Source organism: Mycobacterium europaeum, assembly GCF_002102155.1.
In the GTDB taxonomy this organism is placed as follows: domain Bacteria; phylum Actinomycetota; class Actinomycetes; order Mycobacteriales; family Mycobacteriaceae; genus Mycobacterium; species Mycobacterium europaeum.
In genome coordinates this window covers 55,490-137,085 of record NZ_LQOU01000039.1, presented here as the reverse complement: position 1 = coordinate 137,085, position 81,596 = coordinate 55,490, and the positions used below count along the sequence as shown (strand labels likewise).

General features: G+C 70.2%; 85 protein-coding genes and 1 pseudogene (1 of these 86 cut by a window edge). 50 read left to right on the top strand and 36 right to left on the bottom strand.

Annotation, left to right across the window (positions count from 1 at the left end):
- Positions 1-73 precede the first annotated feature (73 nt).
- Positions 74-1,045 (bottom strand): serine hydrolase, encoded by a 972-nt coding sequence (locus AWC03_RS18295; protein ID WP_085242131.1) that lies wholly within the window; start codon positions 1,043-1,045, stop codon positions 74-76.
- A 317-nt stretch (positions 1,046-1,362) separates the two neighbouring features.
- Between AWC03_RS18295 and rplS the strand changes: the two genes are divergently transcribed.
- From rplS to AWC03_RS18275, 4 genes are all read left to right on the top strand, one after another.
- A complete protein-coding gene (rplS, locus tag AWC03_RS18290; protein WP_007775353.1) occupies positions 1,363-1,704 on the top strand; it encodes a 50S ribosomal protein L19 in 342 nt (113 codons plus the stop codon).
- Between the two features lie 69 nt (positions 1,705-1,773).
- Positions 1,774-2,664 carry a signal peptidase I gene (lepB, locus tag AWC03_RS18285; protein WP_085242130.1) on the top strand — a complete coding sequence of 297 codons (891 nt, stop codon included), beginning with the start codon at positions 1,774-1,776 and terminating at the stop codon, positions 2,662-2,664.
- A gap of 2 nt (positions 2,665-2,666) precedes the next feature.
- On the top strand, positions 2,667-3,458 hold the full coding sequence (locus AWC03_RS18280) for a ribonuclease HII (RefSeq protein WP_085242129.1): 792 nt from the start codon (positions 2,667-2,669) through the stop codon (positions 3,456-3,458).
- A 4-nt stretch (positions 3,459-3,462) separates the two neighbouring features.
- Positions 3,463-3,768: a DUF2469 domain-containing protein gene (locus AWC03_RS18275; RefSeq protein WP_007171389.1), complete on the top strand. Its 306-nt coding sequence runs from the start codon at positions 3,463-3,465 to the stop codon at positions 3,766-3,768.
- A 6-nt stretch (positions 3,769-3,774) separates the two neighbouring features.
- Here the strand turns inward: AWC03_RS18275 and AWC03_RS18270 are convergent, their stop codons facing one another.
- Positions 3,775-4,521, bottom strand: a complete 747-nt coding sequence (locus AWC03_RS18270; RefSeq protein WP_085242128.1) for a GAF and ANTAR domain-containing protein — start codon at positions 4,519-4,521, stop codon at positions 3,775-3,777.
- A gap of 274 nt (positions 4,522-4,795) precedes the next feature.
- Here AWC03_RS18270 and AWC03_RS18265 point away from each other — a divergent pair, with 274 nt between their 5' ends.
- From AWC03_RS18265 to AWC03_RS18230, 8 genes are all read left to right on the top strand, one after another.
- Positions 4,796-5,776 carry an NAD-dependent epimerase/dehydratase family protein gene (locus AWC03_RS18265; RefSeq protein WP_085242127.1) on the top strand — a complete coding sequence of 327 codons (981 nt, stop codon included), beginning with the start codon at positions 4,796-4,798 and terminating at the stop codon, positions 5,774-5,776.
- 90 nt (positions 5,777-5,866) lie between these two features.
- Positions 5,867-6,685 (top strand): formate dehydrogenase accessory sulfurtransferase FdhD, encoded by an 819-nt coding sequence (gene fdhD, locus AWC03_RS18260; protein WP_085242126.1) that lies wholly within the window; start codon positions 5,867-5,869, stop codon positions 6,683-6,685.
- A gap of 112 nt (positions 6,686-6,797) precedes the next feature.
- Positions 6,798-7,175 carry a YraN family protein gene (locus tag AWC03_RS18255; RefSeq protein ID WP_085242125.1) on the top strand — a complete coding sequence of 126 codons (378 nt, stop codon included), beginning with the start codon at positions 6,798-6,800 and terminating at the stop codon, positions 7,173-7,175.
- Entirely contained in the window at positions 7,175-8,686 is a 1,512-nt protein-coding gene (locus AWC03_RS18250) for a YifB family Mg chelatase-like AAA ATPase (RefSeq protein WP_085242124.1), read from the top strand. The genes AWC03_RS18255 and AWC03_RS18250 overlap by 1 nt, the downstream gene beginning before the upstream one ends.
- A gap of 118 nt (positions 8,687-8,804) precedes the next feature.
- Positions 8,805-9,971 carry a DNA-processing protein DprA gene (gene dprA, locus AWC03_RS18245; RefSeq protein ID WP_085242123.1) on the top strand — a complete coding sequence of 389 codons (1,167 nt, stop codon included), beginning with the start codon at positions 8,805-8,807 and terminating at the stop codon, positions 9,969-9,971.
- 33 nt (positions 9,972-10,004) lie between these two features.
- Positions 10,005-10,856 carry a siderophore-interacting protein gene (locus tag AWC03_RS18240; protein ID WP_085242122.1) on the top strand — a complete coding sequence of 284 codons (852 nt, stop codon included), beginning with the start codon at positions 10,005-10,007 and terminating at the stop codon, positions 10,854-10,856.
- Positions 10,857-10,899: 43 nt separating this feature from the next.
- Positions 10,900-12,063, top strand: coding sequence for a lactate 2-monooxygenase (locus tag AWC03_RS18235; protein WP_085242121.1), 1,164 nt, complete (start codon positions 10,900-10,902; stop codon positions 12,061-12,063).
- 33 nt (positions 12,064-12,096) lie between these two features.
- Positions 12,097-13,002 (top strand): tyrosine recombinase XerC, encoded by a 906-nt coding sequence (locus AWC03_RS18230; protein WP_085242120.1) that lies wholly within the window; start codon positions 12,097-12,099, stop codon positions 13,000-13,002.
- A 164-nt stretch (positions 13,003-13,166) separates the two neighbouring features.
- On the opposite strand, the pseudogene AWC03_RS18225 reads toward AWC03_RS18230, so the two are convergent.
- Positions 13,167-13,652 (bottom strand): annotated as a pseudogene (locus tag AWC03_RS18225) (M23 family metallopeptidase); the annotation flags it as partial.
- A 274-nt stretch (positions 13,653-13,926) separates the two neighbouring features.
- Here AWC03_RS18225 and rpsB point away from each other — a divergent pair.
- From rpsB to AWC03_RS18205, 3 genes are read left to right on the top strand one after another with little or no spacing between them, the layout of a single operon-like run.
- The gene (gene rpsB / locus AWC03_RS18215) at positions 13,927-14,760 is read left to right on the top strand and encodes a 30S ribosomal protein S2 (RefSeq protein ID WP_085242118.1); all 834 of its coding nucleotides are present in this window, start codon (positions 13,927-13,929) and stop codon (positions 14,758-14,760) included.
- Position 14,761: 1 nt separating this feature from the next.
- Positions 14,762-15,589 carry a translation elongation factor Ts gene (gene tsf / locus AWC03_RS18210; protein WP_085242117.1) on the top strand — a complete coding sequence of 276 codons (828 nt, stop codon included), beginning with the start codon at positions 14,762-14,764 and terminating at the stop codon, positions 15,587-15,589.
- Between the two features lie 31 nt (positions 15,590-15,620).
- Entirely contained in the window at positions 15,621-17,021 is a 1,401-nt protein-coding gene (locus AWC03_RS18205) for an amidase (protein ID WP_085242116.1), read from the top strand.
- Here the strand turns inward: AWC03_RS18205 and AWC03_RS18200 are convergent.
- A complete protein-coding gene (locus tag AWC03_RS18200; protein WP_068053011.1) occupies positions 17,018-17,437 on the bottom strand; it encodes a MarR family winged helix-turn-helix transcriptional regulator in 420 nt (139 codons plus the stop codon). The two genes, AWC03_RS18205 and AWC03_RS18200, sit on opposite strands and share 4 nt — an antisense overlap.
- A gap of 137 nt (positions 17,438-17,574) precedes the next feature.
- Here AWC03_RS18200 and AWC03_RS18195 point away from each other — a divergent pair, with 137 nt between their 5' ends.
- Positions 17,575-17,988, top strand: coding sequence for a ChaB family protein (locus AWC03_RS18195; RefSeq protein ID WP_085242115.1), 414 nt, complete (start codon positions 17,575-17,577; stop codon positions 17,986-17,988).
- Positions 17,989-18,075: 87 nt separating this feature from the next.
- Positions 18,076-18,405 (top strand): DUF2795 domain-containing protein, encoded by a 330-nt coding sequence (locus tag AWC03_RS18190; RefSeq protein WP_085242114.1) that lies wholly within the window; start codon positions 18,076-18,078, stop codon positions 18,403-18,405.
- A 236-nt stretch (positions 18,406-18,641) separates the two neighbouring features.
- On the opposite strand, the gene AWC03_RS18185 is transcribed toward AWC03_RS18190, so the two are convergent.
- Positions 18,642-19,481: an SDR family oxidoreductase gene (locus AWC03_RS18185; protein WP_085242113.1), complete on the bottom strand. Its 840-nt coding sequence runs from the start codon at positions 19,479-19,481 to the stop codon at positions 18,642-18,644.
- Between the two features lie 55 nt (positions 19,482-19,536).
- A complete protein-coding gene (locus AWC03_RS27510; RefSeq protein WP_169716535.1) occupies positions 19,537-19,713 on the bottom strand; it encodes a hypothetical protein in 177 nt (58 codons plus the stop codon).
- Positions 19,714-20,019: 306 nt separating this feature from the next.
- Between AWC03_RS27510 and AWC03_RS18180 the strand changes: the two genes are divergently transcribed.
- Together AWC03_RS18180 and AWC03_RS18175 are read left to right on the top strand one after the other, a co-directional pair.
- Complete coding sequence (locus tag AWC03_RS18180) at positions 20,020-20,577, top strand: MPT63 family protein (RefSeq protein ID WP_085242112.1); 558 nt, start codon at positions 20,020-20,022, stop codon at positions 20,575-20,577.
- A gap of 100 nt (positions 20,578-20,677) precedes the next feature.
- The gene (locus tag AWC03_RS18175) at positions 20,678-21,613 is read left to right on the top strand and encodes a lysophospholipid acyltransferase family protein (protein ID WP_085242111.1); all 936 of its coding nucleotides are present in this window, start codon (positions 20,678-20,680) and stop codon (positions 21,611-21,613) included.
- Positions 21,614-21,659: 46 nt separating this feature from the next.
- Here AWC03_RS18175 and AWC03_RS18170 read toward each other — a convergent pair whose 3' ends face one another.
- Positions 21,660-22,397, bottom strand: a complete 738-nt coding sequence (locus tag AWC03_RS18170) for a response regulator transcription factor (RefSeq protein ID WP_085242110.1) — start codon at positions 22,395-22,397, stop codon at positions 21,660-21,662.
- Positions 22,398-22,622: 225 nt separating this feature from the next.
- Positions 22,623-22,859, bottom strand: coding sequence for a microaggregate-binding protein 1 (mbp1, locus tag AWC03_RS18165; RefSeq protein WP_085242109.1), 237 nt, complete (start codon positions 22,857-22,859; stop codon positions 22,623-22,625).
- Positions 22,860-23,210: 351 nt separating this feature from the next.
- Here mbp1 and pyrH point away from each other — a divergent pair, with 351 nt between their 5' ends.
- The 4 genes from pyrH (at position 23,211) to rlmN (ending at position 26,717) form a co-directional block, all read left to right on the top strand.
- Positions 23,211-24,017: a UMP kinase gene (pyrH, locus tag AWC03_RS18160; RefSeq protein WP_085242108.1), complete on the top strand. Its 807-nt coding sequence runs from the start codon at positions 23,211-23,213 to the stop codon at positions 24,015-24,017.
- A gap of 67 nt (positions 24,018-24,084) precedes the next feature.
- Positions 24,085-24,642, top strand: a complete 558-nt coding sequence (gene frr / locus AWC03_RS18155; RefSeq protein ID WP_085242107.1) for a ribosome recycling factor — start codon at positions 24,085-24,087, stop codon at positions 24,640-24,642.
- Between the two features lie 32 nt (positions 24,643-24,674).
- Positions 24,675-25,598, top strand: coding sequence for a phosphatidate cytidylyltransferase (locus tag AWC03_RS18150; protein WP_085242106.1), 924 nt, complete (start codon positions 24,675-24,677; stop codon positions 25,596-25,598).
- Positions 25,599-25,622: 24 nt separating this feature from the next.
- Positions 25,623-26,717 carry a dual-specificity RNA methyltransferase RlmN gene (rlmN, locus tag AWC03_RS18145; RefSeq protein WP_085242105.1) on the top strand — a complete coding sequence of 365 codons (1,095 nt, stop codon included), beginning with the start codon at positions 25,623-25,625 and terminating at the stop codon, positions 26,715-26,717.
- A gap of 15 nt (positions 26,718-26,732) precedes the next feature.
- On the opposite strand, the gene AWC03_RS18140 is transcribed toward rlmN, so the two are convergent.
- Entirely contained in the window at positions 26,733-26,987 is a 255-nt protein-coding gene (locus AWC03_RS18140) for a DUF2631 domain-containing protein (protein ID WP_085242141.1), read from the bottom strand.
- A gap of 96 nt (positions 26,988-27,083) precedes the next feature.
- Here AWC03_RS18140 and dxr point away from each other — a divergent pair, with 96 nt between their 5' ends.
- From dxr to AWC03_RS18090, 10 genes are all read left to right on the top strand, one after another.
- A complete protein-coding gene (gene dxr, locus AWC03_RS18135; RefSeq protein WP_085242104.1) occupies positions 27,084-28,280 on the top strand; it encodes a 1-deoxy-D-xylulose-5-phosphate reductoisomerase in 1,197 nt (398 codons plus the stop codon).
- A 19-nt stretch (positions 28,281-28,299) separates the two neighbouring features.
- Positions 28,300-29,523, top strand: a complete 1,224-nt coding sequence (locus AWC03_RS18130; protein ID WP_085242103.1) for a M50 family metallopeptidase — start codon at positions 28,300-28,302, stop codon at positions 29,521-29,523.
- Positions 29,524-29,629: 106 nt separating this feature from the next.
- Complete coding sequence (gene ispG / locus AWC03_RS18125) at positions 29,630-30,796, top strand: flavodoxin-dependent (E)-4-hydroxy-3-methylbut-2-enyl-diphosphate synthase (protein WP_085242102.1); 1,167 nt, start codon at positions 29,630-29,632, stop codon at positions 30,794-30,796.
- Between the two features lie 56 nt (positions 30,797-30,852).
- Positions 30,853-31,707 (top strand): GNAT family N-acetyltransferase, encoded by an 855-nt coding sequence (locus tag AWC03_RS18120; protein ID WP_085242101.1) that lies wholly within the window; start codon positions 30,853-30,855, stop codon positions 31,705-31,707.
- A gap of 142 nt (positions 31,708-31,849) precedes the next feature.
- Positions 31,850-33,664 carry a penicillin-binding transpeptidase domain-containing protein gene (locus AWC03_RS18115; protein ID WP_085242100.1) on the top strand — a complete coding sequence of 605 codons (1,815 nt, stop codon included), beginning with the start codon at positions 31,850-31,852 and terminating at the stop codon, positions 33,662-33,664.
- Between the two features lie 71 nt (positions 33,665-33,735).
- Positions 33,736-34,320 carry a DUF1707 SHOCT-like domain-containing protein gene (locus tag AWC03_RS18110; protein WP_085242099.1) on the top strand — a complete coding sequence of 195 codons (585 nt, stop codon included), beginning with the start codon at positions 33,736-33,738 and terminating at the stop codon, positions 34,318-34,320.
- Positions 34,321-34,354: 34 nt separating this feature from the next.
- Entirely contained in the window at positions 34,355-35,212 is an 858-nt protein-coding gene (gene map, locus AWC03_RS18105; RefSeq protein WP_085242140.1) for a type I methionyl aminopeptidase, read from the top strand.
- A gap of 79 nt (positions 35,213-35,291) precedes the next feature.
- The gene (locus tag AWC03_RS18100) at positions 35,292-36,803 is read left to right on the top strand and encodes a cobyric acid synthase (protein ID WP_085242098.1); all 1,512 of its coding nucleotides are present in this window, start codon (positions 35,292-35,294) and stop codon (positions 36,801-36,803) included.
- Between the two features lie 129 nt (positions 36,804-36,932).
- The gene (locus AWC03_RS18095) at positions 36,933-37,484 is read left to right on the top strand and encodes an alpha/beta hydrolase (protein WP_085242097.1); all 552 of its coding nucleotides are present in this window, start codon (positions 36,933-36,935) and stop codon (positions 37,482-37,484) included.
- A 145-nt stretch (positions 37,485-37,629) separates the two neighbouring features.
- On the top strand, positions 37,630-38,370 hold the full coding sequence (locus AWC03_RS18090; protein ID WP_085242096.1) for a gamma-glutamyl-gamma-aminobutyrate hydrolase family protein: 741 nt from the start codon (positions 37,630-37,632) through the stop codon (positions 38,368-38,370).
- Here AWC03_RS18090 and AWC03_RS18085 read toward each other — a convergent pair.
- The 21 genes from AWC03_RS18085 to nicT all read right to left on the bottom strand — a co-directional run bounded on the left by AWC03_RS18085 (position 38,367) and on the right by nicT (position 58,161).
- Positions 38,367-39,245, bottom strand: coding sequence for a PPE domain-containing protein (locus AWC03_RS18085; RefSeq protein ID WP_085242095.1), 879 nt, complete (start codon positions 39,243-39,245; stop codon positions 38,367-38,369). The genes AWC03_RS18090 and AWC03_RS18085 overlap by 4 nt on opposite strands.
- Before the next feature lie 710 nt (positions 39,246-39,955).
- Entirely contained in the window at positions 39,956-41,092 is a 1,137-nt protein-coding gene (locus AWC03_RS18075; protein WP_085242093.1) for an alkaline phosphatase family protein, read from the bottom strand.
- Positions 41,093-41,169: 77 nt separating this feature from the next.
- Positions 41,170-41,886 carry a DUF6390 family protein gene (locus AWC03_RS18070; protein WP_085242139.1) on the bottom strand — a complete coding sequence of 239 codons (717 nt, stop codon included), beginning with the start codon at positions 41,884-41,886 and terminating at the stop codon, positions 41,170-41,172.
- A 32-nt stretch (positions 41,887-41,918) separates the two neighbouring features.
- Positions 41,919-43,058 carry a hydrogenase formation protein HypD gene (gene hypD, locus AWC03_RS18065; protein ID WP_085242092.1) on the bottom strand — a complete coding sequence of 380 codons (1,140 nt, stop codon included), beginning with the start codon at positions 43,056-43,058 and terminating at the stop codon, positions 41,919-41,921.
- 11 nt (positions 43,059-43,069) lie between these two features.
- On the bottom strand, positions 43,070-43,342 hold the full coding sequence (locus AWC03_RS18060) for a HypC/HybG/HupF family hydrogenase formation chaperone (protein ID WP_067921005.1): 273 nt from the start codon (positions 43,340-43,342) through the stop codon (positions 43,070-43,072).
- Between the two features lie 40 nt (positions 43,343-43,382).
- Complete coding sequence (gene hypE, locus AWC03_RS18055; RefSeq protein WP_085242091.1) at positions 43,383-44,495, bottom strand: hydrogenase expression/formation protein HypE; 1,113 nt, start codon at positions 44,493-44,495, stop codon at positions 43,383-43,385.
- The gene (locus AWC03_RS18050; RefSeq protein WP_085242090.1) at positions 44,492-45,172 is read right to left on the bottom strand and encodes a D-sedoheptulose-7-phosphate isomerase; all 681 of its coding nucleotides are present in this window, start codon (positions 45,170-45,172) and stop codon (positions 44,492-44,494) included. The genes hypE and AWC03_RS18050 overlap by 4 nt, the downstream gene beginning before the upstream one ends.
- Complete coding sequence (locus AWC03_RS18045) at positions 45,169-45,891, bottom strand: HypC/HybG/HupF family hydrogenase formation chaperone (RefSeq protein ID WP_085242089.1); 723 nt, start codon at positions 45,889-45,891, stop codon at positions 45,169-45,171. Before AWC03_RS18045 ends, AWC03_RS18050 begins: the two co-directional genes overlap by 4 nt.
- Complete coding sequence (gene hypF / locus AWC03_RS18040) at positions 45,888-48,245, bottom strand: carbamoyltransferase HypF (protein WP_085242088.1); 2,358 nt, start codon at positions 48,243-48,245, stop codon at positions 45,888-45,890. Before hypF ends, AWC03_RS18045 begins: the two co-directional genes overlap by 4 nt.
- 1 nt (position 48,246) lies before the next feature.
- Complete coding sequence (locus AWC03_RS18035) at positions 48,247-48,513, bottom strand: HypC/HybG/HupF family hydrogenase formation chaperone (protein WP_085242087.1); 267 nt, start codon at positions 48,511-48,513, stop codon at positions 48,247-48,249.
- Positions 48,504-49,013 carry a hydrogenase maturation protease gene (locus AWC03_RS18030; RefSeq protein ID WP_085242086.1) on the bottom strand — a complete coding sequence of 170 codons (510 nt, stop codon included), beginning with the start codon at positions 49,011-49,013 and terminating at the stop codon, positions 48,504-48,506. The genes AWC03_RS18035 and AWC03_RS18030 overlap by 10 nt, the downstream gene beginning before the upstream one ends.
- An 18-nt stretch (positions 49,014-49,031) precedes the next feature.
- Positions 49,032-49,151, bottom strand: coding sequence for a DUF6893 family small protein (locus AWC03_RS28340; RefSeq protein WP_090423027.1), 120 nt, complete (start codon positions 49,149-49,151; stop codon positions 49,032-49,034).
- A 13-nt stretch (positions 49,152-49,164) separates the two neighbouring features.
- On the bottom strand, positions 49,165-50,490 hold the full coding sequence (locus AWC03_RS18025) for a hypothetical protein (protein WP_085242085.1): 1,326 nt from the start codon (positions 50,488-50,490) through the stop codon (positions 49,165-49,167).
- Complete coding sequence (locus AWC03_RS18020; protein ID WP_085242084.1) at positions 50,487-51,137, bottom strand: DUF6084 family protein; 651 nt, start codon at positions 51,135-51,137, stop codon at positions 50,487-50,489. The genes AWC03_RS18025 and AWC03_RS18020 overlap by 4 nt, the downstream gene beginning before the upstream one ends.
- Positions 51,134-51,760, bottom strand: coding sequence for a DUF5947 family protein (locus tag AWC03_RS18015; RefSeq protein ID WP_085242083.1), 627 nt, complete (start codon positions 51,758-51,760; stop codon positions 51,134-51,136). The genes AWC03_RS18020 and AWC03_RS18015 overlap by 4 nt, the downstream gene beginning before the upstream one ends.
- Positions 51,757-52,647, bottom strand: coding sequence for a NifU family protein (locus AWC03_RS18010; protein WP_085242082.1), 891 nt, complete (start codon positions 52,645-52,647; stop codon positions 51,757-51,759). Before AWC03_RS18010 ends, AWC03_RS18015 begins: the two co-directional genes overlap by 4 nt.
- 29 nt (positions 52,648-52,676) lie before the next feature.
- Positions 52,677-54,476, bottom strand: a complete 1,800-nt coding sequence (locus tag AWC03_RS18005) for a nickel-dependent hydrogenase large subunit (protein WP_085242081.1) — start codon at positions 54,474-54,476, stop codon at positions 52,677-52,679.
- A gap of 81 nt (positions 54,477-54,557) precedes the next feature.
- The gene (locus tag AWC03_RS18000; RefSeq protein WP_085242080.1) at positions 54,558-55,613 is read right to left on the bottom strand and encodes an NADH-quinone oxidoreductase subunit B family protein; all 1,056 of its coding nucleotides are present in this window, start codon (positions 55,611-55,613) and stop codon (positions 54,558-54,560) included.
- Between the two features lie 225 nt (positions 55,614-55,838).
- Positions 55,839-56,609, bottom strand: a complete 771-nt coding sequence (gene hypB, locus AWC03_RS17995) for a hydrogenase nickel incorporation protein HypB (RefSeq protein WP_085242079.1) — start codon at positions 56,607-56,609, stop codon at positions 55,839-55,841.
- Positions 56,610-56,637: 28 nt separating this feature from the next.
- Entirely contained in the window at positions 56,638-56,973 is a 336-nt protein-coding gene (locus AWC03_RS17990; protein ID WP_085242078.1) for a hydrogenase maturation nickel metallochaperone HypA, read from the bottom strand.
- 72 nt (positions 56,974-57,045) lie between these two features.
- Positions 57,046-58,161, bottom strand: a complete 1,116-nt coding sequence (nicT, locus tag AWC03_RS17985) for a Nickel transporter NicT (RefSeq protein ID WP_085242077.1) — start codon at positions 58,159-58,161, stop codon at positions 57,046-57,048.
- Between the two features lie 167 nt (positions 58,162-58,328).
- Here nicT and AWC03_RS17980 point away from each other — a divergent pair, with 167 nt between their 5' ends.
- Entirely contained in the window at positions 58,329-58,793 is a 465-nt protein-coding gene (locus AWC03_RS17980) for a Fur family transcriptional regulator (RefSeq protein WP_085242138.1), read from the top strand.
- 138 nt (positions 58,794-58,931) lie between these two features.
- On the opposite strand, the gene mtr is transcribed toward AWC03_RS17980, so the two are convergent.
- Positions 58,932-60,311, bottom strand: a complete 1,380-nt coding sequence (mtr, locus tag AWC03_RS17975) for a mycothione reductase (RefSeq protein ID WP_085242076.1) — start codon at positions 60,309-60,311, stop codon at positions 58,932-58,934.
- Positions 60,312-60,315: 4 nt separating this feature from the next.
- Entirely contained in the window at positions 60,316-61,344 is a 1,029-nt protein-coding gene (locus AWC03_RS17970) for an alpha/beta hydrolase (protein WP_085242075.1), read from the bottom strand.
- A gap of 111 nt (positions 61,345-61,455) precedes the next feature.
- On the opposite strand from AWC03_RS17970, the gene mqo reads away from it, so the two are divergent.
- From mqo to AWC03_RS17930, 8 genes are all read left to right on the top strand, one after another.
- A complete protein-coding gene (gene mqo, locus AWC03_RS17965; protein ID WP_085242074.1) occupies positions 61,456-62,958 on the top strand; it encodes a malate dehydrogenase (quinone) in 1,503 nt (500 codons plus the stop codon).
- Positions 62,955-63,425, top strand: a complete 471-nt coding sequence (locus tag AWC03_RS17960) for a GNAT family N-acetyltransferase (protein WP_085242073.1) — start codon at positions 62,955-62,957, stop codon at positions 63,423-63,425. Before mqo ends, AWC03_RS17960 begins: the two co-directional genes overlap by 4 nt.
- Complete coding sequence (locus AWC03_RS17955) at positions 63,422-65,263, top strand: VWA domain-containing protein (RefSeq protein WP_085242072.1); 1,842 nt, start codon at positions 63,422-63,424, stop codon at positions 65,261-65,263. Before AWC03_RS17960 ends, AWC03_RS17955 begins: the two co-directional genes overlap by 4 nt.
- 15 nt (positions 65,264-65,278) lie before the next feature.
- On the top strand, positions 65,279-65,893 hold the full coding sequence (gene cobO / locus AWC03_RS17950; protein WP_085242071.1) for a cob(I)yrinic acid a,c-diamide adenosyltransferase: 615 nt from the start codon (positions 65,279-65,281) through the stop codon (positions 65,891-65,893).
- Positions 65,890-67,275 (top strand): cobyrinic acid a,c-diamide synthase CobB, encoded by a 1,386-nt coding sequence (locus AWC03_RS17945; protein ID WP_085242070.1) that lies wholly within the window; start codon positions 65,890-65,892, stop codon positions 67,273-67,275. The genes cobO and AWC03_RS17945 overlap by 4 nt, the downstream gene beginning before the upstream one ends.
- A 9-nt stretch (positions 67,276-67,284) precedes the next feature.
- Positions 67,285-68,490, top strand: coding sequence for a uroporphyrinogen-III C-methyltransferase (gene cobA, locus AWC03_RS17940; protein ID WP_085242069.1), 1,206 nt, complete (start codon positions 67,285-67,287; stop codon positions 68,488-68,490).
- A gap of 33 nt (positions 68,491-68,523) precedes the next feature.
- Positions 68,524-70,116, top strand: coding sequence for an MFS transporter (locus AWC03_RS17935; RefSeq protein ID WP_085242068.1), 1,593 nt, complete (start codon positions 68,524-68,526; stop codon positions 70,114-70,116).
- A gap of 257 nt (positions 70,117-70,373) precedes the next feature.
- Complete coding sequence (locus AWC03_RS17930; protein WP_085242067.1) at positions 70,374-72,122, top strand: proline--tRNA ligase; 1,749 nt, start codon at positions 70,374-70,376, stop codon at positions 72,120-72,122.
- Between the two features lie 19 nt (positions 72,123-72,141).
- Here AWC03_RS17930 and AWC03_RS17925 read toward each other — a convergent pair whose 3' ends face one another.
- Both AWC03_RS17925 and AWC03_RS17920 read right to left on the bottom strand, forming a co-directional pair.
- A complete protein-coding gene (locus AWC03_RS17925; RefSeq protein ID WP_085242066.1) occupies positions 72,142-72,588 on the bottom strand; it encodes a ferritin-like domain-containing protein in 447 nt (148 codons plus the stop codon).
- On the bottom strand, positions 72,585-73,121 hold the full coding sequence (locus AWC03_RS17920) for a hypothetical protein (protein ID WP_085242137.1): 537 nt from the start codon (positions 73,119-73,121) through the stop codon (positions 72,585-72,587). Before AWC03_RS17920 ends, AWC03_RS17925 begins: the two co-directional genes overlap by 4 nt.
- 204 nt (positions 73,122-73,325) lie before the next feature.
- On the opposite strand from AWC03_RS17920, the gene rimP reads away from it, so the two are divergent.
- The 6 genes from rimP (at position 73,326) to AWC03_RS17890 (ending at position 79,637) form a co-directional block, all read left to right on the top strand.
- Positions 73,326-73,853 (top strand): ribosome maturation factor RimP, encoded by a 528-nt coding sequence (gene rimP, locus AWC03_RS17915; RefSeq protein ID WP_085242065.1) that lies wholly within the window; start codon positions 73,326-73,328, stop codon positions 73,851-73,853.
- Entirely contained in the window at positions 73,850-74,905 is a 1,056-nt protein-coding gene (nusA, locus tag AWC03_RS17910; RefSeq protein WP_085242064.1) for a transcription termination factor NusA, read from the top strand. The genes rimP and nusA overlap by 4 nt, the downstream gene beginning before the upstream one ends.
- Before the next feature lie 44 nt (positions 74,906-74,949).
- A complete protein-coding gene (locus AWC03_RS17905) occupies positions 74,950-75,321 on the top strand; it encodes a YlxR family protein (RefSeq protein ID WP_085242063.1) in 372 nt (123 codons plus the stop codon).
- A gap of 74 nt (positions 75,322-75,395) precedes the next feature.
- Positions 75,396-78,179: a translation initiation factor IF-2 gene (gene infB / locus AWC03_RS17900; RefSeq protein WP_085242062.1), complete on the top strand. Its 2,784-nt coding sequence runs from the start codon at positions 75,396-75,398 to the stop codon at positions 78,177-78,179.
- Positions 78,179-78,652, top strand: a complete 474-nt coding sequence (gene rbfA / locus AWC03_RS17895; RefSeq protein WP_085242061.1) for a 30S ribosome-binding factor RbfA — start codon at positions 78,179-78,181, stop codon at positions 78,650-78,652. Before infB ends, rbfA begins: the two co-directional genes overlap by 1 nt.
- Positions 78,621-79,637 carry a DHH family phosphoesterase gene (locus tag AWC03_RS17890; protein WP_085242060.1) on the top strand — a complete coding sequence of 339 codons (1,017 nt, stop codon included), beginning with the start codon at positions 78,621-78,623 and terminating at the stop codon, positions 79,635-79,637. The genes rbfA and AWC03_RS17890 overlap by 32 nt, the downstream gene beginning before the upstream one ends.
- Here the strand turns inward: AWC03_RS17890 and AWC03_RS17885 are convergent.
- Together AWC03_RS17885 and AWC03_RS17880 are read right to left on the bottom strand one after the other, a co-directional pair.
- A complete protein-coding gene (locus AWC03_RS17885; RefSeq protein ID WP_085242059.1) occupies positions 79,634-80,215 on the bottom strand; it encodes a hypothetical protein in 582 nt (193 codons plus the stop codon). The two genes, AWC03_RS17890 and AWC03_RS17885, sit on opposite strands and share 4 nt — an antisense overlap.
- Positions 80,216-80,264: 49 nt before the next feature.
- Entirely contained in the window at positions 80,265-81,014 is a 750-nt protein-coding gene (locus AWC03_RS17880; protein ID WP_085242058.1) for an enoyl-CoA hydratase, read from the bottom strand.
- A 43-nt stretch (positions 81,015-81,057) separates the two neighbouring features.
- On the opposite strand from AWC03_RS17880, the gene AWC03_RS17875 reads away from it, so the two are divergent.
- Positions 81,058-81,351 carry a DUF2277 family protein gene (locus AWC03_RS17875; RefSeq protein ID WP_085242057.1) on the top strand — a complete coding sequence of 98 codons (294 nt, stop codon included), beginning with the start codon at positions 81,058-81,060 and terminating at the stop codon, positions 81,349-81,351.
- Positions 81,348-81,596: the beginning of a DUF1802 family protein gene (locus AWC03_RS17870; RefSeq protein WP_085242056.1), read on the top strand. It continues 324 nt past the right edge of the window; 249 of the gene's 573 nt are visible here — the first part of the coding sequence; its start codon is at positions 81,348-81,350; the stop codon falls past the right edge of the window. Before AWC03_RS17875 ends, AWC03_RS17870 begins: the two co-directional genes overlap by 4 nt.

Genomic DNA, 81,596 nt, shown 5'->3' with positions numbered 1-81,596 from the left:
TCTGGACCAAGACAGCCGACCAAATCCTGACCAGCATCGCCAACTACTGCACCCAAATTAATGACTCAGGACACTAGAGCCCGCGCCCCAGCGGGTCGATCCGGCCCTCGGGAAATATCGTCTTGACCGCGCGGGTGATGGTCTCGCGGGCGGTGGCATCGTCGGAGGGCTGCAGGGACTGCACCGCCATGATGTAGCGGCGGTCCGCGCCGATGACCCCGGTTGACAGGTGCATCCAGTCGCTGCCGATGCAGCACATCCAGCCCTGCTTGACCGCCACCGGTTCGGCGTAGAGCCCGTCGGGGATGCCGAAGCGCTGCGGGTAGCCGTCCAGCCCGTTGGGGGTGGACCGGGCCAGGTCGTCGACGATGACCTTCGCCTTGTCGGCCGGCAGCCCTCCCGATCCGTCGAGCAGCATCTCGTAGTAGCGGATCAGGTCGGTCATCGAGCTCATGGTGTTCCACCAGCGTCCGTCGCTCGGCGGCGTGGTCGAGGTCAGCCCGTAGCGGGCCGCGACCGCGGTGACGATGGCGTTCGCGCCGCCCTGGGCCCAAAACCTCTCGGCGGCGCCGTCGTCGGACGACTGCAACATGATGTCCAGCGCCTGGCGGTCGTCCGCGCTCAGCGCGGCCTTGCCCTCGGATTCGTGCAGCAGCAGGTCGTCGGCGATGAACAGCTTGGCCACCGACGCGGTGCCGATGACCTGGGTGTTACCGGTGGAGACCAGCTGGTGGGTCTTGCGATCGAGAATCGCCACCGATAGGGCGGCTCCACTGGCGGCGGCCTCGTCGGTGGCCTGCTGCACCCGCGCCTGCAGGCCAATCGAGCCCGCGCCGGCGGGTTGCTGTTCGGGCTGGGCGGGCTTGACCGCTTCGAGCATCAGCTCGGCCGGCTGCGGGGGCGCCTGCGGGCGCAGGCCGCGGTCGGGGGTGACGTACACCGGGAGGTTGTATCCCTTGGCCTGCACCTTCGCCTCACATCCGGCGGCCACCACCAACGCCACCGCCGCGGTGGCGGTGAGCAAGAACAGCGGCCGAACGCGCATTCCTCTCCTCCGGTGTCCCCAACCTGCTCGAACGCGGGCCCGGATCGCGCGGTCAGCGCGTTCCAACCCAGCTCATATGTACCATTCACCAGCCTTTTCGGCAGGCTGCGAACCGCGTCCGATCCTGTGATTTTCTCCGCACGCGTCCCGTCTGGCACAATTGACCAGTTGTCTCCAGCGGTTGCAGGCCGGCCGGGCCGCTTTCCGCCTGCTGCGAGATACGCGCAAGTTGCCCAAAACCATCGGCTTGGCGACCGCCTCACCCCGCGGTGAGGGCTGTTGCCGCAGGCCGCGACCGCAAGGAAGTGCCTTCTCAGATGAACCGCCTGGACTTCGTCGACCAAGCGTCGCTGCGCGACGACATCCCGGTTTTCGGCCCGGGCGACACCATCAACGTGCACGTCAAGGTCATCGAGGGCGCCAAGGAGCGTATCCAGGTGTTCAAGGGCGTGGTGATCCGCCGGCAGGGCGGCGGCATCCGCGAAACCTTCACGGTGCGCAAGGAGAGCTACGGTGTCGGCGTCGAGCGGACCTTCCCGGTGCATTCGCCGAACATCGACCACATCGAGGTGGTGACCCGTGGCGATGTCCGCCGCGCGAAGCTGTACTACCTGCGGGAGCTCCGCGGCAAGAAGGCCAAGATCAAGGAAAAGCGCTGAGACGGTGCGCCCGGGCGGCAGTTCCGGTCGGTTTACAGCGCCAAAATCTGTGCTGGCTACTCTGATCTCGTGACCGAACCCACGGACTCATCTGCGCCCCAGCCCGCCCAGTCAGAGCCGAAGGTCTCCACCCGCATCCCGGACACGCCCGAAGGCGAGTCGCCGAAGGACGCCGAGCCGGTCCCCGAACCGGCGGAGGCGTCGGAGGACGGCGCGCCGGAGCGCGCCAAGCGATCCGCACTGCGGGAATTCGCGCTCCTGGCCGTGATCGCGGTGGGGCTCTACTACGTCATGTTGACGTTCGTGGCCCGGCCCTACCTGATTCCGTCGGAATCGATGGAGCCGACGCTGCACGGCTGCTCCGGCTGCGTCGGCGACCGGATCATGGTCGACAAAGTCACCTATCGCTTCGAGCGACCGCGCCCCGGCGATGTCATCGTCTTCAAGGGACCGCCGTCCTGGAACCTCGGGTACAAGTCGATCCGCTCCAACAACACCGTGCTGCGCTGGGCGCAGAACGCGCTGTCCTTCATCGGCTTCGTGCCGCCCGACGAGAACGACTTGGTCAAGCGCGTCATCGCGGTCGGGGGGCAGACGGTGCAGTGCCGGGCGGACACCGGTTTGACGGTCGACGGCAAGCCGCTCAAGGAGCCCTACCTGGACCCGGCCACCATGATGGCCGACCCCGCGGTCTACCCGTGCCTGGGCAGCGAGTTCGGGCCCGTCACCGTCCCGCAGGGCCGGCTGTGGGTGATGGGGGACAACCGGACGCACTCGGCGGATTCGCGTGCGCATTGCACCAGCGTCCCGGCCGAGGCGCTCAAAGGGGTGTTGTGCACGGGTGATCCGACGTCGGGAACGGTTCCCGTGTCCAACGTGATCGGCAAGGCGAGGTTCATCGTGTGGCCGCCCGGGCGATGGGGTGGCGTGTCTTCGGTGAACCCGCAGCAGCATCAGTAGCCATGGCCACGACGTGGCCGCCGCGGACGGTGATCCGCAAGGCTGGGGGGCTGCGGACCCTGGAATCGGCGCTGTACCGCAGCGGTTTGGGGCCGGTGGCCGGGGTCGACGAAGTCGGCCGCGGCGCCTGTGCGGGCCCACTGGTGGTCGCGGCCTGCGTACTCGGGCCGGGACGACTGGAAAGCCTTGCCGCGCTTGATGATTCAAAAAAGCTCACCGAGAGCGCCCGGGAGAAGTTGTTCCCGCTGATCCGTCGTTACGCGCTGGCCTACCACGTGGTGTTCATTCCGCCGGCCGAGGTGGACCGGCGCGGCGTGCACGTCGCCAACATCGAAGGCATGCGCCGCGCCGTGGCGGGCCTGTCCCTGCGGCCCGGCTATGTGCTCAGCGACGGGTTCCGGGTGCCCGGGCTGCCGGTGCCGTCGCTGCCGGTCATCGGCGGCGACGCGGTGGCGGCGTGCATCGCCGCGGCCAGCGTGCTGGCGAAGGTCAGCAGGGACCGGCTGATGGTGGCCATGGACGCCGAGCACCCCGGCTACGGCTTCGCCGAGCACAAGGGCTACGGCACGCCGGCGCACAGCGCGGCGCTCACCCGGCTGGGTCCCTGCCCCGAACATCGCCATTCGTTCATCAACGTCCGGCGCGTGGCCCTAGGGTCGGAGAGGGTGGGCCGCGTGCTGGCGGAATGCGGGCCGGACCCTCGCCCGCGCGCGGGGGATATCGGTGAGGAAAGATGGGTCGAAGATTCCCCGGGCGCAACGCCGGGGCAGTGTTTCTCCGAGAAGGACGTCTGAGCAGATGAGTGCCGAGGATCTCGAAAAGTACGAAACCGAGATGGAGCTCTCGCTGTACCGCGAATACAAGGACATCGTCGGCCAGTTCAGCTACGTGGTGGAAACCGAACGGCGCTTCTACCTGGCCAACAGCGTGGAGATGGTGCCGCGCAACGCCGACGGCGAGGTGTACTTCGAGCTGCGACTGTCCGACGCCTGGGTCTGGGACATGTACCGGCCGGCGCGATTCGTCAAGCAGGTGCGGGTGGTGACGTTCAAGGACGTCAACATCGAAGAGGTGGAAAAGCCCGAGCTGCGGCTGCCGGAATAGCCGCCGCTAGCCGCCCTCCGCGGGCGGCAGTTCGCCGCGCCGTTCGATGACCTCCCGCGCCACATCGGCCAGCTTGATGTTCAGCGCCTGGGAATGGCGCCGCAGCAGGTCGAACGCCTGCTCCTCGGTCATGTCGTGCAGCAGCATCAGCATGCCGACGGCCTTACCGATCTCGCGGTTGCTCAGCAGCCCCCGGCGAAGGCTGGTGGCGTCCTCACCCTTGGCGACCGCGTTGATGGCCACGCTGGCGAACGCGGCCAGCAGCGCCCCGCGTCCGGCCGACTCGGCGTCGAACACGTTGGCGGCATCGCTGAAGAGGTTGAGCGCGGCGCCCTTGCGCTTGTCCACCAGCAACCGGAAGCCCATCGCCCCGCGTACCGGGGTCTCGGCCACCAGGATCTTCGCCAGCTTGGGCCACAGGGACGGGGTGGTGAGGTCCGGCTCGATCTGGGGCGTCTCCTCCTCGATCGCGTCGATGCAGGGTCCGTCCCCCGAACGCCGTTCCAGCTCGTCGACCCGCTGCGCCAGCCGGTCGCTCGCGCCCACCGTGACGTAGCGGTCGCCGTCGCGCACCAACAGGCTGGCGTGATCACATCCGGGGACGACCAGGGTGGCGGCGACACAGATCGCCGCATACATCTGGCCGGCGTCGGAGCCCTGGTAGATGATCTCGGCCAACGCGGCGAAAACGGTGCCCGGATCGGCCTTGTCGCCGCCGGGCGTTGCGCCGTCGGCTGTCGATTCGTCCCCCATGCTGTGCCTCATTCCCCGCGCAGTCGCCGTGTGACCCGCGCTTGATCGCCGTAGATTATCGTTCCTCGGCGCGAGCCTCACACGATGTTCGGTGCGATTGCGCCGAAATCCTTGCGCCCGGGCTGCCGGCCACCGGCCAGCAAACAGAATCCGCTGACAATACGGGATACCCGGGTGTTCGCCGTTCACGAAAGGCGGCGCCCCGCGGCGGTCCCGCAGGTGATGTTTCCCACCCGGTGGTTTCGGCGAGGCCGAGTCGGGCAAGAGCCCTGGGATGGGAATTACCGTCGCGGTGACCGGGCCGACCGGCGAGATCGGGATGTCCGCGGTGACCGCGCTGGAGCGCGAACCCGCCGTGGACGCCATCGTCGGCATGGCGCGCCGGCCGTTCGACCCGTCGTCGCGCGGCTGGCTCAAGACCAGCTACCAGCAGGGCGACATCCTGGACCGCGAGGCCGTCGACGCCCTGGTGGCGCAGGCCGACGTGGTGATCCACCTCGCGTTCATCATCATGGGTTCGCGGGAAGAGAGCGCCCGCATCAACCTGCAGGGCACCCGCAACGTGTTCGAGGCGACGGTGGCCAGCGAGCGCACGCGCCGCCTGGTGTACACCTCGTCGGTGGCCGCCTACGGCTACCACGCCGACAACCCCGACCCCCTGACGGAGTACCTCCCGGCCCGCGGCTCCGACGAGCACTACTACTCCGCGCAGAAGGCCGCGTGCGAGGCGCTGCTCGGCGAGATCACCAAGGACTCGCCGCTCGAGGTCTTCGTGCTGCGGCCGTGCATCGTCGCGGGGCCCAACGCCACCGTCCTGGCCGACGCGATGCCCTGGAACCAGCTGCCCGGCCCGATCCGCGCCGTGGTCAAGGCGGTGCCGGTCCTGAAGCCGGTCGTGCCCGATCCCGGCATCCCGTTGCAGCTGGTGCACCACGACGACGTCGCGAGCGCGATCGCGCTGGCGGCCACCGCCCCGGCCCCGCCCGGGGCCTACAACATCGCCGGTGACGGCGTGGTGACGGTGGGGGACGTGGCCAGGGCCCTGGGCGGCCGCCCGGTGCGGGTGCCGGCGGTCGCGGCGTCGGCGGCGTCGGCGGCGCTGTCGCGGGTCCCGCTGGTCCCGTCGATGCTGGAGTGGCTGCACACCGCGCGCACGTCGATGGTCATGGACACCACCAAAGCGCGCACCCAGCTGGGCTGGCGCCCGCTGCACTCGTCGGCGGAGACCCTCGCGGCGCTGGCTTCGGCGGTGTGACGGCCGGGCGACCGGCCGGCCGCCGAGGTAGGTTGACTGGGTGATGTCCCCGCGTCCCGCCGCCAGCCCGCCCGGCGGTGAAATCGCCTAGTGCGGCACGTAACTGCACGCCGGCGGGTGAAGCATCTCAGCGCCGGGACCGCCATCACCCGGCCGGAGACGCTCGTCGTCGAGGAGCCGCTGGAGATCCGGGTCAACGGCGCCGCGGTCACCGTCACGATGCGCACGCCGGGAGCGGATTTCGAACTGGCGCAAGGCTTTCTGCTGACCGAGGGGATCATCGCCGGCCGCGACGACGTGCTGACCATCCGGTACTGCGGCGGCGCGGTCGAGGGCGCGAACACCTACAACGTCCTCGACGTGACGCTGGCCGCCGGCGTCCCGGCGCCCACCCTCGACGTCACCCGCAACTTCTACACCACCTCGTCGTGCGGGGTCTGCGGCAAGGCGTCGCTGGACGCGGTGCGGCTGATCGGCCGCTTCGCGCCCGGCGCGGACCCCGCCACCGTCGCGGCGGCGACGCTCCAGGCGATGCCCGCCCAACTACGTTCCGCGCAAAAGGTTTTCGACAGCACCGGCGGGCTGCACGCCGCCGCGCTGTTCGGCGCCGACGGCACCATGCTGGCCGTGCGGGAGGACGTGGGCAGGCACAACGCGGTCGACAAGGTCATCGGCTGGGCGCTGGAACATCGGCGCGTGCCGCTGGCGGGCTCGGTGCTTCTGGTCAGCGGGCGGGCCTCCTTCGAGTTGACGCAGAAGGCCGTGCTGGCCGGGATTCCGGTGCTCGCCGCGGTGTCCGCGCCGTCGTCGCTGGCGGTGTCGCTGGCCGAGGAGTCGGGCATTACCTTGGTGGCGTTCTTGCGGGAGGACTCGATGAACGTCTACACCCGGGCGGACCGAATCAGCTAGCCGTTTCCGCCGGTTGTGGACGAACGCGGCACTGGGGATAACCGGCCGTCCCGGGCGGCGTGCCCGCACCGCCGCGGCCGGGCTTGTCGTGGCCGTTCCGCACAGTGGCCCCATGACGACCGAAACGACGATGACCCGGGTCCAGCTCGGGGCGATGGGTGAGGCGCTGGCCGTGGACCACCTGACGAGGATGGGGCTGCGGATCCTGCACCGCAACTGGCGCTGCCGCTACGGCGAACTGGACGTCATCGCCTGCGACGGGGCCACCGGCACGGTGGTGTTCGTCGAGGTGAAGACCCGTACCGGCGACGGCTATGGCGGCCTGCCGTACGCGGTCACCGAGCGCAAGGTGCGCCGGCTGCGCCGGCTGGCCGGGCTGTGGCTGGCCGCCCAGGACACCCGCTGGGCAGGGCTTCGCATCGACGTGATCCAGGTGCGGATCGGGCGCCGCCGTACCCCGGAAATCACCCACCTGCAAGGGATCGGCTGATGGCGCTGGGGCGCGCGTTCTCGGTCGCCGTGCGCGGGGTCGACGGGCAGATCGTGGAGATCGAGGCCGACATCACCTCCGGTCTGCCGGGCGTGCACCTGGTGGGTCTGCCCGACGCCGCCCTGCAGGAGTCCCGCGACCGGGTGCGGGCGGCGGTCGCCAATTGCGGCAACAGCTGGCCGATGGCGCGGCTCACGCTCGCGCTCTCCCCGGCGACGCTGCCCAAGATGGGCTCCGTCTACGACATCGCCCTGGCCGCGGCCGTCCTGTCGGCGCAACGAAAGAACCCGTGGGAGCGCCTGGAGAAAACGGTGCTGCTGGGCGAGCTGTCGCTGGACGGCCGGGTCCGCCCCGTGCGCGGCGTGCTGCCGGCCGTGCTGGCCGCCAAGCGTGACGGCTGGCCGGCCGTCGTCGTCCCGGTGGACAACCTGGCCGAGGCCAGCCTGGTCGACGGCATCGATGTCTGGGGCGTGCGCACGCTGGGGCAGTTGCAGAAGTGGCTCAGCGGGTCGGTCGCCTTGGACCACAGGATCACCGCGACGGCCACGGCGCCGGAGCCCGCGGTGGACCTCGCCGATGTGGTCGGGCAGACGCAGGCGCGCTTCGCGGTGGAGGTGGCCGCCGCCGGGGCGCACCACCTCATGCTCACCGGGCCGCCGGGCGTCGGGAAAACGATGCTGGCCCAACGACTTCCGGGCTTGCTGCCGCCGCTGTCGGAGAGCGAGTCACTGGAGGTCACCGCGATCCATTCGGTGGCCGGCCTGCTGTCGGGGGACACGCCGTTGATCACCATGCCGCCGTTCGTGGCGCCACATCACAGCTCCAGCGTGGCGGCGCTCGTCGGCGGCGGTTCGGGCATGGCGCGCCCGGGCGCGGTCAGCCGCGCGCACCGCGGCGTGCTTTTCCTCGACGAATGCGCCGAGATCAACGTGCGTGCGCTGGAAGCGCTGCGAACGCCCTTGGAGGACGGGGAGATTCGCCTCGCCCGACGCGACGGGGTCGCGTGTTACCCGGCCCGGTTCCAGCTGGTGCTGGCGGCCAACATGTGCCCGTGCGCACCCGCCGATCCGCAGGACTGCATCTGTGCGGCGGCGGTCAAGCGTCGCTACCTGGGGAAGTTGTCCGGGCCGCTGCTCGACCGGGTGGACCTGCGGGTGCAGATGCATGCGGTGCGCGCGGGTGCGCTCTCGGGCACCGAAGCGGAGTCGACGGCACAGGTCCGGCGGCGGGTGGCACAGGCCCGTGCGGCGGCGGCCGAGCGGTGGCGACCGCACGGGTTCCGCACCAACGCCGAAGTGAGCGGGACGCTGCTGCGGCGAAAGTTCCGCCCCGGCAACACCACGATGACCCCACTGCAGAAAGCGCTGGACCGGGGGCTGCTCAGCATCCGGGGCCTGGACCGCACCCTGCGGGTCGCGTGGAGCCTGACCGACCTGGCCGGCGGGACCTCGCCGGGACCCGAGGAGGTCGCGGCCGCGCTCAGCTTCCGGCAACCGGGGGCGGGCCGATGAGGGCCAACGGATCACCAGTACGCCTTGGCCAGCCAGTCGTTGTGGCCGCCCCGAACCACGATCGCCGCGGTCACCAGGATGGCGAGCCCGGTCGGCTGGCAGAACTCCGGGCGCGGCCATGCTGACCGCGGTAGACGATCCCGCGTTGCGGGCCTGGGCATACCTGTCGCGGGTGGCCGAGCCGCCCTGCGCCGGGCTCAGCGCGCTGGTACGGTCCGTCGGCCCGGTGGAGGCGGCGGACCGGGTCCGCCGCGGCCTGGTGGACGACGGGCTGGCGCGCGACACCGCGGCGAGGCGCGAAATCGACTGCGCGGCAGCCGACCTCGAGTTCCTCGCCAACCGCGGCGGACGTTTGATCACGCCCGACGACGACGAGTGGCCGCTGCTGGCGTTCGCCGCGTTCGGCGGCGCTTCGGCAAAGGCGCGGGGCGGGACGCCGATGGTGCTGTGGGCGCAAGGCCCGAGCCGGCTCGACGAGGTGGCGCATCGCGCGGCCGCCGTGGTGGGAACTCGGGCCGCGACGGCATACGGCGAGCAGGTGGCCGACGACCTGGCCGACGGCCTGGCCCAACGCGAGGTCGCCGTCGTCTCCGGCGGCGCGTACGGCATCGACGGCGCGGCGCACCGCGCGGCGCTCAACGCCGACGGGATCACCGTGGCCGTCCTCGCCGGCGGGCTGGACGTCCCCTATCCCAGCGGCCACTCGGCGTTGCTGCATCGCATCGGTCAACACGGGTTGCTGTTCACCGAGTACCCGCCCGGTGTCAGGCCGGCCCGCCACCGATTCCTGACCCGCAATCGCCTGGTGGCCGCCGTCGCGGGGGCCGCCGTGGTGGTGGAAGCGGGGCTGCGCAGCGGCGCGGCGAACACCGCCGCCTGGGCGCGGGCGCTCGGACGGGTGGTGGCCGCCGTGCCCGGGCCGGTGACCTCGTCGGCGTCGGCCGGATGCCACGCGCTGCTGCGCGACGGCGCCGAGCTGGTGACCCGGGCCGACCACATCGTCGAGCTCATCGGCCGCATCGGCGAGTTGGCCGCCGACGAACCGCGCCCGGCTATGGCGCTCGATGGGCTCGGCGACGCCGAGCGCCGGGTCCACGAGGCCCTGCCCGGCCGCGGCGCCGCCACCGTCGAGCAGCTCGCGGTCGCGTCGGGCCTGGCGCCCGAGCGCGTGCTGGGGCCGCTGGCGATCCTCGAGCTGGCCGGGTTGGTGCAGCGCCAGGACGGTCGGTGGCGCCTTGTCCGGGCCGCCGGCGGCCAAGCTAGCTCGACGACGCGGCTCGTATAGTCGGACGGGGGCGGGGTCTGGACGGGAGGACAAGTGGCGGGTCGACCTCTGCAACGGTTCGAGGTTGTCGATACCAAGGAACTCACACCGCACATGGTGGCGGTGGTGCTGGGCAGCAAGGACTTCGACGCCTTCGTGCCCAGCGAATTCACCGACTCCTACGTCAAGTTGGTGTTCGTCGCCGATGACGTCGACGTCGCGGGATTGCCCCGGCCGTTGACCCTGGACAGCTTCGCCGAGCTGCCCCCGGAGAAGCGCCCGTCGGTCCGGACCATGACCGTCCGGCACGTCGACGTGGTGGCCGGCGAGATCACGCTGAACATCGTCGTGCACGGCGAGCACGGGATCGCGGGCCAGTGGGCGGCCGCCGCCCAGCCCGGCCAGCGGATCTTCTTGATGGGTCCCGGCGGGGCCTACGCACCCGACCCGGCCGCCGATTGGCACCTGCTGGCCGGCGACGAATCCGCGCTGCCGGCCATCGCCGCGGCGCTGGAAGCGTTGCCGCGCGACGCCGTCGGCAAGGCGTTCATCGAGGTGGCCGGCCAGGAAGACGAGATTCCGCTGGCCGCGCCGAACGGTGTCGAGGTGCACTGGGTCTATCGCGGCGGCCGCGCGGACCTGGTTCCCGAGGACCGCGCCGGCGACCACGCCCCGCTGATCGACGCGGTCACCACCACGCCGTGGCTGCCCGGCCAGGTGCACGTCTTCATCCACGGCGAGGCGCAAAGCGTCATGCACAACCTGCGGCCCTACATCCGCAAGGAGCGGGGCGTGGACGCCAAGTGGGCGTCGTCCATCTCGGGTTACTGGCGGCGCGGCCGCACCGAAGAGACGTTCCGGCAATGGAAGAGGGAACTGGCCGAAGCGGAGGCCGGCGCCTCGTAGCGGGTTCGTCGCCCCGGGGTGCCGGCTGGCATCCTCTTATCCCATGGCGCATTTCGGGGACTACCAGAACGAGATCTACCTGCGCGGCCTGGGCGGCGTGGTGCCGCCCCTGCCGATGGCCTTCGCCGAGCTGGAGGCCAAGGCGGCCACCGCGCTGCCGCCGTCGGTCTGGTCGTACGTGGCCGGCGGGGCCGGCGACGAGCGCACCCAGCGCGCCAACTGCGAGGCCTTCGACCGGTGGGGGCTGATGCCGCGCATGTTCGTCGGCGCCGCCCAGCGCGACCTGTCGGTCGAGCTCTTCGGGATGACCCTGCCGGCGCCGGTGTTCATGGCGCCCATCGGCGTCATCGGCATCTGCGCCCAGGACGGCCACGGCGACCTGGCCACCGCGCGGGCGGCCGCGGCCACCGGCGTCCCGATGGTCGCCTCCACGCTGACCGTCGACCCGATGGAAGACGTCGCCGCCGCCCTGGGCGACACCCCGGGCTTCTTCCAGCTCTATACGCCCAACGACCGCGAGCTGGCCGCCAGCCTGGTGCGGCGCGCGGAGGCGGCCGGCTTCAAGGGCATCGTGGTCACGCTGGACACCTGGGTGACGGGCTGGCGCCCCCGCGACCTGAGCACGTCGAACTTCCCGCAGCTGCGCGGGCACTGCCTGGCCAACTACACCAGCGACCCGGTCTTTCGCGCCGGCCTGGCCCGCCCGCCCGAGGAGGACCCCCAGGGCGCGGTGCTGCGCTGGGTGCAGGTCTTCGGCCACGCCCTGAGCTGGGACGACCTGCCGTGGCTGCGGTCGCTCACCGACTTGCCGCTGCTCGTCAAAGGCATCTGCCATCCCGACGACGCCCGGCGCGCGAGGGACGGCGGCGTCGACGGCATCTACTGCTCCAACCACGGCGGCCGGCAGGCCAACGGCGGGCTGCCCGCCCTCGATTGCCTGCCGGGGGTGGTGGAGGCGGCCGACGGCCTTCCCGTCCTGTTCGACTCCGGGGTCCGCAGCGGCGCCGACATCATCAAGGCGCTCGCGCTGGGCGCCACCGCGGTCGGCATCGGCCGCCCGTACGCGTACGGCCTGGCCCTCGGCGGGGTCGACGGCATCGTGCACGTGCTGCGGATGATGCTCGCCGAAGCCGACCTCATCATGGCCGTCGACGGGTATCCCACCCGCCAAGATCTCACCCCGGACACGCTTCGGCGCGTCGACTGACCGCGGCGCGCCGGTGTCTGCGAGCGTGGGGGAGTGCCGTACAGCGAACCGATCCTCGAGGAGTTCGACGAGTACCTGGCGCTGCAATGCGGGCGCTCGGCGCACACCCGTCGGGCCTACCTCGGCGACCTGCGCGCGCTGCTGACGTTCCTCGACGACCGCGGCGCCGGGCTGGACACCCTGAGCCTGCCGCTGCTGCGAGCGTGGCTGTCGTGCGCGGCCGCGGCCGGCGCGGCGCGCACGACGCTGGCGCGTCGCACCTCGGCGGTCAAGGCGTTCACCGCGTGGGCGGTGCGGCGCGGCCTGCTGGCCGGGGACCCCGCCGTCCGGCTGCAGGTGCCGAAGGCGCACCGCACCCTGCCGGCGGTGCTGCGCCGAGACCAGGCGCTCGACGCGATGGCTGCCGCGAAATCTGGTGCCCAACAAGGGGATCCGATGGCGTTGCGGGACCGGCTGATCGTCGAGATGTTGTATGCCACCGGAATCCGGGTGAGCGAGCTGTGCGGCCTGGACGTCGACGACGTGGACACCGGGCATCGGCTGGTCCGCGTGCTGGGCAAGGGCAACAAGCAGCGCACCGTGCCGTTCGGGACGCCGGCCGCCGAGGCGCTGCGCGCCTGGCTGGACGAGGGACGGCCCGCCCTGGTGACCGCGGCGTCGGGCCCGGCGCTGCTGCTGGGTGCGCGCGGGCGACGCCTCGACGTGCGCCAGGCCCGCACCGTCGTGCACCAGACGGTCGCCGCGGTGGACGGCGCGCCCGACATGGGGCCGCACGGGCTGCGGCACAGTGCTGCGACGCACCTGCTCGAAGGCGGGGCCGACCTGCGGGTGGTGCAGGAGCTGCTCGGCCACTCCAGCCTGGCGACCACCCAGCTCTACACCCATGTCGCCGTCTCCCGGTTGCGGGCGGTGCACGATCAGGCCCACCCGCGGGCGTGAGTGTGCGTCGACGGCGCTGAGTGTGCGGTGACGGCGGGAAATCCGCGAAAGCCGCGCCCAGGGCGCACACGGGAAGCCCTGAGCGCACACGCAAAAAGCCGCGTGCACACACGCAAAAAGCCATGTGCACACACGCAAAAAGCCGTGAGGCGCGCTCACCCGTGCAGCGGTTTGAGCCGGATCGGCGTCGACTTCACCAGCCCCAGCGGATCGACATAGTGGGCGCCGGACGCCGGGCCCCACATCGCGCCCCAGTGCAGGCACGCCGCGGCCCGGCAGCCCGCATGCCCGGCTTGCAACGCGCCGATGACCGTCTGGGCCGTCACCGCCTGGCCCGTGCGCACCGCGGCCCGGACCGGCTCGTAGCTGGTGTGCAGCCCGCCGGGATGGGCCAGGGACACCACCGGCCGTCCCGCCAGCTGCCCGGCGAACACCACGGTGGCGGCGCCCGCGGCGTACACCGGCTGACCGGGGGCGCCGGGCAGGTCCACCCCGCGATGCCCGGGCTTCCAGTCCGGTGACGGGGCGTCGAATCCCCGCTGTACGGCCGGCGGCGGGCGCAACGGCCAGTCCAGGCGCACGTCGTCCGCGGCCGCGGGCGCCGCACCGAGCAGCGTCGCGCATACCGCCAGCCAGAGGGCCCGTCGCATCCGCTCAGTTCACTGCGCCGCCGACGCCGGCACCACTCAGGCCCGCCGGTGCTGTGCAAAACCACCTGCTGAGTCGGTGTAAACTCCTGGTCGCAGCTCGTTCGCGGGCTGACTTCGCGCGTCCGCCCCGCGTCTCCCGTTCCACTAGGAGTTCGCACCGCGTGCCGGGCGGTCCCCGCCAGGGCTTTTCCTGACGGGGTCCGGCATCGCAGCAGGCGCCAGGGCCCGGCCTCACCCGATGCCGGGCGACAACCGACACGAGTAAGGCACCACCATGGCCGTCGTAACCATGAAGCAGCTGCTGGACAGCGGCACCCACTTCGGGCACCAGACCCGTCGCTGGAATCCCAAGATGAAGCGGTTCATCTTCACCGACCGCAACGGCATCTACATCATCGACCTGCAGCAGACGCTGACCTTCATCGACAAGGCATACGAGTTCGTCAAGGAAACCGTCGCCCACGGCGGGTCGGTGCTGTTCGTCGGCACCAAGAAGCAGGCGCAGGAATCGGTGGCCGCCGAGGCGACCCGCGTCGGCATGCCGTACGTGAACCAGCGCTGGCTGGGCGGGATGCTCACCAACTTCTCCACCGTGCACAAGCGGCTGCAGCGCCTCAAGGAGCTCGAGGCGATGGAGCAGACCGGCGGCTTCGAGGGCCGCACCAAGAAAGAGATCTTGATGCTGACCCGGGAGAAGAACAAGCTGGAGCGCAGCCTGGGCGGTATCCGCGACATGGCCAAGGTGCCGTCGGCGATCTGGGTCGTCGACACCAACAAGGAGCACATCGCCGTCGGCGAGGCCCGCAAGCTGGGTATCCCGGTGATCGCGATCCTGGACACCAACTGCGACCCCGACGAGGTCGACTACCCGATCCCCGGCAACGACGACGCGATCCGCTCGGCCGCGCTGCTGACCAAGGTGATCGCCTCCGCGGTCGCCGAGGGCCTGCAGGCGCGCGCCGGAGTCGGCCGGGGCGACGGCAAGCCCGAGGTGGAGGCTGCCGAGCCGCTGCCCGAATGGGAGCAGGAACTGCTGGCCTCCGCTGCTGCCACCGGCGCCCCCACCGAAGCCGCTGCGGGCGCACCCGAACCAACCACGGAAGGCTGATATGGCCAACTTCACCGCCGCCGACGTCAAGAAGCTTCGGGAGCTCACCGGCGCCGGCATGCTCGACTGCAAGAACGCGCTGGCTGAGAGCGACGGCGACTTCGACAAGGCCGTCGAGGCGCTGCGCATCAAGGGCGCCAAGGACGTCGGCAAGCGCGCCGAGCGCGCCACGGCCGAGGGCCTGGTCGCGGCCAAGGGCGGCGCGCTGATCGAGCTGAACTCCGAGACCGACTTCGTCGCCAAGAACGCCGAGTTCCAGGCGCTGGCCGACCAGGTCGTCGACGCCGCGCTGGCCGCCAAGGCCACCGATGTCGAGACCCTCAAGGCGGCTCCGATTTCTTCAGGATCGGCGACTAAGACGGTCGAGCAGGCCATCGCCGACCTGTCGGCCAAGATCGGCGAGAAGCTGGAACTGCGCCGCGTGCAGTACTTCGACGGCACCGTTGAGGCCTACCTGCACAAGCGGGCCGCCGACCTGCCGCCCGCCGTCGGAGTGCTCGTTGAGTTCACCGGCGAGGACAAAGACGCCGCCCACACGGTCGCGCTGCAGATCGCCGCGCTCAAGGCGCGGTTCCTGTCGCGTGACGACGTCCCCGAGGACGTCGTGGCCAGCGAGCGCCGCATCGCCGAGGAGACCGCCAAGGCCGAGGGCAAGCCCGAGCAGGCGCTGCCCAAGATCGTCGAGGGGCGGCTGAACGGATTCTTCAAGGACGCGGTGCTGCTGGAGCAGCCGTCGGTGTCCGACAGCAAGAAGACGGTCAAGGCCCTCCTGGACGACGCCGGCGTCACGGTGACGCGGTTCGTTCGCTTCGAGGTGGGCCAGGCTTAACCCGCGGGACCGGGCGCGTTAGCGTCGACACATGCGACACGTGCACGCGTTCGGCGACGACGCGCTCGGTGATCTGGACGCGGTGGGCCTCGCCCACGCCATCCAGGCCGGCTGGGTGAGCAGGGCGGAGGTCGTCGAGGCCGCCATCGCCCGCACCGAGGCCGTCGACCCGATCCTCAACGGCCTGGCCTACGCGGCGTTCCAGCAGGCGAGGTCCGCCGCCCCGGCGACCGGCTTCTTTGACGGCGTCCCGACGTTTCTCAAGGACAACGTCGACATCGCCGGCCAGCCGACGATGCACGGCACCGACGCGTGGACGCCGTCGAATGCCACCTCCGACGGCGAATTCACCCGGCTGTTTCTGGCCACCGGGCTGGCCCCCGTGGGCAAGACGCAGTTGTCGGAATTCGGGTTCAGCGCGTCGGCCGAACACCCGCGGCTGGGGCCGGTCCGCAACCCGTGGAACACCGACTACAGCGCCGGCGCATCCTCGTCGGGCTCGGGTGCGTTCGTTGCCGCCGGCGTGGTGCCGATCGCCCACGCCAACGACGGCGGCGGCTCCATCCGCATCCCTGCCGCCTGCAACGGGCTCGTCGGGCTGAAGCCGTCGCGCGGGCGACTGCCGCTGGACGCCCATTTGCGCCGGATGCCGGTGGGCATCGTCGCCAACGGTGTGGTGACCCGTTCGGTGCGTGACACCGCGGCGTTCTACCGGGAGGCCGAACGCATCTGGCGTAACCCGAAACTGGCGCCTGTCGGCGACGTCACCGGCCCCGGCAGGCAGCGGCTGCGGATCGCCGTACTGACCCGCTCGGTGCAACGCGACTGCAGCCCCCAGGTACGCGAGCTGACGCTGAAGTCCGCCGGTCTTCTCGAGGAGTTGGGCCACCGCGTCGAATACCTCGATGAGCCCCCGGTGCCGGCCAGCTTCGTCGACGATTTCGTCCTCTACTGGGGATTTCTCGCGCTGGCCCAGGTGCGCAGCGGGCGGCACATGTTCGGCAAGACGTTCGACCGCGGCCGGCTGGACAGCCTGACGCTGGGTCTGGAGCGAAACACCGCCCGCAACATGCACCGACTGCCGCTGGCCATCATGCGGTTGCGCCGAATCCGCAGACGTACCGCGGAATTCTTCGGCACCTACGACGTCGTGCTCACCCCGACGCTGGCCGACGAGACGCCCCGCATCGGGTATCTGGCACCCACCGACTACCACCAGGTCATCGAGCGGCTGATCGACTGGGTGTCCTTCACCCCGCTGCAGAACGTCACCGGGGAGCCGGCGATCTCGCTCCCGCTGGCCCAGTCCGCCGACGGCATGCCGGTGGGCATGATGTTCTCGGCCGCCGTCGGGCAGGAGGCGCTGTTGCTCGAGTTGGCCTACGAACTCGAAGAGGCCCGGCCCTGGGCCAAGATCCACACCTCGACCTAGTCGGACCCGAGCTTGTCGAGCATCCGCTTGAACTCGCGCTGCTGAGGTTCGGTCAGCTTGGCCAGGATGCGGGCATCGGCGGTTCGCACCGCGCCTTCCGCGCGCTTCAACAGGGCCCGGCCCTGCCCGGTCAGCGTGGCGGGTAGCGCGCGGCCGCTGGACACCGACGTCGGGCGCGCCACGGCGCCAATGTCTTCCAGCTTGCGCAGCACGGTGTTCATCGCCTGTGGTGTGACGCCCGCCTGCCGGGACAGTTCGGCGCTCGACGTGCCGGGAAACATGGAAAGCATACGCAGGCAGACGAATTCGGGCAGCGTCAGACCGAGCGGGCCCAACACGGCGGACACCTCCGGTCGCAGCAGGCTCGCTACCCGGTAGAGCAGGTAACCGAGCGGGGCGTCTTCGGCCAGAACCATGTCAACGATATTGACATATTTCGGCGGTCCGGACGTGGATTCGGCGCCGCGAAGTCGTGATTGCCGGCCCGTCAAGGGGGTAACCGACCACCGGTGGGCGGCCCCCCATCGCGCGGGTTTGATCAGGAGGTTTTTCCATGCCGAAGACGACGAAGGGCGGCAAGCCGAAGAAGGACGAACTGCCGAGCACGTTGCAGCGTTCCAGCGCCAAGGCGCAACGCACGTTCGCGAAGACGCACGATGCGGCCGCAGACGAATACGGCAGCGAAGAGCGCGCCCACCGGGTGGCGTATTCGGCCCTCAAGCACAGTTTCGAAAAAGTCGGCGACCATTGGGAACCCAAGGAGGAGAAGGGTCCGTCCGACGAGCGCGCCACGAGCGGCGGCCCACAAGCCTCCGGGGCGACCGCCGAGGGCGTGGACGCCAACGCGAGCAAGAAACACCTGCTTGACCTGGCCCGTCGGCTCGACGTCCGGGGCCGCTCGACGATGAGCAAGCCGGAGTTGGTCGACGCGATCGTGAAGCACAACCGGCGGGTCCGTGGCCGCTGAGCATCGCACCGGCGGTCCCGCCGATGTGACCCAGTCGGCACCCGGTGGCCTCGTTTAGACCCGTGGCCACCGGGCATCCCGACAGCCATGGTTGCGTCCACCACCCCTAGTCAGCTGCGCCAGTGCCTAAACGATGTGGACTTTCCGGCCAACAAGCAGGATCTGCTTGACGCCGCCGGTCGCAATGGCTGCAACGACGACACGATCCGCGCCCTGCGGGGCATTCCCCCCGAGACCTACAACAACGCCGCCCAGGTCGCCGCGTCGGTCACGATCACCGACGAACACGACGTCCAAGACGGCGACAAGGCCGCGGCGCGTCGCTCCCACACCAAACCCGGGCTCGCCGAAAACGGTAAGGACATCCCCGTCCAGAGCCCGATCGTCGACGAGCTGGGCGAGAACAGGGGTTCCTGAGCCCGGCGCGTTGCGCGCCCGCGGCCGAGCCCGGCAGGCCAATCCCCTTGCCGGACAACCCGTTGGGGCCCGTCGACAACTTGCCGACGGCCGCATGCCAGGGCGGATGGTCACCCTGGGGCGGCACCCGGTGCTACCGCGTCTGCCCGCCGGATCCCGCCAACCCGGCGGTTCCGCTCGGCTGGACGCCCCGGCATGGCGTGCCCGTTCCGGCCGTGACCGGGCGCCCGGGCGGCTCACAGCACCGGTCGCCCTCCCGTCACCGCGACCCGTGCGCCGGAGATATAGCTCGCGTCGTCGGAGGCCAACAGTACATAGATGGGGGCGAGTTCGGCCGGCTGACCGGCGCGCCCCAGCGGCACGTTCTCCCCGAAGGATTCGACGCTGTCGGGCGGCATGGTTGAGGGAATCAGTGGCGTCCATATCGGGCCGGGCGCCACGCTGTTGACCCGGATTCCCTTCTCGCCGAGCAGTTGTGCCAGGCTGGCCGAGAAATTCGCGATGGCGGCCTTGGTGGCCGCGTAGGGTGCCAGCGTGAGGTTGGGCGTATCGGAGTTGACCGAGGAACCGCCGATGATCGACGCCCCCTCGCTCATGTACGGGGCCGCCGCCTTGGCGAGGTAGAAGTACGCGCCGACATTGAGCCGAAACGTGTAATCCCATTCCTCGTCGCTGATTTCGTCGAGGCTCTTGTGCATCATCTGGTACGCGGCGTTGTTGACCAGAATGTCGATGCCGCCGAATTCTTCGACGGCCCGGTTGACGACGGCGCGGCAATGCGCCGGCTGGGAGAGGTCGCCGGGGACCAGCACGCATTTGCGCCCGGCGTCCTCCACGTGGCGGGCGACGTCACGGGCGTCGTCGTCCTCGTTGAGACAGGAGATCAGCACGTCGGCCCCTTCGCGGGCGAAAGCGATCGCGACCGCGCGACCGATGCCGCTGTCGCCGCCGGTGACGATGGCCCCTTTGCCGGCGAGCTTTCCCGAGCCGCGATAAGTGTTTTCCCCGCAGTCGGGAATCGGCTTCATCCGAGTCTGCACGCCTGGGATGTCTTGTTGCTCAGGGGCAAAACCCATCCGATTTCTCTTTCGTGATCGAAGGTCCGCCATGCACTGGTGCGGACAAGCGGCTCTAGGATTTCCGCGGTACCGGGCCGGCGGTCGGGATGTCGCCGTCGTCGTCGGCCGGCGGCTCGGGATCACGCCATTCCTCGGCGCGACTGGGGCGGTTACCGCGTAGCGTGCCGTCCAACTCGTGTTTGAGTTCGTCGTCCTCGCGCGAGCTGTGCTTCGAACTTCCGCGTTCCATGGACGGCCCTTTCCTCATCGGCTGCTTCGTCTGGCTCCGACTACCCGCCACCACGGTGGCTAATCGCCCGCTGGCGCCGCCGCGGAGCGGGGGCATATCAGTGATACGACGTGAATAGCGATACAGATGTTAAGAACTGATACGAAAGGTGCTGTCCGGCAAAAAAATCCGTTCCGGCAGTAAGCGCCGCCTATTTCGCAATTTCGGCGCGCGGACATGTTTAAAGCGGATGACAAATGGCTATTGGCGGCATATGTGCGTATTGCCCTTCTGGGGGGCGATTGTTCAACACGAAAGGAATGAACAATGAAGGTCACCAAGACGGCCGTCAAGACAGCCGCCGCAGCCGGGGGCATAGCGGTGGCGAGTATCTTCGCCGCGACGCCGGCTTCGGCCGCGCCGCCGCCCAACATTCAGGGCTTCGGCACCAGCGAAAAACTCGTCGACGGGCCGCTGATCACGGACTACACGGTGAGCAACCTGGAGCCCAGCACCGCCGCGATTCCCGGCTACACGCCCAAGGGGACGCTCTACCAGGCTGACATCACCGCGCGGTCGGACGGCGGGGTCGTCACCCCGATGGTCAACGACTTCATCGCCCGCGGCCCCAATGGCCAGAACTACCGGGTGATCGACAAGGTGGGGGTCCCCAACGGCCTCAACCCGGCGCCGATCCCGCAGGGCAGCGAGTCGACCGGCACGCTGTACTTCGACGTGACGGGTGCGCCGCCGAACGGCGTGGTCTACAACGACGGAATGCAAGACATTCTGATCTGGACCTCGAACGTGCAGGGTGGCTCGGCGCCCGGCGCTCCCAACGCCAGCCCGGCACCGGGCGCTCCGCCGGCCCCGGCCCACACGTAGTCCGGCTTGCGGAATCTCCCCGCGTCGCGTGCGACGCGGGGAGATTCCGTTTTTATGGCCGTGTTGCATCGTGCGGGCATCAATCGGGTACCCGGCAACCATGAGTAACCCGGATCACAGGCCAGCTGACATTCGCGAACAGGCGCAGGTCCATGCCGAGCGGGCGCGGGCCACGATGGAGGAGCGGCGCAGCGATCAGGGCGGCGGATTGAGCGGTTGGGTCGCCGAGCGCGCCGGCAAGTGGGATCTCAGCGGGCAGGACGAGACCACCCTGCAACGACAGAAGTATCTCTGGAACGTGCTGGTGGACTACTGGTTTCGCATGGAGATCGACGGCTGGGAGAACGTCCCGCCGCCGCCGGCGCTGCTGGTCGGTATCCACTCCGGCGCTCCGTTCGTCTGGGACGCCTGGACCGTCGGTCTGCAGTGGTGGCGGCGCTTCGGTCAGGAACGCCCGCTCCACGGCACGGCGCATGACGCGTTGATGGCGATCCCGGTGATCGGGCGGTACTTCCGGTCCATGGGCGTCCTTCCGGCCGCCCCGGATGCGATCGCCACCGCCCTGGCCGAGGGGCGTGACGTCGCGCTGTGGCCAGGCGGGGAGGTGGACTCGCTGCGTCCGTGGACCGAGCGCGACCAGGCCAACCTGGCGGGTCGAAAAGGGTTCGTGAAGATGGCGATCCGGGCGGGCGTCCCCGTGGTGCCGATCGCCACGGTGGGCGGTGCCGACGCCATGCCCGTGCTGATTCGCGGTGACAAGCTGTCGAAGGCCTTGCAGCTGGACCGGCTGTTGCGCCTCAAGGTGTTCCCGCTGGCGATCTCACTGCCGTGGGGGATAGCGCCGGCGGCGCTTCCCCAGCTGCCGCTGCCGGCCAAGATCAGGACCCGGTTCATGCCGGCGGTGGAACTCGACCACGATCCCGCGCGCGCGGAGGACGAGGCCTACATCGACCGCAAGTACCGCGAGATCCAGGACTCCATCCAGCAAGGCATGGATGCGCTGGCCCGTAAGCGAGCCTTCCCACTGTTCGGCTGATGAGTGCGAAAGTCTCTGTCCTGCAACATCACTCGATTTCGCAGAATCAGTGCGGCACCGGGTTCGAAGCGGAGTCCGTCCACATCGGTGTCAGCGGCGATTCAGTGACGATCCACTCCGGATATGGTGGGGTGGCCGCCCTATAGCCGACGCCCCGGACGGTGTCGACCATCGACTGATGGCGGGGCCCGAGCTTGGCGCGCAGCCGGCGGACGTGGACGTCGACCGAACGGACTCGACCATTGCTGTCATAGCCCCACGCCTCGTGCATCAGTCGGGTCCGGGTAAAGGGCCGGCCGGCGTGCTGCACAAGGAAACTCAGCAGCTTGAACTCGGTCAGTGTCAAACCCAGATCCTTGCCCTCCAGCAACCCGGTGAAGCTGGTCGGGTGCAAGAGCAGGGCCCCGAATCGCAGGCTGCCGTCGATTGCGCTGCGCCGCTGGGCAATTGCGCGCCGCAGCCGCTCCTGCACCTCGTCGGCGTCGGCGCCGCACGCCATGACGTCGTCAACGACCAAGTCGCCGCCTACCGACGCTCGGTCGGCCCCTTCCACCAGGGCCAGCACCGCGGTGGCGGGTGCTGCGGTGGTGAGCCGACGGCAGGCCTCCCGGGCGGCCGCGGGGTCGCCACGCGCATCGACGATCGCGACGTCACCGGAATCGTCGGGTGCGCCGCGGTCACCGGTGAGGGGCGCGCGCCGAGTGATTCGCGCGAACGACGGCAGGGGCGGGAGGGCCCGATCGAAGTCGTCCGCGTCGGTCAGCAATAGAACGTCCAACGGCATCTCCCGAACACTTCGCGTGGTTCTGGCCCCGGCCCCGCAGGCATCTCGCGAAAGAGATGTCTGCCGACGCGCAGCGATGATTACCCGCTCAGCGCGAGCTTAAGCAAACTGCTTCGACGAGGTGGCGGAGCGCGTCGGCCCGGCTAACTCGGCGTGAGTGCCCTGACCGGAAAAAGTCGATGGGTCCGGTCCGTTTGCACGGACCGGACCCATCCTTCCAGCAAGCTACTGATTGGCCTTCTGGCGCTGCTCAGCGGCCTCGGCGCCGCCCCGCGCCGCCTCGGCTTCGGCTTCCTTCTTCGCCGCGTCGCGCTGCGCCTCAGCCTTGTCCTGCTGCGCCTGGCCCTCGCGGGTCAGGTCGTCGCGACCCGTCACCGCACCAACGGCCTCCTTGGCCTTGCCTTTGACGTCCTCGACGACGCCCTTGACAGCTTCAGCAGGTCCCGAGTTGTTGTCCGCCATGGGTCAGTTCCTCCTCGTAGGCGTACCTTGAGCGATCGCTCAATGCCGATCGCCGGGGCGATCGGTCCGGTCACACGGCGGATTGGTCCTTATTCTCAAGACCGTGAATTCCCGCCGCCGATGGTGCGGATTCCCCCTGTCGGCCACCGCTCAAACATTGGCTCGCCGAGGGCGGCGGAACCGACGCGGCCGTCGGCTCACCTGGGCCGATCGACTCGAAAAGCCGTCCGCATCGCCAACTCTGCGCATAATGCACCCCGCCGAGGCCTCGTTGTGCTGCGATGAGGCAGGATGTGAAATGCCGTTCCGGATGAGATCACGCCGGGATGGCACTCTCATGCGAGGAGCCTGATGACGGAGTCCAGCGAGCCCCAAGCCGCCGGCGCGGCGGCTCCGAAGACGGAGGACATGGCACCGGAGAACGGATCGGCTGCCGGGCAGGCGCGAACGCGGCCGAAGTACTCCCGGGTGCTGCTCAAGCTCGGCGGCGAGATGTTCGGCGGCGGCCAGGTCGGCCTGGATCCCGACGTCGTGGCGCGGGTGGCCCGCCAGATAGCCGAGGTGGTTCGCGACGGCGTCCAGGTCGCCGTCGTGATCGGCGGCGGCAACTTCTTCCGCGGCGCGCAGCTGCAGCAGCGCGGCATGGAACGCACCCGTTCGGACTACATGGGCATGCTCGGCACGGTCATGAACAGCCTTGCGCTGCAAGACTTCCTGGAGAAGGAAGGCATCGTGACCCGGGTGCAGACCGCGATCACCATGGGTCAGGTCGCCGAGCCGTACCTGCCCCTGCGCGCCGTGCGCCACCTGGAGAAGGGCCGGGTGGTGATCTTCGGGGCCGGCATGGGACTGCCGTACTTCTCCACCGACACCACGGCCGCGCAGCGGGCGCTGGAGATCGGCGCGGAGGTGGTCTTGATGGCCAAGGCGGTCGACGGGGTGTTTTCCGCGGATCCTCGGCAGAACCCGCACGCCGAGCTCATCGCCGCGATCAGCCACCGCGAGGTCATCGACCGGGGCCTGCGAGTGGCCGATGCCACGGCGTTCAGCCTGTGCATGGACAATGGCATGCCGATCCTGGTGTTCAACCTGCTGACCAATGGCAATATCGCCCGCGCGGTCGCCGGTGAGAAAATCGGGACACTGGTCACCACCTGAGGGGAAGAACGAATCATGATCCGCGCTGGCGACGATGCGCAACGCAGTGACGAAGAGGAGCGGCGCAATGATTGACGAGGCTATCTTCGACGCCGAAGAGAAGATGGAGAAGGCCGTGGCGGTGGCCCGTGACGACCTGTCAACCATCCGGACCGGCCGCGCCAACCCCGGCATGTTCTCCCGCATCGTCATCGACTACTACGGCGCTACCACCCCCATCACGCAGCTGGCCAGCATCAACGTGCCCGAGGCGCGGCTCGTCGTCATCAAGCCCTACGAGGCCGGTCAGCTCGGCGCGATCGAAACGGCGATCCGCAACTCCGACCTGGGCGTCAACCCGACCAACGACGGCACCCTCATCCGGGTGGCGGTGCCGCAGCTCACCGAGGAGCGGCGCCGGGAGTTGGTCAAACAGGCCAAGGGCAAGGGGGAAGACGCCAAGGTGTCGGTGCGCAACATCCGCCGCAAGGCGATGGAGGAGTTGCACCGCATCCGCAAGGACGGCGAAGCCGGCGAGGACGAGGTCGGCCGTGCCGAAAAAGACCTGGACAAGACCACCCACCAGTACATCACCCAGATCGAAGACCTGGTCAAGCACAAAGAAGGCGAGCTGCTGGAGGTCTAGCGGCCGTCCAGCAGCTGAGTTCACCCAGGTCCGTGGCTAATACCGGCGCAGCCAGCCCGCCCGACGAGCCGCCGCGGGAGGCCACCGACGCCGCGCAGCAGCCCGCCAAGAAGACGTCCCGCGCGGGACGCGACCTGCGCGCCGCCATCGCGGTGGGTGCGGGGATCGGCGGCGTGCTGATCGTGACGCTGGTGTTCGCGCCGCGTTACTGGGTTCCCATCGTCGCGCTCGCCATCTTCGTGGCCACCCTCGAGGTGGCGCGCCGCCTGCGGGAGGCCGGATACGTCATCCCGCTCATCCCGTTGCTGATCGGCGGCCAGGTCACGATCTGGCTGACGTGGCCCTTCCACGCCGCCGGAGCCCTGGCCGGGTTCGGCGCCACCGTGGTGGTCTGCAACGTGTGGCGGCTGTTCATGCAGGACAACAGCAAGCGGCCCGAGCCGTTCGCCGGTTCGCCGTCGGCGAATTATCTGCGTGACGCGTCGGCGACCGTGTTCTTGGCCGCGTGGGTGCCGCTGTTCGCCTCGTTCGGCGCCCTGCTGGTCTACCCGAAGGACGGCGCGGGCCGGGTGTTCTGCCTGATGGTCACCGTCGTCGCCTCCGACGTCGGCGGCTACGCGGTGGGCGTCCTGCTCGGCAAGCACCCGATGGTTCCCGCGATCAGCCCGAAGAAGTCCTGGGAGGGTTTCGCGGGCTCGCTCTTCTTCGGCATCACCGCGGCGATCCTGACGGCCACGTTCCTGGCCGGCAAACCGCCCTGGATCGGCGCGTTGCTGGGCGTCGTCCTGGTGCTCACCTGCACGCTGGGCGACCTGGTCGAATCCCAGATCAAGCGTGATCTGGGCATCAAGGACATGGGCCGCCTGCTGCCCGGCCACGGCGGTCTGATGGATCGGCTCGACGGCGTGCTGCCGTCGGCGGTCGCCGCGTGGACGGTGCTGACGCTGGTCCCCTGACGGAGGACCGATACTGGACTGGTCATGGTCCAACAACTCGTTTTCACCGAACCCCGCCCCGGCAGGCCGCCGCGGCATTTCGCCGACCTCGACGCGGAAGGCCGCGCGTCGGCCGTCGCCGAGTTGGGCCTGCCGGCGTTCCGCGCCAAGCAGCTCGCGCATCAGTACTACGGCCGCCTGATCGCCGACCCCCGCGAGATGACCGACCTGCCGGCCGCCGTGCGGGACCGGGTCGCCGAGGCGATGTTCCCGCGACTGCTCACCGCGGCCGCCGAAGTCACCTGTGACGCCGGGCAGACCCGCAAGACGTTGTGGCGCGGCACCGACGGGACGACGTTCGAGTCGGTGCTGATGCGCTACCCGCAGCGCAACACCGTGTGCATCTCGTCGCAGGCCGGCTGCGGCATGGCCTGCCCGTTCTGTGCGACGGGGCAGGGGGGACTGACACGCAACCTGTCGACCGCGGAGATCCTCGAGCAAGTCCGTTCGGCTGCCGCCGCCCTGCGCGACGACTTCGGCGATCGGCTCTCCAACATCGTGTTCATGGGCATGGGCGAGCCGCTGGCCAACTACGCCAGGGTGGTCGCCGCGGTGCGTCGCATCACCGAACCGCCACCCCACGGCTTCGGGATTTCGGCCCGCTCGGTCACGGTGTCGACCGTCGGCCTGGCCCCGGCCATCCGCAAACTGGCCGACGAACGGCTCGGGGTCACGCTGGCGCTGTCGCTGCACGCGCCGGACGACGAACTGCGCGACACGCTCGTGCCGGTCAACAACCGGTGGAAGATCACCGAGGCGCTTGAGGCCGCCCGCTACTACGCCGACGTCACCGGTCGCCGCGTATCGGTGGAGTACGCGTTGATCCGCGACGTCAACGACCAGCCGTGGCGCGCCGATCTGCTCGGCAAGCGCCTGCATCGGGCGCTCGGCCCGCTGGTGCACGTCAACCTGATTCCGCTCAACCCCACGCCGGGCAGCGAGTGGGACGCCAGCCCCAAGCCGGTGGAGCGGGAGTTCGTCCGGCGGGTCCGCGCCCAAGGGGTCTCGTGCACGGTCCGCGATACGCGCGGACGCGAGATCAGCGCCGCCTGCGGACAGCTGGCCTTCGAAAAGACGTAGCAGGCGGGTAGCCGGCTACCTGATCCAGCCGCGCCGGCGGCCCCACAGGTCGCGGACCAGAACGACGAGCACCAGCGCGGCGAACCCGATGAGGTACCAGTTCTCGACGTGGCCGACGTGGTTGCCGCGCAGCATCGCCAGCAGGAATCCGAAGACGACCAGACCGGTGATGTGCCAGGTGCGGTGATTGATCCTGCTCCAACCCCACGCCGCCGACGGCACCTCGACGGTGTCGACACCGGTGAACTGCTCCACCTCGGTACTGGCCACGGTTGATCCCTTTCGTCGCTTCTGCAGCGATTCTGGCATACCCGCGGCGCGGTCCCGCAGCCATTGCGGGGTCCGATGGCGGGGCACAATGGGTGAGTGACAAACGCGACACCCGAAGGCCGCCTGCGCGTGCTGGTGCTGGGCAGCACCGGCTCCATCGGCACCCAGGCGCTGGAGGTGATAGCGGCCCACCCCGACCGCTTCGAGGTGGTCGGCCTGGCCGCGGGGGGCGCGAACCTGGACACCTTGCTGCGTCAGCGCGCCGACACCGGTGTCACCAACATCGCCGTCGCCGACGAACGCGCGGCGCAGATCGCCGACGTCCCCTACCGCGGTCCCGACGCGGTGACCCGGCTGGTCGAGGACACCGACGCAGACGTGGTGCTCAACGCGCTGGTGGGCGCCCTGGGGCTGCGACCGACGCTGGCCGCGCTGGAATCGGGCGCCCGGTTGGCGCTGGCCAACAAGGAGTCGCTGGTCGCCGGTGGTCCGCTGGTGCTGCGCGCGGCGCGCCCGGGGCAGATCGTGCCGGTCGACTCCGAACACTCCGCGCTGGCCCAGTGCCTGCGCGGCGGCGCCCCCGAGGAAGTCGCCAAGCTGGTGCTGACCGCCTCCGGCGGGCCGTTTCGCGGCTGGACCGCCGCGCAGCTCGAGGGCGTCACCCCGGAACAGGCCGGCGCCCACCCGACCTGGTCGATGGGGCCGATGAACACGCTGAACTCGGCCTCGCTGGTCAACAAGGGGCTCGAACTCATCGAAACGCACCTGCTGTTCGGCGTCGCGTATGACCGCATCGAGGTCGTCGTGCACCCGCAGTCGATTGTTCACTCGATGGTCACGTTCGTGGACGGCTCGACCATCGCCCAGGCCAGCCCGCCGGACATGAAGCTGCCCATCTCGCTGGCCCTGGGCTGGCCTCACCGGGTCCCCGGGGTGGCCGCGTCCTGCGACTTCAGCACCGCCTCCAGCTGGGAGTTCGAACCGCTGGACAGCGAGGTTTTCCCCGCCGTCGAACTGGCCCGGTACGCCGGCCAGACCGGCGGCTGCATGACCGCCGTGTACAACGCGGCCAACGAAGAGGCGGCCGCGGCGTTCCTGGAAGGCCGGGTGGGATTCCCCGTCATCGTGGAATCCATCGCCGACGTGCTGCACGCCGCAGACCAATGGGCGCATTCACCCGCTAACGTGGATGAGGTACTGGACGCGCAGCGCTGGGCGCGGGAGCGGGCGCGACGCGCCGTCGCACACGCACGGCCCGCCGAGGCCTCCGTCAACGCCTCCGGAATGGTGTGAGAAAGGTCCTGCAGCGGAGATGATGTTCGTTATCGGCATTGTGCTGTTCGCCCTCGCCATCCTGGTGTCGGTGGCGTTGCACGAGTGCGGTCACATGTGGGTCGCCCGTGCCACGGGCATGAAGGTGCGCCGCTACTTCGTCGGGTTCGGGCCCACGCTGTGGTCGACGCGCCGCGGTGAGACCGAGTACGGCCTCAAGGCGGTGCCGCTGGGCGGCTTCTGCGACATCGCCGGGATGACCTCGGTCGAGGAGTTGGCTTCCGACGAGACCGACCGGGCTATGTACAAGCAGGACGCGTGGAAGCGCGTCGCGGTGCTGTTCGCCGGCCCGGCCATGAACTTCGTCATCTGCCTGGTGCTGCTCTATGGCATCGCACTGGTCTGGGGATTGCCCAACCTGCACCCGCCCACCAAGGCGGTGATCGGTGAAACGGCTTGCGTCGCACCCGAAGTCGCACCGGGCAAGATCGCCGACTGCACCGGTCCCGGCCCGGCGGCGCTGGCCGGAATCCGCGCCGGCGACGTCGTGGTCAAAGTCGGCGACACCCCGGTGTCCACGTTCGACGACATGGCCGCCGCGGTCCGCAAGATGCACGGCACCGTTCCGGTCGTCGTCGAGCGCGACGGCACGACGATCACCACCTACGTCGACGTCACGCCCACCCAGCGCTACCTGACCAACGGGACCAATGGCCCCGGCGGTCAGGCGGCGCCCTCGACGGTCGGCGCCATCGGCGTCGCCGGCGTCAGGCTCGCGCCCGTGCACTACGGCGTGTTCTCGGCGGTGCCGGCCACCTTCGCGTTCACCGCCGACCTGACCGGAGAGGTGGGCAAGGCGCTGGTCACCATCCCCACCAAGGTGGGTGCGCTGGTGCACGCCATCGGTGGTGGGCAGCGCGATCCGCAGACCCCGATGAGCGTGGTCGGCGCCAGCATCATCGGCGGCGACACCGTCGACCATGGGCTGTGGGTGGCGTTCTGGTTCTTCCTGGCCCAGCTGAACCTCATCCTGGGCGCGATCAACCTGGTCCCGCTGCTGCCGTTCGACGGCGGCCACATCGCCATCGCGGTGTTCGAGAAGATGCGCAACCTGGTCCGGTCGGCCCGCGGCATGGTCGCGGCCGCGCCGGTGAACTACCTCAAGCTGATGCCCGCCACCTACGTGGTGCTGGTGTTCGTGGTCGGCTACATGTTGCTGACCGTGACCGCCGATCTGGTCAATCCGATCAGGCTCTTCCAATAATCGACCAAAGGACTAGAACAGTGACCCGCGCCCGCGACGATGCAGTGGGGGCACCCCCAGCCGCGAAGCGGCGAGGGGGACGAAGCGATGCGGAGGAGTGCCGCAAATGACCGTTCGCCTGGGCATGCCGGACGCTCCGGCGCCCACGCTCGCCCCCCGGCGCAACACGCGCCAACTCATGGTCCGCGACGTCGGGGTGGGCAGCGACTATCCGATTTCGGTGCAGTCGATGTGCACCACCAAAACCCATGACGTCAATACGACGCTGCAGCAGATCGCGGAACTGACCGCCGCCGGCTGCGACATCGTCCGGGTGGCCTGCCCGCGTCAGGAGGACGCCGACGCGCTGGCCGAGATCGCCCGGCACAGCCAGATCCCGGTGATCGCCGACATCCACTTCCAGCCGAAGTACATCTTCGCCGCCATCGACGCCGGGTGCGCGGCGGTGCGGGTGAACCCCGGCAACATCAAGGAGTTCGACGGCCGGGTCGGCGAGGTGGCCAAGGCCGCCGCCGCGGCGGGCATCCCGATTCGCATCGGCGTCAACGCCGGCTCGCTGGACAAGCGCTTCCTGGAGAAGTACGGCAAGGCCACACCCGAGGCGCTGGTCGAGTCCGCGCTGTGGGAGGCCTCGCTGTTCGAGGAGCACGGCTTCGGCGACATCAAGATCAGCGTCAAGCACAACGACCCCGTCGTGATGGTCGCCGCCTACGAGCAGCTGGCCGCCCAGTGCGACTATCCGCTGCACCTCGGCGTCACCGAGGCCGGCCCGGCCTTCCAGGGCACCATCAAGTCCGCGGTGGCCTTCGGCGCGCTGCTGTCGCGGGGGCTCGGCGACACCATCCGGGTGTCGTTGTCCGCGCCGCCGGTCGAAGAGGTCAAGGTCGGCATCCAGATTCTCGAGTCGCTGAACCTGCGGCCGCGCGGGCTGGAGATCGTGTCGTGCCCGTCGTGCGGTCGCGCGCAGGTCGACGTCTACAAATTGGCCAACGAGGTCACCGCCGGGCTGGACGGCCTCGACGTGCCGCTGCGGGTCGCCGTGATGGGCTGCGTCGTCAACGGCCCGGGCGAGGCGCGTGAGGCCGACCTGGGCGTCGCGTCCGGAAATGGCAAGGGGCAGATCTTCGTTCGCGGCGAAGTGATCAAGACCGTGCCGGAAGCCCAGATCGTCGAGACGCTGATCGAGGAAGCCATGCGGCTCGCCTCCGAGATGGGGACCGATCACGGTCCTGACACAACATCCAGCGGTTCGCCGATCGTGACCGTAAGCTGATGGGGGCCGGCTTCCCCGTGCCGGTCCTCTAGTTCGCTGCACAGAGAGTTCGCCAGATGTCGGCTCCGCCCTTGTTCCGCCTTGTCGGTGAGCGACGGGTGTCCGTGGTGCGCGACGCCGCCGCCGTCTGGCGAGTGTTCGACGAGGATCCGGTCGGCTCCTGCATGGTCGCGGCCCGGGTGGCAGACCACGGCATCGACCCGAACTCCATCGGCGGCGAACTGTGGACCCTGCGCGGCGCGGACGAGTCGCTGTGCTTCGCCGGCGCCAACCTGATCCCGCTGCGCGGCACACCGGCGGACATGGACGCCTTCGCCGACGAGGCGATGAGCGGGACTCGGCGCTGTTCGTCGTTGGTGGGCAGGGCGGACCTGGTGATGCGGATGTGGGAGCGGCTCGAGTCCGCGTGGGGCCCGGCCCGCGACGTGCGCGATAGCCAGCCGCTGCTGGCGCTGTCCAGACACCCCGACTGCGACATCGACCCCGGCGTGCGCCAGGTACGGCCGGACGAGCTGGACGCCTATCTGGTGGCCGCGGTGGACATGTTCATCGGCGAGGTGGGCGTCGACCCCCGCATCGGCGACGGCGGTCGCGGTTACCGGCGGCGGGTGGCGAGCTTGATCGCGGCCGGCCGCGCCTGGGCCCGCTTCGAGCATGGCCAGGTCGTCTTCAAGGCGGAGGTGGGTTCGCAGTCGCCGGGCGTCGGCCAGATTCAGGGGGTGTGGGTGCACCCGGAGTGGCGGGGCCTGGGCCTGGGCACGGCCGGCACCGCGACCGTGGCCGCCGTGGTCGTCGGCAGCGGGCGCACCGCCAGCCTGTACGTGAACAGCTTCAACACGGTCGCGCGTGCGGCCTACGCCCGCGTCGGCTTCGCCGAGGTCGGCACCTTCGCGACGGTCCTGCTGGATTAAGGCGCCCCGCGCGTTCGCGCGCCTAACGGGGCGGCGATTTTCGGCGGTCTTCTTCGCCGTGGCGTTACGTGCGCATGCATAACGATCGCGTCTCGGTGTGTCGATGCCGGTGGGGCAGCCAGACTTCATAACATCTGTACCAATGGTCACAAAAACCCCACTGGTAATCGTGGCGGCCGGATCACTCGTTGCTGCCGTCGCGATGTCCGGGTGCACGCCGCGGCCCGACGGCCCCGGGCCGGCGGCCGAGAAGTTCTTCGGCGCCCTGGCCGTCGGCGACACCGCCACGGCCGCCGAGCTCAGCGACAACCCCAACGACGCCCGTGAGGCGCTCAACGCGGCGTGGGCGGGGCTGCAGGCCAGTCACCTCGACGCGCAGATCCTCAACGCGAAGTACGCCGAGGACACCGGCACGGTCGGCTACCGCTTCACCTGGCGCCTGCCCAAAAACCGCCTCTGGACCTACGACGGCCAGCTGAAAATGGCGCGCGACGAGGGTCGCTGGGAGGTCCGCTGGACCACCACCGACCTGCACCCCAAACTGGGCGAGCATCAGACGTTCGCGCTGCGGGCCGATGCCCCGCGGCGCGCCTCGGTGAACGAGCTCGGCGGCAGCGACGTGCTGGTGCCCGGCTACCTGTACCACTACACGTTGGACGCCACCCAGGCCGGATCCGGAGCCGCCCTGTTCGGGACGGCACACGCGATCGTCGACGTCCTGCGCCCCTTCAACGGCGCGCTCAACGACCCGCAGTTGCTCGCCGAGCAGGCCAGCTCCGCGACACAGCAGATGGACCTGGTGACGCTGCATCCCGACGACAACGACAAGGTCTTCCCGGCGATCGGCCGGCTGCCCGGCGTCGTGGTCACACCCCAGCCCGAGATCCTGCCCACCGACCCGCATTTCGCGTCGGCCGTCATGTCAGAGGTGAAGAAGGCCGTCGTCGACCAGCTCGACGGCGAGGCCGGCTGGCGGGTGGTCAGCGTCAACCAGAACGGCGTCGAAGTCGAAGTCCTGCACGAGGTGCCGGGGTCGCCGGCGCCGTCGATCTCGATCACGCTCGACCGGGTGGTGCAGAACGCCGCCCAGCGTGCGGTGGACACCCGCGGCGGCAAGGCCATGATGGTCGTGATCAAGCCGTCGACCGGGGAGATCCTGGCGATCGCCCAGAACGGGGGCGCCGACGCCGACGGCCTGCTGGCGACCACCGGCCTGTTCCCGCCGGGGTCGACGTTCAAGATGGTGACCGCGGGCGCGGCCGTCGACCGCGACATGGCCACCCCCAACACGATGCTGGGCTGCCCGGGCCATCTGGACATCGGGCACCGCACTATCCCCAACTACGGGGGCTTCGACCTCGGGGTGGTGCCGATGTCGCGGGCGTTCGCCAGTTCCTGCAACACCACCTTCGCCGAGCTGAGCAGCAAGATGCCGCCCCGGGGCCTGACGCAGGCCGCCAGCCGGTACGGGATCGGGCTGGACTATCAGGTGGACGGCATCACCACGGTGACCGGGTCGGTGCCGCCGACGGTGGACCTCGCCGAGCGCACCGAGGACGGCTTCGGCCAGGGCAAGGTGCTGGCCAGCCCGTTCGGCATGGCCCTGGTGGCGGCGACCGTCGCCGCCGGCAAGACCCCGACGCCGCAGCTGATCGCGGGGCGGCCCACCGCGGTTCAGGGCGACACCACGCCGATCAGTCCCAAGATGGTCGACGCGCTGCGGCCCATGATGCGGCTGGTGGTGACCAACGGGACCGCCAAGGAGATCGCCGGCTGCGGCGCGGTCTACGGGAAGACGGGTGAGGCCGAGTTCCCGGGCGGTTCGCATTCCTGGTTCGCCGGATACCGCGGCGACCTGGCGTTCGCGTCGCTGATCGTCGGGGGTGGCAGCTCGGAATACGCGGTTCGGATGACCAAGGTGATGTTCGAGTCGCTGCCGCCGGACTTCCTGGCCTAGCTCCGTTCGCAAGCGCGGCGCCATCTGGCCTGAGGCGGTCCCCGGGGCCGCTTCGGCGGTAAATTGCGAGCATGACGGATACCGGCGGCGACATGGTCGCGTTGCGGGTCTCGGACGCCGACCGCAACGGCACGATGCGGCGGCTGCACAACGCCGTCGCGCTGGGCCTGATCGATATCGACGAATTCGAGCAGCGCTCGTCGCAGGTGTCCTACGCGCGCACCCGGGGCGAGCTCGACGGGCTGGTCGGTGACCTGCCCGGCCCTGGCGCCATCGTCACCTCCGCGGCCGACCGGGTCGAGTTGCGTGGCTGGGCCGGCTCACTCAAACGGCACGGGGAGTGGACGGTGCCGACCCGCCTTGCGCTGGTCCGGCGGCTGGGCTCGATCGAACTCGACCTCACCAAGGCCCGGTTCGCGGGCCCGGTGGTGGTCATCGAACTCGACATGCGGTTCGGCTCGGTGGAGATCCGACTGCCCGACGGCGCCAGCGCGTCGATCGACGACGTGGAGGTCTATGTGGGCAGCGCCAGCGACCGCCGCAAAGACGCGCCGGGCGAAGGGCGGCCGCACGTCGTGCTGACGGGGCGGGTGGTGTGCGGTTCGGTGACCATCCGGGGGCCGCGGCGCGCGTTGCTGCGCGGCCGCTTCGGCTGAGCCGGCGTCGCGCGGCGTGATTAAGCTGGTCGGCATGCCCGCTCGCACCGCGCTTTCCCCCGGAGAGTTGTCCCCGACTCTGCCGGTGCCCAGCCGTATCGCCCGTCCGGAATACGCCTGGAAGTCCACCGTGCGCGAGGGCAGCGAGCCGTGGGTGCAGACCCCGGAGGTGATCGAGAAGATGCGGGTCGCCGGCCGGATCGCGGCCGGCGCGCTGGCCGAGGCGGGCAAAGCGGTGGCGCCCGGGGTGACGACCGACGAACTGGACCGGATCGCCCACGACTACATGATCGACCACGGCGCCTACCCGTCCACGCTGGGCTACAAGGGCTTCCCGAAGTCGTGTTGCACGTCGCTCAACGAGGTCATCTGCCACGGAATCCCCGACTCGACCGTGATCGAAGACGGCGACATCGTCAACATCGACGTGACCGCCTACATCGACGGGGTGCACGGCGACACCAACGCGACCTTCCTGGCCGGCGACGTCTCCGAGGAACACCGGCTGCTGGTCGAGCGGACCCGGGAGGCGACGATGCGTGCGATCAACGCCGTCAAGCCGGGCCGCGCCCTGTCGGTCGTCGGCCGCGTCATCGAGGCTTATGCGAATCGGTTCGGGTACAACGTGGTTCGTGACTTCACCGGACACGGCATCGGCACCACCTTCCACAACGGGCTGGTCGTGTTGCATTACGACCAGCCCTCGGTCACGACGGTCATGCAGCCGGGGATGACGTTCACCATCGAACCGATGATCAACCTCGGCGGCCTGGACTACGAAATCTGGGACGACGGCTGGACGGTGGTCACCAAGGACCGCAAGTGGACCGCGCAGTTCGAGCACACGTTGCTGGTGACCGACACCGGCGTCGAGATCCTCACGGTTGCGTGACACGCCCACCGCGAGCAGACGCAAACTCGCATGCTTTCCGCCTGATTGATGCGAGTTTGTGTCTGGTGGCCGAAATAGGGTGAGCGGGGCGCTGCTGGTCGCCGGCACCAGCTCCGACGCCGGGAAATCGGTGGTGGTCGCGGGCCTGTGCCGGCTGCTGGCGCGCTGCGGCGTTCGGGTGGCGCCGTTCAAGGCGCAGAACATGTCCAACAACTCGGTGGTCACCGTCGACGGCGGCGAGATCGGCCGGGCCCAGGCGCTGCAGGCGCGGGCGGCGGGGTTGGAGCCCAGCGTGCGGTTCAACCCGATCCTGCTCAAACCGGGCAGCGACCGGACGTCGCAGCTGGTGATCCGGGGCCAGGTCGCCGATTCGGTGACCGCGGCAAGCTATGTGCGGCATCGGGATCGCCTCGCGGGGATCGTTGCGGCCGAATTATCGTTCCTGCGTGAAGAATTCGACGCGGTCATCTGTGAGGGTGCCGGTTCGCCGGCCGAAATCAATCTGCGGGCAACCGATTTGGCCAACATGGGCCTGGCCAGGGCGGCGAACCTGCCGGTGATCCTGGTCGGCGACATCGACCGTGGCGGCCTGCTCGCGCACCTGTTCGGGACGGTCGCGGTGCTCGAGCCCGGCGACCAAGAGCTGATCGCGGGCTTCGTGGTCAACAAGTTCCGCGGGGATCTCGCGCTGCTGGAGCCCGGGCTGCGGCAGCTGCACGAGATGACCGGCCGCCCGACCTACGGGGTGCTGCCCTACGCCGACGAGCTGTGGCTGGACGCCGAGGACTCGCTGTCGGTGGTCGCGCACCGGGTCGTCGGCACCCCGGCGCCGCCGCGCGGGCGTGACTGGCTGCGGGTGGCCGCGATCCGGTTGCCGCGGATCTCCAACTCCACCGACGTCGAGGCGCTGGCCTGCGAACCCGGCGTCCTGGTGCGCTGGAGCACCGACCCGGCCGACCTGGCCGGGACCGACGTGATCGTGCTTCCCGGGAGCAAGTCGACCGTGGCCGATCTGGCCTGGTTGCGGGATCGCGGCCTGGCCGAGGCGATCACCGCGCACGCCGCGGCCGGCAAGCCGGTGCTGGGTATCTGCGGGGGTTTCCAGATGCTGTGCCGGCGCATCGACGACACCGTGGAATCGCGGGCCGGCGAGGTCGCCGGGCTGGGGCTGTTGGACGCCGACATCGCCTTCGGCGAGGCCAAGATTCTGCGCCGGTGGCCGCCGCCGCTCGCCGGATACGAAATCCACCATGGCCGGGTGACGCGGTGCGCCGAACAGACCTGGTTCGGCGTGGAGGGCGGCCGAGACTGTCAACCACACGGCGTTGCGCGCGGCGCGGTCTTCGGCACGCATTGGCACGGCCTGCTCGACAACGACGACTTCCGCCGGGCGTGGCTGACCCGGGTCGCCGCCGCGGCCGGCCGCGGCGGGTTCGTCGTGGCCGACACCGACGTGGCCGCGCGACGCGACGCCCAACTCGACCGCATCGCGGATCTGCTGGTTGCGCACCTCGACGTCGACGCGGTCCTCGGGCTGCTCGACGGTCCGCCGCCGCGTCGGCCGCACCTCGCAACTCGGTTGCGGCCCTGAGGTATTCGTCGTGTTGTCGCGTGGCGGAAGCGGAATTGACGGCGACGCAATCCCGTTGATCGCGCACGGATGTTGAAGAAATCGTCGCGCGCGCAGGCCGATCGGTTGTAGCGTGCGTAGGTGCCCTCCATGATGACCACGCTCGACGGGTTTCCCGTGCCGGTGTCCGTCGCCGGCCCCGAGCAGGGCGTCGTGGTCGTCATCCTGGGCGACGAGGAACGCGCCCCCGCCGCGTACGACGCGGTCTGCGAGCGTCTGCACACCGCGTCGCTTCGCACGGTCGTCATCGGTCTCGACCCGCGCCTGACCCCGAAGTCGGTGGTCGGCATCCTCGACGCGCTGGCCATCGGGTGGGCGGTGGTGGTGGGCGACCGCGCCGGCGGCGACCTGGCCTGGGAGCTGGCGGCGACGAAGCTGGGCCGCTTCGTCGGCCTGGTGGTGATCGACCGCGGGCATCCGCGGGTGGCCGACCGCCAGGGCGTCGTTCACGACGAGCATTGCCCGCCGGTGGAGATCGGCACCACGGTGCTGTTCAGCTCGCCGGCCGCGCGCGCGGTGGCGCGCGCCAGCCAGCAGTACGTCTACGCCGAATACCGCGTGGTGCACCTGGGCAGGCGCACCGTGCAGGAGTCGACCGCACAGTTGGCTGCCGAGATCGTATTGCGCACCAGTACCTGGTAATCACCGGTTCGGTGCTCGGAATCCTCACTTGCGCAAGCGGTTTGCCGGAGCTCCCGGACATCGTCCGTCGCGGTCGGTGCTGATCGCTCCCGCCCGGTAACGTGTCGCGGGGATTGATGGCGGTCGTCGATCGGAAGGAATCGCGATGGTGCACGCCTCTCGGCGCCCGGTCGTGGGCCTGACGTCCTACTTGGAGCGGGTGCAGACCGGGATTTGGGACATGCCCGCGGGCTACCTGCCGGCCGATTACTTGCAGGGGATCGTCCTGGCCGGCGGGGCCGCGGTGTTGCTCCCACCACAGCCGGCGGAACCGGAGACGGTCGGTGCGGTCCTCGCCGGCCTGGACGGTCTGGTGATCACCGGCGGCTACGACCTGGACCCCGCCGCGTATGGCCAGCAACCGCATGCCGACACCGACAAGCCGAGCCCGCTGCGCGACGCCTGGGAGCTCGCGCTGTTGCGCGGCGCGCTGGACCGGGGGCTGCCGGTGCTGGGCATCTGCCGCGGCGCGCAGGTGCTGAACGTGGCGCTCGGCGGCACCCTGCACCAGCACCTGCCCGACGTGCTCGGGCACGACGGGCATCGCGCGGGCGAAGGGGTGTTCACCAGGTTGCCGGTGCGCACGGTCGCGGGCACCCGGCTGGCGGCGTTGGTGGGGGAGTCCACCGACGCGGCGTGCTACCACCACCAGGCGATCGACGAAGTCGGTGCGGGCCTGGTGGTCAGCGCCTGGGATCCCGACGGCGTGGTCGAGGCGCTGGAGCTGCCCGGGGACGCGTTTGTGCTTGCGGTGCAATGGCATCCGGAACAGTCGTTGGACGACTTGCGCCTCTTTGCCGCCGTGGTGGACGCCGCGCGGGCGTACGCGGGGCTGAGCCGGCGCTAGGCGACCGTTCCGTGGTAGACGGCCGCCGGTGCGGCGGCCGCCACCCAGGCCGGCGGCACCGACAGCGCCCCGACCGACGTCGCGCCGCCGGGCCGCGCGGTCGTTCCCGCCCGACCGCCGCCACGCCGGTCGGGCAGCAGGCACCGCACTGCCGCCGCCTTGTTGAGCGAATTCAGGTAGGCGATCGCCACACCCGAGGGCGCCGTCAGCGAGCTGAGCTTGGACAGAGGGCACGTCACCGACGCGAGCGAGACGTCGAACGTGGTCAGCGGCGACTCCGACAGCGCGCGCAGGGCGGTGGGAACGGCCGAGATCAGCTGCCGGCCGGCCGACACCACCTCCGGCGCGGACTTGAGCGCCCAGGTGCCTTCCGTCACGCGGCCGGGCGGCGTGGTGAACGGCGTGAGGACCGCGGCCTGCGCCGAGGCCCCGGCGTAGGCGTACATGGCCGCGGCGTCCTGGGCCCACATCCGGTCGTAGTCGGCCTCGGTGTCGGCGATCGCCGGGCCGGCCAGCCCCAGCGCATCCGCCGAAACCAGCGAGCCGCGCAGCGCTCGGTTGGCGCCGATCTCCGACGGCGGAACGGTCGCCGCCAGAGCCGTTTCGGCGGCCTCCGCCGCCGCGGCGGCCTGGGTGGCCGCTTGCGCGGCGCGTATCGCGGTGGTGTTGAGCCACTCGGTGTAGGGGATCGCGCCCGGCGGGCCCTCCCATCGGGCCAGCAGCTTCGAGGTGACCGCCCGGTAGTCCGCGACCGCGGCGTGCAGTCGGTTGGCCAGCAGGGCCCAGGCCGCCGCTGCTTCTTTCATCGGTTTCGGTCCAGGACCGGCATGCAATTGCCCGGAGATGATCTCCGGCGGGAGCGTCGTGAAATTCATTGATCTCTGCCTAACGACGGCGGTATCGGCGCCCAATGGGGCCGGTGCGAGCATGTGGACTCTTCTGTTGGGACGTAGGCCGAAGGGTTACGGGCCTCACTGCACGCGCGGCAGTGCAACGACGGCGGCAGCCGCCGGCGACGGATCCCTCAGCAGCGAGCGATGCAGAGCCGCGTCAGCAGGTCCCGGTCGGGCGGAACCGCCCCGGGATCGCGGGAGGGTGTGCCGGGCGCCCAAAATGCCGCGGCCGCAAACGAATCCGGCAACGGGGGCCCGATTGATGGAGGTATCAAACGCGCCCACGTCGGCGGCCGGTCCCGCGTCATCCACGCGCGCTTGGTGAATTTGTTGTGATGTGTCGGAGCCGAGCCGGACGAAAAACGCGGTGCGACAGCGCTGGCGCCGTGCGCCTGCACCGGCGCTGCGTCTGCGCCGGCGTGGACGGTCTGCGTGGACAGCGCCGACGCCTGCGGCACTCCCACACCGGCCACCGCGGTCCCGCCCGACGACCAGCCCGCGGTGACCGCGCCGAACAGGCAGATCGCCGCAGTGATCGCGATGGCTGACGGCCATCGCGAAACCCGGCAGGCGCCTCCGACTGTCACAGTGGCCCGAACCTACAACGCGAAGCTTGGACCGCAAGTCCAAACGAGCTGTGAAAACGGTCAAAATCCCGCGTGCGTCAGCGGTGGCCCTGCCGATCGGCAGCGCTAAGCGGCGGCGGAGCTGAAGGCGATGAGCGGGATGGCCATTTCGGCGGGTGTCGCCGCGCCGTGAAAGCCGACGAGGCGGGCCGTTTCCGGCGGTTCGTGCCCGGTGGCCAGGACGGCGGCATCGCCCGTGCAGACGGCGACGACGTCGCCGATTCGCGCCAGATGTGCCGGACTGACCGGCCCGAACATCCCGGTGGCCACGGCCTGCTCCCGGCTGTAGATGTTCGCCCTGCCGTCGAGCACTTCGCTCCAGGTGGCCTGCACGTCAGCCGCGGCGCCCGGCTGGGTGTGCAGGTATCGCACCCGCGGCTCGCCCGCGACCACGCGGACTCCCGCGCCCAGCCGCGGGTCGGTGTCGAGGTCGACCCGTGCGTGCGGCGGCACGTTGAAACCGCCGTGATCGGCCGTCACCAGCAGCGCCGCACCCGGCGGCAGCGTCTCGACCAGCCGGGTCAGCAGCGCGTCGACTTGGGCCGCCGCCTGGTGCCACTGGGCGGATCCGACCCCGAAGGCGTGCGCCGCGGTGTCCAGGGCGGCGGTGTAGCCATAGACCAGGCCCGGCGCCGCGTGCACCTCGTCGGCCACCTTCTGCGCGTTGTCGTCCGCCGGCTGGATCGGGCGGAATTCGGCGCCGCGGTACGCCGCGTCGGTCAGTCCGCTGCCCATGAACGCGGCCGGCAACACGGCGCGCGCGCTCACACCGGCCGCGTTGAGCCGCCCGAACCAGGTCGGTAACGGCTGCCACTGGGCGTGCGGTGGGTCGTCGCGCCACAGGATGTGATTGAGCACCCGGTCGGTGCCGGGAACGTTGAGCGTGAAGCCCAGAATCCCGTGCTCGCCGGGCTGCGCACCGGTGCCCAGGGAAACCAGGCTCGTCGGGGTGGTCGACGGGAACGTGCAGTTCAGCTCCATGAGGCGCCCGGTTTGCCCGGCCAGCACCGCGGCCAGCAGCGGGGCGCTGCCGGCCAGCTCGTCGAGCAGGTGCCAGCCCAGTCCGTCCACCAGGACGACCGCGACACGATCGAGTTGATCGGTCCCGCCGAGCCAGTCGGCCAAACCCAGCCTGTCGGCGGCGCCCGGCGCGCCGAGCAGTGCGGCGACGGACGGCAGCACGTCGCAGAGGGAACCGGGCACCGGGCCAGTCTGGCATGAGCCGACCGCCAATGGCGGCGACCCGGGGGACGTCGCGCGGCTTCCGCTGACTGTGGCGATCACCGCCAGGCGTGCGCCAGTCGGCGGCTCGTCAGCCGCAGCTGGCGCTCGGTCCCGTCGGCCAGCGCGCGAACCTGTCGCGGCGACAACCGGCCGCACAGCCGCCCCCAGTGCAGCGCGACCTCGTCGCCGGCGGCCACGTCGGGGACCGCGCTGTACCCGTCGGTCCAGACGTCGAACACGCCGGAGGAGGTTTCGGACAGCGCCAGCGCCCCGCCGTCGAAGGCCAGCGCGCGGCGCAGCACCTCGATCCGGTCGTGGTCGCGCGACACCACGGTCCCCCAGGTGATGCGGCAGTTGTCCAGCACCGTCAGGGGATGTTCGTCCCTGCCCCGGCCCAGGAACCGCGTCCACGGATACACGCCGAACACGTGGAAGCTGTGGTTGGCGGCGGCCTCGCGGGCCAACTCGGGCGTCAGGTGCGACCAGTAGCGGCCCGCCTGCGGGCCGATGATCTCCAACAACGCCTCGAAGAAGTCCCGCGGGTCCAGCCCGGCGCCGACGCCACCGCCCAGCCAGTACGACTCCACCAGTCGGTAATCCAGCGGGTCCGCGATCCCGGTCAGCGCCGACAACACCCGCAGGTACGGCCACGCCCCGGAGAACCGCGTCGCGGCCGTGCGCACCTCGCCGGCCGAACCGTCGCGCAGGGTGGCGCCCAGCGGGGGACCGCAGTAGCCCAGCGCGTTGGGCGCGTACGCGTAGCGCGCGAACATCTCCACGCCGCTGACCGGGCCGCCGGTGTGGGTCAAGGGCGCCCCACCAGCTTGACCGCATCCCGGTGCAGCCGGCCGAAGTTGTAGTAGGCCGCGCACGCCCCCTCGGGAGACACCATGCAGGTGCCGATCGGGGTCTCCGGGGTGCACGCGGTGCCGAAAACCTTGCACTCCCAAGGCTTGAGCACACCCTTGAGCACCTCGCCGCACTGGCACGCCTTGGGGTCGGCGACGCGCACCCCCGGCATCGAGAACCGCAGCTCGGCGTCGAACTCCGCGAAGTCGTCGTGCAGCCGCAACGCGCTCTGGGAGATGAAGCCCAGGCCGCGCCACTCGAAGTGGGGACGCAGCGCAAACACCTTGCCCATCAGCGCCAGGGCGGCCGGATTGCCGCCCTCGGGCACCACCCGCTTGTACTGGTTCTCCACCTCGCAGCGGCCCTCGCGGATCTGGGTGAGCAGCATCGCGACCGCCGACAGAATGTCCAGCGGCTCGAAACCGGCCACCACCAACGGCTTTCGGTACACCTCCGGCACGAACCGATAGGGCCGGTTGCCCACCACCGTCGAGACGTGCCCGGGCCCGATGAACCCCGACAGCCGCAGGTCCGGCGACTCCAGGATGGCCTTGATCGGCGGCACGATCATCACGTGGTTGCAGAACACGCTGAAGTTGGTCAGCCGCTGCTCGCGCGCCCGGACCAGCGTCACGGCCGTCGACGGCGCGGTGGTCTCGAAACCGATGGCGAAGAACACCACGTGCTTGTCGGGGTTGTCGAGCGCGATCTTCAGCGCGTCCAGCGGGGAGTAGACGAACCGGACGTCGGCGCCGCGTGCCTTGGCGTCCAGCAGGCTGCCGTTGGACCCGGGCACCCGCATCATGTCGCCGAAGCAGGTGAAGATCACGTCGGGCTGGCCGGCCAGCCACATCGCGTCGTCGATGCGGCCCATCGGGATCACGCAGACCGGGCACCCGGGGCCGTGCACCAGTTCGACGTTGTCGGGCAGCAGGTGTTCGATGCCGTGCCGGTAGATGGTGTGCGTGTGGCCGCCGCAGACCTCCATGAACTTGAACTGCTCACCGCCGGGGGAGTCGCTGCCGGCCAGCCGCCCGATGGCGCCCAGCAGCTTGCGGGCGGCGGCGGGGTCACGGAACTCGTCAACGAATTTCATTGTGTGCCTTCCTAGATGATGGCCGACGAGTCGAAGGCTTGGATCTCGGTGTCGTAGGCGTCGCCGAGTTTCTTGACGGCGGCCAGGGTGAGCAGCGCTTCGGTCTCGTCGATCTTGGCCATCGCGAACCCGACGTGCACCAGGACCCAGTCGTCGGGCTCGGGCATGTCGTCCTCGAGCAGCCGGACGCTGATGGTGCGCTGCACGCCGCTGACGTCGACTTTCGCCAAATAGTTGGCGGGATCGGTGATCTCAACGATCCGGCCTGGAATCCCCAGACACATGTGCGGCCTCCCTTCCTTTCTGGTGGCGACCCGCTACGCCCTAGCAGATTCGCGGCAGCGGGTCACCGACCAGCATGTCGACGATCCGCGTTCCACCGAATCCTGTTCGCAGCACCACGCTTTCGGCGGGTTCGGCGACGATTTCCCCAACCTCGGCCGCGTCGGCACCCAACGGATGCGAGCGCAGTGCCTCGAGCCCGGCCGCCGCCTCCTCCGGCGCGACGACGGCGACGAACTTGCCCTCGTTGGCGACGTAGAGCGGGTCGATGCCGAGCAGCTCGCAGGCGCCGTTGACCGTGGGCGCCACCGGCAGTCGCTCCTCGTCGAGGAGCACCCCCAGGCCGCAGGCCTGCGCCAGCTCGTTGCAGACGGTGCCCACCCCGCCCCGCGTCGCGTCCCGCATCCAGCGGGTGGACGGCGCCGCGGCCATCAACAGCTCCACCAGCGGGCTGAGGCACGCGGTGTCGGAGGCGATGTCGGCCTCGATGGCCAGGTCGCCCCGCGCCAGCATGACCGCCATGCCGTGATCGCCCATCGAACCCGACAACAGCAGCTTGTCGCCCGGCCGCACCGACGCCGCGGACAGCGCGCGTCCGGCGGGGATGACGCCCGCCCCTGCGGTGGTGACGAACACGCCGTCGGCGGCGCCCCGGGGCACCACCTTGGTGTCACCGGTCACGATCCGCACGCCCGCGTCGGCGGCGGCGGCCGCCATGTCCGTGACGATCTCCTTCAATTCGGGGATGGGGAAGCCCTCTTCGAGCACGAACGCCGCCGAGATCCACGACGGCACGGCGCCGGCCATCGCGAGGTCGTTGCAGGTGCCGTGCACGGCAAGTGCGCCGAGCGAGCCGCCGGGGAACCGCCTGGGCTGCACCACGAACGAATCCGTGGACATCGCCAGGCGTTGGCCGCCGGGCAGCGGCAGGACCGCGCTGTCACCGAGCGATTCCAGCAGCGGGTTGCGAAACGCCTCCACGAACACCGCGTCCACCAGCGCCGCCGAGGCCTTGCCGCCGGCGCCGTGCGCCAGCGTCACGTGATTGTCGAGCAGGCGCGGGCGGCGCCTGCGGAACGACTCGATGCGCTCGATCACCTCGCCCTCGGCGAACCGCGGCCCCGACGACAGGTACTCACCCGCAGGCTTGTTCATGCCGCCCCCAGGCCCTGCTCGCCGCCGAGGTGTTGATGCACGCTCAGCCACAGCTGATAGCCGAGCAGCGCCTGCGATTCCTGGATGCGGTGCACGCTTTGCGAGCGAACGACGAAGCAGGCGTCCACATTCGGGTTGTTCGCGAACGCGCCACCGTCATAGCCGGCGAACCCGATGGTGTACAGGCCGCGTTGCCGCGCCTCGGCCAGCGCGGCGAGCAGGTTGGGTGAGCCGCCGCTGGTGGACATGGCGATCGCGATGTCACCGGCCCCGGCGCGGGCGATCAGCTGCCGGGCGAACACCAACTCGAACCCGACATCGTTGCCCAGGGCGGTCAGGATGGCCTGGTCGGTGGTCAACGGCCACGCGGGCAACGGCTTGCCGACCGGCGGCCGGGCGAACAGCCTGGCCAGGGTGGTGGAATCGGTGCAGCTGCCGCCGTTTCCGAAGGTGAACATGCGTCCGCCCGCCGCGAAGCGCCGCGCCACCTCGGCGGCGGCCTGCCCCAGCACCGCGGCATTGGCCTCCAGCGTCGAGCGCCGCAATGCCAGGCTCTCGGCCGCTTTCGCCTGAGCCGACGCGGCCAGGTCGGCCAGCAGCGACTCGGGATCGTCCTCCTGCGCGTCGATGAACGGGTACAGGAAGTTGGTGGGTTCGTCGCGGTCTTCGGGGCTCATTGTTCGCCCTCCTCGTCTTCCAGTCTGCCGATCGCCATGCCCGCGTGCACCAGAATCAGGTCCCCGGCGTCCACCGGGTCGAGCAGCGTAGTCACCACGTTCTCGATGCCGCGCGCGGTGCGGACCGTGGCGTGCCCGTCGGCCGACGCCGTCACCGCCTCGGCCGGGCGCCCCTCGTCGCTGCAGGTGACGCAAATCGATTCGGCGCATTCGGGTTTGAGCAGGCCGGGGTGCTCGAAACACACGTGGGTCAGTTCCCACAGCAGGTGATAGAACAGCACGAAGCCGCCCGTCGCGGGCACCCGCGGGTCGGGGTCGTCGAGCCACAACACGTGATCGGCCATGCCCGGCGCGGGGCGTTCGCCGCTGCCGATCCAGATCGTGGTGGCGCCCCATGCGGGGGCGCGCCGCATCACCGAGCGGACCTGCGCCTCGTCCGCACCCGACACCGCGACCACGATGTCACCCGGCCGCACGGACACCCGGACCAGGTCCACCAGGTCCGGTCCGGTCAGCGCCACCGCGGGCAGGGCCCGTTTGCCCATGATCACCGGGTGGACGAACTCGACCGCGATGTGCAGTGCATGCGGTTCCCACGACGGCGCGATCGACCACATGGTGGCGCCGGCGGCGAACCGCTTGGCGAGCGTGAACGCGGTGGCGGCGAGGTCGTCGGCCAATTCGGCGCCCAGGCCCCGATCGATGGCTGTGGTGGTCATGACTCGGTCCCCCTCGACGCGGCCAGCACGGAGATCGCGGCCTGCCCCAGCGCCAGCCCGCCGTCGTTGGGCGGCACGGTCCGGTGGGTCAGCACCTCGAATCCTGCCAGCTGCAACCGCTGACGACACGCGTTCAGCAACAACACGTTCTGGAATACCCCGCCGGTGAGCCCCACCAGCCGGGTCGGGCCGGCCACCTGAGCGACCACCTTGGCGACGGCGTCCGCGACGCCCTCGTGGAACGCCGCCGCCAGCAGCGCGGGCCGCGTGCCGGCGTAGAGCGCCGACACCAGGGCCTGCACCATGGGGGCCGGGTCGATCACCCCGTCGCCGCGCACCGTGAGCGGCAGCGACGGCCCGGCCTTGGTCGCGGCCGACTCCGCCAGCGCCTCCAGCTCGATGGCGGCCTGGCCCTCGTAGTCGATGCGGTGGCGGACGCCGAGCAGCGAGGCGACCGCGTCGAACAGGCGGCCCATGCTCGAACACGGCACGCAGCCGGTTCCCGTCTCCAATTGGGCACGGGTGAACCGTAATTCGTCGCGGGTGGCCGCCGCGACGGGGGCCAGGTCGGCGGTCCAGTCGATGCCGGCCGACCACAGCTGCGACAACGCCATCCGCCACGGGTTGCGGACCGCCGCGTCGCCGCCGGGCAGTGGCACTGCCAACAGGTGGCCGGCCCGGACGAATCGGTGACTGTCGCCGCCGAGCCGGAGGATCTCACCGCCCCAGACGCTCTGGTCGCATCCGTAACCCGTGCCGTCGAAGGAGACCCCGATGACCGGTTCGCCGATACGCCCGTGCTCGGCCAGCAGCGACACCACGTGCGCGTGATGGTGCTGAACCAGATCCAGCGGCCGGCCGTCCGCGTGGCGCTCCGCCCAGCTTCGGGTGTGATACCCCGGATGCAGGTCGGCGGCCAACCGCGCCGGCTCACCGCGAATTTCGCTGAGCTGGCGCACCGCCCGTTCGAACGCGCGGAGCGTCTCCCAGCTGGACATGTCACCGATGTGCCCGGACAGGTAGGCGCGCGAGCCGTCGGTCAGGCAGAACGTGTTCTTCAACTCCCCGCCGACGGCCAGCACCGGCGGGCCCGCGACGTTCAGGTCGACCGGCAGCGGCGCATAGCCGCGGGAGCGACGGATCGGCAGTTCGGCGTCACCGACGATGCGCACCACCGAATCGTCGCACGGGACATGGATCGGGCGGTCGTGGTCGAGGACCGCATCGCACAGCACCGGAAGGCGTTGTGCGGCATCGTCATCGGTGAAACAGATGGGCTCGTCGGATCGGTTGGCGCTGGTGAGCACCAGCGCGTCGGGGGGCCGGCTGGCCGCGCCGGGGACGGGCGCCAGCAGCAGGTGATGGAGGGGGGAGTACGGCAGCATCAGGCCGAGCAGCGGGCTGCCGGGCGCGACGGCGTGGGCCACCGGCGCGGAGTCGTCACCGGTCCGCCGCCGCAGCAGCACGATCGGGCGGGCGGGACCCAGCAGCGCCGCGGCCTCGGCGTCGCCGATGTAGGCGTAGCGGCGCGCCACCTCGAGATCGCGGACCAGCATGGCGAACGGCTTGGCGCCGCGGGCCTTTCGGGTGCGCAGCGCGCCGACCGCGGCGCCGTCGCTGACCGTGCAGGCCAGGTGGTAGCCGCCGACGCCCTTGATGGCGACCACCGCGCCCGCGGCCAGCGCGCGCTGGGCGGCCGCCAGCGCGGCGTCCGCCCCGTCGATGCGCTCGGCCGCCGACCGGAACCACAGGGACGGGCCGCAGTCGGGGCAGGCGATCGGCTGCGCGTGGAACCGGCGATCCACCGGGTCGTGGTATTCGGCGGCGCAGCGCTCGCACATGGCGAACCCCGCCATGGTGGTGGCCGGGCGGTCGTAGGGCAGCTCGCGGATGATGGTGAATCGCGGTCCGCAGTTGGTGCAGGTGACGAAGGGGTGGCGGTAGCGCCGGTTGCGCGGGTCGAAGAGTTCGGCGACGCAGTCGTCGCACACCGCGATGTCGGGCGGGATCGGTGTCGTGGCGCCGGCGACGGACCGGCTGTCCACGATCGAGAACCCGCCCTGGCAGCCGGCGTCGGCGGCGAGTTCGTGGACGCTGACGTTGCTGATCCGGGCCAGGGGCGGCGCGTCGGCGCGCAGGCGCCGGCCGAATTCGGCCACGCGCGCGGGTTCGCCCTGCACCTCGAGGAAGACGGCGCCGGAGTCGTTGCCGACGAAGCCGGACAGGCCGAGCTCGGTCGCGATGCGGTGGACGAAGGGCCGGAAGCCCACCCCCTGGACAACACCGGTCACGGTGAAGCGCTGCCGAACCCGGGAAGAGGGGTCATGCCGCAGCAGCAGGGGGGACGGGGTCATTTCAGCCGCCCTCCGGGAAGTCAGTCGTGTCCGTGCGGCCGCGTCCCATCAGCTCGAGGCCGGCCATCGCCTCCTCGGCGCCCGCGCGGTCGGTCTTTTCGACGGCGAAGCCCATGTGGATGATGATCCAGTCGCCGGGATTGAAGGTCTCTTCGGGCAGCATGCCGACGTTGACCCGGCGCTGTTCGCCGGTGACGTCCACCAGCGCGAGCTGCCCTTCGAAGCCGTCCAGCATCCGGATCACCTGACCGGGAATTCCTAGACACATGGCTCAGCGGTCCCCTCCGTGCTGGCGCCCGGGTGGGCGTGCAACGCCGCGACGATCTCCTCGACGGCGCGCGCGGCGCGGGGAACCGCCTCGGCCACGGGCTCGGTGAGGCCGATGCCCTCCTCGACGCTGCCCGCCTCGCATCCGACGACGACGGTGTAGGGCGGAGTGCCGCCCAGCGCCCGCAGGCTGGCGAACACCGCGGCCGGATCCATGCTGTGGGCGTCGAAACCTGTTGCGGCCGAATCCGGTTCATGGTCGGCCTGGAACACGTGCAACGTGCCGGGGTTGCCGCGGTTGGGCACCGCGTCGACGAGCACCAGCGTGTCCCATCCCTCGAGCAGGTCGTAGGCCAGGTGCATGCCGCTGATGCCGTAGTCGGTGACGCGTACCCTCGGATCGTCCCGCGGGATCTCGGCGTTGCGGATCACCTCCGATCCGAACCCGTCGTCGCCCAGGAAGATGTTGCCGATGCCCGCTACCAGGATGCGCGCTGTCATCTCCGTCGCCCGAGCAAGTTACATCCGCCTCAGCTTGAGGTAGCGGCGGGCATCGGGGATGGAGACCACCCCCAGCGCCAATCCGATCACCAGCACCAGCGCGATGATAGCGAGGAATATCCAGCCGAGGATTTCCATCTGAAAACTCCTTTCACGAGTTTGCGGGGCTGCGTTGAGCTTCCAGGGGCTCGATCTCGTCGGGGGAGAAGTACAGGTAACGCCCGTACCAGTCGTGCAGGTCGGCGGCGGGGTCGTCGTCGACGACGACCGCGACATGCGTGTTGCCCTCGACGTCGGAGTGCACGGAGGTGACGCGGGCGGTCTTGCCGGCCACGAAGATGTCCTGCGCGTCGGCGTTGCGCCGCGGCCGCAACCGGACCCTGCTGCCGCGCGCCACCCGGATCCCGTTCACCAGCACCGCGTCGACTTCCGGCCGGACGGCGTTGTCGGCCAGCGGATCCCACCAGTCGACCCCCTCGGGGATCTGCGGGACCAGACCCGAGATCGCGTGGGGATCGCGCAGCACGCCGTGCAGGCGCGCCATCGCCTCGGGCGACATGGCGTCGCACTCGTCGATGATCCGCGCCGCTCGCGGATCCGTGGCCCGGGCCTGCGCCTTCTCCTCGTCCGTCATGGTCATCACCCGCAGGGTGAGGATCTCGTCGATCTCCGTGCAGTCGTACAGCGCGGTGTCGCTTTGTTCGGCGACCTCTGGGTGGTCGTAGAGGATGATCGGCGAGATCAGCAGCAGGTCCCGGGCGCCGGGTGGGCCGGCGAGCACCGGGAAGCAGCGATGCTGGCCGCACCGGGTCACGGCGTCGGCCGCCGCCGGGGGCGGCTCGAGCAGCGAGACGAACTGCCCCTCCTGGAGTTCGGCGATCAGGTGTGTTCCGATCATGGACCGCGCGATCGCGTCGTTCTTGTCCGCCGCGCGGTCGCCGACGTTGCTCAGCCGCACCGACACCCGGCACAGGTCACCGTCCGCCTCACCGGCGACCGTCAGCACTCCGCGTACCTCCCGCCGTTGGCGTACCAGGCGACCGCCCTCGAGGAATTCGATGTCGGTACCCGCATCCGCCGTCACCGACAGTGTCCACGGCCGGCCGTCCAGTGCGACAGGGCCGAAGGGCCTTTCGCATTCGACCGCCTCGTCCCAGGTGAGCCACGACCCGCCCGGGGTGCTCAGCTGGTCGACGGGCCGGTATTCGCCCGGGGCGATCTCTTGCTCGGCCCCGCGGTGCTGCAACTGCAGGAACCGCACCACCAGGTGCAGCTCCCGGGCGCCGTCGACCAGGAACTGCGCCGCCAGGGTGGCGTCCTCGCCCAGGCCCGCGTCCGCGGCCCCGGGCGGTCCCAGAACGCCGAACTGCCAGCGCGATTGGTTCTTGCTCGACGTTCCGCGGTACGGGTAGAGCAGGTAGCCCTCGTAGAGCACCGCGTCGGCGACGGCGCGGGCCCGGTCCCGATGCGCGGTCACCGCGCCGTCTCCCGGTCCGCGTCCAACAGCGCGGTGATCGCGTGGTCGAGGTCGAGCAGCCCGTGCGCCGACTTGTAGGCGGCCAGCGCGGCGATCGTCTCGTGACTGAGCCGCAGCCACCCGGCGTTCGGGTAGTGCTGGGCGATCAGCTGCCGCCAGGCCGCGACCGGCATGTCGTAGCGGTCTTCGCAGTCCCACGGGATCTGCTGGACGGAAAACCCGCGCTCGGATCGGACGAAAATCGTTCCGCTGAACAGGAATTGAAGGGGCAGGGCGCCGTCACGCAGCGCGTGCAGATATTTGGCGGCGGTGACCTCGAAGTCGTAGGTGCACTCCAGCGGCAGCGCGACGGTCGTGTTGCCGGTGAAGCCCTGCACCATCGCGGTGCAGTGCTGCCACAGGAAGGTGCGCTGGGTGCTCGCCCAGCGTTCGCGCTGCCCGAACAGGTCCGTCAAGCCGGCCGCTTCGTCGTCGGAGTAGGGCCGCCGCAGCGGCTCGATGCGGACCTGGCAGCGCAGGGCGATCGCGTGCACCGGGTCCCCGCCGTCAGCGCCGCCGGTGGCCACGGCGACGCGTGCGGCGAGCACCGGGCTCACGGTGTACGGCTCGGGCGCCACGTCGAGGACGGAGAACTCGATGTCCATCATGGCGGTGTCTTGACCGCGCGGGCGTCGAGGTGGGCGAAGAAGCCGTCGATGAACTCGCGGGCCTGCTGCCCCCCGTCGAACCCGCGCCACAGCAGGCGCAGCCGCCCGACGAACTCGTAGCAGGCGTCGATGGGAACGAGATAGCTCTGCGGCGGACCGGATTCGGGGACCCGGACCAGGAGCGCCTCCACGTCGTCCGCCAGCAGGCCCACCCGCGCGTCGGCGCCGCTGAGCGCGTCCCACACGTCGAGGGCGAGCTCGGATTGGCAGGCCCCGGCCGGCCCGGGATAGAAGGCGACGGTGCGCCCCAGGGCGGAGTTGGTGAAGAAGAATGCGACACCGACCGGGATCTGCAGTGCCTCCCAGGCGCGCCGGTCCAGCGCGAAGCCGGGGAAGGACAGATACCGGTCGGGCACCGCGCGGTAGCGCAGTTCGGCCCGGGAGTCGGTGAACAGCAGGTAGCAGGCGCGGCACACGCACATCAGCTGCCGGTCGGCCACATCGACCACGTGCTGGTGTTCGTCGGCGACCGGTTCCGCGCACATCTCGCAGCGCTCACCGGCCGGTTCGGGGGCCGGCCGGTTGCTGCGGATCCGGGTCAGGACCTCGTACGGGGTCGTCATGCCGGGGCGCCCATCGTCTGTGCCGGCTCCCGGGCCGGTATCGCCACCGACAGCACGCCGTCGCGGGCCAACAGCGGCAGCGGATCGAGGTGCGTGCCGTTCACGGCCGCCCCGGCGTGGACGACGTCGAAGTCCGTCTGGCAGCGGGGGCAACGCAGTTGCGCCCCATGCAGTTCCGCACCGGCCAGGGTGGCGTCGCACACCGGGCAGTGGTCGCGGTATGCGAACGCCTGGTTGCCGACCCGGCACGCCAGGACGGTGGTTGCGTCGACCCGATAGCCCGCGACGTCGCCGGGGGCCAGCTCGGCCAGCTCGGGGACCGGGTGCCAGCCCCTCGGCCCGTTGGAATGCACACGCGCCAGCAGGGATTCGGCCGGGATGACGCCGGTGGCGCCGGGTTCGGCCGCTAACACCTCGATCGACGTGACCTCGGGTGCCGCGGCGAGCACCGCGTCCTGCACCGCCAACTCCAGCGTCACCGACGATGACGGACAGCTCTTGCAACTGCCGGTGAAGGCAAGCCGCACCACCCCGTCGTCACTGACGCCGAGCAGGTCGACGTCCCCGCCGTGCGAGCCCAGGTAGGGTCGCACCCGGTCGAGCGCGTCGGACACCCGGCGGCGCACGCTGTGCGGGTGTAGCCCGTGAATCAGGAGCAGGCTGGCCACCAGGTCGTCGGTGGCCAGCCGCTCGGCCAGGCCCGGGCCTGGACCGTCCTGAGCCAACAGCATGATCCGTTCCAGCCCGGCCCCGTAGAGCCCGACCACCTCGCGGACCAGCTCGCTCGCGCGTTCATACGCGGCCGCTCCGCTTGCCGCGCAGGAATCCAGCAGGGTCTGGATCCGATCGCCCGCCATGCGCCACTGCGCGTCGTTGTCTGAGGTCATCGGGGTGCCTCCGGGCGATCCGCCATGCGTCACGTACCGACGGGCGACTGCGTCGGCGTGTGCAGTCTGTCCAGGGTCTTGCCCTTACCCAGGTACATGTGCACGCCGCAGGGCAGGCACGGGTCGAAGCTGCGCACCGTGCGCATGACGTCGATGCCCTTGAAGTTCTCCCGGCTGTTCTCCTCGAAGATCGGCTGGCCCTGCACCGCGTCCTCGTAGGGTCCCGGCGTGCCGTAGCTGTCGCGCGGGTTGGCGTTCCACGGGGTGGGCGGGTAGGGGTGGTAGTTGGCGATCTTGCCGTCGCGGATCACCAGGTGGTGGCTGAGCACGCCGCGCACCGCCTCGGTGAAGCCGCACCCGATGGCCTCGTCGGGCACCTCGAACTTTTCCCACGTCTTGGTGCGGCCGGCCCGGATCTCTTCCAGCGCCTTCTCGGCGAAGTGCAGCGCGCACGCCGCCGCGTAGGCCTGGAAGTAGGTGCGCGCCCGGTCCCGTTCGATCGTGTTGCTGCCGTACTTGGGGACCTTCCATTCGAACTCGACCGGGCCCTTGAGCGCGGTCTTGGGCAGGTTGATCTTGACGCTGTTGCCGGTGGCCTTGACGTAACCGATGTCGACCAGGCCGGCCAGCGCGGTCGCCCACAGCCGGGCCAGCGGGCCGCCGCCGGTGTCCAGCGCGAGGTGGTCGGTGCCGTCGAACCAGCGCGGCGACATCACCCAGCTGTACTTGCCGCCGTCCATGTCGCGCTTCTGCGGGTGCGGGTTGGTGTGCTGGTTCCACGGGTGCCGCCGGTCCACCGCGTTGCCCAGCGGATCGGTCTTGACGAACATCTCCTGGTCGGTCCAGTCGTCGTAATACGAACTGCCTAGCAGGATCCGGATGCCGAGGTTGATGTCAACCAGCGAGTGGGTGAGGAGTTTGCCGTCGACCACCACGCCCGGGGTCACGAACATGGCGTTGCCCCAGCGCTCCATGTCCTGGTAGGCGAAGTTGCACACCTCGGGATCCTGGAAGGAGCCCCAGCAGCCGAGCAGGGTGCGCCGCAGCCCGACCTTCTCGTACCCGGGCAGTGCGGTGTAGAAGAAGTCGAACAGGTCGTCGTGCATCGGCACGACCTTCTTCATGAACTCCACATAGCGCATCAGCCGGGTCATGTAGTCGGTCATCAGCTGGATGGTCGCCACGGTGCCGACCCCGCCGGGGTACAGCGTGGACGGGTGCACGTGGCGACCTTCCATGAGGCAGAACATCTCTCGCGTCCAGCGGCTGACCGCCAGCGCCTCGCGGTAGAACTCCCCGCTGAACGGGTTCAGCGAGCGCATGATGTCGGCGATGGTCCGGTACCCGTGCGCGCCGGCCTGCGGCGCGGGAGTCTTCTCCGCCAGCGACAGCACGCTCGGGTTGGTCTCGGAGACCATCTTCTCGCAGAAGTCCACACCCACCAGGTTCTCCTGGAAGATGTTGTGGTCGAACATGTATTCCGCGGCCTCGCCCAGGTTGACGATCCACTCGCCCAGATGCGGCGGCTTGACGCCGTAGGCCATGTTCTGCGCGTAGCACGAGCAGGTGGCGTGGTTGTCGCCGCAGATGCCGCAGATGCGGCTGGTGATGAAGTGGGCGTCGCGGGGATCCTTGCCCTTCATGAAGATCGAGTAGCCGCGGAAGATCGACGAGGTGCTGTGGCACTCGACGACTTCGCGGTTCTCGAAGTCGATCTTGGTGTAGATGCCCAGGCTGCCCACGATCCTGGTGATCGGGTCCCAGGCCATGTCGACCAGTTGGCCGGGTTCCCGGTTGGCGTGGGTGGGCTCCGGAATGATGGTTGTCATCGCGCTACTTCTTCCCGCTGTGGGCTCTTCGGCCTGACGGCTCAGGTGGTGAGGACGAAGCGCGCCGACCCGGTAGGTGACCTACCAGGTGCGGCGCGCTCCGGTAGTGAGTTGGTTACCGTTATGGCGCCACCGCGGTTCTTTGTCGACGGTGCGCGCCGTGATACCCCGCAAACTGCGAATCACGGTGCCGTACAGGCCCGATGCGGTGGTGGAAACCTTGCCGCCGGGCGGTTCGTCCATGAACGGCATGAACTTGTCGGGGAAGCCCGGCATCGTGCACCCGATGCAGATCCCACCGACGTTGGGGCAGCCGCCCACGCCGTTGATCCAGCCGCGCTTGGGCACGTTGCACTTGACGACTGGGCCCCAACAGCCAAGCTTGACAATGCATTTCGGCGATCCGTATTCGGTGGCGAAGTCGCCCTGCTCGTAGTAGCCGGCCCGGTCACAGCCTTCGTGGACGGTGGCGCCGAACAACCACTTGGGGCGCAGCGCGTCGTCCAGCGGGATCATCGGCGCCTGACCGGTCGCCATGTAGAGCAGATACGTCAGCGTCTCCGACAGGTTGTCGGGCTGGATCGGGCAACCGGGCACACACACGATCGGAATGCCGGCCTTGCTCCTCCATTCCCAGCCCAGGTAGTCGGGCACCCCCATCGCGCCTGTCGGGTTGCCGGCCATCGCGTGGATGCCGCCGTAGGTGGCGCAGGTGCCGACCGCGACGACCGCGGTCGCCTTGGGCGCCAGCCGGTCGAGCCACTCGCTGGTGGTCATCGGCTGGCCGGTCGCCGGGTCGTTGCCGAACCCGCACCAGTACCCCTCGTCCTTGATCTTCTCGTTGGGAATCGAACCCTCCACGACGAGCACGAAGGGCTCCAGCTCGCCGCGGTCGGCTTTGAAGAACCACGAGAGGAAGTCGTCGGCCCCCCCGGTGGGTCCGCACTCGAAATCGATGAGCGGCCAGTGCACGGCGACCTTCGGCAGCCCGGGCAGAGCGCCCAGGGCGATCTCCTCGACTGTGGGTTGGGTGGCGGCAGTCAACGCCACCGAATCGCCGTCACAACTGAGCCCCGCATTGATCCATAGAACGTGAATCAACGTCTCTTCTGCTTTGACTGCTGCTTCTGTTGGCATGCTGCAGCTTTCCGGGGCCGGGCTGAGACCCCTGCGCCGCCGGAGTCGACCGTCGGCCCACTTGCGCAGCGCTAATTTCCGGGTCTACTCCTCACCGCCGGGCGTGTCAACGGTTCCGCGGAACCAAGTACTTAGACAAGCGTTGCATCGTGTTTCGTGCCGCCGGGCCGGCGATCGGTGGCCCGGGAGCCCCGGGGTCATGCAAAAGCGTTCCAACACGGATCGTTAGGCCGACGGCTCCCCGGCGAAGCGCCGTAGCCAGCCGAACCACGCGGCCATCCCCGCGCCGGTGCGCGCGCTGAGCGGCAGGATGGTTGCCGCCGCATTGACCTTGCGCACGTGCTCGATGTAGGTGTCGACGTCGGCATCGAGGTAGGGGACCAGGTCAATCTTGTTGAGCAGCACCACATCCACCGACCGGAACATGACCGGGTACTTGAGCGGCTTGTCCTCGCCCTCGGTCACGGAGTACACCATGGCCTTGGCGTGTTCGCCGACGTCGAACTCCGCCGGGCAGACCAAGTTGCCGACGTTCTCGATGATCACCAGGTCCAGCGCGGGAAGGTCGAGCCCCGGGAGGGCGCGGTTCACCATCGGCGCGTCCAGGTGGCACTCACCGCCAAAACCGTTGCTGGTGTTCAGCAATGACACCTGGGCGCCCCGGCCGCTGAGCTTGGCCGCGTCCAGATCGGTGGCGATGTCGCCTTCGATCACCCCGATGGCCAGCTCACCGGCGAGCTCGTCGAGCGTCGCCTGCAGGACGGTGGTCTTGCCCGATCCCGGCGAGCTCATCAGGTTCAGGGTGCGCACCCCGTTGTTGTCGAACGCCGCCCGGTTGGCGTCGGCGAGCATGTCGTTCTCGGCGAAGATCGCCTCCAGCACATCGACGCGCTGCTTGCCCGTTCGGTACTGGCCGTGATCGCCGTGCCGGTGGTCGACATCGTCGTGGTCGTGGGTGTGCACGGTACCGTCGTCGTGCCGATGAAATCTGCCCATGGTCAAATCCGTTCGGAGCGATCGATTTTCACGAGACGTCCAGCGACGTCACCAAGAATTCGTTGCCACGCAACACCTCGACGTCGGAGCTGTCGCACTCCGGGCACCAGATCGACCAGGCCGACGTGATCTCCGATTGCCGGCCGCACGCCCGGCAGCGCACCTCGGCGCCCACACACTCGAGTTCGAGTTCGGCCTCCGGCATGTCCTCGGCGTCGCGCACCAGCGTCCAGCAGAACGACAGCGATTCGGGCACCACCTGCCGAAGCGCCCCGATCCGCACGCGGACCACGTCGACGTGCCGGCCGTCGGCATGCGTCTTGGCCACCCCGGCGATCGCTTCGCACAGCGACAGCTCATGCACCGGCGGTCACCGGCGTCCAGCGAGGCTCATGAGCACCGTTCTACACCCGGACGCCCCGGCCGCGCAGCGGTGTCAGGAGGACGTCCACTTCTGCTCCAGGCGCGCGTAACGCCAGACGAGCACGGCCACCGCCCAGGTGGCGACGAACGCGCCCACCACGAAATAGCCGACGACGTTGAGGTCCAGCGCGCCGATCCAGGTCCAGAACGCGCCGCGCCAGCCGAACTGCGCTTGCAGCAGGGTGAGGAGTTCGACGCTGCCGATCAGCAGCGCGACGACCACCGACAGGGCGGTCACGGTGATGTTGTAGTAGATCTTGCGCACCGGGTTGGAAAAGGCCCAGCCGTAGGCGAAGTTCATGAACGAGCCGTCGACGGTGTCCAGCAGGCACATGCCGGCGGTGAACAGCACGGGCAGGCACAGGATCGCGTACCACGGCAACCCGGCGGCCGCGCTGGTGCCCGCCAGAACCAACAGCGCGATCTCGGTGGCCGTGTCGAAGCCGAGCCCGAACAGCAGCCCCACGGGGTAGGAGTGCCACGACTTGGTGATCGACTTGGTGAAGCGGCCGAGGATCCGGTTCATCAGGCCCCGGCTGTCCAGCTGCCGTTCCAGCTCGGCCCCGTCGGTCTCGGGGTCGTAGTCGCCGCGGCGCAGCCGGCCGAACACCCGCAGGATGCCGACCAGCACGACGACGTTGAGCAGGGCGATCGCGTACAAGAACACGCCCGAGACGCCGGTGCCGATCAGCCCGGTGTAGTGGTGCAGGTTCGAGGAGTCGTCCCGGACCGGCCCGACCATGGTCTTGACCCCCGACGCCAGCAGGACCGCCAGCCCGAAGACCACCGTCGAATGACCCAGCGAGAAGAAGAATCCCACGGCCAGGGGGCGCTGCCCGTCGTTCATCAGTTTGCGGGTGGTGTTGTCGATGGCCGCGATGTGGTCGGCGTCGAACGCGTGCCGCATGCCCAGGGTGTAGGCCGTCAACCCGATCCCGACACCGAATGCTCTGCCGCCGAAGCTGAATTGCGCGGGGGCAACCAAGGCCACCAGGGTGAACCAGCCGACCACGTGCAACCCGATGATGACCGTCAGCATGGCCGCGAGCCGCCACCACTCCGCCGGCGTCAACGCGCTGCGGAGCCTGGTCACCCATGACGGGCGCCGGCCGGGCTCGGTACTGGTCACCGGGGTCCTTCCAGCATCGGGAGGAAAGCAACCGGCACGAATGTATGTGCCGGTGCGCGCCGCGGTCAACTAGATGCAAGTGGGTTGCAGGAATCGCCATGGCCGGCGCAGGGGCCGAATTCGGCGGAAAACTGGCGCGCCCCGGGCGGCGGCGCGACACTGAACGGGTGACGCCCCAGCCGTCGGCATTGGATCCCTCCGTCACCGCCCGGATCGGCGATCTGTTGCGCGCCAAGGGGCTGCGGCGCATGTCGTCGCGGATCCAGGTGCTGGCCGTGCTCGAGCCGGTGGACGGGCATCTGCCGGTGGCGGAGATCCACCAGCGGCTGCGCGACTGCCTGCCGCACGGTGCGCACGCTCCCGACGTGGCCACCATCTATCGGACGGTGACCACCCTCGTCGGGCAGGGGGTGTTGCACGCGCTGACCCTCGACGGCGGCGTCACCACCTACGGGATGGCCACGGCGCCGCACCACCACGCCGTATGCACCGCGTGCGGCTCGATCATCGAGGTGCCAGCCCGGCAGCTCAGTTCGGCGCTCGAACACGCGATGGCGGGCAGTTCCTTCGCGCTGTCCGAGGCCGCGGGTCTGACGCTGCACGGCCTGTGCCCCGAGTGCCAGCGGCGCTGACCTTCGCCCAATGGTGGCGACCCGTCCCCCAGCTCCGCGGGGGTGCCCCCAGCGCCCGGCTTCGCCGCGCTCGCGATCGCCACATTCACCAATGGTGGCGACCCGCTTCGCCCGGCTTCGCCGCGCTCGCGATCGCCACTAGTACAGGTCCAGCAGCGCGTTCTCGACCACCTCCGGCAGCGCCGGATGGATCCAGTACTGGCCGCGGGCCATCTCCGGGACGGTCAGCCCGAAGCTCATCGCCTGGATCAGTGGCTGGATGATCGACGACGCCTGGGCGCCCATGACGTGCGCGCCCAGCAGGCGGCCGGTGTCCCGATCGGCGATGAGCTTGACTATCCCGGTGGTGTCCTCCATCGCCCAGCCGTAGGCCACGTCGCCGTAGTCGTGTATCGCGACCGAGATGTCGAACCCCTTTGCGGTGGCTTGGTTTTCCGTCAGGCCGACGGTCGCCACCTGAGGATCGGTGAACACCGCCGACGGCACGTAGCGGTGATCGGTCATCACCATCGAATCGGTGTCGTCCCACTCGCAGTGCAGGTTGTGTTGCACGACGCGGGCCTCGTGGTTGGCGACGTGCTTGAGCTGGTACGGCGAGGAGACGTCGCCGAGGGCGAAAACGCCACGGGCGGAGGTCCGTTGGTATTCGTCGACCAGCACCCGGCCGTCCTCGACGTCGACGCCGGCCTGTTCGGCGTCCAGCAGGTCGGCGTTGGACATGCGGCCGGTCGCGACCAGCAGCACGTCGGCGTTCAGTGTGGACCCGTCGTCGAGGCGCAGGGAGACACCGGAGCCGCTGTCGGTGCCCCCCACGACGTTGCGGTGGGTGCGCAGCTCCCATTTGGCCGCGGCGACGCGGGTGAAACGTTTGCACAGCGCGTCGTCGCAGTGCCGCAGCATGGTGCCGCCGCGGATCACCAGCGTCACCCGCACGCCGAGAGCGGAGAAGACGTGGGCGAATTCGGCTGCGACGAAGCCACTTCCGACGATCACGAGATGCTCGGGCAGCTCCGGGATCCGCATGATCGTGTCGCTGGTGTGATAGGTGACGCCGCATTCGGCGATCGCGGGTGGAATCACCGGGCGCGAGCCCGCAGCGATCACCACCTGCTCGGCGGTGAATTCGTCGCCGGCGTCGGTGCGCAACAGGTAGCGGCCGTCGGGCTGAACCGGCCCGAACCGGGTGTGCTGGCTGTACACGTCCACGTTGGGTGACGCGCGGCGGTAGTCTTCCCCGCTCATCGAGATCGGATCGATCCGGCCGAAGATGCGCGAGACGATGTCGTCCCAGCGCACCCGGTCGATGCGTGCGTCGACCCCGTAGCGCCCCGCCGCGCGGATCGTCGTGGCGACCTCGGCGGCGTAGACGAACATCTTGGTCGGGATGCACCCGACGTTCAGGCAGGTGCCGCCGAACGTGCCATGCTCGCACAGCGCCGCGCGCTTGGCGAGGAAGCGATCGTCGAGAAGCGTGTTGCCCGAACCGCTTCCGATGATCGCGATGTCGTACGTCTCCACCCCGTCAGCCCTTCCTCGACGACGGCGAGGCGTCCGTGCGATCGGTGAGGTAGTCGTCGAGCCAGAGGTCCAGCTGGCGGTAGGCCGCCCGACGAGGCTGCGGCAACGACAGGAAGACGTCGTGTTTGGCGTCGATGATCGGGGCGATGGTGCTGTGGTTGCCGATGCAGCCGGCCCGCCTGGCGATCTGGGTGACGTCGAGCACCGCGTCGCCGCATTGCATGGACGCCGCGTCGGCGGTCTCCCGCACGGTGTGATCCGAGCGCAGGATCAGGTTGGGCACCCCGACGTCGAGCCCGCGGTGCAACCGGGCGTGGCCGCGGCGGATCGCGTTGAGCCAGCCGAGCGTGATGGGGAATCCACCCACCGGTTTCCACTGCAGGTCGTAATCGAACTCGCCGTGGTAGTCGCGGTGCAGGGTGGTGCCGTAACCGCCGTCGGTGGGGGTGCGGACCACCCCCTTGGAGCGCACCCGGGACAGGCCGGCGATCAGCGCCGAGGTGACCGGCAGGCGCAGGGCCGCCGGGCCGTGCAGGTCCAAAAACGGGCTGTTGAGCACCAACCCCCCGACGCCGGCGTGGGCCCCGGCTTCGCGCCGGCGGAGCCGGTCCAGCCACAACGACACGATGAGCCCACCGGAGGAATGGCCGTACACCAGAACCCTGGGGGACCGGTCCTGCTCACGGATGACCGTCAGCGCATGTTCGAGTTCGGCGTGATAGTCGTCGAGGTTGGTGATGAAGTGCGGTGTCTGCCCGTCGCGCCGCGACCGGCCGCATTTCTGTAGGTCCAGCGCATAGAAGGCGAAACCGCGGGCGGCGAAGTGATCGGCCAGCGCCGTGTTGAAGAAGTAGTCGGTGTAGCCGTGCACGGCCAGCACCGCGTGGTCCGTGCCGGAAGCGCCGGGCGGCCCGGCGGGTTCGCCGCGCCGGACCAGCGTCGCGACGATCTCCCCTTCGCCCACCGGGTCGGGCCCCAGGGGGATGGTGCGCTGCCAATAACCGGGCAGGACATCGGGTTCCCAGCCAGTCACGAGGCCAGCTTAGAGGTTTTGCTGGCCACCGGGGGGCGCACGCCGTTCGTGGCCGGTTTGGCTCGGGATAGCCTGAGTGTCGGCGCAGTCGAGGGAAGGACCAAGGAGCAGGTGTCGTCGCTAGCCAGAACCGCACGGACGGACGTCGTGCTGGTGGGCGCGGGCATCATGAGCGCCACGCTGGGCGCGTTGCTGCGCCGGCTGCAACCCGACTGGTCGATGACCGTCGTCGAGCGACTGGACGCCGTCGCCGCGGAAAGCAGCAGCCCCTGGAACAACGCAGGCACCGGGCACTCCGCGCTGTGCGAACTCAACTACACCCCGCAGAACGCCGACGGCTCGATCGACATCACCAAGGCGGTGCGGATCAACGAGCAGTTCCAGGTGACCCGCCAATTCTGGGCGTACGCCGTCGAGAACGGGATGTTGACCGACACCGGCTTCCTCAACCCGCTCCCGCACGTGAGTTTCGTGCGCGGCGCGCGGCGCGTCGAGTTCCTGCGCCGACGGCAGCAGGCCCTGGCGGCCAACCCGCTGTTCGCCGGCACCGAATTCATCGACGACCCGCGCGAGTTCGCCCGCCGGCTGCCGTTGATGGCCGCCAAGCGCGACTTCTCCGAGCCGACCGCGCTCAACTGGGCCCCACACGGCACCGACGTCGACTTCGGTGCGCTGGCCCGCCAACTCGTCGGCTTCTGCGTGCGGGGCGGCGCGACCGCGCTGTTCGGCCACGAGGTCCGCGATCTGACCCGGCAATCCGACGGCACCTGGACGCTGCTGCTGCGCAATCGGCGCACCGGCGAAAAGCACCGGCTCAACGCCAAATTCGTCTTCGTCGGCGCCGGCGGCGACGCGCTGCCGCTGCTGCAGAAGTCCGACATCAAAGAGGTCAGGGGCTTCGCCGGGTTTCCCATCGGCGGCCGGTTCCTGCGCACCGACAACCCGCAGCTGGTCGCCGGCCACCGCGCCAAGGTGTACGGGGTGCCCGCACCGGGAGCCCCGCCGCTCGGCGCCCTGCACCTGGACCTCCGGTTCGTCAACGGCAAGCCGTGGCTGGTGTTCGGGCCGTACGCCGGCTGGTCTCCGAAGTTCTTGAAGCACGGCCGCCTCAGCGACCTGCCCCGCTCGGTCAGGCCCGACAACGCCCTGTCCATGCTCGGGGTCGGCCTGACCCAGCTGAAACTGGTCAACTACCTGATCGGCCAGTTGCGGCTGTCCGAACCGGACCGCATCCACGTGTTGCGCGAATTCGCGCCCAGCGCATCCGCTTCCGATTGGCAGCTGACGGTGGCCGGTCAGCGCGTGCAGGTGATCCGGCGCGACAGGCGCAAGGGCGGCGTGCTGGACTTCAGCACCACCGTGCTGGCCGCCGCCGACGGCAGCATCGCCGGGCTGCTGGGCGGGTCCCCGGGAGCGTCGACCGCGGTGGCGGCCATGCTGGAGGTGTTGCAACGGTGCTTCGCCGACCGCTATCGCGCCTGGCTGCCCGTGCTCCAAGAGATGGTGCCGTCGCTGGGCGTCGAGCTGTCCCGTGAGCCGGCGCTGTACGACGAGGTGTGGTCCTGGAGCACCGAGGTGCTGGGGTTGAGGTCCGATTCGGGGGTGCGGTCATGAGTGAAGCGTTGCGTCGGTCCTGGGCCAAAGACCTTGGCGCGCGGACCCTTTACGAGCTGCTCAAGTTGCGGGTGGAGGTGTTCGTGGTGGAGCAGGCCTGCCCTTACCCGGAGCTCGACGGGCGCGACCTGCTCGCCGAGACGCGGCACTTCTGGCTCGAGACGCCCGACGGCGAGGTGATCTGCACGCTGCGCTTGATGGAGGAGCACGCCGGCGGACACAAGACGTTCCGGATCGGCCGGCTGTGCACCAAGCGCAGCGCCCGCGGGCAGGGCCACACCACCCGCCTGCTGCGCGCCGCCCTGGCCGAGGTCGGCGAGTACCCGTGCCGGATCGACGCGCAGACCTATCTGGCCGACATGTACGCCCAGCACGGCTTCGTGCGCGCCGGTGAGGATTTCGTCGACGACGGCATCCCGCACGTGCCGATGCTGCGGCCGGGCTCGGGTCTGGCGGAGCTACCGTGAAGCCCTATCCGTTCAGCGCGATCGTCGGACACGACCAACTGCGCCTCGCGCTGCTGTTGTGCGCGGTTCGACCGGAGATCGGCGGCGCGCTGATCCGGGGCGAGAAGGGCACGGCCAAGTCGACGGCCGTGCGCGGCCTGGCGGCGCTGCTGTCCGCCGCCAACGGCAGTGCGGGGACCGGCCTCGTCGAAATGCCGCTCGGCGCAACCGAAGACCGCGTCATCGGCTCGCTCGACCTGCAGCGGGTGCTGCGCGACGGCGAGCACGCCTTCTCGCCCGGGCTGCTGGCCCGCGCCCACGGTGGCGTGCTCTACGTCGACGAGGTCAACCTGCTGCACGACCATCTGGTGGACGTGCTGCTGGACGCCGCGGCGATGGGTCGGGTGCACATCGAACGCGACGGCATCTCCCATTCGCACGAGGCGCGGTTCGTGCTGATCGGCACCATGAATCCCGAAGAGGGCGAACTGCGCCCGCAACTGCTGGACCGGTTCGGTCTCACCGTCGACGTGCACGCGTCGCGCGATGTCGACGTGCGGGTCCAGGTCGTCCGCCAGCGCATGGCCTACGAGGCCGACCCGGACGCATTCGCTGAGCGCTACGCCGACGCCGAGGCCCGGCTGGCCCGCCGGATCGCCGACGCGCGGGCGCTGGTCGGCCAGGTGATGTTGCCGGACAACGAGTTACGTCGCATCGCCGCGGTGTGCGCGGCGTTCGACGTCGACGGGATGCGGGCCGACCTGGTGGTGGCCCGCACCGCCGCCGCGCACGCCGCCTGGCGCGGGGCCGTGTCGGTCGAGGAGCAAGACGTCCGGGTGGCCGCCGAGCTGGCGTTGCCGCACCGCCGCCGCCGCGACCCGTTCGACGACCCCGGCATCGACCGCGACCAGTTGGACCAGGCGCTGGCGCAAGCCGGCGACGGCGGACCCGAGCCTGACCCCGACCCCGGGCCGCCCGGCGGCGGACAGTCCGCGGAAGACCCTGCGGCGCAATCAAACCCGTCGAGATCGCCAAGGCCGCAGCCACCGCGCCCCAGCGCGCCGCCGTCGAAGACCTTCCGCGCCAAGGCGCTGACGGTGCCCGGCGTCGGCGCGGGCGCGCCGGGGCGGCGGTCGCGGGCCCGCAACGCCGCCGGCAGCGTGATCGCGGCCGCCGACGGCAACGACATCGGCGCGGGTGCGCACGGGCTGCACCTGTTCGCCACCCTGCTGTCGGCGGCCGCGCGCGCCGGGGCCGGCCCGTTGCGGCCCGGGCCCGACGACGTGCGGCGGGCGATCCGCGAGGGACGGGAAGGCAACCTGGTCATCTTCGTCGTGGACGCGTCGGGCTCGATGGCGGCGCGTGACCGGATGGCCGCGGTGAGCGGTGCCACGCTGTCGTTGCTGCGCGACGCTTACCAGCGCCGCGACAAGGTCGCCGTGATCACGTTCCGCCAGCAGGAGGCGCGGCTGTTGCTGCCGCCGACGTCGTCGGCGCACATCGCCGGCCGGCGGCTGGCCCGGTTCGACACCGGCGGCAAGACCCCGCTCGCCGAGGGCCTGCTGGCCGCGCGGGAATTGATCGTCCGCGAGAAGGCGCGCGACCGGGGCCGGCGTGCCCTGGTGGTGGTGCTCACCGACGGCCGAGCCACCGCCGGGCCCGACCCGTTGGGCCGCAGCCGGGCCGCGGCCGCCCGACTGGCGGCCGAGGGCGCCGCCGCGGTGGTGGTCGACTGCGAAACGTCCTACGTGCGGCTGGGTCTGGCCGGGCAACTGGCCCGCCAGCTCGGCGCGCCCGCGGTGCGCCTGGAGCAGTTGCACGCGGACTCTCTGACCCGTGCCGTGCGCGACGCGGCCTGAGAAAGGCGATCGCTCATGCCCCAAGGCCGCCCGCTTCAGGTGCCCGACGACGGACTGAGCACCAAGGCCCGGCGCAACACCCCCGTGCTGGCTGTCCACACCGGGCCCGGCAAGGGGAAGTCGACGGCCGCTTTCGGGATGGCGCTGCGCGCCTGGAACGCCGGGCTTTCCGTCGCGGTGTTCCAGTTCGTCAAGAGCGCGAAATGGAAGGTGGGCGAGGAGACCGCCTTCACCCAACTCGGCCAATTGCACCAGCAGCACAACGTCGGCGGGCCCGTCGAATGGCACAAGATGGGGTCCGGTTGGTCCTGGTCGCGCAAGGCGGGCAGCGAAGTCGATCACGCGGCGGCCGCGGCCGACGGGTGGACTGAGATCTCCCACCGGCTGGCCGAGCAGCGCCACGACTTCTACGTGCTCGACGAGTTCACCTACCCGCTGAAGTGGGGGTGGGTGGACGTCGACGAGGTGGTGGACGTCCTGCTGGCGCGGCCCGGCCACCAGCACGTCGTGGTCACCGGGCGTGACGCCCCGCCACGGTTGATCGACGCCGCCGACCTGGTCACCGAGATGACCAAGGTCAAACACCCGATGGACGCGGGCCGCAAGGGACAGAAGGGCATCGAGTGGTGAGCGTGCCCGCGGTTGTCGTCGCCGCGCCGGCGTCGGGCAGCGGAAAGACCACCGTCGCAACGGGTTTGATCGGCGCCCTACGGCGCGCGGGTCGGGTGGTGGCGCCGTTCAAGGTCGGCCCCGACTTCATCGACCCCGGCTACCACGGCCTGGCGGCCGGGCGTCCCGGCCGCAACCTCGACCCGGTGCTGGTCGGCGAGGACCTCGTCGGCCCGCTGTACGCCCACGGGGCCGGCGGCGCCGACATCGCGGTGGTGGAAGGGGTGATGGGCCTCTTCGACGGGCGGATCGGGCCCGCGGCGGCCGGCCCCGCGGAGGGCTCCACCGCCCACGTCGCCGGGTTGTTGGGTGCACCCGTCATCCTGGTCGTGGACGCGCGCGGCCAGAGCCACAGCATCGCCGCGCTGCTGCACGGCTTTTCGACGTTCGACGGTGCGACGCGGGTCCGCGGCGTGATCCTCAACCGGGTCGGTTCGGCCCGGCACGAACACGTGCTGCGGCAGGCTTGCGAGCAGGCCGGCGTCGCGGTGCTGGGCGCCATCCCGCGTGCGGCCGAATTGGAGCTTCCGACAAGGTATTTGGGCTTGGTCACCGCTGTGGAATACGGGCGGCGGGCGCGGCAGGCGGTCGAGGCGATGACGGACCTGGTCGCGCGTCACGTCGACCTGGCGGCCGTGGCGGCGGTCGCCGCGAGCCGGGCCGCCCCGGCGTGGGACCCGGCGACGGCGATAGGGGAGACGCGGGGCGGGCGCGCCACCGTGGCGATGGCGGCCGGCAAGGCGTTCAGCTTCGCCTACGCCGAGCACGCCGAGCTGCTGCGGGCGGCCGGCGCCGACGTGGCCGAATTCGATCCGCTGGCCGAGGGGTTGCCCGATGGCACCGACGCGGTGCTGCTGCCCGGCGGCTTTCCGGAACAGTTCACCGCGGAACTCTCGGCCAACGTCGCCGTGCGCGGACAGATCCACGCGCTGGCCGCCGCCGGCGCGCCGGTACACGCCGAATGCGCCGGCCTGATCTATCTGGCCACCGAACTCGACGGCTACCCGATGTGCGGAGTGCTCGCCGGGTCGGCGCGGTTCACCCCGCACCTCACGCTGGCCTACCGCGACGCGGTCGCGGTAGCCGATTCGCCGCTGTATTCCGCCGGGCAACGGGCGGTGGGGCATGAGTTCCACCGGACCGCGGTCAGCTTCCGCGACAGCTACCAGCCGGCGTGGGTGTACCGGGGTGCGGACGCCGATGCCGTGCGGGATGGCGTCGTGCACGCCGGCGTGCACGCCTCCTACCTGCACACCCATCCGGCGGCGGCGCCCGCCGCGGTCGCGCGGTTCGTCGCGCACGCCGCCGACCGCCGCGCCGGCGCTGCGAACGCCAACCACTAGGCTTGCCCGGTGACCGAGAACGCCTACCTCGCTGGACTGCGGCTGGCCGGCAAGAAGGTTGTGGTGGTCGGCGGCGGCTCGGTTGCCCAGCGCCGGCTGCCCCTCCTCATCGCCAGCGGCGCCGACGTCCACGTCATCTCCCGCAGTGCCACCATGTCGGTCGAGGCGATGACCGGAATCACCTTGTCTCTGCGCGAGTACCGCGACGGCGACCTGGACGGCGCGTGGTACGCGATCGCCGCCACCGACGATCCCGAGGTGAACGCCGCAGTGGTCGCCGAGGCCGAGCGCCGCCACCTGTTCTGCGTCCGCGCCGACATCGCGGTCGAGGGGACCGCGGTGACACCGGCGTCCTTCAGCTACGCGGGGTTGTCGGTCGGCGTGCTGGCCGGCGGCGAGCACCGCCGGTCGGCGGCGATCCGCTCGGCCATCCGCGAGGCGTTGCAGGCCGGGATCATCACCACCGACAGCGCCGCGAGCTCCGACGTCGTGCACGGTGGGGTGGCGCTCGTGGGCGGAGGGCCCGGCGACCCCGAACTGATCACGGTGCGCGGGCGCCGCCTGCTGGCCCACGCCGACGTGGTGGTCGCCGACCGGCTTGCGCCGCCGGAACTGCTGGCCGAACTGCCGCCGCACGTGGAAGTCATCGACGCGGCGAAGATCCCGTACGGGCGCGCGATGGCACAGGACGCGATCAACGACGTCATGATCGACCGGGCCCGGTCCGGAAAGTTCGTCGTCCGCCTCAAGGGCGGCGACCCGTTCGTCTTCGCCCGCGGGTACGAGGAAGTGCTCGCCTGCGTCGACGCCGGGATCCCGGTCACCGTCGTGCCGGGTGTGACAAGTGCCATAGGGGTGCCCGCGCTGGCCGGCGTGCCGGTCACGCATCGGGCCGTAAATCACGAATTCGTGGTGGTCAGCGGCCACCTGCCACCCGATCACCCCGAATCGTTAGTGAATTGGAATGCGCTGGCCGCCTTGTCCGGCACGCTTGTTTTGCTGATGGCCGTCGAACGCATCGAACTTTTCGCCGATGCTTTGATAAAAGGTGGCCGACCTGCGGATACGCCGGTGCTGGTGGTGCAGCACGGCACGACGGCGGCTCAGCAAACTTTGCGGGCTACCCTGGCCGACACGCCGGAAAAGATTCGGGCCGAGGGCATCCGACCTCCCGCGATCATCGTGATCGGGCCGGTGGCCGGTTTCGGGCTTTAAACGGATCTTAAGATTACTGTAAGGTAACCCTTTATGACGGCTCTCAACGACAGTGAGCGCGCGGTGCGGAACTTCACTTCTGCGCGCCCCGATCGTCCGGCCCCGGTGCGCGCCACGCGCCCGGCGGAGACCGCCTCCACTCGCATCAGCAAGTACTACCCGGCGTGGCTGCCTTCGCGTCGCTTCATCGCGGCCGTGATCGCCATCGGCGGCATGCAGTTGCTGGCGACGATGGACAGCACCGTCGCCATCGTCGCGCTCCCCAGGATCCAGAACGAGCTGAGCCTGTCCGATGCCGGCCGTAGCTGGGTGATCACCGCGTACGTGCTCACCTTCGGCGGGTTGATGCTGCTGGGTGGCCGGCTCGGCGACACCATCGGGCGCAAGCGCACCTTCATCGTCGGCGTCGCGCTGTTCACCATCTCCTCGGTGCTGTGCGCGGTGGCGTGGGACGAGGCGACCATGGTGATCGCGCGGCTCTCCCAGGGCGTCGGGTCCGCCATCGCCTCGCCCACGGGCCTGGCGCTGGTGGCGACCACATTCCCCAAGGGGCCCGCGCGTAACTTCGCGACGGCGGTGTTCGCCGCGATGACCGCCATCGGTTCGGTGATGGGCCTGGTGGTCGGCGGTGCGCTGACCGAGGTGTCCTGGCGGCTGGCGTTCCTGGTGAACGTGCCGATCGGGCTGGTGATGATCTACCTGGCCCGCACCGCGCTGCGCGAGACCAACCGGGAACGGATGAAGCTCGACGCGACCGGGGCCATGCTGGCCACGCTGGCCTGCACCGCCGCCGTGTTCGCCTTCTCGATGGGGCCGGAAAAGGGCTGGGTGTCGATCACCACCGTCGGCTCGGGTGTGGTGGCGATGGCCGCCGCGCTGGCGTTCATCATCGTGGAGCGCACCGCCGAAAACCCCGTCGTCCCGTTCGAGCTGTTCCGCGACCGCAACCGGCTGGTCACCTTCGCCGCGATCTTCCTCGCCGGCGGGCTGATGTTCAGCCTGACGGTCTGCATCGGCCTGTACGTGCAGGACATCCTCGGCTACAGCGCGCTGCGCGCGGGCGTCGGCTTCATCCCGTTCGTCATCGCGATGGGCATCGGCCTGGGCGTCTCTTCCCAGCTGGTGTCCCGGTTCTCGCCGCGGGTGCTGACCATCGGCGGCGGACTCCTGCTGTTCTGGGCGATGATCTACGGCTGGGGGTTCATGCACCGCGGGGTGCCCTATTTCCCCAACCTGGTGCTGCCGATCATCGTCGGCGGAATCGGCATCGGCATCTGCGTCGTCCCGCTGACGTTGTCGGCGATCGCCGGGGTCGGTTTCGACCAGATCGGCCCGGTGTCGGCGATCGCGCTGATGCTGCAGAGCCTGGGCGGGCCGCTGGTGCTGGCCGTCATCCAGGCCGTGATCACCTCGCGCACCTTGTACCTGGGCGGCACCACCGGCCCGGTGAAGATCATGAACAACCTCCAATTGCATGCGCTCGACCAGGGCTATACCTATGGACTGCTGTGGGTGGCCGGGGTGGCGGTCGTTGTCGGCGGCGCGGCGCTGTTGATCGGCTACACGCCGGCACAGGTGGCCCACGCGCAAGAGGTCAAGGAAGCGATCGACGCCGGCGAGCTGTAGCTCGCGGATTTCACCGCATTACGGCCGTGGCGGGCCGGGAACCATTTGGTGCTCGCCGGGTGTGATAGCGCCCGCGATATCACATTCTCGAAGCCTCGTATGATCCTGATCTCCGCGCCGTGCTGAATTGCCCGGCTCCTCAACGGGCCGACGCGGCCCGCATCGTCGCCGGGCCGCTGGTCACCGCTGGGCCCGATGGCGGTGACCCGCCGCGCCCGGCTTCGCCGCGCTCGCGGTCACCGCTAGGCTGGCCCGCTGTGATCACCCGGATGTCCCAGCTGTTCTTGCGCACATTGCGCGACGATCCCGCCGACGCGGAAGTGCCCAGCCACAAGCTGCTCATCCGGGCCGGTTACATCCGGCCCGTGGCGCCCGGGCTGTACAGCTGGCTGCCGCTCGGCTTGCGGGTGCTGCGCAGGATCGAACGGATCGTCCGCGAAGAGATGGACGCGATCGGCGGGCAGGAGATCCTGTTTCCCGCGCTGCTGCCGCGCGCGCCGTACGAGACGACGAACCGGTGGACCGAATACGGCGACGGCGTGTTCCGGCTCAAGGACCGCCGCGGCAACGACTACCTGCTGGGGCCCACGCACGAAGAGGTGTTCACCCTCACCGTCAAGGGCGAATACAGCTCCTACAAGGACTTCCCGGTGCTGCTCTACCAGATCCAGAACAAGTACCGCGACGAGGCGCGCCCGCGCGCGGGCATCCTGCGGGTGCGCGAGTTCCTGATGAAGGACTCCTACTCCTTCGACATCGACGACGCCGGGCTCAAGGCCGCCTATCACGCGCATCGCGAGGCCTACCAGCGCATCTTCGATCGGCTGCAGGTGCGCTACGTGATCGTGTCCGCGGTTTCGGGAGCGATGGGCGGCAGCGCCTCCGAGGAGTTCCTGGCCGAAAGCCCGGTCGGCGAGGACACCTTCGTGCGCTGCCTGCAGTCCGGCTACGCGGCCAACGTCGAGGCCGTGATCACCGCCCGCCCCGAGGCGCGTCCGACCGACGGGCTGCCCGAGGCGGTGGTCCACGACACCGGGGAGACCCCGACCATCGCCACCCTGGTCGACTGGGCCAACCAGGCCGACCTCGGTCGCACCGTCACCGCGGCCGACACGCTGAAGAACGTGTTGCTCAAGGTGCGCCAGCCCGGCGGGGACTGGGAACTGCTGGCGATCGGCCTGCCCGGCGACCGCGAGGTCGACGACAAGAGGCTGGGCGCGGCGCTGGAACCGGCCGACTACGCGCTCCTCGACGACGTCGACTTCGCCAAGTACCCCTTCCTGGTGAAGGGGTATATCGGGCCGAAGGCGCTGTGCGAGAACGGCGTTCGCTATCTCGTCGACCCGCGGGTGGTGGACGGGACCAGCTGGATCACCGGCGCCGACGAACCGGGCCGGCACGTCGTCGGCCTGGTGGCCGGCCGCGATTTCACCGCCGACGGCACCATCGAGGCCGCCGAGGTGCGCGACGGCGACCCGTCTCCCGACGGCGCCGGCCCGCTGGTCTCGGCGCGGGGCATCGAGATCGGGCACATCTTCCAGCTCGGCCGCAAATACACCGACGCGTTCACCGCCGACGTGCTCGGCGAGGACGGCAAGCCGGTGCGGCTCACCATGGGCTCCTACGGCCTCGGGGTGTCGCGGATGGTGGCGGTGATCGCCGAGCAGCACCACGACGAGCTGGGCCTGCGCTGGCCGCCGGCGATCGCGCCGTTCGACGTCCACCTGGTGATCGCCAACAAGGACGCGGACGCCCGCACCGGGGCCACCGAGCTGGCCGGCGACCTGGACCGGCTGGGGGTCGACGTGCTGCTCGACGACCGGCAGGCGTCGCCGGGGGTCAAGTTCAAGGACGCCGAGCTGCTGGGCGTGCCCTGGATCCTGGTGGTGGGGCGCGGCTGGGGCAACGGCGTGGTGGAGCTGCGTGACCGCTTCACCGGGGAGACCCGCGAACTGGCCACCGGGCCGTCGCTGGCCACCGACCTCGCGGCAGCCCTGGCCGTATAGGGCCAAAAGCCTTGCGGCGCTAGTCGTTTCCGCCCGGGAAACTCGTCGTGATCGGCCAGGCGCCCAGCACGCGGTTCCATCGGGCGGCCATCACGGCGCTTTGCGTCAGGGCCGTCGCGGCGAACGCGCGGTCGTCGGCCGTCTCGGCATGCTCGATCACCACACGCCAGGCCGACGCGCAGTCGTTCTCCATCCGCGCGGCCAGGCGCGCCGAATCCGCCGCGCTGCCCACCAGCATGGGCAACTGATAACCGGCGGCGGCGACGGGTGCGTTGACCTTGCGCGCCGTCAGCATCGCGATCACGTCGTCGCGGCGTTGGCGGTGCTGGCCCAGGGCCTCCACCACCAGGCCGTTCACGCTGGGCGGCGACAGCGCCGACACCATGCCGTAGCCGTAGATCGTCGAGTGCTCGATGGCCAGCGCGTCGCACAGCGCCGCGTTGTCGGCGTCCTTGCCCGAGCTCATATCGACGGCCCCCCGGGCACCAGGGCGACCGTGTACGACGCCGTGCAGGACGCGATGATCGAGGCCAGCAGCCCCGCCCGGTAGCCCGATTCGCCGGCCACCAGGCGGTTGGCGCTGTCCGCCGAGGCGCGCAGCGCGTTGATCACGTCGGACACCGGCGGCGGGGGCGGCGGCGGGCCGGCCGGTTCGGCGGGACTGGGGGAGGGGGCGGTCGTCTCGCTCGTCGACGACGTGGTGATCTTGCCGGCGGCCCGCGAGATCTCCGTGGACAGGGCGCGGGCGTGCGCGGCGCGCTGGCTCGCGACCACCGTCAGCGCGGCGGCGATCTGCGGCGGATTGCCGACGGCCGCCGCGGCCGCACCGGCCAGCGCGCTGTCCTTGCGGGCCTGGTCCAACGGCCCCAGCAGCTCTTCGACGGCCGGGGGCTTGGGCGGGGACTCGCCGCAGGCGGAAGTGACCACCCCGAGCGCAGCCAGGGCCGCGCCGCCGACGAGCACACCCCGCCGGTTGACGACGGGATCTGCGCTAGACACAAACACATCCTGCCATCGGTACGGAGGTGGGCACGAAGCCAGGACGCGATCCGGCCGTCGGACGCGAATCCTGGCGTATCGTTGATAGCTGGCTCTCGCGGGACGGCAGCCTTCCCGTTCCGCCAGGACACTGGAGCCGCCCGCAAGCCAGCGGGGCGGCGACGCCCTCCAGCTGACCGGACAACTCAAGATGAGGAGCTCGCCGTGACCACCGGGCTACCTTCGCAGACGCAGGTGATCGAGCTACTCGGTGATGAGTTCGCGCGCGCGGGATATGAGATCGAGGACGTGGTCATCGACGCCCGGACGCGCCCGCCGCGGATCACGGTGATCGCCGACGGCGACAAAGCCCTCGACCTGGACACCATCGCGACGCTGTCGCATTCGGCGTCGGCTTTGCTGGACGAGCTCGACGACATCGGGGACCGGTACGTGCTCGAGGTGAGTTCGCCCGGCGTGGACCGCCCATTGACCACGGAAAAGCATTTCCGCCGCGCCCGCGGCCGCAAGGTCGACGTCGTCCTCGCCGACGGTACGCGGCTGACCGGCCGGGTCGGCGAGACGGGCGGTGGCGCCGTCGCGCTGGTGGTCCGCGCGGGCCGCGACTACGGGTTGCGCCGGATCCCGCTCGCCGATATCGCCAAAGCCGTTGTCCAGGTGGAGTTTTCGCCCCCAGCTCAAGCGGAGTTGGACCTGGCGGGCCAGGCCGACAGGACGGAGGCCGGAGCATGAATATCGACATGGCCGCGCTGCATGCGATCGAGGTCGATCGGGGCATCTCGGTCACCGAGCTGCTCGAGACGATCAAGTCGGCGCTGCTCACCGCCTACCGGCACACCGAGGGCCATCAGAACGACGCGCGCATCGATATCGACCGCAAGACCGGCGTCGTCAAGGTGGTCGCCCGCGAGACCGATGAAGACGGCAATGTGATCAGCGAATGGGACGACACCCCCGAGGGTTTCGGCCGCATCGCCGCCACCACCGCCCGTCAGGTCATGCTGCAGCGGTTCCGGGACGCGGAGAACGAGCGCACCTACGGCGAGTTCTCCACCCGCGAGGGCGAGATCGTCGCGGGCGTCATCCAGCGGGACAGCCGCGCCAACGCCCGCGGCCTGGTCGTGGTCCGGATGGGCACCGAGACCAAAGCCTCCGAGGGCGTGATCCCGGCGGCCGAACAGGTCCCCGGCGAGAGCTACGAGCACGGCAACCGGGTGCGGTGCTACGTGATCGGGGTGACCCGCGGCGCGCGGGAGCCGCTGATCACGCTGTCCCGGACGCATCCCAACCTGGTGCGCAAGCTGTTCTCCCTGGAGGTCCCCGAGATCGCCGACGGGTCGGTCGAAATCGTGGCCGTGGCGCGGGAGGCCGGCCATCGCTCCAAGATCGCGGTGAAATCCAACGTCCCCGGCCTGAACGCGAAAGGGGCCTGCATCGGCCCGATGGGCCAGCGGGTCCGCAACGTGATGAGCGAGCTGTCCGGCGAGAAGATCGACATCATCGACTACGACGAAGACCCGGCCCGCTTCGTGGCCAACGCGTTGTCGCCGGCCAAGGTGGTCTCGGTGTCGATCATCGACCCGAACGCCCGCGCCGCCCGCGTGGTGGTGCCCGATTTCCAGCTGTCGCTGGCCATCGGCAAGGAGGGCCAGAACGCGCGGCTGGCCGCCCGGCTCACCGGGTGGCGCATCGACATCCGCGGCGACACGCCCGGCGGATCCGAGGCGCATTCGTCGGGCCACCCCGAACACGGGGCCACCCGCGGGATGGCGCACGACCGCTAGCGCGGCCGGTTCTGACCATCGGATAAGTGACGCTAGACTGAGCCGTGATCCAGCGTGAGCCTTCGGTCGCGGCGCACAGGCGTGTGGACGGACCAGTCCGGACGTGTGTCGGGTGCCGGAAGCGAGAGCTGGCCGTCGAACTGCTTCGCGTCGTGGCTGTGTCGGACGGGAACGGCGAACATGCCGTGACCGTTGACACCAAGAACAGCCTGCCGGGGCGGGGTGCGTGGCTGCATCCCGTGCCGCATTGCGTGCAACAGGCGATTCGGCGGCGAGCTTTCACCCGAGCGCTGCGCATCGACCGTCCACCGGACACCTCCGCGCTGGTCGAGCACCTAGAGTCTCTAGAAGCGCTCGACTTGCCCGGCAACAGAAGAGGCAGCAAAGAACATGAGCACACCGTGAAGTCCCGATGACTCGCATTCCTATGCGTTACAGCTAATTCCCGAGGCGCGGCCCCACGACTGTCGCCTCTCAGACAGGAGATGTAGTGGCAGGTAAGGCCCGCGTACACGAGTTGGCCAAGGAACTCGGTGTTACCAGCAAGGAAGTTCTCGCCCGGCTGAATGAACAGGGCGAATTCGTAAAATCCGCATCGTCGACGGTGGAGGCGCCGGTCGCTCGTCGGCTGCGCGAATCCTTCGGGGGCGGCAAGCCGGCTCCCCAGAAGCCCGCGGCCAAGCCGGGCGCGAAGGCTCCCGTCAAGGGGCCGGACAAGTTGCTTGACCAGGCGCTTGACAAGGCCATCGGTAACGGCGAATCGGCCGCCGCACCCGCTGGCGGGACGACCACCGCCGCCGCCGAGGCGGCCCCGGCCGCGCCCGCCGAAGCGCCGGCGCGCCCCGGCCCCGTGCCCGGCCGTCCCGCACCGGGGCAGCCGAAGCCGCCCGTTCCCGGGCAGCCGACCGGTCAGCCCCCCGCCCAGCCCGGTCCCCATCCCGGCATGACGCCGGGTCCGCGCCCCGGTCCGGCGCCGAAGCCCGGCGTGCGCACCCCGCGCGTCGGCAACAACCCGTTCTCGTCGGCGCAGCCCGTCGACCGGCCCATCCCACGTCCCATGGCGCCGCGCCCCGGCGCGCCCCGGCCCGGCGCCCCGCGTCCCGGCGCGTCGCCCGGCAACATGCCGCCGCGTCCCGGCGGTGCCGCCGGTCAGGGCCGCCCGGCCCGGCCCGGCGCCCCGCGGCCCGGTGGCGGCCGGCCCGGCGGGCCCGGCGGTCGTGACGGCGGCGGTGGCAACTACCGCGGCGGTGGTGCTGGCGGCGGCGTCGGCGCCCCGCCCGGGGGTGGCGGCGGCTTCCGCGGTCGTCCCGGCGGCGGTCCCGGTGGCGGCGGTGGCCGGCCCGGGCAGCGCGGTGGCGCCGCCGGCGCGTTCGGCCGTCCCGGTGGCGCGCCCCGGCGTGGCCGCAAGTCCAAGCGGGCCAAACGCGCCGAGTACGAGAACATGCAGGCACCGGTCGTCGGCGGTGTGCGGTTGCCGCACGGCAACGGCGAGACCATCCGGCTGGCCCGTGGCGCGTCGCTGAGCGACTTCGCCGACAAGATCAACGCCAACCCGGCCTCGCTGGTGCAGGCGCTGTTCAATCTCGGCGAGATGGTGACCGCCACCCAGTCCGTCGGCGACGAGACGCTCGAGCTGCTGGGCAGCGAGATGAACTACGTCGTCCAGGTCGTCAGCCCGGAGGACGAGGACCGCGAGCTGCTGGAATCCTTCGACCTGACCTACGGCGAGGACGAAGGCGGCGAGGAGGACCTGCAGACGCGGCCGCCGGTGGTGACCGTGATGGGTCACGTCGACCACGGTAAGACGCGACTGCTGGACACCATCCGGAACGCCAGCGTGCGCGAGGCCGAGGCCGGTGGCATCACCCAGCACATCGGTGCCTACCAGGTGGGCGTCGACTTCGAGGGCAGCGAGCGGCTGATCACGTTCATCGACACTCCGGGTCACGAGGCGTTCACCGCCATGCGCGCCCGCGGCGCGAAGGCCACCGACATCGCGATCCTGGTGGTCGCCGCCGACGACGGCGTGATGCCGCAGACGGTGGAGGCCATCAACCACGCGCAGGCGGCCGACGTGCCGATCGTGGTGGCGGTCAACAAGATCGACAAGGAGGGCGCCGACCCGGCCAAGATCCGGGCCCAGCTCACCGAATACGGTTTGGTCGCGGAGGATTTCGGCGGGGACACGATGTTCGTCGACATCTCGGCGAAGGAAGGCACCAACATCGAGGCGCTCGAGGAGGCGGTGCTGCTGACCGCGGACGCCGCCCTGGACCTGCGGGCCAACCCCGACATGGAGGCCCAGGGTGTGGCGATCGAGGCGCACCTGGACCGCGGCCGAGGCCCGGTCGCCACGGTGCTGGTGCAGCGCGGCACGCTGCGGGTCGGTGACTCCGTCGTCGCCGGCGACGCGTACGGCCGTGTCCGCCGCATGGTCGACGAGCACGGCGACGACGTCGAGGAGGCGCTGCCGTCGCGGCCGGTGCAGGTCATCGGGTTCACGTCCGTGCCGGGCGCCGGCGACAACTTCCTGGTCGTCGACGAGGACCGCATCGCCCGCCAGATCGCCGACCGGCGCAGCGCGCGTAAGCGCAACGCGCTGGCGGCACGGTCGCGCAAGCGGATCAGCCTGGAGGACCTGGACTCGGCGCTGAAGGAAACCAGCCAGCTGAACCTGATCCTCAAGGGCGACAACGCCGGTACCGTCGAGGCGCTCGAGGAGGCCCTGATGGGCATCCAGGTCGACGACGAGGTGATGTTGCGCGTCATCGACCGCGGTGTCGGTGGCATCACCGAGACCAACGTCAACCTGGCGTCGGCCTCGGATGCGATCATCATCGGCTTCAACGTGCGCGCCGAAGGCAAGGCGACGGAGCTGGCCAACCGCGAGGGCGTCGAGATCCGCTACTACTCGGTGATCTACCAGGCGATCGACGACATCGAGAAGGCCCTGCGCGGCATGCTCAAGCCGATCTATGAGGAGAACCAGCTGGGCCGCGCGGAGATCCGCGCCATCTTCCGGTCCTCCAAGGTCGGCATCATCGCCGGCTGCATGATCAGCTCGGGCGTGGTGCGCCGCAACGCCAAGGCCCGACTGTTGCGGGACAACATCGTGGTCGTCGACAACCTGTCGATCACTTCGCTGCGACGGGAGAAGGACGACGTGACCGAGGTCCGCGAGGGCTTCGAGTGCGGTATGACGCTGGGCTACTCCGACATCAAGGAAGGCGACATCATCGAGTCCTACGAGCTCGTCGAGAAGGAGCGCGCCTGATGGCCGATCCGGCCCGGGCGCGCCGATTGGCCAAACGCATCAACACGATCGTCGCCTCGGCGATCGAGTTCGAGATCAAGGATCCCGGCCTGGACGGGGTGACCATCGTCGACACGAAGGTCACCGCCGACCTGCACGATGCGACGGTGTTCTACACCGTGATGGGCCGCACTCTCGACGACGAACCGGACTACGACGCCGCCGCGTCGGCGCTGGAGCGGGCCAAGGGCGCGCTGCGCACCATGGTCGGGGCCGGCACCGGCGTGCGCTTCACGCCCACGCTGACCTTCACCCGCGACACCACGGTCGACACCGTGCAGCGGATGGACGAGTTGCTGGCCCGCGCCCGGGCCGCGGACGCCGACCTGGCGCGGGTGCGCTCGGGGGCCAAGCCGGCCGGCGAGGCCGATCCCTACCGTGCCAGCGGGCCGAGCGACGGGGATGCCGGTGACGACGACCGACGCCGAGACTGAGCCGTCCCGCGCCGCGGCAGCCGGAGCCCGGGTCGACGTCCGCGGCGCGGTCGAATTGCTCTCCGCCGCAGCGACTGTCGCGGTGGTCGCCCATGTCCACCCCGACGCCGACACGATCGGCGCGGGCCTGGCGCTGGCCCTGGTGCTGGACAGGTGCGGCAAGGCCGTCGAGGTCGGCTTCGCCGAGCCGGCGACACTGCCCGAGTCGCTGTCGTCGCTGCCCGGTTGCCGGCTGCTGGTCGATGCGGACGCGATGCGGCGCGACGTGGATCTGGTTGTCACCGTGGATGTTCCCAGCCTCAAGCGGCTGGGCGCGCTGAGCGATCTGGCCGGTGCGGGGCGGGAGTTGCTGGTCATCGACCACCACGCCTCCAACGGGATGTTCGGGACCGCCAACTTCGTTGACGTGTCGGCGGATTCGACCACGATGATGATCGCCGACATCCTCGATGCGTGGGACAAGCCGATCGACCCCGACGTCGCCCACTGCATCTACGCCGGGCTGACGACCGACACCGGGTCCTTCCGCTGGGCCAGTGCCCGCGCCCTTCGGCTGGCGGCCCGGCTGGTCGATACGGGCGTCGACAACGCCGCGATCAGCCGGACCCTGATGGACAGCCACCCGTTCGCCTGGCTGCCGCTGCTGTCCCGGGTGCTGGGCTCGGCCCAGTTGCTGCCGGACGCGGCGGGTGGCCGTGGGCTGGTGTATGCCGTTGTCGGGCACGGGGATTGGCTGACTTCGCGTCCCGAGGAAGTCGAGAGCATCGTCGACGTCGTGCGCACCACGCAGCAGGCCGAGGTGGCCGCGGTGTTCAAGGAGGTCGGCCCGCAGCGGTGGTCGGTGTCGATGCGGGCCAAGAGCGAGCTGGATCTGGCGGCCGTCGCCTCCGCATTCGGCGGGGGCGGCCACCGGCTGGCGGCCGGCTATTCGGCGAGCGGCCCGATCGACGACGTCGTGGCCGCGCTGCGCGAGGCCCTGGGCTAGAACGCCCAACTGCCGGAGCGCTGCAGCACGAACCCGTGGTCTCCGCTGGTGGTGTCCAGGCAGGCGACGAGGTTGTCGGCGCCGACGGCGCATGTGACGTTCAGGTAGGTCAACTTCTGCCCCGCGCTCAACAGCTTGCCACCCGGCGGCAGGGTCGCCGGGTGGCCGTCGCAGCCGCCGTAGGACATCCGGCTCAACTGGTAGCCGGGCCCCTTGAATTCGGCCGAACCCACCAGACAATCGCCCGGATGCGGGCGTCCGCCCAGCACGGGAACGTCGTCGATGCCGGGCATGTCGCCCTTGCACTTGATGTCCTGTGACGGCTGCGGCGCGGGCGCCGGCCCGCCGTAGAAGTCACACACCAGCGTGTAGGGCGTGGAGAAACTGATCCGGGGCGAGGTGCCCGGACCGGCGCTGGTGACAAAGCCATCCGCCGGGACGGGTGTGAAACCGTCCAGGTTGGGAAACCCCGGCGGCGGCAGGGCGGCCGCACGCGGCGCGAGTCCCGCGATCGCGGCCACCGCGAGCGTCACGGCGCCCGCGAACACCCTCACGATGACATCGACGACAGCACGCATCAGCTGATCGTATTGGTTGACCGCGACCTACGGGGCCGGACCGCGACGCCTACCGGACCTGGGCCCGCCCGCGCTGCAGCACCGCCTCACGGTTGGCGGCGATGTCGTCGCCGCTGGTCCGGAACTGGCGGGCCGCCATCGCTTCGAGCCACAGCCCCGCGCTGGTCTGCGAATCGTCGATCCGGTGATAGGACGCCAGCAGCGCGCGGACCGCGTCCTGGTTGTTGCCTACGATCGACGCCGCCACCCCGCGGGCGGTGGCCAACAGCTGATCGTGCGGCACCACCTCGGTCACCAGCCCGGCGCGCAGCGCGTCCGCGGCGGACAGGTAGTCGCCCGTCATGCTCATCCGCCGGGCCAGGCCGACGCCCACCTTCTGTGGCAGCCGCACGCTCAGCCCCCAGGTGGGCAGCAGGCCGACGCGGGCATGGGTGTCGGCGAACCGGGCGTTCTCCGACGCGATCAGGATGTCGCAGTACAGGGCCAGCTCCAGCCCGCCGGTGACGGCGGCGCCGTTGATCGCGCCGATGACCGGCTTGCTCAGCGGTGGCCAGCGCGGGGAGATGTCCGGAAGCGCCGAGGTACCGCCCAACTCCTTGAGATCCAGTCCCGCGCAGAACACCGGGTCGGCGCCGGTGACGATGACGACGTCGACGGCGTCGTCGGTTTCCGCGTCGGCCAGGGCCCCGAAGAACCGGTCCCGCAGCGCCGAGGACAGCGCGTTGCGGGACTGCGGCCGGTTGAGGGTCAGCGTGCGCACCCGCTCGTCGGTTTCGATCAGCAGGATGTCGTCGGTCATGACATCACCGTAAAGGGTCGCCGGCCGCGCCTATCGTTGAGGCATGTGCCGGAACATCACCGAGCTGCGCGGGCTTCAACCGGCGGCCACCGCCGAGGAGATCGCGGCGGCGGCGCGCCAGTACGTGCGCAAGGTCAGCGGGATCAGCCGACCCTCGGCGGCGAACGCCGAGGCCTTCGAGGCGGCGGTGGCCGAGGTCACCGAGACCACCGCGCGGCTGTTGGCGGCGCTGCCCGCGCGCAGGCAGCCGCCCAAGACCGTGCCGCCGCTGCGCCGGCCCGTGGGGGTACCACCCGCTTGCGGGGGCGTGGTCGCCCGGCTGGCCGGTGCGCGATGACCGCCACCGCGACCAGCCCCACCACGACGCCCGCGCTCAAGGAGTGGAGCGCCGCCGTGCACGCCCTGCTCGACGGCCGCCAGCGGGTGCTGCTGCGCAAGGGCGGCATCGGGGAGAAGCGGTTCGACCTGGCCGCCCGCGAGTTCCTGCTGTTCCCGACGGTCGCGCACAGCCACCGCGAGCGCGTCCGGCCCGAACATCGCGATCTGCTCGAAGCGGCGGCCGCCGACAGCACCGACGATCGC

Excerpts from the sequence above, each read along its gene's own strand:
- AWC03_RS18295 (WP_085242131.1), bottom strand. The coding sequence starts at position 1,045 with ATGCGCGTTCGGCCGCTGTTCTTGCTCACCGCCACCGCGGCGGTGGCG.
- rplS (WP_007775353.1), top strand. The coding sequence starts at position 1,363 with ATGAACCGCCTGGACTTCGTCGACCAAGCGTCGCTGCGCGACGACATC.
- AWC03_RS18280 (WP_085242129.1), top strand. The coding sequence starts at position 2,667 with ATGGCCACGACGTGGCCGCCGCGGACGGTGATCCGCAAGGCTGGGGGG.
- AWC03_RS18275 (WP_007171389.1), top strand. The coding sequence starts at position 3,463 with ATGAGTGCCGAGGATCTCGAAAAGTACGAAACCGAGATGGAGCTCTCG.
- AWC03_RS18270 (WP_085242128.1), bottom strand. The coding sequence starts at position 4,521 with ATGGGGGACGAATCGACAGCCGACGGCGCAACGCCCGGCGGCGACAAG.
- AWC03_RS18265 (WP_085242127.1), top strand. The coding sequence starts at position 4,796 with ATGGGAATTACCGTCGCGGTGACCGGGCCGACCGGCGAGATCGGGATG.
- AWC03_RS18255 (WP_085242125.1), top strand. The coding sequence starts at position 6,798 with ATGACGACCGAAACGACGATGACCCGGGTCCAGCTCGGGGCGATGGGT.
- AWC03_RS18250 (WP_085242124.1), top strand. The coding sequence starts at position 7,175 with ATGGCGCTGGGGCGCGCGTTCTCGGTCGCCGTGCGCGGGGTCGACGGG.
- dprA (WP_085242123.1), top strand. The coding sequence starts at position 8,805 with ATGCTGACCGCGGTAGACGATCCCGCGTTGCGGGCCTGGGCATACCTG.
- AWC03_RS18235 (WP_085242121.1), top strand. The coding sequence starts at position 10,900 with ATGGCGCATTTCGGGGACTACCAGAACGAGATCTACCTGCGCGGCCTG.
- rpsB (WP_085242118.1), top strand. The coding sequence starts at position 13,927 with ATGGCCGTCGTAACCATGAAGCAGCTGCTGGACAGCGGCACCCACTTC.
- tsf (WP_085242117.1), top strand. The coding sequence starts at position 14,762 with ATGGCCAACTTCACCGCCGCCGACGTCAAGAAGCTTCGGGAGCTCACC.
- AWC03_RS18205 (WP_085242116.1), top strand. The coding sequence starts at position 15,621 with ATGCGACACGTGCACGCGTTCGGCGACGACGCGCTCGGTGATCTGGAC.
- AWC03_RS18200 (WP_068053011.1), bottom strand. The coding sequence starts at position 17,437 with ATGGTTCTGGCCGAAGACGCCCCGCTCGGTTACCTGCTCTACCGGGTA.
- AWC03_RS18195 (WP_085242115.1), top strand. The coding sequence starts at position 17,575 with ATGCCGAAGACGACGAAGGGCGGCAAGCCGAAGAAGGACGAACTGCCG.
- AWC03_RS18190 (WP_085242114.1), top strand. The coding sequence starts at position 18,076 with ATGGTTGCGTCCACCACCCCTAGTCAGCTGCGCCAGTGCCTAAACGAT.
- AWC03_RS18185 (WP_085242113.1), bottom strand. The coding sequence starts at position 19,481 with ATGGGTTTTGCCCCTGAGCAACAAGACATCCCAGGCGTGCAGACTCGG.
- AWC03_RS27510 (WP_169716535.1), bottom strand. The coding sequence starts at position 19,713 with ATGGAACGCGGAAGTTCGAAGCACAGCTCGCGCGAGGACGACGAACTC.
- AWC03_RS18180 (WP_085242112.1), top strand. The coding sequence starts at position 20,020 with ATGAAGGTCACCAAGACGGCCGTCAAGACAGCCGCCGCAGCCGGGGGC.
- AWC03_RS18175 (WP_085242111.1), top strand. The coding sequence starts at position 20,678 with ATGAGTAACCCGGATCACAGGCCAGCTGACATTCGCGAACAGGCGCAG.
- AWC03_RS18170 (WP_085242110.1), bottom strand. The coding sequence starts at position 22,397 with ATGCCGTTGGACGTTCTATTGCTGACCGACGCGGACGACTTCGATCGG.
- mbp1 (WP_085242109.1), bottom strand. The coding sequence starts at position 22,859 with ATGGCGGACAACAACTCGGGACCTGCTGAAGCTGTCAAGGGCGTCGTC.
- pyrH (WP_085242108.1), top strand. The coding sequence starts at position 23,211 with ATGACGGAGTCCAGCGAGCCCCAAGCCGCCGGCGCGGCGGCTCCGAAG.
- frr (WP_085242107.1), top strand. The coding sequence starts at position 24,085 with ATGATTGACGAGGCTATCTTCGACGCCGAAGAGAAGATGGAGAAGGCC.
- rlmN (WP_085242105.1), top strand. The coding sequence starts at position 25,623 with ATGGTCCAACAACTCGTTTTCACCGAACCCCGCCCCGGCAGGCCGCCG.
- AWC03_RS18130 (WP_085242103.1), top strand. The coding sequence starts at position 28,300 with ATGATGTTCGTTATCGGCATTGTGCTGTTCGCCCTCGCCATCCTGGTG.
- ispG (WP_085242102.1), top strand. The coding sequence starts at position 29,630 with ATGACCGTTCGCCTGGGCATGCCGGACGCTCCGGCGCCCACGCTCGCC.
- AWC03_RS18120 (WP_085242101.1), top strand. The coding sequence starts at position 30,853 with ATGTCGGCTCCGCCCTTGTTCCGCCTTGTCGGTGAGCGACGGGTGTCC.
- AWC03_RS18115 (WP_085242100.1), top strand. The coding sequence starts at position 31,850 with ATGGTCACAAAAACCCCACTGGTAATCGTGGCGGCCGGATCACTCGTT.
- AWC03_RS18110 (WP_085242099.1), top strand. The coding sequence starts at position 33,736 with ATGACGGATACCGGCGGCGACATGGTCGCGTTGCGGGTCTCGGACGCC.
- map (WP_085242140.1), top strand. The coding sequence starts at position 34,355 with ATGCCCGCTCGCACCGCGCTTTCCCCCGGAGAGTTGTCCCCGACTCTG.
- AWC03_RS18095 (WP_085242097.1), top strand. The coding sequence starts at position 36,933 with ATGATGACCACGCTCGACGGGTTTCCCGTGCCGGTGTCCGTCGCCGGC.
- AWC03_RS18090 (WP_085242096.1), top strand. The coding sequence starts at position 37,630 with ATGGTGCACGCCTCTCGGCGCCCGGTCGTGGGCCTGACGTCCTACTTG.
- AWC03_RS18085 (WP_085242095.1), bottom strand. The coding sequence starts at position 39,245 with ATGAATTTCACGACGCTCCCGCCGGAGATCATCTCCGGGCAATTGCAT.
- AWC03_RS18070 (WP_085242139.1), bottom strand. The coding sequence starts at position 41,886 with ATGTTCGCGCGCTACGCGTACGCGCCCAACGCGCTGGGCTACTGCGGT.
- hypD (WP_085242092.1), bottom strand. The coding sequence starts at position 43,058 with ATGAAATTCGTTGACGAGTTCCGTGACCCCGCCGCCGCCCGCAAGCTG.
- AWC03_RS18060 (WP_067921005.1), bottom strand. The coding sequence starts at position 43,342 with ATGTGTCTGGGGATTCCAGGCCGGATCGTTGAGATCACCGATCCCGCC.
- hypE (WP_085242091.1), bottom strand. The coding sequence starts at position 44,495 with ATGAACAAGCCTGCGGGTGAGTACCTGTCGTCGGGGCCGCGGTTCGCC.
- AWC03_RS18050 (WP_085242090.1), bottom strand. The coding sequence starts at position 45,172 with ATGAGCCCCGAAGACCGCGACGAACCCACCAACTTCCTGTACCCGTTC.
- AWC03_RS18045 (WP_085242089.1), bottom strand. The coding sequence starts at position 45,891 with ATGACCACCACAGCCATCGATCGGGGCCTGGGCGCCGAATTGGCCGAC.
- hypF (WP_085242088.1), bottom strand. The coding sequence starts at position 48,245 with ATGACCCCGTCCCCCCTGCTGCTGCGGCATGACCCCTCTTCCCGGGTT.
- AWC03_RS18035 (WP_085242087.1), bottom strand. The coding sequence starts at position 48,513 with ATGTGTCTAGGAATTCCCGGTCAGGTGATCCGGATGCTGGACGGCTTC.
- AWC03_RS18030 (WP_085242086.1), bottom strand. The coding sequence starts at position 49,013 with ATGACAGCGCGCATCCTGGTAGCGGGCATCGGCAACATCTTCCTGGGC.
- AWC03_RS28340 (WP_090423027.1), bottom strand. The coding sequence starts at position 49,151 with ATGGAAATCCTCGGCTGGATATTCCTCGCTATCATCGCGCTGGTGCTG.
- AWC03_RS18020 (WP_085242084.1), bottom strand. The coding sequence starts at position 51,137 with ATGATGGACATCGAGTTCTCCGTCCTCGACGTGGCGCCCGAGCCGTAC.
- AWC03_RS18015 (WP_085242083.1), bottom strand. The coding sequence starts at position 51,760 with ATGACGACCCCGTACGAGGTCCTGACCCGGATCCGCAGCAACCGGCCG.
- AWC03_RS18010 (WP_085242082.1), bottom strand. The coding sequence starts at position 52,647 with ATGACCTCAGACAACGACGCGCAGTGGCGCATGGCGGGCGATCGGATC.
- AWC03_RS18005 (WP_085242081.1), bottom strand. The coding sequence starts at position 54,476 with ATGACAACCATCATTCCGGAGCCCACCCACGCCAACCGGGAACCCGGC.
- AWC03_RS18000 (WP_085242080.1), bottom strand. The coding sequence starts at position 55,613 with ATGCCAACAGAAGCAGCAGTCAAAGCAGAAGAGACGTTGATTCACGTT.
- hypB (WP_085242079.1), bottom strand. The coding sequence starts at position 56,609 with ATGGGCAGATTTCATCGGCACGACGACGGTACCGTGCACACCCACGAC.
- AWC03_RS17960 (WP_085242073.1), top strand. The coding sequence starts at position 62,955 with ATGAGTGAAGCGTTGCGTCGGTCCTGGGCCAAAGACCTTGGCGCGCGG.
- cobO (WP_085242071.1), top strand. The coding sequence starts at position 65,279 with ATGCCCCAAGGCCGCCCGCTTCAGGTGCCCGACGACGGACTGAGCACC.
- AWC03_RS17935 (WP_085242068.1), top strand. The coding sequence starts at position 68,524 with ATGACGGCTCTCAACGACAGTGAGCGCGCGGTGCGGAACTTCACTTCT.
- AWC03_RS17925 (WP_085242066.1), bottom strand. The coding sequence starts at position 72,588 with ATGAGCTCGGGCAAGGACGCCGACAACGCGGCGCTGTGCGACGCGCTG.
- nusA (WP_085242064.1), top strand. The coding sequence starts at position 73,850 with ATGAATATCGACATGGCCGCGCTGCATGCGATCGAGGTCGATCGGGGC.
- rbfA (WP_085242061.1), top strand. The coding sequence starts at position 78,179 with ATGGCCGATCCGGCCCGGGCGCGCCGATTGGCCAAACGCATCAACACG.
- AWC03_RS17890 (WP_085242060.1), top strand. The coding sequence starts at position 78,621 with ATGCCGGTGACGACGACCGACGCCGAGACTGAGCCGTCCCGCGCCGCG.
- AWC03_RS17885 (WP_085242059.1), bottom strand. The coding sequence starts at position 80,215 with ATGCGTGCTGTCGTCGATGTCATCGTGAGGGTGTTCGCGGGCGCCGTG.
- AWC03_RS17880 (WP_085242058.1), bottom strand. The coding sequence starts at position 81,014 with ATGACCGACGACATCCTGCTGATCGAAACCGACGAGCGGGTGCGCACG.
- AWC03_RS17875 (WP_085242057.1), top strand. The coding sequence starts at position 81,058 with ATGTGCCGGAACATCACCGAGCTGCGCGGGCTTCAACCGGCGGCCACC.